Annotated in this window: 90 protein-coding genes and 4 tRNA genes (2 of these 94 only partly in view); 43 read left to right on the top strand and 51 right to left on the bottom strand. The window is 57.3% G+C overall.

Features of this window, described 5'->3' with window-relative positions:
• The 6 genes from murJ to ispH all read left to right on the top strand — a co-directional run.
• Window positions 1–481 carry the 3' end of a murein biosynthesis integral membrane protein MurJ gene (murJ, locus tag LCH65_RS23810; protein WP_003371103.1) on the top strand. It extends 1,058 nt beyond the left edge of the window, so the window shows 481 of its 1,539 coding nt (coding positions 1,059–1,539); the start codon falls outside the window, past its left edge; its stop codon occupies window positions 479–481.
• Between the two features lie 132 nt (window positions 482–613).
• A complete protein-coding gene (gene ribF / locus LCH65_RS23805) occupies window positions 614–1,540 on the top strand; it encodes a bifunctional riboflavin kinase/FAD synthetase (RefSeq protein WP_003371105.1) in 927 nt (308 codons plus the stop codon).
• A gap of 20 nt (window positions 1,541–1,560) precedes the next feature.
• Window positions 1,561–4,392 (top strand): isoleucine--tRNA ligase, encoded by a 2,832-nt coding sequence (gene ileS, locus LCH65_RS23800; protein ID WP_074809097.1) that lies wholly within the window; start codon window positions 1,561–1,563, stop codon window positions 4,390–4,392.
• The gene (lspA, locus tag LCH65_RS23795) at window positions 4,385–4,891 is read left to right on the top strand and encodes a signal peptidase II (protein WP_003371110.1); all 507 of its coding nucleotides are present in this window, start codon (window positions 4,385–4,387) and stop codon (window positions 4,889–4,891) included. The genes ileS and lspA overlap by 8 nt, the downstream gene beginning before the upstream one ends.
• The gene (locus LCH65_RS23790) at window positions 4,884–5,360 is read left to right on the top strand and encodes a peptidylprolyl isomerase (protein ID WP_003371112.1); all 477 of its coding nucleotides are present in this window, start codon (window positions 4,884–4,886) and stop codon (window positions 5,358–5,360) included. The genes lspA and LCH65_RS23790 overlap by 8 nt, the downstream gene beginning before the upstream one ends.
• Window positions 5,361–5,418: 58 nt before the next feature.
• Window positions 5,419–6,366, top strand: coding sequence for a 4-hydroxy-3-methylbut-2-enyl diphosphate reductase (ispH, locus tag LCH65_RS23785; RefSeq protein WP_003371115.1), 948 nt, complete (start codon window positions 5,419–5,421; stop codon window positions 6,364–6,366).
• A gap of 6 nt (window positions 6,367–6,372) precedes the next feature.
• Here the strand turns inward: ispH and LCH65_RS23780 are convergent, their stop codons facing one another.
• Window positions 6,373–6,873 (bottom strand): GspH/FimT family pseudopilin, encoded by a 501-nt coding sequence (locus LCH65_RS23780; protein ID WP_003371117.1) that lies wholly within the window; start codon window positions 6,871–6,873, stop codon window positions 6,373–6,375.
• Window positions 6,874–7,004: 131 nt separating this feature from the next.
• Between LCH65_RS23780 and LCH65_RS23775 the strand changes: the two genes are divergently transcribed.
• Genes LCH65_RS23775 through thiO form a run of 7 tightly spaced genes read left to right on the top strand, consistent with a single transcriptional unit; the run spans window position 7,005 to window position 13,923 of the window.
• On the top strand, window positions 7,005–7,478 hold the full coding sequence (locus LCH65_RS23775; RefSeq protein WP_002551984.1) for a GspH/FimT family pseudopilin: 474 nt from the start codon (window positions 7,005–7,007) through the stop codon (window positions 7,476–7,478).
• Window positions 7,478–7,993, top strand: a complete 516-nt coding sequence (gene pilV / locus LCH65_RS23770; protein ID WP_002551985.1) for a type IV pilus modification protein PilV — start codon at window positions 7,478–7,480, stop codon at window positions 7,991–7,993. Before LCH65_RS23775 ends, pilV begins: the two co-directional genes overlap by 1 nt.
• Entirely contained in the window at window positions 7,990–8,697 is a 708-nt protein-coding gene (locus tag LCH65_RS23765) for a prepilin-type N-terminal cleavage/methylation domain-containing protein (RefSeq protein WP_003435649.1), read from the top strand. Before pilV ends, LCH65_RS23765 begins: the two co-directional genes overlap by 4 nt.
• Before the next feature lie 11 nt (window positions 8,698–8,708).
• On the top strand, window positions 8,709–9,200 hold the full coding sequence (locus tag LCH65_RS23760) for a PilX N-terminal domain-containing pilus assembly protein (RefSeq protein WP_003371123.1): 492 nt from the start codon (window positions 8,709–8,711) through the stop codon (window positions 9,198–9,200).
• The gene (locus LCH65_RS23755) at window positions 9,187–12,384 is read left to right on the top strand and encodes a PilC/PilY family type IV pilus protein (RefSeq protein WP_226439854.1); all 3,198 of its coding nucleotides are present in this window, start codon (window positions 9,187–9,189) and stop codon (window positions 12,382–12,384) included. The genes LCH65_RS23760 and LCH65_RS23755 overlap by 14 nt, the downstream gene beginning before the upstream one ends.
• An 11-nt stretch (window positions 12,385–12,395) precedes the next feature.
• Complete coding sequence (locus tag LCH65_RS23750) at window positions 12,396–12,794, top strand: type IV pilin protein (protein WP_003371127.1); 399 nt, start codon at window positions 12,396–12,398, stop codon at window positions 12,792–12,794.
• 25 nt (window positions 12,795–12,819) lie between these two features.
• Window positions 12,820–13,923, top strand: a complete 1,104-nt coding sequence (thiO, locus tag LCH65_RS23745; protein WP_003371129.1) for a glycine oxidase ThiO — start codon at window positions 12,820–12,822, stop codon at window positions 13,921–13,923.
• A 129-nt stretch (window positions 13,924–14,052) separates the two neighbouring features.
• Here thiO and LCH65_RS23740 read toward each other — a convergent pair whose 3' ends face one another.
• The 4 genes from LCH65_RS23740 to LCH65_RS23725 form a co-directional block, all read right to left on the bottom strand.
• Window positions 14,053–15,390: a sigma-54 dependent transcriptional regulator gene (locus tag LCH65_RS23740; RefSeq protein ID WP_003371131.1), complete on the bottom strand. Its 1,338-nt coding sequence runs from the start codon at window positions 15,388–15,390 to the stop codon at window positions 14,053–14,055.
• Window positions 15,391–15,392: 2 nt separating this feature from the next.
• Window positions 15,393–16,985 carry an ATP-binding protein gene (locus tag LCH65_RS23735; RefSeq protein ID WP_003435661.1) on the bottom strand — a complete coding sequence of 531 codons (1,593 nt, stop codon included), beginning with the start codon at window positions 16,983–16,985 and terminating at the stop codon, window positions 15,393–15,395.
• Window positions 16,975–17,214: a PP0621 family protein gene (locus LCH65_RS23730; RefSeq protein WP_032609810.1), complete on the bottom strand. Its 240-nt coding sequence runs from the start codon at window positions 17,212–17,214 to the stop codon at window positions 16,975–16,977. Before LCH65_RS23730 ends, LCH65_RS23735 begins: the two co-directional genes overlap by 11 nt.
• 119 nt (window positions 17,215–17,333) lie before the next feature.
• Complete coding sequence (locus LCH65_RS23725; protein ID WP_003371138.1) at window positions 17,334–18,356, bottom strand: outer membrane protein assembly factor BamD; 1,023 nt, start codon at window positions 18,354–18,356, stop codon at window positions 17,334–17,336.
• Between the two features lie 149 nt (window positions 18,357–18,505).
• On the opposite strand from LCH65_RS23725, the gene rluD reads away from it, so the two are divergent.
• From rluD to LCH65_RS23690, 7 genes are all read left to right on the top strand, one after another.
• A complete protein-coding gene (gene rluD / locus LCH65_RS23720; RefSeq protein ID WP_002551999.1) occupies window positions 18,506–19,468 on the top strand; it encodes a 23S rRNA pseudouridine(1911/1915/1917) synthase RluD in 963 nt (320 codons plus the stop codon).
• Window positions 19,465–20,193 (top strand): peptidoglycan editing factor PgeF, encoded by a 729-nt coding sequence (gene pgeF / locus LCH65_RS23715; RefSeq protein WP_024662489.1) that lies wholly within the window; start codon window positions 19,465–19,467, stop codon window positions 20,191–20,193. The genes rluD and pgeF overlap by 4 nt, the downstream gene beginning before the upstream one ends.
• Window positions 20,194–20,364: 171 nt before the next feature.
• Window positions 20,365–22,929, top strand: coding sequence for an ATP-dependent chaperone ClpB (gene clpB, locus LCH65_RS23710; protein ID WP_072367034.1), 2,565 nt, complete (start codon window positions 20,365–20,367; stop codon window positions 22,927–22,929).
• Window positions 22,930–23,224: 295 nt separating this feature from the next.
• Window positions 23,225–23,300 (top strand) — tRNA-Asn (locus tag LCH65_RS23705).
• 29 nt (window positions 23,301–23,329) lie between these two features.
• Window positions 23,330–23,406: transfer RNA gene (locus LCH65_RS23700), tRNA-Pro, on the top strand.
• Between the two features lie 5 nt (window positions 23,407–23,411).
• Window positions 23,412–23,487: transfer RNA gene (locus LCH65_RS23695), tRNA-Lys, on the top strand.
• Between the two features lie 97 nt (window positions 23,488–23,584).
• A tRNA-Pro gene (locus tag LCH65_RS23690) sits at window positions 23,585–23,661 on the top strand.
• Between the two features lie 270 nt (window positions 23,662–23,931).
• Here the strand turns inward: LCH65_RS23690 and LCH65_RS23685 are convergent.
• Window positions 23,932–24,831, bottom strand: a complete 900-nt coding sequence (locus LCH65_RS23685; protein WP_003371145.1) for an EamA family transporter — start codon at window positions 24,829–24,831, stop codon at window positions 23,932–23,934.
• A 647-nt stretch (window positions 24,832–25,478) separates the two neighbouring features.
• On the opposite strand from LCH65_RS23685, the gene trpC reads away from it, so the two are divergent.
• Window positions 25,479–26,279, top strand: a complete 801-nt coding sequence (gene trpC, locus LCH65_RS23680) for an indole-3-glycerol phosphate synthase TrpC (RefSeq protein ID WP_226439853.1) — start codon at window positions 25,479–25,481, stop codon at window positions 26,277–26,279.
• A 142-nt stretch (window positions 26,280–26,421) separates the two neighbouring features.
• On the opposite strand, the gene LCH65_RS23675 is transcribed toward trpC, so the two are convergent.
• The 7 genes from LCH65_RS23675 to LCH65_RS23645 form a co-directional block, all read right to left on the bottom strand.
• Window positions 26,422–28,041 carry a methyl-accepting chemotaxis protein gene (locus LCH65_RS23675; protein ID WP_042930956.1) on the bottom strand — a complete coding sequence of 540 codons (1,620 nt, stop codon included), beginning with the start codon at window positions 28,039–28,041 and terminating at the stop codon, window positions 26,422–26,424.
• 403 nt (window positions 28,042–28,444) lie between these two features.
• Window positions 28,445–29,437 (bottom strand): LacI family DNA-binding transcriptional regulator, encoded by a 993-nt coding sequence (locus LCH65_RS23670; RefSeq protein ID WP_003371156.1) that lies wholly within the window; start codon window positions 29,435–29,437, stop codon window positions 28,445–28,447.
• 67 nt (window positions 29,438–29,504) lie between these two features.
• Window positions 29,505–31,019 carry a glycoside hydrolase family 32 protein gene (locus tag LCH65_RS23665; protein ID WP_226439852.1) on the bottom strand — a complete coding sequence of 505 codons (1,515 nt, stop codon included), beginning with the start codon at window positions 31,017–31,019 and terminating at the stop codon, window positions 29,505–29,507.
• Window positions 31,016–32,161, bottom strand: coding sequence for a sn-glycerol-3-phosphate ABC transporter ATP-binding protein UgpC (gene ugpC, locus LCH65_RS23660; protein WP_275087169.1), 1,146 nt, complete (start codon window positions 32,159–32,161; stop codon window positions 31,016–31,018). Before ugpC ends, LCH65_RS23665 begins: the two co-directional genes overlap by 4 nt.
• A gap of 27 nt (window positions 32,162–32,188) precedes the next feature.
• A complete protein-coding gene (locus LCH65_RS23655; protein ID WP_003430791.1) occupies window positions 32,189–33,031 on the bottom strand; it encodes a carbohydrate ABC transporter permease in 843 nt (280 codons plus the stop codon).
• Window positions 33,028–33,990, bottom strand: coding sequence for a sugar ABC transporter permease (locus tag LCH65_RS23650; RefSeq protein WP_226439851.1), 963 nt, complete (start codon window positions 33,988–33,990; stop codon window positions 33,028–33,030). Before LCH65_RS23650 ends, LCH65_RS23655 begins: the two co-directional genes overlap by 4 nt.
• A gap of 21 nt (window positions 33,991–34,011) precedes the next feature.
• Window positions 34,012–35,286 carry an ABC transporter substrate-binding protein gene (locus LCH65_RS23645; protein ID WP_096136624.1) on the bottom strand — a complete coding sequence of 425 codons (1,275 nt, stop codon included), beginning with the start codon at window positions 35,284–35,286 and terminating at the stop codon, window positions 34,012–34,014.
• A 167-nt stretch (window positions 35,287–35,453) separates the two neighbouring features.
• Here LCH65_RS23645 and LCH65_RS23640 point away from each other — a divergent pair, with 167 nt between their 5' ends.
• Window positions 35,454–37,031 (top strand): carbohydrate porin, encoded by a 1,578-nt coding sequence (locus LCH65_RS23640; RefSeq protein WP_226439850.1) that lies wholly within the window; start codon window positions 35,454–35,456, stop codon window positions 37,029–37,031.
• Between the two features lie 81 nt (window positions 37,032–37,112).
• On the opposite strand, the gene LCH65_RS23635 is transcribed toward LCH65_RS23640, so the two are convergent.
• Genes LCH65_RS23635 through LCH65_RS23625 form a run of 3 tightly spaced genes read right to left on the bottom strand, consistent with a single transcriptional unit; the run spans window position 37,113 to window position 39,270 of the window.
• Window positions 37,113–38,129, bottom strand: a complete 1,017-nt coding sequence (locus LCH65_RS23635) for an SMP-30/gluconolactonase/LRE family protein (RefSeq protein WP_054082213.1) — start codon at window positions 38,127–38,129, stop codon at window positions 37,113–37,115.
• 20 nt (window positions 38,130–38,149) lie between these two features.
• Entirely contained in the window at window positions 38,150–38,719 is a 570-nt protein-coding gene (locus tag LCH65_RS23630; protein WP_003430782.1) for a hypothetical protein, read from the bottom strand.
• Between the two features lie 56 nt (window positions 38,720–38,775).
• On the bottom strand, window positions 38,776–39,270 hold the full coding sequence (locus tag LCH65_RS23625; protein ID WP_003371176.1) for a DUF1440 domain-containing protein: 495 nt from the start codon (window positions 39,268–39,270) through the stop codon (window positions 38,776–38,778).
• Between the two features lie 131 nt (window positions 39,271–39,401).
• Between LCH65_RS23625 and LCH65_RS23620 the strand changes: the two genes are divergently transcribed.
• The 3 genes from LCH65_RS23620 (at window position 39,402) to LCH65_RS23610 (ending at window position 41,409) form a co-directional block, all read left to right on the top strand.
• Window positions 39,402–40,322: a LysR family transcriptional regulator gene (locus tag LCH65_RS23620; RefSeq protein WP_226439849.1), complete on the top strand. Its 921-nt coding sequence runs from the start codon at window positions 39,402–39,404 to the stop codon at window positions 40,320–40,322.
• A gap of 156 nt (window positions 40,323–40,478) precedes the next feature.
• Window positions 40,479–40,634: a hypothetical protein gene (locus LCH65_RS23615; protein WP_003317799.1), complete on the top strand. Its 156-nt coding sequence runs from the start codon at window positions 40,479–40,481 to the stop codon at window positions 40,632–40,634.
• Between the two features lie 103 nt (window positions 40,635–40,737).
• The gene (locus LCH65_RS23610; protein WP_226439848.1) at window positions 40,738–41,409 is read left to right on the top strand and encodes a haloacid dehalogenase type II; all 672 of its coding nucleotides are present in this window, start codon (window positions 40,738–40,740) and stop codon (window positions 41,407–41,409) included.
• 49 nt (window positions 41,410–41,458) lie between these two features.
• On the opposite strand, the gene LCH65_RS23605 is transcribed toward LCH65_RS23610, so the two are convergent.
• From LCH65_RS23605 to LCH65_RS23595, 3 genes are all read right to left on the bottom strand, one after another.
• Window positions 41,459–41,902 (bottom strand): YetF domain-containing protein, encoded by a 444-nt coding sequence (locus LCH65_RS23605; RefSeq protein WP_003371183.1) that lies wholly within the window; start codon window positions 41,900–41,902, stop codon window positions 41,459–41,461.
• A 14-nt stretch (window positions 41,903–41,916) separates the two neighbouring features.
• Window positions 41,917–42,444: a hypothetical protein gene (locus LCH65_RS23600; protein WP_226439847.1), complete on the bottom strand. Its 528-nt coding sequence runs from the start codon at window positions 42,442–42,444 to the stop codon at window positions 41,917–41,919.
• 450 nt (window positions 42,445–42,894) lie between these two features.
• Window positions 42,895–45,804: an autotransporter domain-containing protein gene (locus LCH65_RS23595; protein ID WP_226439846.1), complete on the bottom strand. Its 2,910-nt coding sequence runs from the start codon at window positions 45,802–45,804 to the stop codon at window positions 42,895–42,897.
• Window positions 45,805–46,231: 427 nt separating this feature from the next.
• On the opposite strand from LCH65_RS23595, the gene LCH65_RS23590 reads away from it, so the two are divergent.
• Together LCH65_RS23590 and LCH65_RS23585 are read left to right on the top strand one after the other, a co-directional pair.
• Complete coding sequence (locus LCH65_RS23590; protein ID WP_226439861.1) at window positions 46,232–47,500, top strand: outer membrane protein transport protein; 1,269 nt, start codon at window positions 46,232–46,234, stop codon at window positions 47,498–47,500.
• Window positions 47,501–47,784: 284 nt separating this feature from the next.
• The gene (locus tag LCH65_RS23585; RefSeq protein ID WP_024662189.1) at window positions 47,785–48,285 is read left to right on the top strand and encodes a hypothetical protein; all 501 of its coding nucleotides are present in this window, start codon (window positions 47,785–47,787) and stop codon (window positions 48,283–48,285) included.
• A gap of 56 nt (window positions 48,286–48,341) precedes the next feature.
• Here the strand turns inward: LCH65_RS23585 and LCH65_RS23580 are convergent, their stop codons facing one another.
• The 3 genes from LCH65_RS23580 to LCH65_RS23570 all read right to left on the bottom strand — a co-directional run bounded on the left by LCH65_RS23580 (window position 48,342) and on the right by LCH65_RS23570 (window position 51,313).
• Window positions 48,342–48,848 carry a hypothetical protein gene (locus LCH65_RS23580; protein WP_003371192.1) on the bottom strand — a complete coding sequence of 169 codons (507 nt, stop codon included), beginning with the start codon at window positions 48,846–48,848 and terminating at the stop codon, window positions 48,342–48,344.
• A 225-nt stretch (window positions 48,849–49,073) separates the two neighbouring features.
• Window positions 49,074–50,690: a hybrid sensor histidine kinase/response regulator gene (locus LCH65_RS23575; protein ID WP_226439860.1), complete on the bottom strand. Its 1,617-nt coding sequence runs from the start codon at window positions 50,688–50,690 to the stop codon at window positions 49,074–49,076.
• A 398-nt stretch (window positions 50,691–51,088) separates the two neighbouring features.
• Window positions 51,089–51,313 carry a hypothetical protein gene (locus tag LCH65_RS23570; RefSeq protein WP_024662187.1) on the bottom strand — a complete coding sequence of 75 codons (225 nt, stop codon included), beginning with the start codon at window positions 51,311–51,313 and terminating at the stop codon, window positions 51,089–51,091.
• A 357-nt stretch (window positions 51,314–51,670) separates the two neighbouring features.
• Here LCH65_RS23570 and LCH65_RS23565 point away from each other — a divergent pair, with 357 nt between their 5' ends.
• Genes LCH65_RS23565 through LCH65_RS23555 form a run of 3 tightly spaced genes read left to right on the top strand, consistent with a single transcriptional unit; the run spans window position 51,671 to window position 56,435 of the window.
• Window positions 51,671–52,927, top strand: a complete 1,257-nt coding sequence (locus tag LCH65_RS23565; protein ID WP_226439845.1) for an HlyD family efflux transporter periplasmic adaptor subunit — start codon at window positions 51,671–51,673, stop codon at window positions 52,925–52,927.
• Window positions 52,924–55,074: a peptidase domain-containing ABC transporter gene (locus LCH65_RS23560; protein ID WP_096128616.1), complete on the top strand. Its 2,151-nt coding sequence runs from the start codon at window positions 52,924–52,926 to the stop codon at window positions 55,072–55,074. Before LCH65_RS23565 ends, LCH65_RS23560 begins: the two co-directional genes overlap by 4 nt.
• Window positions 55,074–56,435, top strand: coding sequence for a TolC family protein (locus LCH65_RS23555; protein WP_003371202.1), 1,362 nt, complete (start codon window positions 55,074–55,076; stop codon window positions 56,433–56,435). The genes LCH65_RS23560 and LCH65_RS23555 overlap by 1 nt, the downstream gene beginning before the upstream one ends.
• 15 nt (window positions 56,436–56,450) lie before the next feature.
• Here LCH65_RS23555 and LCH65_RS23550 read toward each other — a convergent pair whose 3' ends face one another.
• Complete coding sequence (locus tag LCH65_RS23550) at window positions 56,451–57,074, bottom strand: response regulator transcription factor (protein ID WP_003430766.1); 624 nt, start codon at window positions 57,072–57,074, stop codon at window positions 56,451–56,453.
• Between the two features lie 249 nt (window positions 57,075–57,323).
• Between LCH65_RS23550 and LCH65_RS23545 the strand changes: the two genes are divergently transcribed.
• Complete coding sequence (locus tag LCH65_RS23545; RefSeq protein ID WP_003371205.1) at window positions 57,324–58,937, top strand: hybrid sensor histidine kinase/response regulator; 1,614 nt, start codon at window positions 57,324–57,326, stop codon at window positions 58,935–58,937.
• Between the two features lie 22 nt (window positions 58,938–58,959).
• Here LCH65_RS23545 and LCH65_RS23540 read toward each other — a convergent pair whose 3' ends face one another.
• The 10 genes from LCH65_RS23540 to LCH65_RS23495 form a co-directional block, all read right to left on the bottom strand.
• Complete coding sequence (locus LCH65_RS23540; RefSeq protein WP_096120350.1) at window positions 58,960–59,151, bottom strand: hypothetical protein; 192 nt, start codon at window positions 59,149–59,151, stop codon at window positions 58,960–58,962.
• A 4-nt stretch (window positions 59,152–59,155) separates the two neighbouring features.
• A complete protein-coding gene (locus tag LCH65_RS23535; RefSeq protein WP_003430765.1) occupies window positions 59,156–59,347 on the bottom strand; it encodes a hypothetical protein in 192 nt (63 codons plus the stop codon).
• Between the two features lie 64 nt (window positions 59,348–59,411).
• Complete coding sequence (locus LCH65_RS23530; protein WP_003371213.1) at window positions 59,412–59,627, bottom strand: hypothetical protein; 216 nt, start codon at window positions 59,625–59,627, stop codon at window positions 59,412–59,414.
• A 187-nt stretch (window positions 59,628–59,814) separates the two neighbouring features.
• A complete protein-coding gene (locus LCH65_RS23525) occupies window positions 59,815–60,945 on the bottom strand; it encodes a M20 family metallopeptidase (protein ID WP_058416298.1) in 1,131 nt (376 codons plus the stop codon).
• 12 nt (window positions 60,946–60,957) lie between these two features.
• The gene (locus LCH65_RS23520; RefSeq protein ID WP_003430764.1) at window positions 60,958–61,713 is read right to left on the bottom strand and encodes a glutamine amidotransferase; all 756 of its coding nucleotides are present in this window, start codon (window positions 61,711–61,713) and stop codon (window positions 60,958–60,960) included.
• Window positions 61,710–62,825 carry a phosphotriesterase-related protein gene (locus LCH65_RS23515; protein WP_044310429.1) on the bottom strand — a complete coding sequence of 372 codons (1,116 nt, stop codon included), beginning with the start codon at window positions 62,823–62,825 and terminating at the stop codon, window positions 61,710–61,712. The genes LCH65_RS23520 and LCH65_RS23515 overlap by 4 nt, the downstream gene beginning before the upstream one ends.
• Complete coding sequence (locus LCH65_RS23510; protein WP_003371220.1) at window positions 62,822–63,841, bottom strand: ABC transporter permease; 1,020 nt, start codon at window positions 63,839–63,841, stop codon at window positions 62,822–62,824. The genes LCH65_RS23515 and LCH65_RS23510 overlap by 4 nt, the downstream gene beginning before the upstream one ends.
• A 14-nt stretch (window positions 63,842–63,855) precedes the next feature.
• Window positions 63,856–64,632: an ATP-binding cassette domain-containing protein gene (locus LCH65_RS23505; RefSeq protein ID WP_226439844.1), complete on the bottom strand. Its 777-nt coding sequence runs from the start codon at window positions 64,630–64,632 to the stop codon at window positions 63,856–63,858.
• 10 nt (window positions 64,633–64,642) lie between these two features.
• Entirely contained in the window at window positions 64,643–65,587 is a 945-nt protein-coding gene (locus LCH65_RS23500) for a substrate-binding domain-containing protein (protein ID WP_003371225.1), read from the bottom strand.
• Window positions 65,588–65,845: 258 nt separating this feature from the next.
• Window positions 65,846–66,859, bottom strand: a complete 1,014-nt coding sequence (locus LCH65_RS23495; protein ID WP_226439843.1) for a LacI family DNA-binding transcriptional regulator — start codon at window positions 66,857–66,859, stop codon at window positions 65,846–65,848.
• A gap of 706 nt (window positions 66,860–67,565) precedes the next feature.
• On the opposite strand from LCH65_RS23495, the gene LCH65_RS23490 reads away from it, so the two are divergent.
• The 3 genes from LCH65_RS23490 to LCH65_RS23480 all read left to right on the top strand — a co-directional run bounded on the left by LCH65_RS23490 (window position 67,566) and on the right by LCH65_RS23480 (window position 72,032).
• Window positions 67,566–69,671, top strand: a complete 2,106-nt coding sequence (locus LCH65_RS23490; RefSeq protein WP_226439842.1) for an NUDIX domain-containing protein — start codon at window positions 67,566–67,568, stop codon at window positions 69,669–69,671.
• Between the two features lie 108 nt (window positions 69,672–69,779).
• A complete protein-coding gene (locus tag LCH65_RS26350) occupies window positions 69,780–71,063 on the top strand; it encodes a cellulase family glycosylhydrolase (RefSeq protein WP_342030487.1) in 1,284 nt (427 codons plus the stop codon).
• A gap of 165 nt (window positions 71,064–71,228) precedes the next feature.
• Window positions 71,229–72,032, top strand: coding sequence for a type III effector (locus LCH65_RS23480; protein WP_058416301.1), 804 nt, complete (start codon window positions 71,229–71,231; stop codon window positions 72,030–72,032).
• Window positions 72,033–72,126: 94 nt separating this feature from the next.
• Here the strand turns inward: LCH65_RS23480 and LCH65_RS23475 are convergent, their stop codons facing one another.
• The 12 genes from LCH65_RS23475 to LCH65_RS23420 all read right to left on the bottom strand — a co-directional run bounded on the left by LCH65_RS23475 (window position 72,127) and on the right by LCH65_RS23420 (window position 84,279).
• The gene (locus LCH65_RS23475; RefSeq protein WP_003430751.1) at window positions 72,127–73,203 is read right to left on the bottom strand and encodes a chemotaxis response regulator protein-glutamate methylesterase; all 1,077 of its coding nucleotides are present in this window, start codon (window positions 73,201–73,203) and stop codon (window positions 72,127–72,129) included.
• Complete coding sequence (gene cheD / locus LCH65_RS23470) at window positions 73,166–73,699, bottom strand: chemoreceptor glutamine deamidase CheD (protein WP_058396828.1); 534 nt, start codon at window positions 73,697–73,699, stop codon at window positions 73,166–73,168. Before cheD ends, LCH65_RS23475 begins: the two co-directional genes overlap by 38 nt.
• Complete coding sequence (locus LCH65_RS23465) at window positions 73,696–74,505, bottom strand: CheR family methyltransferase (protein ID WP_003371237.1); 810 nt, start codon at window positions 74,503–74,505, stop codon at window positions 73,696–73,698. The genes cheD and LCH65_RS23465 overlap by 4 nt, the downstream gene beginning before the upstream one ends.
• A gap of 9 nt (window positions 74,506–74,514) precedes the next feature.
• The gene (locus LCH65_RS23460; protein ID WP_005745466.1) at window positions 74,515–75,054 is read right to left on the bottom strand and encodes a chemotaxis protein CheW; all 540 of its coding nucleotides are present in this window, start codon (window positions 75,052–75,054) and stop codon (window positions 74,515–74,517) included.
• Window positions 75,055–75,090: 36 nt separating this feature from the next.
• Window positions 75,091–76,746 carry a methyl-accepting chemotaxis protein gene (locus LCH65_RS23455; RefSeq protein WP_054082221.1) on the bottom strand — a complete coding sequence of 552 codons (1,656 nt, stop codon included), beginning with the start codon at window positions 76,744–76,746 and terminating at the stop codon, window positions 75,091–75,093.
• 30 nt (window positions 76,747–76,776) lie between these two features.
• A complete protein-coding gene (locus tag LCH65_RS23450) occupies window positions 76,777–78,888 on the bottom strand; it encodes a chemotaxis protein CheA (protein ID WP_226439841.1) in 2,112 nt (703 codons plus the stop codon).
• A 46-nt stretch (window positions 78,889–78,934) separates the two neighbouring features.
• Window positions 78,935–79,225, bottom strand: a complete 291-nt coding sequence (locus LCH65_RS23445; protein WP_226439840.1) for an STAS domain-containing protein — start codon at window positions 79,223–79,225, stop codon at window positions 78,935–78,937.
• A gap of 23 nt (window positions 79,226–79,248) precedes the next feature.
• Entirely contained in the window at window positions 79,249–79,617 is a 369-nt protein-coding gene (locus tag LCH65_RS23440) for a response regulator (RefSeq protein ID WP_002553206.1), read from the bottom strand.
• A 9-nt stretch (window positions 79,618–79,626) separates the two neighbouring features.
• Window positions 79,627–80,841, bottom strand: coding sequence for a methyl-accepting chemotaxis protein (locus LCH65_RS23435; RefSeq protein ID WP_032609089.1), 1,215 nt, complete (start codon window positions 80,839–80,841; stop codon window positions 79,627–79,629).
• A 763-nt stretch (window positions 80,842–81,604) separates the two neighbouring features.
• Window positions 81,605–82,903, bottom strand: coding sequence for an NAD(P)/FAD-dependent oxidoreductase (locus LCH65_RS23430; RefSeq protein WP_003430739.1), 1,299 nt, complete (start codon window positions 82,901–82,903; stop codon window positions 81,605–81,607).
• Between the two features lie 216 nt (window positions 82,904–83,119).
• Window positions 83,120–83,653: an MOSC domain-containing protein gene (locus LCH65_RS23425; RefSeq protein ID WP_003430737.1), complete on the bottom strand. Its 534-nt coding sequence runs from the start codon at window positions 83,651–83,653 to the stop codon at window positions 83,120–83,122.
• Window positions 83,650–84,279 carry a DUF1780 domain-containing protein gene (locus tag LCH65_RS23420; protein ID WP_003430735.1) on the bottom strand — a complete coding sequence of 210 codons (630 nt, stop codon included), beginning with the start codon at window positions 84,277–84,279 and terminating at the stop codon, window positions 83,650–83,652. The genes LCH65_RS23425 and LCH65_RS23420 overlap by 4 nt, the downstream gene beginning before the upstream one ends.
• Window positions 84,280–84,467: 188 nt before the next feature.
• Here LCH65_RS23420 and LCH65_RS23415 point away from each other — a divergent pair, with 188 nt between their 5' ends.
• The 5 genes from LCH65_RS23415 to LCH65_RS23395 all read left to right on the top strand — a co-directional run bounded on the left by LCH65_RS23415 (window position 84,468) and on the right by LCH65_RS23395 (window position 105,985).
• Window positions 84,468–85,874, top strand: a complete 1,407-nt coding sequence (locus tag LCH65_RS23415) for a TolC family outer membrane protein (RefSeq protein ID WP_226439839.1) — start codon at window positions 84,468–84,470, stop codon at window positions 85,872–85,874.
• A gap of 146 nt (window positions 85,875–86,020) precedes the next feature.
• Window positions 86,021–88,183, top strand: coding sequence for a type I secretion system permease/ATPase (locus LCH65_RS23410; RefSeq protein ID WP_072367052.1), 2,163 nt, complete (start codon window positions 86,021–86,023; stop codon window positions 88,181–88,183).
• A complete protein-coding gene (locus LCH65_RS23405) occupies window positions 88,176–89,597 on the top strand; it encodes an HlyD family type I secretion periplasmic adaptor subunit (RefSeq protein WP_072367053.1) in 1,422 nt (473 codons plus the stop codon). The genes LCH65_RS23410 and LCH65_RS23405 overlap by 8 nt, the downstream gene beginning before the upstream one ends.
• A 78-nt stretch (window positions 89,598–89,675) precedes the next feature.
• On the top strand, window positions 89,676–90,134 hold the full coding sequence (locus tag LCH65_RS23400) for a hypothetical protein (protein WP_083553802.1): 459 nt from the start codon (window positions 89,676–89,678) through the stop codon (window positions 90,132–90,134).
• Complete coding sequence (locus LCH65_RS23395) at window positions 90,131–105,985, top strand: calcium-binding protein (protein ID WP_226439838.1); 15,855 nt, start codon at window positions 90,131–90,133, stop codon at window positions 105,983–105,985. Before LCH65_RS23400 ends, LCH65_RS23395 begins: the two co-directional genes overlap by 4 nt.
• Window positions 105,986–106,450: 465 nt before the next feature.
• Here the strand turns inward: LCH65_RS23395 and yacG are convergent, their stop codons facing one another.
• The 5 genes from yacG to pilB are packed head-to-tail and all read right to left on the bottom strand — an operon-like array spanning window position 106,451 to window position 111,065.
• A complete protein-coding gene (yacG, locus tag LCH65_RS23390; RefSeq protein ID WP_002552020.1) occupies window positions 106,451–106,660 on the bottom strand; it encodes a DNA gyrase inhibitor YacG in 210 nt (69 codons plus the stop codon).
• Window positions 106,657–107,280 carry a dephospho-CoA kinase gene (coaE, locus tag LCH65_RS23385; RefSeq protein ID WP_072367055.1) on the bottom strand — a complete coding sequence of 208 codons (624 nt, stop codon included), beginning with the start codon at window positions 107,278–107,280 and terminating at the stop codon, window positions 106,657–106,659. The genes yacG and coaE overlap by 4 nt, the downstream gene beginning before the upstream one ends.
• A complete protein-coding gene (locus LCH65_RS23380; RefSeq protein ID WP_072367056.1) occupies window positions 107,277–108,149 on the bottom strand; it encodes an A24 family peptidase in 873 nt (290 codons plus the stop codon). Before LCH65_RS23380 ends, coaE begins: the two co-directional genes overlap by 4 nt.
• Window position 108,150: 1 nt before the next feature.
• Window positions 108,151–109,368, bottom strand: coding sequence for a type II secretion system F family protein (locus LCH65_RS23375; protein WP_016981137.1), 1,218 nt, complete (start codon window positions 109,366–109,368; stop codon window positions 108,151–108,153).
• Between the two features lie 2 nt (window positions 109,369–109,370).
• A complete protein-coding gene (pilB, locus tag LCH65_RS23370) occupies window positions 109,371–111,065 on the bottom strand; it encodes a type IV-A pilus assembly ATPase PilB (protein ID WP_072367057.1) in 1,695 nt (564 codons plus the stop codon).
• 225 nt (window positions 111,066–111,290) lie between these two features.
• On the opposite strand from pilB, the gene LCH65_RS23365 reads away from it, so the two are divergent.
• From LCH65_RS23365 to LCH65_RS23355, 3 genes are all read left to right on the top strand, one after another.
• The gene (locus LCH65_RS23365; protein WP_046719960.1) at window positions 111,291–111,686 is read left to right on the top strand and encodes a pilin; all 396 of its coding nucleotides are present in this window, start codon (window positions 111,291–111,293) and stop codon (window positions 111,684–111,686) included.
• Between the two features lie 162 nt (window positions 111,687–111,848).
• The gene (locus LCH65_RS23360; RefSeq protein WP_226439859.1) at window positions 111,849–113,153 is read left to right on the top strand and encodes an O-antigen ligase family protein; all 1,305 of its coding nucleotides are present in this window, start codon (window positions 111,849–111,851) and stop codon (window positions 113,151–113,153) included.
• 111 nt (window positions 113,154–113,264) lie between these two features.
• A complete protein-coding gene (locus LCH65_RS23355) occupies window positions 113,265–114,551 on the top strand; it encodes a polysaccharide biosynthesis C-terminal domain-containing protein (protein WP_072367059.1) in 1,287 nt (428 codons plus the stop codon).
• Between the two features lie 49 nt (window positions 114,552–114,600).
• Here LCH65_RS23355 and LCH65_RS23350 read toward each other — a convergent pair whose 3' ends face one another.
• Window positions 114,601–115,146 carry a DUF1523 family protein gene (locus LCH65_RS23350; protein WP_003317774.1) on the bottom strand — a complete coding sequence of 182 codons (546 nt, stop codon included), beginning with the start codon at window positions 115,144–115,146 and terminating at the stop codon, window positions 114,601–114,603.
• A 119-nt stretch (window positions 115,147–115,265) separates the two neighbouring features.
• Between LCH65_RS23350 and LCH65_RS23345 the strand changes: the two genes are divergently transcribed.
• Window positions 115,266–115,343, top strand: partial view of an ATP-grasp domain-containing protein gene (locus LCH65_RS23345; protein WP_096120365.1) — the 5' portion only. 921 nt of this gene lie beyond the right edge of the window; 78 of the gene's 999 nt are visible here — the first part of the coding sequence; it begins with the start codon at window positions 115,266–115,268; its stop codon lies off the right edge, out of view.

Below are 115,343 nucleotides of genomic sequence, written 5' to 3'. Positions count from 1 at the left end.
GCTGGTCGCCTACTCGGTCGGGTTGCTGGGGATCATCCTGATCAAGGTGCTGGCCCCCGGTTTTTATGCTCAACAAAATATCCGCACCCCGGTGAAAATCGCGATCTTCACCCTCATAGTGACTCAATTGCTCAACCTGGCCTTCATCGTGCCCTTGCAGCATGCCGGTCTGGCGCTGGCGATCAGTGTGGGGGCGTGCATCAATGCCGGGTTGCTGTTCTGGCAGTTGCGCAAGCAGGATCTGTTTCAGCCGCAGCCTGGCTGGACGAAGTTCCTGTTCAAGCTGGTAATTGCCGTCGCGATGATGTCGGCGGTGCTGTTGGGGCTCATGCATGTCATGCCTGCATGGGACGAAGGTCATATGCTGGAGCGTTTTCTGCGTCTGGGTGCGCTGGTTGCAGCCGGCGTCGTGACCTATTTCGCCATGCTTCTTTTATTAGGCTTCCGCCTCAGGGATTTCGCCCGCAAAGCCATTATGTAGGGCGCGTCGCAGCGGTTGACCTTCGGTTTTTGTCGCCACACGCCGAGAACCTTCATCCGGTCTTGGTGTGTTGCCTGTCGTCCACGGCCGTGTGTGGTTATAATCGGCCACTTTATGAGCAAGAAGTGCGTTATGCAGCTGGTTAGAGGCCTTCACAACCTGCGCCCCGAACATCGGGGCTGCGTCGCCACGATTGGCAATTTCGACGGCGTTCATCGCGGCCACCAGGCTATCCTGGCGCGTCTGCGCGAGCGTGCAGTCGAACTGGGTGTGCCCAGTTGTGTAGTGATCTTCGAGCCGCAGCCGCGTGAGTTTTTTGCGCCCGAAACGGCGCCGGCCCGTCTGGCCCGTCTGCGTGACAAGCTCGAGCTGCTCAGTGCCGAAGGCGTTGACCGGGTACTTTGCCTGTCCTTCAATCAGCGTCTGTGCAAGCTCAGCGCGGCCAGTTTCGTCGAAACCGTGCTGATCGACGGTCTGGGTGTTCAACACCTTGAAGTGGGCGACGATTTTCGTTTTGGCTTCGACCGGGTCGGTGACTTCGACTTCCTGCAACAGGCCGGCACGACGTATGGTTTTACCGTAGAAGCGGCGCAGACCGTTGAAATAGATGGCATCCGTGTCAGCAGTACCAAGGTGCGCAAGGCTTTGGCTGCGTCGGACTTTGCCCTGGCCGAGCGCATGCTCGGTCGTCCGTTCCAGATAGCCGGGCGGGTATTGCACGGCCAGAAGCTGGCACGTCAGCTGGGTACGCCCACCGCCAACGTGCAACTCAAGCGTCGTCGTGTACCGCTGAGCGGAGTCTATCTGGTCAGCACCGAGATCGATGGCAAAGCCTGGCCGGGGGTCGCCAACATCGGTGTGCGCCCGACGGTAACGGGTGATGGCAGTGCCCACCTTGAAGTGCATCTTCTGGATTTTGCCGGCGATCTTTATGACCGGCGTTTGACGGTGGCTTTCCACCACAAGCTGCGTGATGAGCAGCGTTTCGCCTCACTGGAGGCGCTCAAGACGGCGATCAATGCGGACGTCGCCGCCGCCCGTGCCCATTGGCATGGCTAACCGCTAAACAAGAGCCTGAAATGACTGACTATAAAGCCACGCTAAACCTTCCGGACACCGCCTTCCCTATGAAGGCCGGCCTGCCCCAGCGCGAGCCGCAAACTCTGCAGCGCTGGGACAGCATTGGCCTGTACCAGAAGCTGCGCGAGATTGGCAAGGATCGTCCCAAGTTCGTTCTGCACGACGGTCCTCCGTACGCCAACGGCAATATTCACATCGGTCATGCGGTCAACAAGATTCTCAAGGACATGATCCTGCGCTCCAAGACCCTGGCGGGCTTCGATGCCCCGTATGTGCCGGGCTGGGACTGCCATGGTCTGCCGATCGAGCACAAGGTCGAAGTGACCCACGGCAAGAACCTCTCCGCAGACCGTACGCGTGAGCTGTGCCGCGCCTATGCGTCCGAGCAGATCGAAGGCCAGAAGTCCGAATTCATCCGTCTGGGCGTGCTCGGCGACTGGAGCAACCCGTACCTGACCATGAACTTCGCCAACGAAGCCGGAGAAATCCGCGCGCTGGCCGAGATGGTCAAGGGCGGTTTCGTCTTCAAGGGCCTCAAGCCGGTCAACTGGTGTTTCGATTGCGGCTCGGCACTGGCTGAAGCCGAAGTCGAGTATCAGGACAAGAAGTCCTCGACCATCGACGTCGCGTTCCCGATCGCCGACGAAGCAAAACTGGCCGCTGCATTCGGCGTGCCGTCGCTGGGCAAGCCTGCGTCCATCGTGATCTGGACCACCACACCGTGGACGATCCCGGCCAACCAGGCGCTGAACGTCCACCCTGAATTCGAATACGCGCTGGTCGATGTCGGCGACAGACTGCTGGTACTGGCCGCCGAACTGGTCGAAAGCTGTCTGGCCCGTTACAAGCTGGAAGGCACGGTCATCGCGACCACCACCGGTCAGGCGCTGGAGCTGATCAATTTCCGCCATCCGTTCTACGACCGCCTGTCGCCAGTCTATCTGGCTGACTACGTCGAACTGGGTGCGGGCACGGGGATCGTTCACTGCTCGCCTGCCTATGGCGTAGACGACTTCACTATCTGCAAACAATATGGCCTGAGCAACGACGACATCATCAGCCCGGTGCAGAGCAACGGTGTGTATGTCGAGTCGCTGGAGTTCTTCGGTGGCCAGTTCATCTTCAAGGCCAACCAGAACATCATCGACAAGCTGGTCGAAGTCGGCAGCCTGATGGACACCGAAACCATCAGCCACAGCTACATGCACTGCTGGCGCCACAAGTCGCCCTTGATCTATCGCGCCACGGCGCAGTGGTTCGTGGGCATGGACAAGCAGCCTGAAAGCGGCGAGACCCTGCGCAAGCGTGCGGTCAAGGCCATCGAAGACACTGAATTCGTTCCGGCATGGGGGCAGGCGCGCCTGCACTCGATGATCGCCAACCGTCCTGACTGGTGCATCTCGCGTCAGCGCAACTGGGGCGTGCCGATTCCGTTCTTCCTGCACAAGGAAAGCGGCGACCTGCACCCACGTACCGTCGAGCTGATGGAAGAAGTGGCGCAGCGTGTCGAGAAAGAGGGCATCGAGGCCTGGTTCAAGCTCGACGCCAGCGAGTTGCTCGGTGACGAAGCCGGCAAGTACGACAAGATCTCCGACACCCTGGACGTCTGGTTCGACTCGGGCACCACGCACTGGCATGTGCTGCGCGGCTCGCACCCGATGGGCCATGAAAGCGGTCCGCGTGCCGACTTGTACCTGGAAGGCTCGGACCAGCATCGCGGCTGGTTCCACTCCTCACTGCTGACCGGCTGCATGCTGGACGATCACGCACCGTATCGCGAGCTGCTGACCCACGGGTTCGTGGTCGACGAGAACGGCCGCAAGATGTCCAAATCGCTGAACAACGTGGTAGCGCCGCAGAAGGTCAACGACTCGCTGGGTGCCGACATCATGCGTCTGTGGGTATCGGCAACCGATTATTCCGGCGAGATGGCGGTTTCCGACCAGATCCTGCAGCGCAGCGCCGACGCCTACCGTCGTATCCGCAACACTGCACGCTTCCTGCTCTCCAACCTGACGGGCTTCAACCCGGCGACCGATATCCTGCCTGCCGAGGAAATGCTCGCGCTGGACCGTTGGGCCGTGGATCGCACCCTGCTGCTGCAACGCGAGCTGCAAGAGCATTACGGCGAATACCGCTTCTGGAACGTGTACTCGAAGATCCACAACTTCTGCGTGCAGGAGCTGGGTGGTTTCTACCTCGACATCATCAAGGATCGTCAGTACACCACGGCGGCCAACAGCACCGCGCGTCGTTCATGCCAGACGGCACTGTTCCACATCTCCGAAGCGCTGGTGCGCTGGATCGCGCCGATCCTGGCGTTCACCGCCGACGAGCTGTGGCAGTTCCTGCCCGGCGAGCGCAATGAATCGGTGATGCTCAACACCTGGTACGAAGGCCTGACCGAAATGCCTGCCGACTTTGACATGGACCGCGCCTACTGGGAGCGGATCATGGCGGTGAAGACCTCGGTCAACAAGGAAATGGAAAACCTGCGCGCTGCCAAGGCCATTGGCGGCAACCTGCAGGCTGAAGTGACCCTGTATGCCGAGGAGTCGCTGGTGGCTGACCTGTCGAAACTGAGCAACGAGCTGCGCTTCGTGCTGATCACCTCGACAGCCAGTGTGGCGCCGCTCGCGTCCGCGCCAGCCGATGCCGTGGTCACCGAAGTTGCCGGCCTGAAACTGAAAGTGCTCAAGTCCAGTCATGCCAAATGCGCCCGTTGCTGGCACCACCGCGAGGATGTAGGGGTAAACCCCGAGCATCCGGAAATCTGCGGTCGTTGCGTAGACAACATCAGCGGTGCAGGCGAGGTTCGTCACTATGCCTAACGCCTCGTTTGGCCGTCTGGCCTGGCTGTGGTTGAGCGTGCTGGTTCTGGTCATTGACCAGGCCAGCAAGTATTACTTCGAGAACGCATTGACCCTGTACCAGCAGATCATCGTGATTCCGGATCTGTTCAGCTGGACCCTGGCCTACAACACCGGTGCCGCCTTCAGTTTTCTGGCTGATGGTGCCGGCTGGCAGCGCTGGTTGTTCGCCCTGATCGCAGTGGTGGTCAGCGCTGTGCTGGTCGTCTGGCTCAAGCGTCTGGGGCGTGACGACACGTGGCTGGCCGTTGCACTGGCGCTGGTACTGGGCGGCGCACTGGGCAACCTCTACGACCGTATCGTGCTGGGCCACGTGATCGACTTCATTCTGGTCCACTGGCAGAACCGCTGGTACTTCCCGGCGTTCAACGTCGCGGACAGTGCCATCACCGTCGGGGCAATCATGCTGGCGCTGGACATGTTCAAGAGCAAGAAAACCGGAGAGACCGTCAATGACTGAGCAATCTTCGACTCAAGGCTCGTCCAACGAGCTGCGCATCGGTCAGAATACGCAGGTCACTCTGCACTTCGCCCTGCGTCTGGAAAACGGCGATACCGTCGACAGCACCTTCGAAAAGGCCCCAGCCACCTTCAAGGTCGGTGATGGCAACCTGCTGCCAGGCTTCGAAATGGCGATTTTCGGCTTCAAGGCGGGTGACCGAAAGACCGTCGAGATTCTGCCGGAAAACGCCTTTGGTCAGCCCAACCCACAAAACGTGCAGATCATGCCACGCTCGCAGTTCGTGGGCATGGAACTGTCCGAAGGGTTGCTGGTGATCTTCAATGACGCCGCCAATACCGAGTTGCCCGGCGTGGTGAAAGCATTCGATGATGATCAGGTCACCATTGACTTCAATCACCCGCTGGCAGGCAAGACTCTGAGCTTTGAAGTGGAAATCTTCGAAGTGAAGGCGATTCTGGCTTCCTGACCTTCGCCGTCTAGCCCGGCCCAGGCCGGGCTACCCCGTACCAACCATGAGGCACTGCATGCAAATCAAACTCGCCAACCCCCGCGGCTTTTGTGCCGGAGTGGACCGCGCGATCGAAATCGTCAATCGCGCTCTGGAAGTGTTTGGTCCGCCGATTTATGTGCGCCATGAAGTTGTTCACAACAAATTTGTCGTCGAAGACCTGCGCTCTCGCGGTGCTATCTTCGTCGAAGAGCTGGATCAGGTGCCGGACGACGTCATCGTTATCTTCAGCGCCCACGGTGTCTCCCAGGCTGTGCGTACCGAAGCTGCAGGCCGTGGTCTGAAAGTGTTCGATGCTACCTGTCCGCTGGTGACCAAGGTACATATCGAGGTCGCCCGTTACAGCCGCGACGGCCGCGAGTGCATCCTGATCGGCCACGCCGGTCACCCGGAAGTCGAAGGCACCATGGGCCAGTACGATGCCGCCAATGGTGGTGCGATCTATCTGGTCGAGGACGAAGAGGATGTTGCCAGCCTGCAGGTGCGCAACCCTGAAGCCCTGGCCTTTGTGACCCAGACCACCTTGTCCATGGATGACACCAGCCGGGTGATCGACGCCTTGCGCAAGCGCTTTCCGGCCATTGGCGGGCCGCGCAAGGACGACATCTGCTACGCCACGCAAAACCGTCAGGACGCGGTCAAGCAACTGGCCGATGAGTGCGATGTGGTGTTGGTGGTGGGCAGCCCGAACAGCTCCAACTCCAATCGCCTGCGCGAGCTGGCCGAGCGCATGGCGACTCCGGCCTACCTCATCGACGGCGCCGAAGACATGCAACAGGACTGGTTCGACGGTGTAGAGCGTATCGGCATCACTGCGGGCGCTTCGGCCCCCGAAGTGCTGGTGCGCGGCGTGATCCAGCAATTGCAGGCCTGGGGCGCGACCGGTGCGGATGAGCTTGCCGGCCGCGAGGAGAACATCACCTTCTCCATGCCCAAGGAATTGCGCGTCAAGTCGCTGCTCTGAGGCTATTCAGCCACACAGCGCTGCATCGATTTTCGTGTCCTCGACCCTCACGCGGCCGGCCGGTGCGACTATCACTCGATAGTTGCTCACCGGCTGGTCTGCAGAGCAAATGTGCAACGTCCTGGCGGTTCTGCGCCGTAACGTCCCCAAACCGTTGAAACTGATTTCCTCTACACGCTTGCGGTTATCGACCACTCGCGTTGTGCCGCCATTGGCGCGTTCGATCAGCACCGGATCGTTTTCGTCGGGACCTTTGCCATCTGCGTCGAGTATGATCCGCCAGCCGTTGCTCCAGTCGTTCTCGATGGCATGAAGCGTAACGATCTGGTTGCGTGTGATTGCGGCCGCTCTCGCCGAACGAATGCCGCTGGCCAGCTCCCGGGCGGTCGCAAGGCCTCGGCTGGAATCAATGAGTTCCTTGAAAGAGGGGGTTGCGACGTTGGCCAGGATGGCCACCAGTGCAACGACGATCAATAATTCGATCAGTGTGAACCCTGCATGCTTCATATGCTTTCCTCCCTGGAAACCGCCGTTTCAATACACTGCGGGCGTTCGTCGTCGCAAAACAACCGTACGTCCCGCTATGGATTTTCCAGCGGCGTTGCTGCCTTATAGTCGTAACGTCTAGGAGACACTCAATGCGTCATATAGCCAAGGGATTCAGCCTCATCGAATTGTTAGTCACTGTGTCCCTGGTGGGCATCCTGGCGGCTATCGCTATCCCGAATTTCACCAGCTCCATCCAGAGCAACAAGGCCGATACCGAACTCAGCGATTTGCAGCGGGCGCTCAACTATGCGCGACTCGAGGCGATAAACAGGGGAGTGGCGGTGCGTATAGCGCCGACCAGCGGGACGGCGTGGACTAACGAATTGCAGGTGTATCTGGTTTCCGATACTCAGACGACGCCCACTGCGCTGCGAAAAATAGCGGCCATGAGCAGCGGCGCCACGCTGGTGGCCGATAACAATGCCACAGCAATTGATTTCAACAACCTGGGCGCGCTCATTGCCCCGGCTGCGGCGGTGACCATGACTTACACCCGAGGCACCATTAGCAAAACCATAAAGGTCTGTCTGACCGGTCGTATCACCTTGGGTGGAGGCTGCTAATGGCTGGTGAAACCCGATATCGCCAGACCGGTATGACCTTGATCGAGGTACTGGTCTCGGTATTGATTCTGGCCATCGGCCTGCTGGGCGCCGCGGCCATTCAGCTCAACGCGCTCAAGTACACCGACAGCGCGACCATGAGCAGTCAGGCGAGCTTCATTGCTTACGACATGATGGACCGCATCCGTGCCAATGTTGATGGTAATGCCAGTGCCAATGGGTCGACCAATGTACTGGCGACTTATGCCTTGGCGAATCTGGATGCGGCGCCAGCGGCCAATCCGAACGATGCCAGAGCGCAGGATCTCTCTGATTTCAGAGGCAACATCATCAACTTTGCAGGCTCGAGCGGTACCGGCAGCATTGATATCACCGGAGCTCCTGAAGTGACCATTAACATCGGCTGGAGCGACACAAGGGCTGCGGGATCGAGCAATCAGGCAACCGGGAACACGACCGGCAGCCCGAGCAACCGGAGTTTTACGCTGACCTCGCGGATCGGGGTCAACCCATGAGAAAGCTTTCCAGGGGCTTCGGTCTGGTCGAAATCATGGTGGCGCTGGTCCTGGGGCTGGTGGTCAGCCTGGGTATCGTGCAGATATTCACGGCTGCCAGAGGCACCTACCAGAGCCAGAATGCCGCAGCGCGGATGCAGGAGGATGCGCGTTTCCTGCTGAGCAAACTGATTCAGGAAATCAGGATGACCGGCATGTATGGCTGCCTGAGCTTCAAAAACAACACGCCTGTATCTCCTGCTATCCCGTGGCCGATCGCACTGGATACTCCAATTCTCTGGGATAATCCGAGCAGGACGCTGACGCTGGTGACGGCCGACGTGGGGACCACAGGCAGTACGCCCACCTGGACCATCGTTTCAGACTGTCAGTCCAAGACGCAGATTTACGCCAGTACTCGTGCGCCAGATGCGGGGCAGACGGCCTTTCCGTTGCGGCAGTTGGTCTACACGCTCAGCGGAACAGACTTGACCATAAAATATGGCACGGACGGCACTCCGCAGCCGCTGTTGCAGAACGTCGCGGACTTCAGTGTTTCTTTCGGCATGACGGGTAACCCGATGTCCTATACCACGGCTGTTACCAAGGCCAACGCCGACGCTGTGCGCAGTGTGCGTATCAGCCTGACGCTGCAGGATGGGCAGAACGGCATCGTCAAGCCTCAGCAGTACAACGTTGTCGCTTACTTGCGTAATCGCTTTTGAACGGGCCGGGCATGAACAGGATCGTGCGATTCAAATCGATACAGGCTTTCCCTGCCCGGCAGGGCGGTATGGTGTTGCTGGTCAGTCTGGTGTTTCTGCTGCTGCTCACTCTGCTGGGTATCTCTTCCATGCAGAACGCCACGCTGCAGGAAAAGATGGCGGGAAGCGTCACCCTGCGCAATCAATCCTTCCAGAAGGCCGAAGCGGCATTAAGGCTGGGAGAGTCTTCGATCAAGGTGGCCGGATACACGCTGGCCAAGTGTACAAACTGCGCCCCACCCGCTGAATCAACCACGCTGACCGCCGCGGGAGTGGGGGCGTCCGGGGTGAGCTGGCTGGCAGCAGGTGGTGGCTTTTACGGTGTACAGAATCTGGGGACCACTGCGACACCTGTGAATCGGCCACCGATCTGTACCGGGACAGTAACGCTCTATCGCGTGACATCAGTCGCTATTCAAGGCACATCGCGCACGGTGCTGGAGAGTATTTATGCCAATTGCTGAGAAACTCCGTCGCAGCCTGAAGTATCTCGGCGGTGCGCTTTTGGCTTTTTATGCCCTTACGCCCGTGTATGCGTTTACGCCAGCACAAGTACCGTTGCTCAGTGCGTCGGCCGTGCCGCCTAACCTGATGCTACTGGTGGATAACTCCGGGAGTATGTACAACATCATCTGGGCCGCCGGCTTTGATCCGACGGTGACCAATCGTCCCTCGATTATCTATGCGCAGCCTGGGTCATGCGGTGTTTTTAACTGCAGAGGCGTCTCCATTCAGGGCGACGACACGCTCTCGCTGGACTCTGCCGGGCCTTACACGTGCAGAAGCGATTACACCTACGTTGCGCGTGACAACGTGGGTTACTGCCTGAAGTTGCCCGATCCGGCCGGCAACGAGAGCACCACTCGCTACACTGCAGATTACCTCTCTTATCTGGTTGACCTGACGCGGGCCGCCAACACCACTACCAAAGACTTCACCGTCAATAACATCATTCCCAACGATTACCGTATCAATGTCGCGCGCAACGTTTCATTGAACCTCGTTGCCAACAACAAATCCCTGAGAATCGGTCTGGCCGGGTTCAACCCGCCGACCAACGCTGATCCCGGGCGTGGAGGGAAGATTTCCAGACCTGTTGCAGATCTGTCCCCTGTCGCCAGTAACCCTTACAACAACGGCGGTGTCAGCCAGGCTGATGCAAACGATAATGTCACTGCCCTCAATGCGGCCATCAATGCACTGCGAGGCGACTCCAATACGCCGTTGGCCGAAACGTATTATGAGATAACCCGCTACTTTCGGGGCATGACCCCGTATTACGGTTATAGCGGGGCACCGACGACCTACACCAGCCCTATACAGTACCGGTGCCAGAAAAACTTTGGCGTGGTGATCACTGACGGCTTGCCGACATACGATCGGACGTTCCCGACCAACGATCCGGAGGATGTACTCAATACCTCCCGCTCACTGCCCAATTGGGACTTGAATGCGGCCAATGACGGGGCCAATCTTAATGGTGATGGTGAGGGCGATACGCTTTATCTGGACGACCTCGCCAAGTTCGCCTATGACATCGACATGCGAAGAGCGAGCAGTACACCTGCCACTGACCTGACCAAGAAAAGTTGGGACACAGACGGCTTCTCTCAACAGAACATGACTACCTACACCATTGGTTTCACAGCCGCCAACCAGATGCTGATAGACGCTGCCGACAATAATCATGGGCACGGCAAGTATTTCCAGACCAATGACAGCGCCGGTTTGAACAACGCCTTGAACCTCGCATTGAGCGATATCTATGCCAAGGCCGGTTCAGGCGGCGGTGGCGTGGCAAACTCGTCCACCCTTCAGGCGGGCAGCCGCTTCTACCAGACGCTTTATGACCCGACGGACTGGCATGGCACGATCAAGGCTTACAATCTGGACGCTACGACAGGAGCGCTGAGCGCCCCTGTCTGGACCACCGATACCACGATCACCAGCAGCACCAAGGCGCCTGTGTTCGAGTCATGGAGCACAGCGGCGACACCGACGAAAATCACTCTGGATTTTCTGAATTTCACGCAGGCGCAACGCGATGCCTTTACCGCTACGCTGCCGAGCGGAGTGACCGGCGCGGAGGTTATTGCCTGGGCCAAAGGCACGGCCAATGCCAAGCTTCGTACTCGTGCCACGCTCTTGGGCGATATCGTCAATTCATCATTGGGTGCCGGGCTGCCGACAGAGAAGACGGCGTCTGATTTGCTTGGCGACACCACTTACACGACGTACCTTTCTGCCAAGTCCAGCAACATGAGTTCCAGTCTGCTGGCCAACGCCAACGATGGCTTCTTCAATGTGATCGACGCCAGCTCCGGTGCGCGTAAATACGCGTATATGCCGTCCACGTCTCTGAGTTCATTGGCGACCATTTCATCCTCTTCCTACGGTTCCGGCGTTCACCGTTTCACGGTGGATGGTCAGATTGCAGTCTTCGATACGCAGGCATCCGCAGGGAGTGTATGGCGCACGGTGGCTTATTCCGGGCTGGGCGCTGGCGGCAAGGCTTTTTTTGCGATCAAGCTTTTCGAAGGTTCGGCAGACAGCATCGGGGCATTGTGGGAGGTCAAGGCTCCCGACACTTCAGACACCAACAACAAGTTCAACAACCTTGGATACACCTACTCCAAGCCGGATGTAGCACGTATGGCCGATGGCACCGGGATCGTTGTTGTGGGCAACGGTTACGGCAGTTTTACCGGGAGGGCGTCCCTGTATGTACTCAACGCCAACACCGGACAGTTCATTGCCGAAATTCCGACTCCGGTCACTGGCAGCGAAACGGATAACGGGTTGTCTTCGGTGAAACTTCGGGTCAATTCGCAGAATGTCGTTCAAGCAGCCTATGCGGGCGATCTCAAGGGCCGCCTGTGGAAGTTCGACATGAGCGGGGCCGCAGCATCCAGCTGGAAAGTCGCTTTCAATGGCTCACCCCTGTTCACTGCACCTCAGGGAGCCAGTCAGTCGATTACCGTTCAGCCCTTGTTGCTGGACCATCCACTCAACGGCAAGATCGTGTATTTCGGTACCGGGAAATTCAGCGAAACTGCGGACAAGCAGACCAGCTCGTTGCAGGATTTCTATGCCATCTGGGATGGCGACAACGGTTCAGGCAACATCGTTGAGGCCAATCTGCAGCCCCAGGCCATTAACGGGACGGTAGTCGGAAGTGGCAATACGTATTACACCACGACTTCCAATGATGTGGATTGGGGCACCAAGAAAGGCTGGTACCTGCCGTTGGCAACCACGGCCCCCTATGTCGGCGAGCGGATTATCTATCCGGCACAAGCCTCTCGCGGTCGTATCATCTTCACCACGGCAGCCGTCAACTCTAGCGACCCTTGCGAAAGCACCGGGACCGGGCGCTTGTTCGAGCTGAACGCCGCGACTGGCAGCATGCTTAATTACCAGGTACTAGACACCAACAATGACGGCGATATCAACTCTTCGGATTTGATCATTGGCGGTCTCGGTATCGGTACCGGTATCCCGGTAGTGGCTTCTATCGTTGCCGGTACCAATGGGGCCAACGATAACAAGTACGTGATTGACTCCAGCGGCGGCCCGCCCACCAAGATTACTGAGAAGGGCGGTAGCGCTAACGTCTTCCAGCGCATCATGTGGCGACAAATCCAATAGGGAAACTAGACATGCGAGTGACATCCAGGGGCTTTACGTTGATCGAACTCATGATCGTCGTGGCGATTGTCGGTATTCTGGCGGCCATCGCGTACCCCAGTTACACCGAATACGTGAAGCGCACCCAGCGGTCGGCGATTGCCAGCCTGCTGTCCGAGCAAAGCCAGGCGCTGGAGCGGTATTATTCACGAGCGGCCACTTACGTAGGGGCCACCGTGAGCGGAGGTAATACGTACTACAGTATAACGCCGACCCTAACTGCCACCGACTTCACCCTGACAGCTGACCCTCGCGCAGGTACGCTGATGGCTGGCGACAAGTGCGGCAGTTTCGTGATCACTAACACCGGGGCGCGTACCAACACGGGCGCAACCAGCGGCGTCACTGCCAAAGATTGTTGGGGCCGCTAAACCGTTTCCTTGTCACGAGACCAAGATGTCCAAGCAGAAAGTAGTCATCGTAGGCGGTGGCGTCATAGGTCTGCTGACCGCCTTCAATCTCGCCTCCGAGCAGGTCAGCGTCGTGCTGCTGGATCGTTCGGGCGTTGGCCAGGAGTCTTCCTGGGCAGGCGGCGGGATTGTCTCGCCGCTTTACCCGTGGCGCTACAGCACTGCGGTCACCGCGCTGGCGCACTGGTCGCAGGATTTCTACCCGCACCTCGCCGAGCGTTTGCTCGCACAGACCGGTATCGACCCTGAAGTGCACAGGACCGGCCTGTACTGGCTCGATCTTGATGACGAGCAGTCTGCGCTTGAATGGGCTGCCCGCGAAAAACGTTCGTTGAACCGCGTGGATATCTCGGCGGTGAATGATGCCGTGCCGGTGCTGGGTGAGGGCTATTCGCGGGCGATCTACATGGCCGATGTGGCCAACGTACGTAATCCCCGTCTGGTCAAATCGCTCAAGGCCGCCTTGCTGGCATTGCCCAATGTCGAGATTCGCGAGCACTGTGAAGTCAGCGGCTTTACCCGTGAAGGCAGCAGGATTTCGGGTGTGCAGACGTCTGCAGGGGATATCACCGGTGATCGGGTGATTCTGGCGGCGGGTGCGTGGAGCGGCGAGTTGCTCAAAACCCTGAGTCTGGAACTGCCGGTCGAGCCGGTAAAAGGCCAGATGATTCTCTACAAGTGTGCATCGGACTTTCTGTCGAGCATGGTGCTGGCGAAAGGGCGCTACGCGATCCCGCGTCGCGACGGGCATATCCTGATCGGCAGCACCCTGGAGCATGAAGGGTTCGACAAAACCACTACGCAGGCCGCATTGGAAAGTTTGAAGGCGTCGGCCGTCGAATTGCTTCCGCCATTGGCCCACGCCGAGCCCGTCGCCCAATGGGCAGGCCTGCGCCCTGGTTCGCCTGAGGGCATCCCGTTCATTGGCCCGCTGGAAGGTTTTGACGGCCTGTGGCTCAACTGCGGGCATTACCGCAACGGTCTGGTGCTGGCTCCGGCGTCCTGCCAGTTGATCACTGACCTGCTGCTGGACCGCGAGCCCATCATCGACCCCGCACCCTACGCGCCTGCGGGGCGCCTGGCAGGCTAGCCATCCTCTCGGTCATTCGGAGCGTGGGGCACGATGGTGTTCTCTCGCGCACCTATCGTTCCGCACGCTCCCGCGTGGGAACGCCTTTCGTGACGCTCTGCGTCACACGTTTTTCGCCGCGCAACGCATTCAATCCAGGCCCAGCTTCTTCAGGCGATAGCGCAGTGACCTGAACGACAAACTGAGCCTTTCTGCCGCCGCAGTGCGATTCCAGCGTGTTTCTTCCAGTGCCTGCAGGATGAGCTGGCGTTCGATGCTTTCCAGGTAGTCTTCAAGGTTGTCGATGTCGGCCAGGCTCGGGCCGTCGCTCTCCTGAGGGCTGGCGGACTCTGTCAGGCGCAGGTCGCTGGCGTGGATTTCATCGTTCTCGCACAGCGTGTAGGCGCGCTCCAGCATGTTTTCCAGTTCGCGCACGTTACCGGGGAAGCGGTAGCTCTTCAGCGTTTCCAGCGCCTGCGCGTTCAGGCGTGCGACGGGTTGTGCGCCGTTCCCGGCAAGGCGCTTGAGCACGCTGGCTGCCAGTTGGTCGATATCCTCACGGCGCTCGCGCAATGGGGGCACGCGCACTTCGATCACGTTCAATCGGTAATAAAGATCCTGACGAAACCGACCGGCCGCGACCTCTGCATTCAGGTTCTTGTGGGTGGCACACAGAATACGTACGTCGACAATCTGCTCTTGCTGGCCGCCGACGCTGCGGATGGATTTTTCCTGAATGGCGCGCAGCAGTTTGACCTGCATGGCCAGCGGCAGGTCGGCGACCTCATCGAGAAACAGCGTGCCGGTGTGCGCCGCCTGAAACAGACCGGGCTTGTCTTCGTGGGCACCGCTGAAGCTGCCTTTGCGATGACCGAAGAATTCGCTCTCCATCAGCTCGGAAGGAATGGCGCCGCAGTTCACCGGTATGAAAGGTTTGTCGATGCGCGGACCCTGCTCGTGGATCAGACGCGCTACAAGCTCCTTGCCGCTGCCCGACTCGCCGCTGATGTAGATCGGCGCCTGGCTGCGGGCCAGTTTGCCGATCTGATTGCGCAAGGTACGCATTGCCAGCGAGTCGCCCAGCAGGCGGTTGTCGATGCTTCGCGTGGGTGGTGCGCCGGGCAGGCTCAGCGCGCTATTGACCAGCTCGCGCAACCTGCCGAGGTCGACCGGCTTGGTCACAAAGTCGAAAGCCCCGGCCTTCAGCGCGTTGATCGCCGTGTCCAGATTGCCGTGGGCAGTGATCATCGCCACCGGCACGTGGGGGTAGCCGTGCTGTATGTGTTGCACCAGCTCAAGGCCATTACCGTCAGGCAAACGCATGTCGGTCAGGCACATGTCGAACGGTTCGCGGGCCAGCCAGTCGTGCGCTTCGGCGACGTTACGGGCACTGCGGGTGTCGAGTTTCATGCGCCCCAGCGTGATCTCCAGGAGTTCGCGAATATCCGGCTCATCATCGACTATCAGGATTTTTTGCCGTTGGCTCATGCTCAGCTCGTCTTGAACGGGTGGGCGAAGGTAATGCGCAGGCAACTGCCACCTGTGGGGCGGGGCGCATATTCCAGGTGCGCCTGATTGCTTTCGCACAGTTCACGTGACAGATATAGACCAAGGCCGGTGCCTTTGCTCTCTGTGGTGAAAAACGGTTCGAAGATCTTGCTCAGGTGTTGCTCGCTGACCCCCGGCCCGTCGTCCAGCACTTCCAGCGTAGGCAGCTCGCTTCTGGGGTCATTGTGCAGTTTCAGCCAGACCTGTGCTGATGGATGATTTTTGCCGCTGTAGCGCAGGCCGTTCTGCAACAGGTTGGTCATGATTTGCGTCAGTTGTCCAGAATCCATGCGGGTTGTCAGCGTGCCGGGGCTTATGTCGACATGAATCGACTGATTGGGCGCAGCGGAACTGCGAAATTCAGCAACAAAGTGTTCCAGCCAGGTTTTCAGGTCGAGCAGTTCGGGTTGCGCTTCGCGTCTGCGCGACAATTGCAGGACATTTTCGATGACCCGATCAATGCGTCCCGACTGCTCATGAATGATCTGCCCCAGGCGTCGATCCGCTGCACTGAGCTCTTCCGATTCATTAAGCAACTGCGCCGCATGACTGACGGCACCCAGCGGGTTGCGTATTTCGTGGGCAATCCCGGCGGTCAGGCGTCCCAGTGCGGCAAGCTTGAGCTGCTGCGCCTGATGGGCAATCTGCGACAGGTCTTCGAGAAAAACCAGCGTCTGACGCTGATCTCCACGGTTGAGTGTGGCGAAGCTCGGTTGCAGTACCAGCCCCACGGGGGCGGTGGTGATGCTGCGCGGCACCATGATCGGATTGACGAGCCACTGGCGCAGGCGTTCGACCAGTTGTGGCGAGCAGGTGTCGATGAGCTGGCCGACCAGTTGTTCCTGGCCCAGCAGGTGTAAGGCCCCCTGATTGGCCAGCAGCACCTGATGGTTGGCATCCAGCACCAGAATGCCGGTACGCATGCGTTGCAGAATGAGTGCGTTGAGTGCCTCCAGGCTGTCGACATCCGCCGCGCGCTGCTCGGCCAGTACCTCGCTGACCTGCATGCGCGCTGTCAGCGCCTGCACCAGCAGGGCGGCGGCGAAGCACAAGGCGCCCAGCGAGCCAGCCTGCACGTAGTCGTTGGAAACCGAAGGTGTGCCGAAGCTGATGTAGAACGTCAGGTAGATGATGCCGATGGCCGAAACCGCAGCGATCAACAAGCCGATACGGCCGCGCAGCAACACATTGCTGATCGCTACCGAGGCAATCAACAGGTTGCCGATACCGCTGGAGGGCCCGCCGGCGGCGTAGAACAGCGCGGAGAGCATGATCGCGTCGGTCATCGCCAGGCCGAAAAACTGTGCCTGACGGCTGGGGCGTTCCAGCAGCACGACGACCAGAATGTTGAACACCAGATACAACCAGCAGCCCGAGCGGAACAGGTTCGGGTTGGCCAGTTGCAGCAGCTCGGTTTCCAGGCTGCTGGAAATCAACAGGACCAGTACGACGCCGATGGTCAGTCGATAGAGGTGGTACAGCCGCAGAATCCGCTGCGCCTGCGGGCTGACAAGGGACGGTGAGTCAGCGGTCACGTGCCGCGGGGCCCTGCAGCCGGTGTGCCTCGCTGCAATACCATTGCTGTGCCTGACTCAGCGCACGATCCTGCGGCAGATGAACGCCACACTGCGCGCATCGCACCATGGGTGTCGAGGCCAGTTCAGGCGGCTCGGCGCGGGATTTCGGCTTGGGGGGATTGATCAGACGCTTGACGAACCAGACCAACGCCGCGATCAACGCGACCCACATAAGTAAGCGAACCATGACTACCAGCTTAGTGATTGACGATGGCGCAGTGTAGCCAAGCCGCGAGCGGGCGCACAGGGGCAAAATTGATGCACAAAAAAAGAGGCCCGAAGGCCTCTTTTTTTATGCACTCAGGATCAGTCGAACAGACCCAGGGTCATGTAGCTGAACCACGAACGGCTCTTGGTGCCTTTCGCTTCGGCGTCTTTTTCCGCCTGTTCGTCCAGCTCGGCCTGATTCTCCGGCAGCAGTTCTTTCGGAATGGAATCCTTGGCGTCCTGGTACTGCTTCTTCATGTCCTGATCGGCGCGGGTCTGGCCCGGTGGCAGTGGAGCGCTGCCGTCGATCAGGCCAAGGGTCGCTTTCGACAGCCATGAGCGGTTATCGGCCTCGGCTTCACGCGGGGTGAACTTGCCGTCAGCCAGTTGCGGGTGGTTCGGGTAGTTGGTCTTCAGCACTTCCAGGCTGGTGGCAGCCAGGTCGTCAAGGTGCAGACGCTGATAGGACTCGACCATCACCGCCAGACCGTCGCCGACCGAAGGCGTCTCCTGGAAGTTTTCCACTACGTAGCGGCCACGGTTGGCGGCGGCGACATAGGCCTGACGGGTCAGGTAGTAGTCGGCTACGTGGATTTCGTAGGACGCCAGCAGGTTGCGCAGGTAAATCATGCGTTGCTTGGCGTCAGGCGCATAGCGACTGTTCGGAAAGCGGCTGGTCAACTGGGCGAATTCGTTGAACGAGTCACGCGCAGCGCCCGGGTCACGCTTGGTCTGGTCCAGCGGCAGGAAGCGCGCCAGGAGGCCCACGTCCTGGTCGAAGGAGGTCAGGCCCTTCATGTAATACGCATAGTCGACGTTCGGGTGCTGCGGATGCAGGCGGATGAAACGCTCGGCAGCGGATTTGGCTGCTTCGGGTTCACCATTCTTGTAGTTCGAGTAGATCAACTCGAGCTGAGCCTGATCGGCGTAGCGACCGAACGGATAGCGAGATTCCAGCGCCTTGAGCTTCTCAGTGGCACTGTTATAGCTGTTATTTCCCAGGTCGGCCTGCGCCTGCTGGTACAGCTCGACTTCGCTGAGGTTTTCGTCGATGACTTCCTTCGACGAACAGGCCGCAGTCAATGCGAGGATGGCGATCAGCAGCAGGTGTTTCACTTGCATGGCGGCTTGCGTCCCTATAACGGCCTGCTGTCTTGGGCGGGGCCGTCCTGTTATGATGAGCGCCCCGCGATACCGGCGGGACAAAAGACGCCGTATTTAACCACAAGCGCGCTGCCGAAACCAAAGGCTAGCCGCCACCTAGTCTGGTCATGTCCGAAAATATAGAACTTCGCGCAGAGGTGCCGTCCGAATTGGGCGGTCAACGCCTCGATCAAGTCGCCGCACAATTATTCGCTGAGCACTCGCGCTCGCGCCTTTCCGCCTGGATCAAGGACGGCCGCCTGACTGTGGACGGAGGCGTTCTGCGCCCTCGCGACATCGTGCACGGTGGCGCTGTTCTCGAGCTGATTGCCGAGCAGGAGGCCCAGGGTGAATGGGTCGCTCAGGACATCGAGCTCGACATCATCTATGAAGACGACCAGATCCTCGTCATCAACAAGCCCGCCGGGCTGGTGGTGCACCCGGCTGCCGGTCATGCCGACGGCACGCTGCTCAACGCCCTGCTGCACCATGTACCGGACATCATCAATGTTCCGCGTGCCGGCATCGTGCACCGTCTGGACAAGGACACCACCGGCCTGATGGTGGTCGCCAAGACCATTCAGGCGCAGACACAGCTGGTTACCCAGTTGCAGAGTCGCAGTGTCAGCCGTATCTACGAGTGCATCGTGATCGGCGTGGTGACCGCAGGCGGCAAGATCGACGCGCCCATCGGCCGTCACGGTCAGCAGCGCCAGCGCATGGCGGTGATGGAAGGCGGCAAGCAGGCGGTCAGTCATTACCGCGTGCTGGAGCGCTTCCGTTCGCACACTCATGTACGGGTCAAGCTGGAAACCGGGCGTACCCACCAGATTCGCGTGCACATGGCGCATATCAACTATCCGTTGGTCGGCGACCCTGCCTACGGCGGTCGTTTCCGTATTCCGCCAGCGGCCAGCCTGACCATGGTCGATTCGCTCAAGACCTTCCCGCGGCAGGCGTTGCATGCCCGCTTCCTGGAGCTGGATCATCCGACCACCGGTAAGCGCATGAGCTGGGAATCGCCATTGCCGGACGATTTCGTCTGGTTGCTGTCCCTGCTCAAGCAGGATCGCGAGGCGTTCATCGGGTGAATGACTGGCTGATACCTGACTGGCCTGCGCCAGCACAGATCAAGTCCTGCGTTACCACTCGCTCGGGTGGGGTCAGCCTGGCTCCGTTCGACAGCTTCAATCTGGGCGATCACGTCGATGACAGCCCGCAGGCCGTGGCGAGCAATCGCCAGCGCCTGACCGCCAGTCTCAAGGCTCAGCCCGCCTGGTTGAAGCAGGTGCACGGCGTAGACGTCGTACCTGCCGATCCATCCCGCGTCGTCGAGGCCGATGCCAGCTGGACGAGCACGCCTGGCGTTGCCTGCACCATCATGACCGCCGACTGCCTGCCCGCGCTGTTCTGTCGTCGTGACGGTACGCGTGTGGCTGCCGCGCATGCCGGCTGGCGTGGGCTGGCGGCCGGGGTGCTGGAAGCGACGGCCGACAGCCTGCAGAGTGCTGCCGAAGACATCATGGTCTGGCTGGGGCCGGCCATCGGCCAGCCGTCGTTCGAAGTCGGTCCCGAGGTGCGCGAGGCCTTTACCGCCAGCCACCCGCAGACAGCCGCTGCGTTTGTCGCCAGTTCGAATCCTGATCGTTTCATGGCCGACATCTACGCGCTCGCCCGGTTAAGACTGGCAGCCCAAGGTGTCTCTGCCGTGTATGGCGGCGGGCTGGATACCTTCACCGACCCGCGCTTCTTTTCCTACAGGCGTGCCGCGCGCACTGGCCGCTTCGCTTCGCTGATCTGGATCGAACACGCCTGATTGCCGGGCTGTTTTGCACATTCCAGCTAGACTTGCCTGAACACTCGTCTGATCTGTATCAACCCCGGCCCGCTTGAAACGCGCAGAATCGTCCGCATCTAACTGGCTATTCAGCAGGTTTTCTTTATAGGTGTGTTCATTGCTCCGGCCTGCATTAAAGGAAGGTGACTAATGCGTATCGACAGATTGACCAGTAAATTACAGTTAGCGTTATCCGATTCCCAGTCGCTGGCCGTTGGCCTCGACCATCCCGCCATCGAACCTGCGCACTTGATGCAGGCGCTGCTTGAGCAGCAGGGCGGTTCCATCAAGCCTCTGCTGTTGCAGGTAGGCTTCGACGTCAACAGCCTGCGCAAGGAACTGAGTGCAGAGCTGGACCGCCTGCCAAAAATCCAGAACCCGACCGGCGACGTCAACATGTCGCAGGATCTGGCGCGCCTGCTCAATCAGGCTGACCGTCTGGCGCAGCAGAAAGGCGACCAGTTCATTTCCAGCGAGCTGGTGCTGCTCGCGGCAATGGACGAGAACAGCAAGCTCGGCAAATTGTTGCTGGGGCAGGGCGTCAGCAAGAAAGCTCTGGAAAACGCCATCAACAACCTGCGCGGCGAAGGTGCCGTGAATGACCCGAACGTCGAAGAGTCGCGTCAGGCGCTGGACAAGTACACCGTTGACCTGACCAAGCGTGCCGAAGAGGGCAAGCTCGACCCGGTGATCGGTCGTGATGACGAGATTCGTCGCACCATTCAGGTCCTGCAGCGCCGCACCAAGAACAACCCGGTGCTGATCGGCGAACCTGGCGTGGGCAAGACCGCCATTGCCGAGGGCCTGGCGCAGCGCATCATCAATGGTGAAGTGCCTGATGGCCTGCGCGGCAAGCGCTTGCTATCGCTGGACATGGGCGCGCTGATCGCCGGTGCCAAGTACCGTGGCGAGTTCGAGGAGCGCCTCAAATCGCTGCTCAACGAACTGTCCAAGCAGGAAGGCCAGATCATCCTGTTCATCGACGAGTTGCACACCATGGTTGGTGCCGGCAAGGGCGAAGGCTCGATGGACGCTGGCAACATGCTCAAACCTGCACTGGCGCGCGGCGAGCTGCATTGTGTCGGCGCCACCACGCTCAACGAGTACCGCCAGTATATAGAGAAGGATGCGGCGCTTGAGCGTCGATTCCAGAAAGTCCTGGTCGACGAGCCAAGCGAAGAAGACACCATTGCGATCCTGCGTGGCCTGAAAGAGCGCTACGAAGTGCACCACAAGGTCGCCATCACTGACGGCGCGATCATCGCAGCGGCCAAGCTGAGCCACCGCTATATCACTGACCGCCAGTTGCCGGACAAGGCCATCGACCTGATCGACGAAGCGGCCAGCCGTATTCGCATGGAGATCGACTCCAAGCCTGAAGTACTCGACCGCCTTGAACGTCGCCTGATCCAGCTGAAAGTAGAAGCTCAGGCCCTCAAAAAGGAAAAAGACGAGGCGGCGATCAAGCGCCTGGAAAAACTTCAGGGTGAAATCCAGCGTCTTGAGCTTGAGTACGCGGACCTTGAAGAAATCTGGACCTCGGAAAAAGCCGAGGTCACGGGCTCGGCACAGATCCAGCAGAAAATCGAACAGTCTCGCCAGGAGCTGGAAGCCGCGCGCCGCCGTGGCGATCTGAACCGCATGGCCGAGTTGCAGTACGGGATCATTCCCGACCTGGAGCGCAGCCTGCAAATGGTCGACCAGCACGGCAAGCCGGAAAACCAGTTGCTGCGCAGCAAGGTGACCGAGGAAGAAATTGCCGAGGTCGTGTCGAAGTGGACCGGTATCCCGGTGTCGAAGATGCTCGAAGGTGAGCGCGAGAAGCTGTTGCGCATGGAAACCCTGCTGCACAACCGGGTGATCGGCCAGGAAGAAGCGGTGGTCGCCGTCTCCAATGCCGTGCGTCGTTCGCGTGCCGGGCTTTCCGACCCTAACCGTCCGAGCGGATCCTTCATGTTCCTCGGCCCGACCGGCGTGGGCAAGACCGAACTGTGCAAGGCGCTGGCCGAATTCCTGTTCGACACCGAAGAGGCGATGGTGCGTATCGACATGTCCGAGTTCATGGAGAAACATTCCGTGGCTCGCCTGATCGGTGCGCCGCCAGGCTATGTTGGTTACGAAGAGGGCGGCTACCTGACCGAAGCCGTGCGTCGCAAACCGTATTCGCTGATTCTGCTCGATGAGGTCGAGAAGGCGCATTCCGATGTGTTCAACATCCTCTTGCAGGTGCTTGAAGACGGACGCCTGACGGACAGCCACGGGCGCACGGTGGACTTCCGCAATACCGTGATCGTCATGACTTCCAACCTGGGCTCTGCGCAGATCCAGGAGCTGGTCGGTGACCGTGAGGCGCAGCGTGCTGCAGTGATGGACGCAGTCGGTACGCACTTCCGTCCGGAGTTCGTTAACCGGATCGACGAAGTGGTGATCTTCGAACCGCTGGCGCGTGACCAGATCGCCGGTATCACCGACATCCAGCTGGGCCGCCTGCGCAAGCGTCTGGCCGAGCGCGAGCTGTCGATGACCCTGAGCCCCGAGGCGCTGGACAAGCTGATCGCCGTTGGTTACGACCCGGTCTATGGCGCACGGCCGCTGAAGCGGGCGATTCAGCGCTGGATCGAGAACCCGCTGGCGCAGATGATCCTCTCGGGCAGCTTCATGCCCGGTACGACTATCACCGGCAAGGTGGTCGACGACGAGATCACGTTTGTCTGACAGCGCTCGTCAACGCTCTATAGAAGGGCCCTCGAACCGAGGGCCTTTTTTTTGAGGCGTGGTCAGCAGTAGAATCAGGTCCGAGAGGCGATCTGAAAAAAAATCGCAAATCATTGTCTTAAAAAGCAATTTATAGGGTTGACAGGTGTTTTTAAAATTGTAGAATAGCGCGCCTCAGAGACGTGAACGCAACGATACAAACGAAGCGGAAAGGTCGATGAGATTGAAATCAACGAGTTAACAGCAAGCTGGTTTCAAGGCGACAGGTTGTAAAGTTGAATCTGAAATTGATAGTTCCGCGATAGCTCAGTTGGTAGAGCAAGTGACTGTTAATCACTGGGTCCCTGGTTCGAGTCCAGGTCGTGGAGCCAGATTTCGCAAGGTTCAATGCAGTTTCAGTCGGGGTATAGCGCAGTCCGGTAGCGCGCCTGCTTTGGGAGCAGGATGTCAGGAGTTCGAATCCCCTTACCCCGACCATATTTGGGTCGTTAGCTCAGTTGGTAGAGCAGTTGGCTTTTAACCAATTGGTCGTAGGTTCGAATCCCACACGACCCACCATTTTTGGTCAGTTTGTATCTGGCTGGATCTTAGGGAGTGACGCCACAAGCGTCACCCAAATAGAAAACGCCTCCTCGGAGGTGTTTTTTAGCATCATCGGGGTATAGCGCAGTCCGGTAGCGCGCCTGCTTTGGGAGCAGGATGTCAGGAGTTCGAATCCCCTTACCCCGACCATTTTCGCCCAGTTGTATCAGGGTTGAAGATCAGGACTCAAGAACAGTCGTTTTGAGTCCAACAGAAAAGGCGTCCTTCGGGACGCCTTTTTTGTTGGGTGAATTTTCATTTGAAACCGCGCTAAGCCGCCGTCTGATGCGAAATAGGGCACCGGCAAGCTCTGTGATGTCTGGAGTGCGCCGTACCGAGCGAGTGCTTGTGTACGGGGCCTCACGCATGACATCGGGTACTGGAATCAACGTGCTCGCAACTGACAGGCCGCTGCCTGCCTTACTGACTGGCCCGCGTCGGCGCTTTTTGACCCAGGCGTATCAGTTCGTTGGAGAAGCACAAACCAGCGATGATCAGGGCCGCTCCCGGATAGAGGCTTTCGCGCGGTACTTCATTGAGGGCTACAAATGCCAGCAATGCCGCAAACAGCGGTTCGGTGAGTTCAAGCGCTTGCACCTGGGATGGCTTGAGGTATTCGATGGCCTTGGTCGTGCAGAAAAAGCCGAGGATGGTCGGCAGGGCGGCCAGCGCCAGCAGTGCGGCAATAGCCATTGATGACAGCTCGCCGATCACGAAACCATCGGCGGCGGCCGGCATTAGCAGGTACAGGCTGCCGAAGAAGAGCAATTGACGAGTGAAATGCAGGCCCCCCGAAACGCCCATTTTTTTCATGGCAACTGAAAACGCTCCGTAGCCACAGCCTGCGATCGAGGCCAGCGCTGCACCTTCCAGAGTGAAGCCCTGTTGCAAATCAGCGCCGAAGATCACTGCAATCCCTGAGATGGCCAGTGCGGCACCCACGGTTGCGTTTGCAGTGATGGCATCCTTCAGTAACAGGCGCCCCAGAATGATCGACGAGATTGAGGCACTGGCCATGAGTACGACCACGACACCCGCCGCAGCGTAATGTCGGTAGGCGGACGTTTCGAAATGGAACAGCACGAAAATACCGAGGAACGCGCAGATCGCGGCCTGGCTCCATTTGGCGGCTGATGTCGGACGCTTGAGGAAACGCAGCACGATCGAGAGCAGGATGCACCCCAGTATCGTTTTGATGACGGCAACGCTGCTGGAGGTGAAGCCGTTGCTCATGAGTACCTTGCTGAGCACACCAATGGTTGCGTTCAGTGCGGCGGCGGAGAGCGCAAAGATAACGCCCTTGCTGAAATTGGATTGCATTGATGACGTTCCCTGTCGCTGGTTTGTCGTTTGAGAGGAGTGAAGCGATTGCGGGTGGCCTGCAGATCCACGCTGGCCTTGGCAATCATCGGGCAATGTTCGGCGAGTTAGATAAACCAGGTCAAGGCCTGAAAAGTTGTCGAATGCGGCAGCAACCCATAAAGCAGGTAATCCTTGGCGCCTGACACGAGCGTCAAAAGCAGTGCGAGCAAGACGTTGGCGCACGACCACGGAAAGCAGTTCCAGCTTACTGGGGCTGCGAATCAGCCGATTGACCAGCAGATACTTCAGGTTTGCCGGTGCGCCGATCAGCAGGCTTGCCAGTAGTAACAGCCGAGGCGTGGACTCGCCCAGGTAAATCGCCAGGCTGTGCCGGAAAGTTGATATTGTTTCGCCATCTTAATCGGCCGGGTTCAGTTGTTGATGTACGTTACAGAGACCGTGTTACCCGGGTTTACATCATGGACGATCATGATATATTAACGCGATAATGTGTTTAAAGGTGGATAAATTAAATTTAATTGTTGTTTCTCGATCAGTGAATGTACGCTCGTTTAAATATTGCCAGAGGGCGATAATGAGCATGCGTACGTCGAGGCGCTACAGGGCTTAATTCAATAGATTACCCGCTAATATGAGTGACTGCCATGAGTGATATTCTAAATAAAATAAAACATTACAAGCTTCAAGAAATAGAGGCGGCAAAAGCTAACGTACCATTAAGTCGCATCAAGCAGCGTGCCCTCGAACAGTCCAGTCCCCGCGGTTTTTATAAAGCACTGAAAGCAAAAGAACAGCAGGGTCTGTTGGGGCTCATTGCAGAAATAAAGAAAGCAAGTCCATCAAAAGGTCTGATTCGCGAAGACTTCAACCCGCCCGAGCTGGCGAAGGCTTATGAAACCGGTGGGGCCGCCTGTTTATCCGTTCTGACCGACACGCCCAGCTTCCAGGGTTCCCCGCAGTTTCTCATCGATGCGCGAAACGCTTGCGCCCTTCCTGTGTTACGAAAAGACTTCATGTTTGACACTTATCAGGTGTATGAAGCACGTGCCTGGGGTGCGGATTGCATATTGCTGATCATGGCCTCATTGACTGACGACCTCGCCGCCGAACTTGAAGATGCGGCCATGACGCTGGGGATGGACGTTCTGGTGGAAGTGCATGACGAACATGAAATGGAGCGTGCGCTCAAACTGTCTTCTCCGCTGCTCGGCGTCAATAATCGCAACCTGCATACCTTCGAAGTAGACCTCGGCACAAGCGAGCGACTGGCATCCATGGTGCCCGCAGGCAAACTGCTGGTCGGTGAAAGTGGCATCGGCAACCATAACGATTGCCTGCGACTCAAAAAATCCGGCATTACTACCTTTCTGGTCGGCGAAAGTCTGATGCGCAAAGAGGATGTTACTGCGGCCACAAGAACACTGCTGACCGGCAGTGCTGACTGACGCGTAGGAAACTCACGGCTCAGAGGGGCGTTAATGCGCTCCTCTGACCGTCCTGCACTTGTCCAGACGTATGCAGTTGATTGGCCCTGAATGCTGTGGAATCAGTATCCACAGCATCACGACCTGAAGCAGTAGAAAACCCTTAGAGCGAAAACCTGGCCACCAGCTTATTCATGTCTACAGCAAGCACTGAGAGCTCGGCACTGGCCGCCGCTGTCTGATTGGCCCCCGTTGCACTCTGGATGGAAAGATCGCGAATACTCATCAGGTTGCCGTCGACCGAACGTGCGACCTGCGCCTGCTGCTCCGATGCGGTCGCAATCATCAGGTTCATTTCGTTGATTTCATTGATTGCTTTCGCGATCAGGGTCAGTGCTGCTCCGGCTTCATGAGCGATGGTGAGTGTGCCACCGGCCTGATCGCAACTTTCACTCATGGCCTTGGTGGCCTGTGCAGTGCCCGTGAGGATGTCGCCAATCATTTTCTCGATTTCCTGAGTCGAGGTCTGGGTACGATGGGCCAGCGCTCTGACCTCATCAGCCACCACCGCGAAACCGCGTCCCTGCTCACCTGCCCGGGCGGCTTCGATAGCTGCGTTCAAGGCCAGGAGATTGGTTTGTTCCGCAATCGTACGAATGACTTCCAATACCTTGCTGATGTCCTTGGACTGCACGGCCAGACGCTCTACATCGACACTGGTGCTCTGCACGGTCTTGCTCAGTTTCTCGATGGCGTCAACCGTACTGGTAACCCGTGCTGCGCCGGTGCGGGTTGACTGATCAGAGGCTTTGGCTGCATCCGATGCAGCGGCAGCATTACGCGCCACCTCATCGACCGCAGCGGTCATCTGGTTAACGGCGGTGGCTGCCTGATCAATTTCGTTATTCTGGCGCAGCAAACCTTTGCTCGACTCCTCGGTGACCGCGTTCATTTCTTCAGCGGCGGATGCCAGTTGAGTGGATGAATCGCCGATCAGCTTGATCGTATCGCGCAGATTGTTTTGCATGACCTGGGTAGAGCGCATCAGGTCGGAAAATTCGTCTTTGCCCGTGACGGTAATCACGCTGCGCAGATCACCCTTGGCGATGGTGTCGTTGACACGCAGCATGTCGCGCAACGGCGTGACGATACTTTTGGTGAACAGCACGGCCAGCACAATCGTCGCCAGCGTCGCGGCTGCAATAATGAAGATCACAAACGTTAAGCCGCTTTGATACGAATCCTCGGATTCTTTTCCTGAGTTTGCCGCCTCGTCAATGTTCATTTGAACAAGCCCGTTCACAGCGTCGTCGAGAAGACGGGTAACAGGCGTCACGTTTGAACTCAGGTAGGCCAGCGCTTCAGTGGTTGCGTTTTGACGGATAAGTGCAATCACCTGGTCGAATGCAACCAGTGCTTTATCGGTGTTTTCCGACACGGCTTTGAACAGTTGTCCTTCTTTATCGCTGGCGACAAAAGGGGCGTAAAGTGCTACCTGCTTTTTCAACTCCTCACTCAGCGAAGCGATCATGCCGGACGTGGTGGCCATGTCCTGCGGATTGGTCTGGGACAGCATTCTGCGGACTTCCAGGCGCAGGCGCAGCATCGTGGCATTGATTCGGTCTGCAACCACCACGCTGGCCAATGCATCGTTTTCAATGTCTCTGGCCGTCTCGCGGATTTCTCCCATTTTCCATACTGAAATACCACCCAAGGCGACCAATAAGAGTGCAATAAACATAAAGCTGAGTGCTGCGCGCGCAGATACTTTCAAGTTTCTCATTGTCACTGACCTCCTTGTAGAATTGATTTTTCACGGCTTTAGAACTATCGGCTACCAGAAATATTACTTGAGGGGGTCGGGTTTGGTTTCTGGATTAGTTCGTGCATTAGTTGCGCACGGTTTTGTTCTTTAATTTGTTTAGTGCGCTTTTTTGGGGCGGGATTCATGTAAGTCAGAGGGTGTACAACTCGCTTGTCTTGAGCGTGCAATCAGTAGGCGCTTGAAAAGTAAGAGAAAAGCTATCTTTTTAGAGTGGCCGGACAGCCAGGCGCTCTTACCCCTCTCAATCGTAACCATTTAATACGGTCAGCGTTTCAGGGGTGTAAATCAGGGCTCAAGAGCAGTCGCTTTTGTCTGGAGGGTCCCGTGACGACTTGCTGCGTGAGCTATCCCGCGCAAGGCTTCATAACGATTCTCTGATCACCAGCGGGCAGTCCACCGGCTGGGAGCCCGACACTTCAAGGCTTTCAATCAGGTGCCGGGCGGCGTTGCGACCGATCTCGTAATACGGCAGTTGCACCGTGGTCAGCGCAGGAATGAACAGCTCGGCGATGCCGATCATGTTGTCATAACCCAGTACGGCAACATCGCCGGGGATTTTCAGGCCTTGGCCCAGCAGCAACTGGTAGGCACAAAAGGCAATGCGGTCATTGCCGCAGATCAGAATGTCGAACTGCGGACGCCCATCTATCATGTGTCGTGCAAGGATAGCGGCGGTTTCCCAGTAGGCATCGTGTTCGGACAGGTTGTACTGCAAGAGTTCGTCGCGAGTCAGGCCGAATGCCTCGCAGGCACGCAACATACCTGCTTGGCGGATTTCCCAGGCCAGGCTCTGTTTTGGCAGGTTTATGAACAGCGGGCGTCGATAGCCCTTGCTGAACGCGTGGTTCAAGGCGCGGTACTGACCCGTTTCGTCGTCTGGCACATAACTGACCAGGCTGCTGTCATCAGCTACGCAGTTGGCGAGCACCAGCGGCTTGCTCTTCAGGCGCTGGGGGATACTCACTTTGCGTAACCCCATGGCGCTGAAGATCAACCCATCCGGGCGGTGCGACAGCATCAGGTCAATGTTCTGGTCGGTAGGCGGATTGCTTAGCAGGTTGAGAATAAATACGTTCCAGCCTGCCTGCTGCGCGGTCTGTTCGATTGATAGCAGCAGCTCGACCGCAAACGGCGTGGTTGCGGTGTCCAGGGCAAATACGCCGATGGTTCGGGTCTGCAGGTTGTCGCCGCGAATCCTGCGAGCCGACAGGCTGGGTACGAATTGAAGCTCATCGATCGCGTTGCGCACTCGCTGATAAGTCTCCGGACTCAGTTTTCCCGGATCATTGAGCGCCCGAGACACCGTCATCAGAGACACACCGGCCAGTTTTGCAACGTCTTTAACTGAGGTCATGCGAAGCGGGGCCTGTCGGGTTGACTGATGATTATCATGCTACAGAGACCTGATTTTTTTCGCGACTTCAATGATTTACCGACAGGTATCCCGAGGCGAGTTGCCATGCGTCGGCGATGCAGACCCGGCCTCCGGTTCCGTTGGCAATAAGTTTTACCCCCAGGCTGTCGGTCTGTGGATAAAAACGGCTGCTGAAGCTGAAACTGCCGTTTTGCTCGAACACCTCGATGGACGAGCGATCAAGGAAGATCCGCAGTTCAAGCTGATTCTGTTGTGGATCTATCGCTACACTGCGCTGACCGCTGACGTGGGTGCCCGACTGAGTACGGTCGAGTATCAAACGTTTCAGCGACGCATCGTAGTAAAGCAGCGTCTGCTCATTGCCATCCTCACTGCAACGCAAGGCCACACCCAGGTGACCTTCGATGCAGTCGAGCAGGTCCAGGTGCACGTGGATTTCGAGCATGTCGCCGTGTATGTCGGCCAGCGATTGGCTACCCGCTTCGCTCCACCAGGGGGTGCCTGGCAGTGACGCGTTGCGCAACGCTGTCAGCTCGCGCGCGGGCTGCACGCACAGGCGATCGGCGCGTACTTCAAGTTCTCGCGGCAGGCCCAGCATGCCGCGCCAGTGATGTTCCTCGGTTGGGGTCGGGCTTTCCCACATGTCGATCCAGGCCCACAGCAGACGCCTGCCATCGGCAGCCACCAGCGTCTGCGCCGCATAGAAATCGTGACCGCTGTCCAGCTCGATAAAAGGCCCGCCGGTGAACTGCCATTGACTGTCGACCTGGCCCACTCGATAGCCGGTGTGAAACCTGTTCAGTCGCTCGTAGCGCTGCGCCGGCATGCCCTGGGGGGAGTAAAGCAGTACGTCGCGTTCATTGAGGCCAAACAGGTCCGGGCATTCCCACATATAGCCGTCGCCTTCGCCGCCTGTGGACACATAACTGACGAAGTCCCACGCGTGCAGGTCCCTGGATCGATAGAGCGGCAGCAGCGGTTTGTCGCCCAGGCGTGCGCCGGCAATCAGGTACCAGTGGCCATCCTGTCGCCAGACTTTCGGGTCACGGAAATGAATCATCCCGTCTTGCGGCGGGGTGTCGATAACGGCGCCGTGTTTGATGAAGCTGATGCCGTCGCTACTGGTGGCCAGGCACTGCACCTGACGGATGAAACGCTCGTCGCCCACGTCACCCAGCCACGTGTGCCCGGTGTAGATCAGCGCCAGGGTGTCGTCATGTACCACTGCACTGCCGGAAAAACAGCCGTCCCGGTCGAAGTCATCACCGGGTGCCAGGGCAATGGGCAGGTGCTGCCAATGGACCAGGTCGGCACTCTTTGCATGGCCCCAGTACATCGGGCCCCATTTCGCGTCGAACGGGTGGTGCTGATAGAACACGTGATATTCGCCACGAAAGAACACTACCCCGTTAGGGTCATTCATCCAGCCCGCAGGCGGGGCCAGGTGGTAACCGGGGCGATAATCGTGGACGAGCTGCGACAGACCCTCTTCCAGCGCATGGCGCGCGCGCTCGAGGGCAGGAGACATCGGCTTGCTCATGGCATTTGCAGAAAAACTCATAGGGTGCCTGCTTGTACGAGGTGCGGTGTGGTGCCGGGTGTCAGGTGTTGACTGGCGTCTGTGTGGCGCTTCAGGGCCAGGCCATCTGCGTCGAACAGGTGCAGGTTGCTGTCGTCGAATTGCAGCGCGACCTGATCGCCTGCCTGCCAGCCGGCCTTGGCATCGCAGCGACAAATCAAGGGCTCGCTCGCCCCGGTAGCCAGATGCACATAGACCTCGCTGCCCAGGTATTCGACACCGGATACCGTGACGCCAACGCCGTTGTTCGCAGCATTGAGGGTGATGTGCTCCGGGCGAACACCCAAGGTCAGTTGCGCATCCTCGGTCAGATTCGAGCTGTCGAAGGGCAGGGATTTCATACCCAGTGCCGGGATGTCGATCAGGCTGTTGCGACCCGGTGCCTGCAAGCTCACGGGCAGAAAATTCATTCTCGGCGAGCCCAGAAAACCGGCGACGAAAAGGCTGGCAGGGCGTTCGTAGAGTTCGCGTGGTGAGCCGACCTGTTCGACCTGACCGCCGTTGAGCACGACAATCTTGTCCGCCAGGGTCATCGCCTCGACCTGATCGTGGGTGACGTAGATCATCGTCGAGCCCAGCCGCTTGTGGAGCCGGGCGATTTCGTTGCGCATCTGGACCCGCAGCGAGGCGTCCAGGTTGGAAAGCGGTTCATCGAACAACAGGATGTCCGGTTCCCGCGCCATGGCTCTGCCCATGGCCACGCGCTGACGCTGCCCGCCGGACAATTCCCGGGGCTTGCGCTGCAGCAGTTTGTCCAGTTGCAGGATCTGCGCGGTTTTCAGCACGCGTTCGCGCAGGCTGCTTTTTTCCGTCTTGGCCAGCTTGAGGCCAAAACTGATGTTGTCGTAGACGCTCATGTGCGGGTACAGGGCGTAGGACTGAAAGACCATACCGACACCACGCTCGCGCGGTTCCAGGTCATTGACCCGTCGTCCGTCGATCAGCAGGTCGCCAGCACAGATCGAATCCAGTCCGGCGATCAAGCGCAGCAGCGTCGACTTTCCGCAGCCCGAAGGGCCGACGAACACAACGAACTCACCCGCAGCGATCTCCAGGCTGACATCGCGCAGAATGCGCGTGCCGCCCAATTGCTTGTTGATGTTGGCTAGCTTCAATTTCATCACGATGCTGTTCCTTGTCAGTTGTGTGCATCAACCTTTCAACGCGCCGGCAGTGAGGCCGGAAACGATGCGGCGCTGGAAGATCAGCACCAGAATCACCAGTGGGACGGTCACCAGCACCGACGCCGCCATCAACAGGCCCCAAGGCAATTCGTGGGAGCTGCCACCCGAAATCAGGGCGATGGCGACCGGGACCGTTCGTTGCGCATCTGTCAGGGTGAAGGTCAGGGCAAACAGGAACTCGTTCCACGCGGCAATAAAAGCCAACAGGCCGGTCGTGACCAGTGCGGGCCACAGCAGCGGCAACAGCACGCGGGTCAGCGTGACCCAGGGCGATGCGCCATCCATGATTGCCGCTTCTTCCAGCTCATGCGGCAGTTGCCCCATGAACGTGGTCAGCACCCAGACGGTGAAGGGCAGGGTAAAAATCGTGTAGCTCAGGATCAGTGCCCATGAGGTGTTGTACAGACCCAGTGCGCGGATCACTTCAAACAGCCCCGACAGCACCGCGACCTGAGGAAACATCGAGACGCCGAGCACCATCATCAGCACCGTGCCGCGGCCTCGGAACTTGACCCTGCCCAGGGCGTAGGACGCCGTCAGGCCCAGGAACAGCGCCAGCACTACCACACTCAGCGCAACCACCAGCGAGTTGGCGATGGCCTGCAGGAATGACGCCTGACTGAGGACCGCTGCGTAATTGGAGAAGTCGGCTTCGGTGATCCAGTAGCTCACTTCAAACAAGGCACTGGACGGTTTCAGCGAGGTCAGGATGGCGTAATAGAAAGGGAAGATCGCGTACAGCAGCACGACCCCGACCAGGCCCCAGAAGGCCAGGCGCAGCAGCGCTTTCTTCAGTGGGCGCAGGTTCATGAGCGCACCTCCAGCTGGCGACGTCCGAGGTACAGATAAAGCATGGCAATCACTGCCACGACCAGAAACAGCAGGGTGGAGGCGGCGCTGCCGTAGCCGACGTCCTGGAACTCCACCAGGTGCTGGCGGGCATAGACCGACATGCTCATGGTGCTCGAAGAGTTGGAGGTCAGGACGTAGATGACGTCGAAGACCCGCAACGAATCGAGAATGCGAAAGATCGCGGCGACCAACAAGGCGGGCATCAGCAACGGCAAGGTGACTCTCCAGAACACCCGCACCGGATGAATGCCGTCGACCCGGGCGGCTTCGTAGCAATCGCTTGGCAGCATCTGCAGTGCCGCGAGCATCAGCAGGGTGACAAAGGGCACGGTCTTCCAGACGTCGACGATGATCACTGCCCACATCGACAGGTCCGCATCTGCCGTCCAGGCCAGCGGCGCATTGATCAGGCCCAGGCTCAGCATCATATGGTTGATGATGCCGAACTGGTCATTGAGCATCCACGACCAGATCTTCGCCGAGACGATGGTCGGAATCGCCCAAGGGATCAGAATCAACGCACGGACCAGCGCGCGGCCGGTGAACTTGACGTTCAACAGCAACGCCACCATCAGTCCCAGGACCATTTCCAGCCCGACCGACACCACGGTGAAATGCAGGGTGTTGCGCACCGCGTTCCACCATTGCGGATCGACCAGCACGCCAGACCAGATGACGCCGTCGTAGAGCAGATAATTGCTCAGGCCCACGAATGAGCCACTGCCGGTATCCGACAGATCGGCATCGGTCAGGCTGAACCAGAATGTGCGCAGCAACGGCCAGGCCGCCACCAGGACCAGGCACACCAGCATCGGCGTCAGAAACAGCCAGGCGGCGCGTAGCCTGCGACGTTGTACAGGCGTTTCCCGGGTGACGAGTTCGTCGTCTCCAGGGAAGTCGGTAGAAGAGACGGGCATGTTGATTTCCTTACGTGTGGCTTACCAGTTCCGGCGTTTGATGCGGGTCAGTTCGCGTTCCAGTTCGACCAGTGCCTGATCGACCGGAATATCGCCCGCCAGCACGCTATGCACCCGATCGAAGAATGCGTTGGAGACGCGTGGGTAGCCGTTGGCCGTGATCGCGGCGGGGCGCATGACCCCATTGCTGAGGATGCTGTGCAACTGCGGGTAGTAAGGCATCGCCGCGAGCAACTCGGGGTCGGCATACAGGGACTCGATGACCGGGTTGTAGGCACCTGCCAGGGCACGCTGTTTTTGCTGCTGGGCGCTGGTCAGGTAGGCAACCAGTTCTGCCGCCAGTTTGGGGTTGCGGCTGTAGCGCGAAACCGCCAGGCCCCAGCCTCCGAGCGTTGAAGCGTGGGTGCCGTTCGCGCCGCCACTGGGCAGGGGCGCGACGCCGACCTTGTCTTTTATCGCGCTGTCCTTGCTTTGCACCAAGGCCCAGACGTAAGGCCAGTTGCGCATGAACAGCGCATTTCCTGACTGGAATACGCCACGGCCTTCTTCCTCGGTGTAGTTAAGTACGCCGGGCGGGGAGATCTCGCCGATCCAGCTTTTTGCCAGGGTCAGCGCGACTCGTGAGGCCTGGCTGTTGACCACGATGTCTCCGCGCGGGTTGACCAGTCCGCCGTCCGGCTGGCTGCTGATCCACTCCAGGGCATTGCACGTCAGGCCTTCATAGGCGCGCCCCTGGAACACGTAGCCCCACATAGTGACATTCCCCGCATCGCGTTCGGCTTTTTGCACTTTTTTGGCGGTAGCGGTCATGTCCTCCCAGGTCTGGGGGACCGGCTGCTGGTACTTGTCGAGCAGATCCTTGCGGTAATACAGCAGCCCCGAGTCGGTAAACCAGGGCATCGACACCAGTCGGCCGTCGACGGTGGCGTTGTCCACCTGTGCCTGGAAATAGCCTTGTGTCGCATTTGCCGGAAGCAGTTCGCGCAGATCCGTCAGGTGTTTGGCGAGCATCCCCGGCCACACCATGTCGATTTGAATGATGTCGATGTCGGTGGACTGGGCGCTGAGGATCTGCTGGTAGAACGACAGGCGCTCGGTTGCAGAGTTAGGCGTGGAAACCACCTGAACGTTGTTGCCGGTCTGTTTTGACCAGCTATCGACTGCCTCCTTGCACAGTTGCAATTCAGCGCCGACGGCCCCGCACGAGATCGTCAGATCGGCTGCGTTCGACAGCGCAGAAAACCCGGCAGACAGGGTGAGCAGCGCGACGGGAAGAAGAGATTTCAGCTGTTTCATAGAGCCCTCTTTATTTTTGTTTTTATAAAAGTTAACGTTAACATCGTCAATGTAACAGCGTATTTTCGATGTGGCACCCTTTTTTCTCCGATTTGCACAATTTTGTGCTGAAGGAAAAAGGCTCGGCCAACGTCACGAAAACAATAAAAACAAAACAGGAAGTCCACATGCAGAACGCATCAAGATGGCTACTCGCAGGGGTACTCGGCACCTCGACAACCGTCTCTCAGGCCGCGACTCTGGAAGAGCGGATGGCCGCATTCGAAGCCCGTGCCAGCGCTGCGGAAAAACGTGCAGCCGCAGCCGAACAGCAAACCCAGGCGCTCGCCAGGGAGCTTCAGCAACTCAAACTCTCGACCCCCGTTGCGCAGCCTGCCGCACCCACTTCTGCGTCCACCGTTGCGGCCAGTTCACAGCCGGCTCTGGATGATCGCGTGGCAAAACTCGAAGCCCGCCAGCAAAGCATGGAGAAGCCAGGCAGTGCCGGACACCTCACCGACGGGTTCAGCTTCAAGGGCTACGCTCGCTCCGGTCTGTTGATCAACGACGGTTTGGGCGGCGGTCGCGGTGGGCCTTATACAACCCCCGCAGGTTCAGTCGGTGGTGCGGTCGGGCGCCTGGGTAACGAAGACGACACCTACATGCGCTTCGATCTGTCGAAAGAGATCTACGCGCAGAACGGCACGCGCTCCAAGTTCACCGTCTCCATCGCCGACGGCGTTGAAAGCTATAACGACTGGACGGCCACCGAAAGCAGCCTGAACGTGCGTCAGGTATTTACCGAACTCGACCACATTGCCGCCTTCAAGGGGAATTCAGTGTTCGAAAACGCCACGCTGTGGGCCGGCAAGCGCTTCGACAGGGATAATTTCGATATCCACTGGCTGGACTCGGACGTGGTCTTTCTGGCCGGGACCGGTGGCGGTATCTACGATGTGCAGATGACCAAGGACTGGCGCTCGAACTATTCCCTGATCGGACGTAACTACGGAGATTTCAGTGAGGGCGGCGTCGATGCCGATGTGGAAAGCTATATCCTGACCTCCAACCAATTCTTCGACAATGGTCAGTGGCAGTGGATGTTCAACGCCATTGGTGCAAAGAAAAACGACGTCGGTACGCGCACCAATCAAGCCGGTTTTGCGCCCGCAGATTCAGGCCTGCACACCATGTTGGCCAATCACCAGAAGGACTTTTTCGGTCGGGAAGGCTTCTTCAAGACGGCGTTGCTCTATGGGCAGGGCCTGGGTGCGCAGGTCAAGGACATTGGCGCGGATGGCGAACTGATCGACGACGCCCGCGCAGTGCGTCTGGCCATGTATGGCGAGACACCTATCGCGCCGGGATGGCGCATCGGCCCGAGCCTGCTGGCCGAACAGAGCAAAGACCGCTACGTCAAAGGCGACGATTACCGCTGGCTCACGCTGAACATGCGCCTGGCCAACGAGATCAACAGCAACTTCGAGATGGCCTACGAGCTGAGTTGGCAAACCATGGACCTCGACCCCAAAGGCTATCTGCAACGCAGTGCGGTTGACGGTAACTTCTGGAAGTTTACGGTTGCGCCGACCTTCAAGCCGGACATGGGTGACCTGCTCACACGCCCCGAACTGCGAGTGTTCGCAAGCCTCATGAACTGGTCTTCGGATCTGGACCGCTACAGCACGACCGGCAACTTCGGCAAAAGTGATTTCAACTCCGGTGGTGTTTGGCAGTTCGGCATCCAGATGGAGACCTGGTTCTAGGCTCTGCAGGTAAAGCCCGGCACCGTGTGCCGGGCTTTGAATCGGTTTACGGCTACCCGATGAGCATCGGGACAGTTCGTCCTACTGACCCGCTACGCTCTTCATCACCTGCACCCTGAGCACCTTGTTGGCAGCGGTAATGTACGCCCAGCTTGCCTGCTCGCTGGAGCAGAACGTCAGGTTGCTGGTATCGGCAGCCGCGACCAGCAGTTTTCCGAGTGGCTTGCCTGCTGCGGAAAACACCTGAATACCTTCCTTGCTGCTGCTCCACAGGTTGCCAAGCGCGTCGACTTTGATCCCGTCAGGGATGCCGGGCTGGATGTCAGCGAACACCTTGCCGTTGATCAAGCGACCGTCGCGCACCTGATAGACCATGATGCGATGTGCCAGCTTCTTGTTGGTGAAGTCGTGGGCCATTTGTGAGTCGGCCACATAAAGCAGCTGCTGATCCGGCGAGAAGGCCAGGCCGTTGGGCGAGTGGACTTCGGGAGTGTCGAGACGGGTGATCTGCCCGGTGTCGGGTACGTAGCGATAGATGAACTCGCCGCCTTGCTCAGGCTTGCCGCCATAGCCCTCGCTTTTGCTCAACACCCCGAAGGTGGGATCGGAAAACCAGAGAGCGCCGCTTTTATCCGCCACTACATCGTTCGGACTGTTCAGCCGTTTGCCCTGGTAGGTGTCGACCAATGTACGCCACTCACCATTGGGCTCCTGCCGCACGATGCCGCGCTTGCCATGGGAGGCCGCCACCACACGGCCCTGGCCGTCGAGCGTATGCCCATTTTGAAAGTCGGCTTTTTCCAGCCAGGTGGACACGCCATCCTTTGCCTGCCAGCTGCTGACCTTGTTGGCCTTGATGTCACTCCAGATCAAACGGCCATCGGCCAGGCACAGCGGGCCTTCTGCCCACTTCGCCTGATCGGTGAGCAGCTCGACGTGGGCCTGTGGGGCAACCAGTTGGCTGAAGGCCGGGTCGATAACGACTTGCCGGACAGGGGCGACGGCGTCGGTTGCGCCTGCTGAACCCGCAGCCAGGAGCGCACTGCCCAATAGCCATGAGGAGGGGCGCAGAAAGCGATTTTTACGGGTCGGTTTCATAGATTCAGGTCCGTATGCGATCAGTAGGCACAGCTGCCGTTGGTACGTTTGTCAGCCGCACCCGGTTTAAGTTTGATGATCAGTTGAACATTGGGTTGATCACCCACGGTGCGCGTCAGGTGGCCTACACGTTCGTCATCCGGACGCGGCCGGGACCGGGTGTCGGCATTGAACTGCATCTCTCCCGGTCCTTGCACCAGCACACTGCCATCGGTGGTCTCCACCGACCATTGCCCCTGCAGGGTGACGACCCATTGTGGCCCCGGCGCGTGGTGCCAGTTGCCGACGTATCCCACCGGCAGCACCGCGTAGGCGATGCTTTCGATATCGTCAGGGGAGACGCCGACCCATTGCGGCGCGGCTGGCGGGGCATAGCTTTTGAACTCCAGGCCTTCCAGGCGGCAGTGGCCCACATGCGTGGCACCGTTTTCGTCAGCCCACAGCGTGGCATATGAAACAGGTGGTTGCAGTTGACCGTTACTGTGAGTCATTTGCGCAGACTCTTTCGGCACCGATTGCACGTCGGCATTGGCACTCGCCATGCCCGCGCAGGCGGCGCAGGCCAGAGCCAGGGTGTATAGAGATTTCATCGGGTCACTCCGTTTACAGGGAAATTCCGTGTGTCTGTCGCAAGACAGCGCGCTACTCAGGCCGGTCGGGTGTGAGGCAGCCAGCGCTGCTGCAAATCCCGCCGTATGACTTCGATCACCCACATCCACAGCAAGTGCCCGAACGTTTCAGATAACAACTCCGAGGCAGGCAGCTCCCACAGCGGCGGTGCCCAATGGAACGCAGGCAGGATGACGCCGTGAAACCCCAGGGTCACCAACAGGCCGAAACCCAGACCCTGCCACAGGGCGGCGCGCGGATACCGGAGTACAAGCAGGCAATAGAACATGGCGAAGAAGATGGAAAAGCCATGGTGGACCAGGGCACTGCCGTAATTCACCACATGCTCTGAATACACATAAGTCAGCTGCTGAGCGTTGATGCCCAGCGAATCAAGCATCTCCACGGGCGGGACCGGGCGGTCCGGCGTGCGAGGCGGGAAGGGGATCTCTGTACCCCATTTGATGAAACTGGAAACATTGCCTCCAACAAAGCCGGCCAGTGCGGCGACACCATACGCTCGCGTGTTCAAATCAGCGCCCCTTCTTCGATAGACCAGGCTGTGAGCGATCTCGCTCTAGCCGTTTACCATGAAGTATGTGCAACGCTCATTTATTTGTAACATACTAATTTGATAGCTCATTGATACTAAAAAAATATCAGATGATTGATTTGAAATTGATGCGCCAGTACGTGGTGGTCGCTGAAACCTTGAATTTTCGCAAGGCCGCGCAGCGCTTGAACATGTCACAGCCGCCCCTGAGCGTTGCGATTCGTCGTCTGGAAGAATGCCTGGGCGTGCAGTTGTTGCTGCGCAGTACGCGCTCCACGCAATTGACCGCTGCGGGCGTCGTGTTTTTGGCCGAGGCGCGGCAAACGCTGTTGCAGGCCGAACGGGCCTGTGAAATGGCACGTCGCTCAGCGGCAGGCATGCTCGGCACGATTCGCCTGGGTTTTGTCGACAGCGTGGTCGATGGTTTGCTGCCGGCGTTGCTGCGTTGCTATCAGGCAGCGAACCCGAACGTCGATATTCAACTGCAGGAGGCCACCCCTCCCGAGCAACTTGAAGGCCTGCGCAACGACCGGCTGGACGTTGGCATTCTGGTGTTGCCGGTCATAGACCCGGGCAATATCCATATCGAGCCGCTGTTCGAGGATCGCATGGTTGCGGTGCTGCCGCAGGATCATCCCTTGGCCGAGCGTGCGTCCATCGGTCTTGCGGCGTTGGCAGACCAACCCTGGATTCTGTTCGCCCCGCATCATGGCCCGGGCATGCACTCGCACATTCTGCTGGCCTGCGCCAACGCTGGCTTTACTCCTCGGGTCGTGCAACAGCCTCGCCAGATGCAGACCACCGCCGCGCTGGTCGCCGGAGGCATGGGTGTGGCCCTCATGCCGCAGCGCTATGCCCGACGTCAGCCGGGGCGGCTTGCCTGTCGTGAGCTGACGGGCCCAGGTACACCTGTCGCCTATGTGCTGGCGCTGGCGTATCGCGAGCTGTCTCCGTGTGCGCAGTCCTTGCGCGAAGTGATCATGGAGCTGGTTCAGTCGCCAGCGTTCACGCTGTCGTCCGCGGAGTCGTGACGCCGTCACCTGAACTCAGGCCCCAACCCGCTATTCGCGTGCCGGTTCAAATGCACTGAACGCCTGGCTACGCCCTGACTCCAAATCTTGCCCCGGCGCTCAAACAATGCATCACGTCGATGGGTGTTCGAATCCTCTGCCAATCAAGGAATTCCCATGACCGATCCACGTAACGTTGCTCACGACAAAAAAGTCCAGCAAGAGAAAAAGAACCACGGCGAAGAAATCGCGCCGAATGCCGAGCACGCGCCTCAGCCGGGGATGAAGCCGGCACTCAAGCACGATGATGACGAGCAGGAAGAGCAGGCGTAAGCCAGGGACCTGATCGTGACCTTTGGCGGTGCTGGCTGATGTCAGCACCGCCAGGTGGCGCATTCGATGCCATCACTTCAGGCAGGCAACAGGGGCCTATAGCATGCTCAAACACATCATTTTTGACGTAAACGAGACGCTGCTGGATCTGGCCGCGCTCGACGCTTTCTTCGAGGGACTGTTCGACGATAGCCGTGTGCGCACCGAATGGTTCCTGACACTGCAAGAGTGCTGGATGACCAACACCATAACCGGCCAGTATCAGGCGTTTGGTGATCTGGCGCAGGGCGCTTTGAGAATGGTTGCCGCACGGCACAAGGTGGACGTGGGCGACGATCATTGCCAGGCCCTGGCCGCAGGCATCAAATCTCTTCCTGCGCATAAGGACGTTCATCAGGCACTGCAGTTATTGAAGGACTACGGGTTTGTGCTCATTGCCCTGAGCAATGGCGCGCTGGAGGCGCTGCAGCAACAGCTCGAATTTGCAGGATTGACCGACTGCTTCGAGCACATCATGGCAGGCAGCGAAATCAGTCAATTCAAGCCAGCCGCAGCAACCTACCAAATGGTCGCACAGCGCTTGGGCATCGCTACGGATCAGATGATCATGGTCGCAGCGCACGCCTGGGACATCGCCGGGGCTGCCCAGGCCGGGTGTCGCACCGCGTTTGTCGAGCGCCCGGGGAAGGTGCTCAACCCGCTCGGCACCCAGCCTGACTTGATCGGTAAAGATGTTCAGGATGTCGCCATGAAACTCTGCGCAGGTCCGTTTTAGCACTGATTCGGGAGTCGGCCTGCAGCCATCCCTGATCACTTGCAGACCTTCACTTGAAGGGTATGACCGATATCTCCCCGTTCCTTTCGATGATCGCGTACCTGATGTCCTTCATCTCCACGATCCCTTGCGTGGTTCGTGCTGCCTCCATCACATCGGATTCACTGATACGCGCCTCTCTCATTCGTTGGGTCAGTGGCTTGCCGTCTTCCACAATGACCGTGGGGCCGCCATCCAGAAACTTTGCCAACCGCTTTGATCGGCGTTTGGCCAGGGAAAAGCCGACGTCTATGGCGATAAGGGTGGAGATGATCAGTATCGCGTTAGTCACCGAAAAATCATCGCCCAGCAGCGCCTGCTGAGTGGCCTCGCCAATGATCAGCAACAAGACGAAATCGAAGGTGGTGAGGTCGGTAAGAGAGCGGCGTCCGGCAATACGAAACAAGACCATCAAGACAAAATAAATCGCTGCTGCTCTGAGCACTGCATCCATAAATCGCGTTCTCTCTACGGGTAGATAAACCTGGGCATCGGCAGCGTTTCGCCACCCAGCATATGCATTTGCCCTCGGTACAGTCCCACCCCGTTACTGCGAACAGTCAGGTACAAGGTGGCCAGACCGTCCTTGTCGGCCTGCATCGGAATAACCAGATCACGGCCTTCGCTGTGAAGGGGCGCGGGCTGGGGGTTGAGGTTCTCGATCGACACGCCTTCGAGCAGTCCACTGCCGACGACCAGATAACGCATTTCGGAGGGGGCGCCTTTGGACGTGACAATCATATCGTCCTGACTGCCGTTGCGGCTGAAACGCTCGTAGCTCACCTGCAGTTTGCCATCTGCCGTTTCGGGCTCCACCTGGCTCAATGGCCCTTTGGAAAACAAGCCGGCGAGGGTCAGCACTATCAGCACAATCAGGCCAGCCCAACCGATGCGCTCAAAGCGCCAGACTCGACGCTGCTGCGCCATATCTTCCTCGACGGGATATGACCGGCTGCGGAACTCATGGTCGTCCGCTTCATCACCGCGTAGTGGCATTAACGTGCTGTCCATTAGGGAAATTTTGTAGGCACCTTATTACGCTTCCAACCGGCCCGCTGTCCAGAACGGTTTAAGTCCTTGCCATGGTTTTGACGTTCCTGGTGAGTGACTGCCAGAAGCTCTGGCGTAAGGGCGTAGATGCGATTCACCGTATGTGATTGGGCGCTTGCCTGTAACAGTCGTGTTGTTTGAGATAAATGGCCGCATCACTCGCAGGTAATCTGATGGCCTGGAGCACGGTTTGAACGTTAGCCGAGCGAATGCCGACACGAGGGCGATGAAGGGGCGGTTCGAGTGTCTTGCGTTAGTCGTTGATCGGCGCGTAGGACGATAACGCGGAGTGGATTCGGGATCGCACTATGTAAATGCCTTCCAATGAATTCGGGCTGGATGCCACTCCAGGCGAGCCTGTGCAAATGGTTATCCAGCCCGATGCTGCAATTACGATCAGAAGCGGACCGTCACGCCGGCATTCACCGAGTGGAAACGAGTGTCAGTGCCGAACTGCCCCTGGTAAGACAAGCCCAGATCGGTCTGACGGTTCAATCGCAGCTTCGCGCCGACTTCGGTCAAGGCGGTGTCGCGGTTTTGAGCTACGCCTTGCACTTCGAAGTTTGGACCGCCGGCAAAGCTCTGCTCGTTTCGCGGATCCAGATCACCAAAGGCGCGTCGCCATCCCAGTGAGCCGTAGACCTGGGTATCGAGGTTGGCCACTCGGGTGTTCGTCGATGCGCGCAGGCCGAGCGTCGAGAAGACGGTATTCTGCTTGTCGCTGGACACGTCTAGCGCGGCTGGCCCACCTTTTTCGTGCAGATCTTTGGCGTCGTAGCGAACATAGGAAAGCCCGGCGAAAGGTTCCAGAGCCACGCTGCCAAGCGGTATGCGGTAGGCCGCTTCACCACTGGCCTGCAACGATTTCGCGTCGCGTTTGCCAGTCAAGTGATCACTGAATCCGGCGAAGGCCACATTCCGCTCGCTCTCCAGCTTGTGCCAGGTGTAGCCGACGTCGGCGCTGAGGCGCAGTGCATCGATCTGGGCTCCGGTGTACAGGCCAAGATGATAGTTGTCGCTGTGGCCGTCGGCATCGCGATCATCGGCGTCGAACTTCGAGCGGCTATAGCCAGCGTAGACGCCGCCGCGCCAATCCGGGGTGAAGCTGCCGTCCGCACCGAACAGCAGGCCACCTGTGCTTTGATGCAGACCGCCTGCGCCATTGTTGCTGCTTGTTTTGGTCCAGTTGCCGAATGGTTGCACCCAGGCACCGCTTTCGGTGGGTGGAGTGGTTGGCATCAGATTGAGTGCCATGGCTGGCATCCGCAATGTCCCGGTATCGAGAAGATTACGCACACGAGTCCCCAGTACTCCGGACACCACCTGGCTGTTGGCGATCAGGGCGGTCGAGGTACTGGCGAGCGTGTCGCCGGACAGCTGATCGGCAGCATTACGCGCGCTTTCGGCATCCAGAATCAACAGATTGTTATAGAGGCGCAGCGGTTCGCCGCTTTGCTCCAGCACGCTGAGCGCACCCGCTGTATTGAACTGATTCTGGGTCAGCATGACCGTTTGAAAGATACCCGGTGTTGGCGCGGGGGTCGGCTCTGGCTCAGGTGTTGGAGTCGGCTCAGGTGTTGGTTCAGGTGTAGGCTCTGGAGTTGGAGTCGGCTCTGGAGTCGGTTCTGGAGTCGGCGTAGGTTCTACGCTTTTTTGTTCAATGGTGAGGTTCAGGTCATTGGCTGTGCGTTGCAGCCCGACATTCAGGAACGCCGAGTTGGTAAGTGCCTGGGCATAGGCAGTGCCTGCGGCGGCGCCGTCGACCAAACCGCCCTGGGCGGAGAGCAGCGTGTAGGTTCTGCCGCTCTGATAGCTCTGCGCGGGATCCAGCGCGGTCACGTTGACTTGCGTACCGCGCAGGGTTGCGGTGCCGCTCACGTTGATCCGGTCTGCGCTGCCGTCGCCCGCGATGTCTGCGGCGTAGCGTGAACCGGCGGCCATCTCGAGGTTGCCTTGTATCGCCAGCGCACCTATGGCGCTTTCTCCTGGCGACAGCGTACCGCCGGAGGCGACCTGGGTGCTGCCCACCTGACCGACGCCGGCCAGAATACCTCCGTCCAGTACCTGAGCGCTGTTTGTGTAAGTCCCGAACTCAGTGCGGCCCGCAATGCCGTTGACCACCAGTGTGCCGTTACCTACGTTAAACCGCGAAACGCTTTGGGTGGTGGCTGTGTTGCCGCGCTGATTGACCTGGTCGACGTTCCCCGCCAACACCAGTCGCCCGCCGCGCACAACGACGCTACCGGCCAATCCCGTGGTGTCGCCGCTCAGCGTGGTATTGCCGCTGAACGCATACACTCGACCCGTACCATTCAGCGTGTTGGCGAACTGCAGATCGGTGTCAGTATGGTTGAACGCCAGGGAACCGTTGCCGGTGCCAAAGCTGACGGCGGTTTGCGGATTCAGTCGGCCTGCCGCCAGAGCTGCTCCTGCAGTCATGGAATCAACATCGGTACGGTCAGGGTCCACCGCGACCGGGCCGCCGATGGTAAACGTGCCGCGCGTCGCCGAGTTGCTGTCGTTCACGAAGCTGATCAGCATACCGTTAGTGGCGCTCAGTTCGGCACCGTCGGCCAGCGACAGGTAAGTACGGACAACGTTGGTGCCGAGCGTCAGCGATTGCACGTCGAGACGGGTACCCTGTCCGGTAACATTGACCTGATTGCTTTGGTTGATAACGGCCGACCCCAGCCGCAGCTCGTTACTCGTCAGTACTGCGCCGTTCTCGAGGGTCAGGTCGTTTCTGTTCACAAAGGAGCCGCTGTTGTCCCAGCGGGTTCCTGCGCCTGAAAGCTTGATGACGGAGTCTATGTCGACCTGCTGGCTGTTGATTTTGCCGCCGTCATTGGCCGTGATGCTCGAGCGATACACAAACACTCCGCCGGCCTGGATGTTGACCGCATCGACCAGGGAGTTCTGACCACTCACCGACAGCGTCGCGTTCGAAAATGCGTTGGAACGGGACCCGAAAACTTCACCCATATCCAGATCCCGAACCGACACCTGCCCTCCGTTACGGACCGTCAGATCGCCCTGGCCGACACCACCGACAACGATCGAGTTACCGAGAACGAATGAGGTGCGAGGCACCACCCAGCGCGAACCTGCCCCTTCAACCACAACATTGGCCTGAGCCATATTGACGCCGGTTCTGCTGGCCTGGCCAACGATGCTGCCGCCTTCGCTGGTCACGGTTGCGCCGCTGTTGATTGTCAGGGTAGAAGTGTTGCCGTCAGTTGCATTGACGTCGATCGCGCCATCAATCAAACGGTCGCTGTTAAAGGTTTCCTGACCATTAGTGAGCACATAGTCAACGGCCTGAGCCTCTGGAAGCAGTGCGAGAGTAATTGCAAAAGCAAGAGGGGATATTCTGAATAAGGGGTTCATAGCGACTCCAGATACTCCATAAAAGCCACCATGGTGGCTGCCAGCCCCGAGGGCTTAAGCGTTTCCGTTCGGCGGGTTGCCAACAACGGGAGTATCAGGAGGGGAGGGTGCAGTGGATATAGCACGGATGTACTAGCGGCGGCCTGTTACTGATTATATAAGTTCCGATCAACAGGCAGGCAGTTATTCAATAGCTCATCTGTACTATGGAAGTAGGTGTCGGCGACTCTTATCATCGCGCGGTTTTATTGAAACGTTAGAAATCGGCGTGGCCTCGGGTAACGTTGACAGTTGCAAATTCGCCATGGACGCTTATAAATCACAACGGCCGCAGATTAAAATGACCCTGTTGAAAACTACACTTGGCCTTGCCGCTGTATTGGCATCCACTCAACTTCTTGCTGGCGGCTTCGCCCGTACCGAGCAAAGTATCGCCGGTATGGGCAGCGGTCAGGCTGGCCGTGCATCGATGGCTGAGGACGCCAGCACGGTGTACGGTAATCCGGCAGGTATGGTGCGGCTGGACAACAGCCAAATCACCATGGGGGCCGCGTTCGTGGACGCATCCACTGACATCAGCCATGCCGCCGGTCGTTCACAAGGGAGTAATGATGGCAATATGGTGCCCTTCAGCACGGTGCCGTTCGGTTTTTACACCCGGAAAATCGATGAGCACTGGGCGTTCGGCCTGGGGCTCTACGCACCCTTCGGTTTGTCCACCGATTATGAAAGCAGTTTTCAGGGGCGCATGTTCGCCAGCAAAAGCGAGATCAAGGTGGTGACGTTACAACCCACCATCAGCTACGCCTTCAATAACAGGCTGTCGATTGGCTTCGGTCCGACGTTCAATCGAATTGCCGGAACGCTTGAATCAGACATCACGCTTAATCCGGCCATTGCTGACACCCGTGTCAAGGTTTCAGGTGATGACACGGCCGTGGGCTTCAATGTCGGCGTGTTATTCAACGCAACCGACTCCACCCGCGTAGGCCTGACCTACCATTCCAAGGTCGATTACAAGCTGGGCTGTCACACGCAAGTTTCCACCGGCGCAGGAACGCCGCCGCAGTTGCTTGCGAGCAACCGTTACGACTGTACGTTGAAAGTGGCCACGCCGGAGTCTTACGATTTTTCAGTGACTCAGGCGCTTAGTGGCGCCTGGACACTTTACGCCAGTGCGACCTGGACAGGCTGGAGCAGCATGCAGGACTTGAGCCTGCGCAATCAACCGGTCTCGGCCGCGCAAGGCGGCACGCTGGCTTCGGCACTGACCGGCTCCATTCAGGAAGGCCTGAACTGGCACGATACATGGGCTTACGCGCTCGGTACTGCGTATCGGCTGGATCCGCAGTGGGTGTTGCGTGCGGGCGTGATTATCGATCAGTCGCCGACCGGTAATACCGGGCGTTCACCCCGTACGCCGACCGGGGATCGCGAGGTCTTCAGCGTAGGGGCGGGTTATGACGTCACGCCACAACTGAGCCTGGATGTCGCCTATTCGTATCTTCAGGAAGAAAGTGTCGATGTCAGTCGCGCCAATGCACTGGGCAGTTACAGTGCGACGTACAAAAGCCGTGCGAGTTTATACGGTATTGGGGCGACGTATAGATTCTGATCCTGAAAGAGACTCTCATAACGCCCGGTTAAATTTTCCGGGCGTTGTTCTAATGCCTGTCAGTCAGCCTGGACCGGCTCGAGGAAGGTCCAGGTTTTTGCGGGGGTGACATAAAAATTTGATGGCTTGTTTCTGTGATCAAAAACAGTACGCCGTATAGCGCATCTGTACTATTGATACGCCCTCAGGTCGTAGATACAGTCCCGTGCGATGTGCATGTCGTGGTTACTTAAATAATGGATGCGTGGGTAACTCCTGCATCGATCAGTCGGCGGAGTATGTGAATGAAAAGTGCAGCCTTGTTTCCGTTAGTTCTGGCCTTGTCAGGATGCGCGGGGCTTGATCAGGCCATGTCGGTGACAAACGGGGTCTTTGATCAGACCGGAGATTTGCTGAGCGGGGATCTTCGGGGGCTGACAACTGCCAAGCAAACGACATTGACGGAAATCTGGAACGACTGGGAAACCAATGAGGTCACTGCCAAGGAAAAGTGGGACGCTAACACGCTGATCATCCCTGGCATTGTGCAGCGCATTACCAAGACAGGAACAGCCATCGGTCAGAATCAGATTGCGATCATCTTCACCGACCCCAAGAACCCCAAATGCACCGGTCAAGGGCTGACCCGCGATGACCTGCTGGTGAACAAGAAGAAGATCAGCGGATTAAAGAAAGGCGACAAGATTCTGATGAAGGGTGTTCTCGGCACCAGCGAGTCAAAATGGACCGACAACGATTCCTGCTGGCTGTCTTTCGACAAGGCCGAGTTTACGCTTCAAAAATGACAGGCTGAACCGCCGGTAATCGCAGCATTACCGGCTTCACACTTATTGCTGAGCGGTCAGTATGTGTAGAACCGGTCGACCGTCTCGCCGTTGAAGAGTATGACTATCCTGTTGATCACCTTCTTCATACCTGTACTCTTCGTTCCTGTGACGGTACTGACGTCATCCATCACATCTTCGGCATCTCCCAAGTGACCATCTGCCTGCGCCAATACTGAGTTCGACGTTCCGGCGCCGTACTTGTAACTGTACTTGTAGGCCATTTTCTTCAGCATTGCCACGCCTGATTCGCCACGCTCGTATGACCACTGTGCGGAGTTGTCGCCGACATCATCTTCCGCCGAATTAGGAGCACCAAATTTCGCCCGGATTTGAGATTTGGTCGATTTTTTGGGAATGATATTGGCTTTTATATAGTCAGGCTCAAACTTAGGCTCACCCGTCAACGCATCCAGCCCGCCAAGAGGGTTACTGCCCCCCGTCGAACAGGCCGTTAAAGCGGCCATGACTGTTATCGCAACCGCTAAACCTTTTAGCCGCGCCAGTGAATAATAATTGCCCATGCCGAATGCCCCTGATGGTAAATCAGTTGTTGAAGGTTTTTATAGACAGACAGAAACGTGCGAAAAAGCCTTGCGGTGACAAGCTTTTCAGCGTCTATATATAATGAAGTCGTTTCTTTCTTAGCTTAGGCTAACGGCGTAAGTATTCACTATAGTACAGGTGTACTAGCGAACTATAACGCCGTTGTAATCAAACTAACGTGCGCTGTTGGCTGACTGTCGCGCTCAGGACCCGGTAAGAGACGCGCGACGTGTCGTCTGCATCAAGTCCATCTTGAAACTCAGGAGCAGTGAACGTAACTCTGCAGGCCGTACCGGTTTGGACAGAACCGGTATCTGTGGGTCATTCAGCGATTGCTGTACATGCTGAATCTCGTGGCCAGTGATGACGATTGCAGGTATCCGGCGGCCATGCAGTTGGCTGAGGTAGCTAATGCAGTCTGCGCCTGTGGCGCTTCGGTCGAGGTCGAAGTCGGTAACGACCAGATCGCAATCGACGCTCGCTTGAGGGGTGGCGGAAGCGGTCTGGACGTCGCAGCCCCATTTGCGCAGCAGCATCGCGGTGGCCTGCAGCACGTTGTAATTATCCTCGATCAGCAGAACACGTAAACCGCCCAACAGGTGTTTGTTCCAGTCGATGTCCGGAGCGTGCGCGATTTGCCGTGCCGCCACAATCGGTAGCCCGCTGATGACAACCGCAGTGCCTTTATCCAGGCGCGAACCAATCCGGATGTGCAGCTTCAGCAGACCGGCGATGCGTTTGACGATACTTAGCCCAAGCCCTACGCCTTCAATGTCCTGATCACGCTCTTCGCGGACGCGATAAAACTCGTTGCACAAATGAGGTAGATGCTTTTCCGAAATACCGCGGCCCATGTCGTAGACGCCGATGTCCAACGTCCCCTTGCGGGGTCTGCAAGCAATAAGCAGGGGTTTGCCGGGGGCATATTTAAAGGCGTTCGAGATAAGGTTTTGCAGCAGGGTGCGAAGCAGCGCAGGGTCGCTGCGTATCTGTTGCCGGCACGGGCGCACGCGGATTTCGACACCGGCCCAGCTGGCCGCCTCACTGTTCTGGCTGACCAGGCCATTGATTAATGCGTCCACATCAATCGTCTCGAGGCGTGGACTCACTTCTCCCTGATTGAGGGTATAGATATCCAGCAGAGAGCGGAAAAGCTGTTCTACAGCGCTGAGTGCCCGGTCGATGTTATCGACCAGGCGGCGCTCGTCTGTGCCCAATGAAGCGTCGCGCAGACAGGCAGTAAACAGGCTGATGGAGTGAATCGGTTGCCGCAGATCATGGCTGGCCTGGGCAAGAAACCTTGATTTCGCCTCATTGGCCGCCTGGTTTTCATTCAGTGCGGTGTGCAATCGCGAGAGCAGGAAGTAAACGAACGACGGCAGCACCAGCATGGTCAGGATCATCATCACCGCAACGGCGGGATGCTCTTGAAGGAAAGGGGTGAGCTGGATGATCAGGCACAAAGACGCCAAGGCAAAGCCGGTCGCCAGCAACAGGTAATTGCGCCCGTAACGCATGCCATACCCCACCGTCATGCTGAGCATTACCGAGTAAACCGGCAGCATCGGTTCGCCACCCACAGTGATTGTGACGATCCCGGCCATGTTATCGACGACCAGCGCGAACATTCTGCGCCGGGTAGACACGCCGGGCCGTACTGCAATACGCCAGATAAGCCCGATACCAACGATGGCGAAGCCCAGGCAGTAGCCGAGAATGACCCACATTCGGCTGCCGGACATGTCGTCCAGTGCGTGCATGATCAATGCGTACAGTGCAGAGGTGGCAATCACTGCCATGCGCAACAACGCCTGGATCATTTCCAGGTCTCTGCATCGGGAGAGAATCGACATCACGTTTTCCTGGTCAGTCCAGTACTGCTGAGAGGCACGTCATGTGTTCAGCGCGTCGATGGCGGTACACAGATATTATATAAAAGAAAAGGGGGCAGGCTCTTTACGAAAAGTGGGTGCGCTTGAGGACGTTGCGTTAAAGAAACGGGGCGGGATGCGCGTCCAGTCAGCATGCTCTTTACATCATGTAGCGTCGAACGCGACCTCGGCCGCTCCGCGACTGCTTTTGCCTTGCCTGACCTTCGCGCCGGCGTTTCGTCCAGAACCTGGCAATGTCGGCGCGCTGTATAACGCAGGCTTTAGATGTTCGTGAGTACGGAACCCGGAGGCAGTCCGGGTCCTGTCACTTGCATGCGATGGCCTTATCAGTTCTGCCAGGTGGTGTAATAAATTGGAATACCGCGCGAGTTGGTGATAGAGGCGTAGTTATAGCCGGGGGCAAACGACTCGCCGCCTGCGAAGGTATAACCAAAAGCACTGAACTCAATACCGCCTCCCACGCAGTCCAGCTCTGCCTCGTTCAACAGTCGAACTGCCTGACCGGTATGAAGCGTTTCGTGTGCTTTTTTTGGGTTAATTGCTTGAGTCATCGCGTCATTTCCTCTAAGCGGGTCATTGAAAAGTCAAGTCTTCCGTAGCAGCGACCTACGGCAGAGAGCGTTATTAAAATCATCCCCTGACGCGAGTAGCAATAGTACACATGAGCTATCTGTGCCGCTGTCTTTTGGCGACTAGTTCATGTGTGCTATTGAGGTGGTCGGTCGCCAACGCTTTAATACGTCGCGCTTTAAATACGGTGACGTTCAGTCGGTCGGTGAAGGGTTTGCCCGTTACTCATGTGACGGCTATATGAAACTGTCCGGCTTCTATTCGCCCCTCTCTTTAAATACTGTCGAGCCCTGTGGTTTCTTATGGCGCATTCCTGATGATCGACGCGATGCATATTTATGCTCTTTCGACCTGAAGCGCTCGCCGCTCAGAAGCGCAGCACGCTGGGTACGGTCTTGTTGATCAGCCCGGTATCGATGCGCCTGGCAGCCGCCGTCGCGCTACTGTTCTGCATCTGCATGGGGCTGTTTCTGACTTTCGCTACATACACCAAACGTACGGCGGCGAGCGGTGTGGTGCTGCCTGAAAAAGGTCTGATCAGGATTTATGCGCCGCAAGCCGGGGTGGTCAACAACCTGGGCATCAGCGAAGGGCAGCCGGTGAATGCCGACGCTGTGTTGATGGCGTTGTCCAGCGATACGCAAAACGGCGAAGCGGGCGGTGCGCAACGGGCGATCAGCCTCTCGATCAAACGACGTCAGGAAAGCCTGACTCAGGAGATCGACAAGACCCTGGCCCTGCATCAGCAGGAGTTGGAAGGCAAAAAGCGTCAAGTCGAAGCGTTGGAAACCGAACAGCAGAAAATACTCGCGCAAATCGACCTGGCGCGTCAGCGGCTGGCGTTAACCAAAGGGATTGCCGAACGCTACGCCAACCTGCAACGCCAGGATTATGTGTCCCGTGATCAGCTTCAGGAAAAAGAAGACGCCGTGCTGGACATGCGCCTGCGTGGTGAAGAGCTGAATCGCTCGCTGCTGACAGTGCGCGCCGAAAGCACCAGGCTGCGCGCGGAGCTGGTCGAGTTGCCGTTCAACCACAGCAAGCAACTGGCCGATCTGCAACGCAGGCTGGCCGAGAATCAGGACCAGTTGGTCGAAAGTGAAACCAAACGGGAGGTCCTGATTACTGCACCAACGGCCGGTGAGGCAACCGCCATCGCGGTCTCCAACGGCTCACGGGTCGACAGTGCGCGGCCGCTGCTGAGCATCGTGCCTGCCAATGCAAAGCTGCACGCGGAGTTGTATCTGCCCAGTCGCTCGGTGGGCTTTGTGCGCGTCGGCGATACCGTGATGTTGCGTTACCAAGCCTATCCCTATCAGCGCTTCGGCCTGCAGCCGGGCAGGGTGTCGTCGATTTCACGTACTGCATTGCCTGCTGAGGAAGTCATGACGCTGGGCAATGTTTCCGAGCAGATGCGCGAGCAAGGCCCTTTCTATCGGGTCACGGTCGCGCTGGCGTCACAAGTCATCGAGGGTCAGGGCAAACGCGAGCGCTTGCGCTCCGGCATGCAGCTTGACGCCGACATCATGCAGGAAAAGCTGCCGCTCTATGAGTGGCTGCTCGAGCCTTTGCGCGGAATAGGAAAACGCCTTTGAACCTCAAAAATGCGTTCACTTTCGGGGTTGGAACCAAACTGCCGGTGGTGTTGCAGACCGAAGCCACTGAATGCGGTCTGGCGTGCATGGCCATGATTGCCCGTTACCATGGACAGCACAGCGACCTTTTTTCTCTGCGTAAGCGCCTTTCGCCGTCGATGAAAGGCGTGAACCTCAAGCAACTGATCAGCATGGCCGCGCAACTCGGGCTTGGCAGCCGGGCATTGCGCGTTGAACTGAGTGCGCTGGGTCAACTGCAACTGCCTTGTGTGCTGCACTGGAACTTTAATCACTTCGTGGTGCTCAGGGAGGTTACGGCGTACGGCGTGGTGCTGCACGATCCTGCGCGTGGCCTGTGCAAGCTGTCTCTGGATGAGGTGTCGGCGGCCTTTACCGGCGTGGCGCTGGAGGTGTGGCCCGAGAGTGATTTCCAGCCAGTGGCTGCCCGGCCGCCGATTTCGTTGCGCAAGTTGCTGGGGCGAGTGCACGGGTTTGGCCGGGTGCTCACCCACGTGCTGCTGTTGGCACTGGCGCTGGAGCTGTGCACTATTCTCAGCCCGTTTTTCATGCAGACCGTGATCGACAAGGTGCTGGTCAGCGCTGATCTGGATCTGCTGGCGGTGCTGGCCATCGGCTTCGGCATTCTGTTGATCGTGCAGCATACCGTTGCGCTGGCCCGTGGGTGGGCGCTTATGTACCTGAGTACAATGCTCGGTGCGCAGTGGCAGATTAATGTGTTCACTCATCTGCTGCGTTTGCCAGTAGCGTTTTTCGAGCGCCGCCATCTTGGCGATATCGTCTCGCGCTTCGGCTCTCTGAAGTCGATCCAGCAGACAGTCACCACGTCGTTCATTGAAGCCATACTCGACGGGCTGATGACGGTCATTACGCTGGGACTGATGATCGCTTACAGCCCTAAACTGGCGTTGGTAGCCGTGGTGGCGATGGTGATTTATGCCTTGGCGCGCTGGGCATGGTTCGGGCCGTTGCGGCGTGCCAGCGAGAATCAGCTGGTCCATGCGGCTCGTCAACAATCACACTTTCTGGAAAGCGTGCGCGGCGTGCGCACCATCAAGCTTTTCAATCGTCCTGAGCAGCGTTGCAGCGCCTGGAGCGCCTTGCTGGTGGAGGAAATCAACGCCGGCTTGCACCCCCAGAAACTGCAACTGGCTTATCGCACCTTCAACGGCGTACTGTTCGGGCTGGTGACGATCATTGTGATCTGGCTGGGCGCCACGCTGGTGCTGGAGGGGCAGTTCAGTGCCGGGATGCTGATTGCATTCAACTCGTACAAAGAGCAGTTCAACGGCCGCGTCGCCGCGCTGATCGACAAGATCGTCGACGTGATCATGCTGCGCCTGCATGGTGAGCGCTTGTCCGACATTGTGCTGCAGGACGCCGAGCCGGTTTCGGGACTGGATGGGTCGGATGACGCCAGCAGTGAGAACGTGCCCAGCCTTGAAGTACGTGATGTACGCTTTCGCTATTCCGAGTACGAACCTTACGTGCTGGATGGTGTGTCGATCCATGTTCGCGCTGGCGAGTCGGTCGCCATCGTCGGTCCGTCGGGTGGCGGCAAAAGCACTTTGCTCAACGTCATGCTCGGCATCCTGGCACCCAGCGCCGGTAGTGTTCTGCTGGATGGACAGCCGGTCGGGCCTGATCATGTCAGCAGGCTGCGGCGCCTGACCGGCACGGTACTTCAGGATGATGTGCTGTTCGCCGGGTCGATTGGCGACAACATCAGCTTTTTCGAGACCAGTGCCGACCAGCAATGGATTGAGCAGTGTGCACGGCTGGCCGCTGTCCACGATGACATCGCCCAGATGCCGATGGGCTACAACACGCTGGTGGGTGACATGGGGACTGTATTGTCCGGCGGTCAGAAGCAGCGGGTATTGCTGGCCCGGGCGCTTTATAAAAGACCGCAGTTGCTGTTTCTCGATGAAGCGACCAGCCATCTGGACATTACTCGCGAAGCGGCGGTCAATCAGGCGCTTGAGACGCTGAACATCACCCGGATCATTGTCGCCCACCGACCGGAAACCATTCGATCGGCGGATCGGGTCGTGGCGCTGGCCAATGGTCGAATTGCCTACGACGGCCCCGTGCTCGGAGAGCCTTCAGCGCAGGGCTCCGAGCCGTGATGCGCCGTGTCGGCAAATGGGCCTTGTCGAGCGTCGCCGGTATATTGCTGGCGTCGCTGTGCATGGCGGATAACCGCGTACCGGCGTGCCCTGGTTCCAGTCGGCTTCCCGATACCCTGAACCTCGCGACGGCGGTGTCTGTCGCGTTGTGTGCCGATCCCAAGTTGCGTGAAGCGTGGCTGACCGAGCTGGCGCGTCAAGCGGAGATGGACGCCGAGCATTCGGCCTACTACCCGACCGTGGAAGGGCAGTTTCAAAAAGGCCGGGCCGGTAAGACCACGCGTTATCCGGGGTTCTCCGAAGCCAATTCAAGGCTGAACGCCAGTACCAGCATCTACGGCGTGAACATGAGCTGGGTGCTATTTGACTTCGGTCTTCGCGCCGCAAAAGTCGAAAGTGCCCGGCAATTATTGAACGCCGCCAGTAGCAGCCGCATTGAGGAAGTGCAGAAGTCGATGCTTGCCACCGCCAGAGTCTTTTACCAGGTGCAGGCCAACACCGCGCTGTTGCAGGCCAAAGTCAGTGCAGAACGTCTTGCCGACAACAGCTTGAAAGCTGCTGACGCGAAATACCGTGCTGGCGCCGGTGAGCAGACTGATCGTCTGCAGGCACAATCCGATTTTGCCGAAGCGCAGCTGGATCGAGTGATGGCGGAAGGCGACCTGGCAGCGGCGCGCGGCGAATTGGCCAGCCAGCTCGGGTTATCACCCGGTGCCCCGCTCAAACTGGTTGCGTTGGATGAGCCGGGCAGTGAGGACGTAGCGTTTCTGGGGGACGTCAATGCATTGATGGAGCAGGCCAGGGCGCTGCATCCCTCTATAGAAAAAGCCCGTGCGGACTGGGCGGCGAGTCAGGCAAGAGTTGATGAGGCGAAAGCTCAGAGCCGACCCTCCATCTCGCTGTTCAGTAACTACAGTCGCCAGGATACGCCCATCGAGCAGGTTTCCACCCGTCAGGAGATAGACACCTGGACAATCGGTGTGCAAATCACGGTGCCGATTTTCGATGGCTTTCTCAATCGGCGCAGGGCGAAGGCTGCCAGTTACGAAAGCGCTGCTCGCGAACAGGCGTTGCATGAGGTTGAAAACAGTATTGCGTTGAGCGTCTGGAAGAGTCAGCAGGCGCTGGAATCCAGAACCCGGGCACTGGCCATCAGTCGTCTGTTTGTCGAGAGTGCGAGCAAGTCTTATGAAATTGCCCAAGGGCGTTACAAAGCCGGGGTGGGCAGTATTCTCGAGCTTCTGCGCTCGCAGAATGATCTGGCCTCAGCGACTCAGAAACGTGTGGAATCGTTGGTCAACTGGCATAACGCCAAGCTGCAACTGGCATCTGACCTTGGCAGTCTGAACATCGACGACTGAACGTTTTTCAAGCACTTACTTGATCGCCAGGCTGGAGAATTGCGCTGCGGCGGCCGCTCGGGTGGACACGCCCAGCACTTTGAGCAGGCTAGAAACATGTATACGCACAGTGAAAGGCGAGATACCCAGGTCCTTGGCGATTTCCTTGTTGGTTTTACCGGCAGCCACCAGGCCAAGTACTTGTTTCTGACGGGCAGTAAGAGGGCTTAGCGCATTAACGGCCGATTCGTTGAAAATTGATCCTTCAGACTTGTACTTGACGACGACTTCGCCCTGACGGATAGCGACGATGGAGTCGGTTATTTCCTGCGGGTCGATGTTCTTGCCGATAAAGCCATCAGCGCCGTTCAACATGACTTGGGAGATGGTCTCCGGATCATCGATCATCGAGACCACGATGATCGAGGTGCGTCGGAACTCATTGCGCAGTTCGGCGATGGTGTGCATCGACTCCAGACCGGGAAAGCGCAGGTCGAGAATCAGTGTGTCAACTTCGTCACCGGAGCGCGCCAGCGTCAGCACTTCATTGAAATTGCCGGCTTGCTCAATGAGTGCTTCTGGCAGTAGACGTTCGATGGTGCGCAACATGCCTTCGCGAAATAAGGGGTGGTCGTCAGCCACTATGATTCTGCACGCCATGCCTCTGCTTCCGAATTTTTAGTCGGGTTATCATACTCGATAGCAACAATATGTATCGCCTGTGATACAAAATTAGAGTCATTATTTACGCGCTGCCGCGACACTCTGGAAAGGCCGGTTTGCAGGACGCCAATCAGATGATGGTGGCGACTGAAGTGTAATTAAGTTGCCGTGCAAGATGGCACACCACAAGCCTGTACTGCGCACGATCCCAAGCGGTATGAGTTCGCAGTAAATCGAGGTGCGTTGATGGACGACCGGAAAAACGCTGAACGGGATCAGGCAACGCTGAGGCTGATCGTGGCAACCTGCGCGATCATCTATGTGTCGCTGGTGGGGTTTCTGCCTGGGCTCGATGTAGCGAAGTATCAACCGATCATTCTCTATTACGTCGCCTTTCTGGTGGTGTCTCTGATTCTGCGCCAGCACATCATCACTTACCCGGGTGTGTTTCCGGTGCGCCGTGTCTTCGGGATGGTGCATGACTACACCGCAATTTCCGTCGGCCTGGTCGTGGGTGGTGAAGCAACGCTGCCGATTTTCAGTGTGATGGTCTGGGTGACCCTGGGTAACGGTATGCGCTTCGGCTCGCGTTATCTGGCGATTGCAGCCTCGCTCGCGCTGCTGGCGATATTGATCATCTATCAATTGACGCCTTACTGGCAGGCGCAACCATTTGTGGTGCTGATGCTGATCGCTGTCACAATTCTGGTGCCCGGCTACGCTCACATTTTGTTGGTAAGGGCTCGGCAGGCGTCAGAGCAGGCGACTGTCGCCAACCGTGAAAAAGAGCGTTTTCTCGCTCAGGCGAGCCATGATCTGCGCCAGCCCATTCACTCCATCGGCATGTTCACTGCGTGCCTGCGCGCCAGCCCGCTTGGCGAATACGAGCGGCAACTGGTCGACAACATCGATCGTTCCCTGCACAACCTTTCGCAGTTGTTTCGATCGATTCTGGATATCTACACGCTGGACAGCGGCAAGGTGTCGGCCAAGTCGGACGTGGTCAATCTGGGCGACATGCTCAATGAAATCGTGCAGCAAAATACGGCGGCTGCCCGATGGGCCGGCGTGGAGTTGAGAGTCAGGCCTTGTCGACGCTGGGTCAGAGTCGATGCCACCTTGCTTGCCACGATGGTGCAGAACATTCTGTCCAATGCACTCAAATATGCCCCCGAGCACCCGGTGCTGATCGGTGTGCGTCGCCGCAACGGTGGCTTGTCGATCAGCGTGCACGATCAGGGGCGTGGCATTGCGGCGGAGCATCTGCCCAAAGTCTGCGACGAGTTTTACCGCATCCGGCATGTGCGCGACAAGGACGTGGAAGGCGTAGGGCTGGGGTTGTCCATCGTCAAGCGACTCAGTCAGATTCTGGAAGTACAGATCACTATCGATTCGCGGGTCAACCGCGGCACCACGGTGACCATTCACGGACTTGAAGAAGTGAGTGCTCCGGTACAGCCTGTGCGCAGAAAACCATTGGGCGACAGCCTGCTAAAAGGCGTCAGGATCTGTCTGGTGGAAGACGACCGCAACGTGCTGATGGCCACCGCCGCATTGTTGGAGCGATGGGGGTGCGAAGTCCAGACCGCGCTTTCAGCCGAGGGCCTGACTACCAATTGCGACATCATCGTCGCCGATTATGATCTGGGTACGACGGCCAACGGCCTTGATTGCATCGAAAGCATAAGGGCTGCCCGAGGCTGGGACGTACCGGCACTCATCGTCACCGGGCGAGAGATGGACGTCGTTCTTGAATCGTTGCATGGCGCGGAAGTGTCCGTACTGTCCAAGCCGCTGCGACCATCGGAATTGCGCCTGAACCTGTTGTCGGTTCGCGAGAGGCGGGTGAATGTGCCCTGATCTGGCCAGGGCACACAGGGCATCAACCAATGAATGGCCCACGAATGTCTGACGGTGGAGGCACGTCAGGGAATGGATAGACGCAGACCGGATCAGGCTTGATCACGCCAACACCGGGTACCGGCATGATGGTGAAATCAGCACCACCGGACACCCGCTGCAATTCGGCATCTGTCAGTTCATGAGTGTTAATGGTTTCTAGGGGCCGGGACATCATGTCAACTCTCCTGGTCGCTATGAGCGTTTTCACTGAGGCCGCCAACAGCGACAGCTGCAAACATGCCGGCGAATCCAATGTAGCTCCATTGAAAGTCCAGGCTGGCGGCGATCAGAAAAGAAACCGCTGTGAGCCAGAACAGTAATGACGAATTGACGGCTTTCCCAAATACTTTATAACGATCGGATGTCATAGGGTTCTCCTAAGTACTGCATAAGTGCCTGTAGCACAGTGTTCACGCAGCATGACAAAACGTGTTATTGCGCCATCTGGTAGCTTTGGAACGCATCAAAAGCGCTGACAGCTGCTACACCGGCCAGTATCACTCCGGCACCGACCGCAGTCGCAGGCGCCAGAGCGGTAGCCGCCACCACCACACCAATGGCCGCAACGCCTTCGCCGGTGCTCATGCCACCGTTGATCTGTGACATTTCCTGCTCGTTGAGTTCGCGCATCATCAATTCTTTATTCATGGATCATTACCTTTTTATGGAGTCAGTTACTACCTGACGGGTAAGTAAGCCGATGCTCGTCAAGGCTGTTCAGACACAGCCTGTTCCGCGCTAAAGGCAGCGACAATACTCAACGAGTGCGCAGTTAAATCAAATAGTGCAGGTGTGCTAAACGGCACGCACTGGCAGAGTTGCGCAACGCTCCGCATCACACGTGCAGGGCTGTCCAGTCTTCGATCAATCCGGCATACAACTCGACGCATTGGTGAAGTTTGTCGACTTCACAATACTCATCGACCTTGTGCGCCATAGCGGGCTCCCCCGGGCCGAGAATAAGGGTGGGCGGATAGCCGATGGCGGGGAGCAGCACGGCAGCATCGGTAAAGTAGGGCACTGCCTTTTCCTCCAGGGGAGCGTCATGCAAGGCCTGGCAGCGTGCAAAAACCTGTTGCACCCAAGGCTCGTCGGGGCTGGCACAAATACCAGGCAGATCAATCAGGGTGCTCAACTCCGCGCTGCTGCCCAGGTGGGCCGCCAGCCGTCCGCGAATTTCATCGTGGTCCAGATTCGGTGCAGTGCGCAGGTCCAGGGTGAACGCTGCGTAGTCCGGCACCGAGTTGATGTTCAGGCCGCCGCTGATGGTGCCGACGTTCAGCGTCGGCTTGCGCATGAGTGGATGTGCAGGGCCTACTTCAAAGGTCTGCGCGCGGCCAATGTGTTCGGCGGCCAGGTAGATAGCGTTCACGCCTTCTTCCGGCATGGCGCCGTGGGCCGTCAGGCCATGGCTGGCGCAGCGCAGCCATAACGCGCCTTTGTGCCCGAGTATCGGGTAGTTGGCCGTCGGCTCTCCGATCAGCAGTGCGCCCAGTTCACCGAGCAAGTGGGGCGCGTCACTGCACAGTGCCTTGGCGCCGTCACAGCCGGTTTCCTCTCCGCCGGTGAGTATCAGGCGAACGCCGGGCCCGCGTCGAATGGAATCACGGCTGCGCTGGCAGGCCACGATGAAGGCGGCAATGCCCGCTTTCATGTCGCTGGATCCTCGCCCGTACAGCCGGCCGTCGGCAATCTCACCGGCAAACGGCGAGTGACTCCAGGTGGCATTGCCGAGCGGTACGGTATCCAGGTGGCCGGTGAACCCCAGCGGTTTGCCGGGGCCGTCGCCCTCAAGCCAGGCGACCAGATTGAAACGGCGCTCACCGAAACGCTGCAGCTCGCAGACAAAACCGTGGCGGCTCAGCTGCTCGGCAAGAAAAGCCGCACACGCTTCCTCGTCGCCCGGCGGGTTGAGGGTCTGGAACGCTAACAGTGCACGGGTCAGGGCTATCGGGTCATCGAGCATCGGAGCCTCCGGTCAGGTACGGCGGGTCAGCCAGTCGAGGCTGTTGATCCAGAAGCGGCGATAGCCTTCCCAGTCGAGAAAAGCTTCCGGCAGCCAGTGTTCGGAAAGGTCGCTGGTCCAGGCCAGAGAGCGTCCGGCACCGACTTCGCGCGCGGCAAGCAGCGGGTGCCGAGAGCCTTCGACGGTGGCCAGCAATTGAGCTTCGGGATGCAACTCAACTTCGTTGTAGCCAAGCAGGTACGGCCATTCGCCGCCCAGGCCTTGCAGTATCGGGTGATCGCTGTTGATCTGCGGCAGAAAGCCTTCCGGCACTTCGACACGATCGTCGTAAGGCAGGCAGCGCACAGGCAACACTTCCTCGACAGGCGTTCCGCGGTAGCGCGCGCCGCCGTTGATGCCTTGAAAGCTGAAGTAGCCGCCGACCATCATCAATGCACCGCCCTGCAAGACGTATTCGCGAAGGGCTTTGAGGCGGTTGGGCGTACGCTTGCCACGCAGCCAGGTGTCCGGGTGCAGCAGCAGGGTATTGGCTCCGATGTCGGAGAGGATCACCGCCTGATACTGACTGAGTGCTTCAACCGTGGCCGGAAAGTCAGTCTGTGCCTGATCGGCGCACATCTGCGTGATCTGATAGTCGCTGTCTGCCATCGCCGCAAGCAAACGCCGTGCGCCATTGTGCGCGGTGACGCTGTCGAACTGATCGAAGCCCTTGATGTGGGTTGACGTGCTGACCCATGATTCGCCAGCCAGCAATACGGACTGTTTCATGACGTTGCATTCCTCTGCGATGAAAAAGGAGCCTGGAAGCCGCGCTGGAAGACCCGGCGCGGGTTGTCGATCAAAAGGTTTTCGAGTTGTTCACCGGTAACGCCATGGCGGCGCAGGCGCGGGACAAAGTGTTTCAGCAGGTAGCCATAACCATGGCCGCCGTAACGGGTCAGCATGGTTTTCAGAAAGACGTCCTGAGACAACAGCACCTGCGAGCCGAAGCCGTGCTCGATCAGAGCGACGATGGCCCGCGCGTTTTCTTCATCGCTGGGCGACTGCGCGTGCTCGTCGGCGAAGTAGTAACCCATGCCGATCATGTCGTATTCCAGAAACGCGCCGCGTGCCGCCAGCGCATGCTGATACGCAGGGTCGCTGTGGCTAGGGTTCATGTGGCACAGCACCGTATGGCGCAGGTCGGCGCCTTCAGCCTCAACGATGTCCAGTACCCGATGGCCGAGGCGCTCCCAGCCAGGCAGGTGCACCGAGAGCGGCACGCCGGTCGCAGCACTTGCACGGGCTGCGGCGCGCAGTGATTTTTCTTCGTCAGCCGTGAACGCGGCAGAAACACCAATCTCGCCGATCAGGCCGGCAATCACCTCGGGCTTCTCTTCACCGCCGCCCACGTCATGAATGATCTGCTCCGCCAGTTGTTCAACCGAGCGTTCGTGCACGTAATGCGGGTGCGAGGGTTCCAGATAGAAACCGGCACCCATGATGATATTCAGGCCGGTCAGACGGGAAATCCGCTGCAAGGCCTGCGGGTCGCGGCCGATGCCCAGATTGGTCGGATCGACCACCGTTTCCCCGCCCAGCGCCCGGTACTTCAGCAGTTCTTCGCACGCGAGGTCGACATCGAACAACTGACAATTGTCCCGGCTGACCAGCGGGTTCATGTGCAGCTCGCCGAGCAGTTCGATGCTCACCGGGCGCTCGGCCAGGTGCCGTTCGCCGCAGCAACTGGGTGCGACCCATTTGCCCGATGCGTCGAGCAGAATGTGTTCGTGCATCAAAGTGACGCCAAGGCGCTCGACCGGCATTGGCCCCAGCACCGTCATGGCATGGCCGCTGTCGACGCCGAGTGGAAGGGGTGAAGGATGACGAAACAGGCTCATGCTCCAGCCCTCCCGAGTGGGCGGCCGGTACGTAGAATGCGTGTGTTCAGCCAGATCGCCAATAGTACGATCAGGCCCGTGGCGATTTGCGTGTAGAACGGTGAGACGTGGGCCAGAATCAGCCCGTTCTTGATCGCTGCCATGGTCAGTACCCCCAACAGTGTGCCGACAATCGTGCCGAAGCCACCGAACAGGCTGGTGCTGCCGAGGACCACGGCGGCAATCACTTCCAGTTCGAAACCTTCGCCCTGATTCGAGGAGCCACTGCCCAGCCTGGCCGTGACGATCATGCCGGCCAGGGCGGCCGCCATGCCACTGAGCATGTAGACCCGCAGCAGCACCCCGCGATGATTCACCCCGGCACGGCGCACGCTTTCAGCGTTGGCACCGATACCCGTGAGGTAGCGGCCAAAGCGCATTTTGCCGAGCACCAACACCCCGCCCAGTGTGACCAGCAAGGCCAGCCAGGCGGTCAGCGGCACGCCGAGAAACCAGCCGCGACCCAAGGCCAGAAACGCTGCTTCCTCGCGTGGAACGGGGATCGAATAGCCTTGCGTCAGCAGCATTGCCAAGCCACGAATAATGGTCAGGGTGGCCAGGGTGACGATAAAGGCCGGGATGCCCGCGTAGGCGATGAAGTAGCCGTTCAGCGCCCCGATCATCGCGCCGACGGCAAGCCCGCCGAGCAGAACCAGCGGCCAGGGCAAATGCCAGGCATTGAGTGCCATGGCTGCCAGCGCACCGACCAGCGCCAGGGTCGAGCCAACGGACAGGTCGATGCCGCCGGTGGTGACCACCAGCGTCATCGCCACCGCGACAATCAGTAACGGCGCGTTTTGCCGGATAACGTTGAGCAGGTTGGCACCGCTTAAAAAGTTATCGGTCACCAGCGCGAACAGCACAAAGCACAGGGCGAAAAACAGGCCGATGCTGACCACGCCGGGAAAGTCGTGCAGCAGGCGCTTGAACAGCGACTGCGGCAGAATGCGTTGGCGCGTGAGATCGAGCGTTTTCATGGCGTCATATCCTTTCAGGCGCTAGCGGAGCGGGCAGTGAATTTGTGCCCGACGATGAGTTCGACGACCTCGTTGAGGTCGGTGTCGGCGATCCTTCGCTCGGCCAGATTGGCGCCGTCATACATCACCATGAGGCGGTCACAGACCAGAAACAGGTCCTGCAACCTGTGGGTGATCAGAATCACGCTGACGCCTTGGCGGCTGATGGTACGAATCAACTCCAGCACCGCTTCGACTTCGGCTACCGCGAGGGCAGCGGTGGGCTCGTCCATGATCAGAACCTTAGGCCCGAAGGCGGCCGCGCGGGCAATCGCAACGGCCTGGCGCTGGCCACCGGAAAGGTGTCGTACCTGCGCGCGGGTATCCGGAATGGTGATGCCCAATGCTTCAAGAATCTGCCGTGCTTCGCGGTGCATGCGCGTCTCATCGAGCAACGGCACGCCGAGCACGCGGCGCATCGGTTCGCGGCCCATGAAGAGGTTTCCGGCCACATCGACGGTGTCACACAGCGACAGGTCCTGATACACCATCTGGATATGGCAGCGCTGTGCATCTGCCGGACCGGTGAAACTGACTTCCTCGCCATCGATGGCGATTCGTCCGCTGGTGGGGAGCTCCGCACCTGACAGAATCTTGGTCAGCGTGGATTTGCCTGCGCCGTTGTCGCCCACCAGCCCCAGCACTTCACCGGGCTGCAACAGCAGATCGACACCGCGTAACGAGGCTATCGAGCCATAGTGTTTAGTGATGGCACTCATCTGTACCCGAGGCACTTCGCCAGGCGTCTGCATGCTGAGCCCCTTATTTGAATTCGGCGCGATAGGCTGCCAGGTTGGCTTTGGTCACCAGCGTGACGGGAATACTCTGTTCGCGAGCCACGGTTTTTCCGGACAACAGCGCCAGTGCCGACTCCACCGCCGTCTTGCCCATGGCCTGCGTGTTCTGTTGCACCACCACCGCGACAGAGCCGTCATCCAGACCCTGCACTGCCTGAGAGGACAGGTCCCACCCGAAAATCCTGACCCGCTCGCCCGCACCTTGCGACATGCTCGCGGCAACCGAGCCAATCAGGGCGGGTTCGCCAGTGGCATAAATGATCTGCAGATCAGGGTTGGCGGTCAGCAGGTTTTCCGCCGCCGCCTGGGCGGTGTCCTGCACATTGTTACCGTCGACGGTATTGACGATCTTCGCCTGGCTGGCGGTCTTTGCCAGGCCCTCGCGGAAACCGTCCAGACGCAGATTCTGTACATAAGAGCCGAGGGCTCCGACCACGCCGATGCTGGCCTTGCCCGCCAGTTCGCGGTTGATGTATTCGCCGGTGTACTGGCCGATCTGTCGGGCTGCCTCGCGGTTATCCACACCGACCTGTACGGCATTGTCGCCATTAATCACAGCGTCGATTGCCACCACCGGGATTCCCGCCTGCGCAGCTGCGGTGACCGCAGGTTTGATACCGTTGACGTCGATGGCGCAGACCAGAATGGCGTCGACCTTGTCCTGAATATAGGCCTCGATGGCGTCGTTCTGGGCTGACGGATTGTCGTTGGCGTTGAACACCACCAGCTCTGCTCCGGCAGCTTTCGCCGCAGCCTGTGCGCCCTGGGTAATCTGGGTGAAATACAGCGCCTGCTGGTTGACCTGTACCAGAGCCAGACGTTTGCCGGTCTGGGCCTGAATGATGGGTGACAACGCCAAGGCCAGAACAGCGCCGAGGGTCAGGGTGAAACGCTTGCTAAAACGCAGCATTGCCATCCTCCTAGTCTGTTTGCCGGTGCGGCAAATCAGATCGGTAAACCGGTTTACCAGTCGTTTCAAAAAAAAGACAAATGAGCTTTGTCTTCAGGTTTGAGAACTGGAGAAAGCAGATTGTGTGCCATTTTTTTCACGATCCTGGCCAGTCACCGTACGTCCTTGATGCGCCACAGTTTTCCGCAATCATCGGCTTTTCAGGATGCCGATGGCAGTGCACCGATTTAAGGCCGGGTGTTACTGGTTGCCCCGCAATCAGTCACTGCGCTTTGCTACCGTGCCCCGGCAGATCAACTCTACGGGTACGCGCACGACGTCCTGTGTACAGTCGCCGCCCGCCATGCGCTGCAGCAGTTGCGCCACACCGAGACGGCCAAGCTCTCTGGAGGACTGGCGGATGGTACACAGCGGCGGGGTCAGCAGGCTGGCGTAGACGGCGTCGTCGAAACCCACCAGCGACATGGCGCCGGGCACGCTGATATTGCGCTCACGCAGGACATCGAGTACGCCCAGAGCGATGAAGTCACTGGCGGCGAAAATCGCCTCCGGAGGGTGGGGCAGGGTGAGCAACTGAGCGGTTGCGATACGCCCGAACTCACGGCTGTAATCCCCGAAGCACAGGTATTCCGGCACCTCTGCGATGCCCGCCAGCGCCAGCGCTTCCCGGTAGCCGGCATAGCGCTCGCGGGCACTCATCAAGGCTGACGGCCCGGACACATGAGCGATGCGTCGATGGCCATGGCGGATCAGATAGTCAGTCGCCAGGCGACCGCCCTGATGGTTGTCGGCGAACACTTTGGGCTGCGAGGTGCCGGGAACGTCTTCGTCGAGCAGAATGATATTGCGGTAGCTCGCCAACTGACTGGCCAGCGTGCCGTCGTCCGGACGGTTGCTGACCAGTAGCAAGCCATCGACGTTACGTGAATCCAGCCAGCGCACAAAGGTGCTTTCACGTTCAAGCAGGTTGCGGGTGACACACAGCACCAGGTTATACCCGTTGGCGGACGCCTCTTCCTCGGCCGCGTCTGCCAGCTCGGCAAAAAACGGGTTGGCGATGTCCGGCAGCACCAGACCGATGGTCTCACTGCCGCCTTTGCTCAGGCGTCGGGCCAGACTGTTGCCCCGGTAGTCCAGCGCCTTGATCGCCGTGTCGATACGTTTCGCGGTCTCCGGCGGCAGGCTGATACTTCGATTCAGGTAGCGCGACACCGCAGCTTTGGAAAGGCCGGCATGGTTGGCGACATCCTGAAGTGTTACGGGTCTGGTCATGGCGGTCGGATTTTATACCTGAAAAACGAAGCATTGACGTGAGGTGCCGGTATCTTCTCATGCGTGCCCGAACAGCCCGACGATTTTCTCTGCGGGTGACGTCGAAAAAATCCATGTGGGGCGTTGGTCGGCCAGATCTCGTTAACCTTTTGCACGTTGGCGACACGCTCTGCTCGGGCAAATGTGTGCGGTCTGGAGCTTTTAGTGGGTCACTGAATATGGCGCATTATGTATATGTTGTCGTATGACTTATGTCTGATCACTTCACACACTACGATCACGCAAGTAGCTTAGGTATTCATTGCATTGGCTTTAAGACATTCGCCACGAATGTCGATCACTTACAGTGATGGTTCTCCATTGAAGAAGTCCCTCTTGTTTGCTTAATGGAACCGCACAGCACACTGCGACACTCATTTACTCAATTTTCCAGTAAATGCGGGCGATGAGTGTTTGCGATGAATGCCATTCAGCCAATTATAAGCTCTGCTTATTTTCAATATTCTCTCGGTGATAGCGACTGGCTGCTTTCTCGGGTCTCTTCATTATCAGCAGGCGTTATCCATGAGTGGATCAACCCGAAAAGTGGCTATTTGCCTTGTGAGTATCGGTTGATGGCATTCAAGTCTGATAACGGTCCTGATGCCTGTAACTCCAGGGACGAATGTTCATCGCGTGCCGCAAGACGAACGTTCAGGAGGGCTTAATGATAAATCCCGTAAAACACAATTTCAGTCACCTTGGGTTTTCAAACGCTCAAAGTACCTCAGCACTGGGGCCTGCCAGTAATAAAGTGCCCAACTTTGTTTCGCGAGGGCGAGGCAAGGGGGTTCCAGTGGAGCAATTCAATACTGTCGAAGAGTGTCGTTTGGCGGGGCGGCAGGACAGCGTACTGGATTCGATAGACGGCAAAGAGTTCATGCAACTGCTGCAGAAGTACACGGCCTCTGAAACAACCGAAGAAGAATTTGCCGACCTGAGGGCCGCCATACCGCGCTACTCCATTGAGTTGGCCGAGTCGGATCACCCTAAAGTGCTTTATCGGGGGATATCTCTGGATGATGAGACTGCGTCGCTGTTACTGAATACCTCCAAGGGTTACCGCAGTCGTGAAATAGCCCATGGTCTTATTCACGGCCTGCGCGTGGTTAAAGGCGTTTACACCGCGACCGGGGTGGCCAGTGCCTCGACAGTGTCAGCCGTTTCGCAAGGCTTTGCGCTGGTGAACGCGAACAGGAAAAAAGAAACACCGGTTCTTTTTGTACTGAAAGCGATGCCTGCCGTTCCCGCGCTCAACCACAGTGGTGCGAAGGGGGTGACACTCAGTGAGAGCCGGTTGCCGTTATCGGTGGCCAGCAAGAGTGAACATGAAGTCATTCTGGATATCACCAACCGGTACGAAATTACGCAGGCTCGCCGGAGCGGTGAGTTCATTGTCGTCGACATGACGGTTTTAGGACGGTCCAAGAGGGGAGGTGAATTCGCTCTCGTCGAGACTGACAAATGGAAACAACTCTCTGGCGCCAAGGGCTCTAATCCAGGTGGATTGTTTCAAGCGCCCAATGGCGTTAAGTGGTATGTGAAAACCAACCCGTCTGCCAATAGGCTTCGAAACGAGGTGCTTGCCTCCAGGCTGTACCGTGCCGCAGGAATCGATGTTCCTGACATAGAGCTGGCGTCCCGCAAAGGCAAGCCCGCACTGATTTCAAAACTGATCGTAGGGAACCCCAAAGACCTCGATACGCTGGCAAAAAATAGCCAGTTGAAGTGCGGCTTTGCTGTGGATGCCTGGCTGGCGAATTGGGATGTCATCGGTCTGACGGGGGACAATGTCATCTTCAATCACCGTAACAAACCTGTGCGCATCGACCTTGGCGGCGCGCTGGTCTTCCGCGCCCAAGGGGAGCACAAGGGTAATCAGTTCGGTACCACGCCCATGGAACTGGTCACGATGCTGTCTCGTGAAGACAATTCGTCCAGTCGTGTCTTTCGGAACATCGAGCGTAATGACATCCGCGAGGGTATTGCAGCGATAGAAAAAATACCGGATGCGCGTATTGCCGCACTTTGCGCAGAGCATGGTCCTGGCAATCACAGCGAACGCATTGAGCTCGGTAAAAGACTGATCAGTCGGAAGAAGTGGCTGGTCGATATGAAGCAGACGCTTCCTTATATTCATCGCCAAAAGAACGAGCGTGGCAATGTTGTCACTGTTAAAAATCCCACGTTTCCCAGCGCTTTGGATACGTGGCGTGATCGATACGCCACAGCCGTTTTTGTACCCCACAGCGCTGTCCGTGGCAGCATGAACAACCTGCCGTTCAGATCATTTACGCCCCCCAACACAATGGATGGCTGGCGCCGATTTACGACCCGGGTGGTCAACTTCACAGAGCCGGAATTTAAGCGTTCCCAGCACCTTGCTCCCGCCAGTGGAGCGATCATTTTTGAGCCCGACGGCAGGGTGTGGATCACCGAGCCGACCAATCACCCGTTCGGCGCAACGCACGCTTTTCCCAAGGGAAAGCAGGAAGCCGGTTTGAACTTGAGGACCAATGCACTCAAGGAAGTCTACGAAGAGACGGGGCTTCTGGTGAAGTTCCATGGCTTCATCGGTGACTACGACCGAACAACATCCCGAACTCGTTATTACCTTGCCAAACGGATCGATGGAACACCGTCCGATATGGGCTTTGAATCTCAAAGCGTCAAGCTGGCAAACATTACCGAGGCCAAAAGACTGCTACCCAACGCCGTGGATATTGCCATCTTGCGAGACGCAGAGCGGGCTTATCTAAAGGGCCCCTTTTAATGAATCTTCATCTGCTTGAGCGCTGACAGACGATAAAGAGGATTTCTGAAGCCCTGCACAAAAACCCGTTCACCCAAACGCGTTACCTCCACAAAAAGGAGTAATGAAATGAGTATGAATACCTCTGTAAGCAACAACAGCCCGGGGTGGTCCCCTGTTTCATCGGGCAACCAAGCTCTGAGTCCGGACTATTCAGGTAAATCGTCGAGCAATGCCGTGCACTTTCTTGCTCCGGAAAGTACCCGGCGCGCGCCGAACACGGTGAGTTGGGGGAATGGCGCGCCGACAACCGCCACCGCCGGGAATGGACGAGCAGGAGGGGGCGATCAAAGTGACTTGATCGAGGCGTTGACGACGCTGATTCAGGCGCTGCTGAAACGCTTGCTCGGTGATTCTTCCGCAAGTAACTCTTCTGCAAATAACCCTTCCGACAACCCGTCCCCTGCTTCGTCCGGGCCAGGTCGAGCTTCTGCTTCTACCGGCGGCGCTGTCAGTTCGACGCCAGACTCAGGACTGTCTGAGCAGTCAAATCAAGCCCAACCGTTCAATAACACTGGCTTGGGTTCTCATGGCGGCGCGAATACGGTTCCTGACCGAATTGCGTCTCCTGAGGCAGCGCAAAAAATGGTCGAAGATGTGAAAAATGCCGGAGGGGAAACACTTCGCATCCAGATGACCCATGACCAGATCAATGACCCGGCGCAAATGGCCAAGCTCAAGGCGATGGTCGATGCCGGCGACAAACAAGGGGTCAGGATTCAGTTTACGTTTCGTGACAACGCCAATGGCGGTGGTGGCAACGTCTTGTCCGGCGACAAGCTCCGACAAGCCGCCGACGATGTCAAAAACGTGGTATCTGCCCTTGGAAACCATCCGAGTTTTGTACTCGATACGTTCAATGAGGGCGGCAAGAGTGCCACTCAAGATTGGGCCGATATGCAGAGCACGCTGATCAAATCCGCCCGCGACGCAGGTTACAAAGGCGACATCGTGGTGGAGGACAGCAATTGGGGTGGTGGTCTGACAGCCGGCGGGGAAAGCGGACTGGTCAAATACGCTGATCAGTTGAAAGCCGCCAACGGCAGCAATAACCCTGGCCTGATCGGCAGCATCCATGAGTACGCCAGCGGTGCCGATGCCTCCTCGCGTCTGTCATCGGAGATCAAGGCGCTTACGAGCGCGGGCTTCAAGCCGCAAATCGGTGAAGTCGGCAACGCCAACTGGACCGGAGGCGGTAACTTCGAACAGCGCGACGGCGCCAATCAGGCCGTGAAAGACAACATGGGCGCCCTGAAAGCGGCCGGTGCCGATGTGCTGCCATGGATGGACCAGTTCGAGAACGGCAAGATCAAACACGATGTCGGTTTCTCGAAAGGCGATCAGTTTTCCTGATCCTGTTTCATGGAACCTGATGTGCCTGTTGACCACTCAGCGGGCAGCTATCTGCGAGGTCGTCAACGACCAGTGCAGAGCGGCGAGTTGGAGAGGTTGCGCAGAGGCTGCGCTATCTGCGCAACCCCCTTTTTTCATGACCGATAAGTAGCAGGTATAAAAGCTATGCCTATCAACAGACCCGCCTTCAATTTAAAACTCAATACGGCAATTGCCCAGCCGACTGTGAAGAAGGATGCAGGTGCAGAATTGCGCCATTTGAATCAGAGCGAAGTGCGTGCCAACACACAGACACGTTTTGCCGTTAATCACCGTGCCCCCACTTATGACGTCGCGCAAAGCGCGCTGGGCGAAAATCACGGTGGCTGGACTGCCGCCAATCATTTCAAGATGACGGGGTCTGAAGTGTTCATCCATATGGATCGCCTGGAGCCGAACTGCAAGGGGGAGTTTGCCGGAGACAAGATCCACCTCAGCGTGGCGCCTGAGGATGTACCGAACGCATTCAATGCGATAGGCAAAATACTGCAGGCGAGCGACAGCCCGGTGGACTCGTGGAAAGTGACTGACATGAAGTGCCTGCAGGCAGAGATGCCGGCGGCAAAGCAGCGTGTGGCGCTGGGCGCTCAGTTCACAATCTACGCCAAGCCTGACCGTGCAGATAACACCTACAGCCCAGAGTACATGGGCAAAATGAGGGGGATGATCAGCAGTATCGAACAGGAGTTGAGCGCCGCCGGTGTGAGGCAGAGCAGCCATCGCCCGGACTCCGATGTCTCCCCTGGGCACTGGAGCTATGCGTCTTACCGCAATGAGCATAAAAGCAACAGATCAGGGACTTCCAATCAGCACAGGAACCTGGAGGCAGAGCCTTTTTTCCAGTTGGTCTCATTCTCTGACGGGGCTTCAGGGTCATCCAGGTCCAGCGCTGGCCATCAGGCTTTGCTGACACCATCGTGGGCCCGATAAGGCTGTTTTTCTGAGCGCTGCCGTGCGCCCGGGGTTTCTACAGTGAAATGTGAGTGTCGAAAGAAACGCTGGCTGCACGGCGACAGCTTCGGGTTCACCGGTGCAGGATCACCTGATGAATCTCCTGCAACGGGATGATCCGCTGCGCCGCGTTCAGTTTGATCGCTTCCTTGGGCATGCCGAATACCACGCAGCTGGCTTCGTCCTGAGCCACTGTCGCGCTGCCGGCATCAAGCATTTCCTTGAGCCCGCGTGCGCCGTCGTCGCCCATGCCGGTCATGATGATGCCGGTGGCGTTCTTGCCGGCGAATTTGGCCACCGAGCGAAACAGCACGTCCACCGAAGGACGATGGCGGTTGACCAGCGGGCCGTCGATGACCTGGACGTGGTAGTAGGCGCCGCTGCGCGTGACCATCATGTGTTTGCCGCCGGGGGCGATCAACGCGAGGCCGGGCAGGATGCGGTCGTTGTTTCTGGCCTCGCGCACCTCGATCTGACTCAGGCTGTTCAGGCGTTCGGCGAACGATGCGGTGAATTTTTCCGGCATGTGCTGGACGATGACCATGCCGGGACAGACGCGGGGCAGGGCCGTCAGAACCGCTTCAAGTGCCTGTGTACCGCCTGTCGAGGTGCCGATGGCGACGATGCGTTCAGTGGTCTGTGCCATGGCATGGCCGCTGGCAGCCGGCAAAATGGCATCGGCGGTCAGTTTGCTGGCCGGGGTCAGCACTGGGGCGGCGGTGCGCTTGCCGAGGTTCCTGACGTTGGAGTTGGCTGCTGCGCGTACTGCTGCAACCAGCTCGGCAGCCGAATCGATGAGGAAGTTCTTCAATCCGGTGGTGGGTTTGGTGATGATTTCCACCGCCCCGGCAGACAGCGCCTGCAATGAGGTTTCCGCGCCTTTCTGGGTCAGCGACGAGCAGATCACCACCGGTGTTGGCCGCTCGCTCATGATCTTCTTGAGAAAGGTGATGCCGTCCATGCGCGGCATTTCCACGTCCAGCACAATGACGTCCGGCCATTCCTGAGCGAGCTTGCTCATGGCGAATATCGGGTCTGACGCCGCACCCATCACGTGAATATCGGGGGTGTCGTTGAGAATGGCCACCAGCACCTGGCGTACCACGGCCGAATCATCGACCAGCAGTACGCTGATTTTTTTGTTTGGCATCTTTTTCCATTGCTTCCATTGGTTGGTGCCTGACCCATACGTTTCCGTCCCACAGGTCGAAGATGATGCTGCGATGGCCGGTGCTGCCCAGATCCTGAGCCATCAGCTTCAAGCGGTGCTGTTCGGCCAGCGCAAGCGCCGCATGAACGTTGCTGTCAGCGACGTTCTGCATGTGCGGGTCATGGCGATGAGCTGGAAACATTTCGCCGCCGCCAAACAGTTTGACCTGATATTCCTCCGGCAGGGTGCCATTGGCCAGCGCATGGCGAATGAGTATTTCCATCGCTTCGTCAGCGTACCTGCCGTCCAGTGGCTGATGCCTGCGTATGCGCCCGGGCAACATGAAGTGGCACATGCCGCCAATATGCCGCCACGGGTGCCAGAAGGTAATCGCCACGCATGAACCCAGCAACGTGCGCAGGCGAGTCGGCCGGGTCTGAAAGACCACTTCGCCAGGCCCCAGCACTATTTCGGCTACACCGACAGGCGTGTTCATGGTTTGCGGTAAATCGAAGGGGAGACCATTTTCAACATGTCATTTACACCGTTCAGGCTTTCTGAGTGGCTGATGATGAAATAGCCTCCTGGCTTGAGACGCGGGATCAACCGCGCCACCACTTTGCTTTTGGTTTCCTGATCGAAATAAATCATCACGTTGCGCAGGAAGATTACGTCGAACTCGCCCAGATCCGGCAGGGTGTCATTGAGATTGACCTGCACGAAACTGACCCGGCTGCGCAACGACTTGTCGATCAGGAAGGTCCCTTCCTGGCGACCTATGCCTTTCAGACAGTATTTGAACAGCAAAGGTTGCGGTAACGTCTCGGTGCGTTCCATGGGGTAGTGACCGCTGCGCGCCTTGCTCAGCACGCGGGTGCTGATGTCCGAACCGACCACTTCCCAAGGCGTGGTGCCCAGTTGTTCGGCCAGGGTCATGGCCAGGCTGTAGGGCTCTTCGCCAGACGAACTGGCAGCGCTCCAGATACGGAACATTTTGCCGTGCGTGACCTTGGGCAGCACCTGCTGACGCAGAAAATCGAAGTGCTTGGGTTCGCGGAAGAAATACGTTTCGTTGGTGGTCAGCAGGTCCAGCGCCACTTGCAGCTCGCCGTTGCGCTGATCGTTCATGATCAGCTTGAAATACTCGCCATAGTTGTCCAGCTCGTAATGCTTGAGACGCTTGAACAGACGGCCGGCGACCAGCGCTTTCTTGGCCAGCGTCAGTTTGATGCCCGCAGCGTTGTACAGCCAGTTCTGGAACTGGCCGAATTCGCGATCGGTGAGCGACGCTGTATCAGGCATGTGCAGACCTCACGTCGCATCGACGTCGGGCGGCAGCGACTGGCTTGCCTCGGCAAGGCTGGACATTTCATCGATGGACAACACGCGGTCGACCTCAAGAACGATCACGAACTTGCCGTCGACCTTGGCCATGCCGCTGATGAAGTCGGCGCGAATTCGCGCACCGAAGTTCGGCGGCGGCTCGATCTGCGACGCCGGAATCTCCAGCACCGCCGAGACATTGTCGACCAGCAGACCGATGTCCTGCGGCTGGCCGTCCTCGCTGTTGGCCTCGATGATGATCACGCACGAACGCCGAGTGATATCCGAGTTCTGCCGCCCGAAGCGCGCCGACAGATCGACCACCGGCACCACCGCGCCGCGCAGATTGATCACCCCGCGTACGAAGGCGGGCATCATCGGCACCACCGTCAGGCTGCCGTACTCGATGATTTCCTTGATGCCCAGAATGCCGATGGCGAACATCTCGCCACCGAGCATGAAAGTCAGGTACTGCGCCTCTTCTTCGACCGTCGCTGCGGTCTGCCGAGTCGTGACCAATGAGCCCATGTCGTTCTCCCTTGGAGTCTCTATCGAAGCCGGCAATCAGAAACGGGTAAATTCCGATTCGTCCGGGGCGCCCGCCATGCTTTGCGCAAATGCCTTGCGCGGAGCCTGCTGTGGAGGGCGCGGAGGCTGACGGTTCGGGCTGTTGCGGCTGTCGAACGTAGCGTTCTGCGCGACGGCCCGTGGCGATGCGTCGAGGGTGAAGAAACTCATGGCCTGTTGCAGTTGTTCGGCCTGGCTGCTCATTTCTTCAGCTGTGGCCGCCAGTTCTTCGCTGCTCGATGCGTTTTGCTGGGTGACCTGGTTGAGCTGGGTCATGGCAGTGTTGATCTGCGCCACACCGGCTGCCTGCTCTTCCGACGCAGCACTGATTTCCTGCACAAGGTCGGAGGTCTTGTTGATCGAGGGCACCATCTCGTCCAGCAACTTGCCGGCCTTCTCGGCCATGTCCACGCTGCTCGACGACAACTCGCCGATTTCCTGCGCGGCCACCTGGCTGCGTTCGGCCAGCTTGCGCACCTCGGCGGCCACAACCGCAAACCCCTTGCCATGTTCGCCGGCACGCGCGGCTTCGATGGCAGCGTTGAGGGCGAGCAGGTTGGTCTGGTAAGCGATGTCGTCGATGATGCTGATGCGCTGGGCGATTTTCTTCATCGCCACAACGGTCTGCTGCACCGATTCGCCGCCATCGGTGGCTTCCTTGGCGGCCTTGCTGGCCATGCCATCGGTGACTTTGGCGTTCTCGGTGTTCTGGTTGATGCTGGCGCTCATCTGCTCGACCGACGCGCTGGTCTCTTCGACGCTGGCGGCCTGCTCGCTGGTGGCCTGGCTCATCGACTGAGCGGTGGCGCTGACTTCTTCCGAGGCACTGGCCAGGTTGTCGGCGGCATTACGCACTTCGCCGATGATGTGCGACAGCTTGCCGACCATGTTGCGCATGGCGTTGAGCACCATGCCGGTCTCGTCCTTGGAACCGTGGCCGATGTGGGCGTTGAGGTTGCCCTCTGCCAACTGCTCGGCGGCCGTTGCAGCCTCTTTCAGCGGGCGGGAGATGATCCGGGCGATGAATAGCGCCAGGCCGAGACCGATCAACAAGGCTGCAACCAGCACGACGACGATCGAGATGCGTGCGTTTTCGTACAGCGTGGTGCCTTTGTCACCAGCAGCAGTCGCCCCGGCGTCGTTGAGCTCGACCATTTTTTGCAACTGACTGGTCACTTCGTCGAAATGCGTTTTGGACTCGCCCTTCAGCAGCGCTCGTGCCTGGGCTTCGAGGCCCTGACGGGACATGTCGAACAACTCGTTGCTGCTCTTGAGGTACGCAGCCCATGTCGAGGTAACGCCATTGAACAGTTGGCGATCTTCGTCACTGACCACCAGCTTGTCATAGGTGGCCAGGCGGGTTTCGAACTGTTTGCGAGAGTCCGCTGCTTCAAGCTCCATCTGCGCCTTTTCCTGGGCGGTGTCGGCTGCAATGTGGCGGTTTTCCTTCAAGCGATAGTTGGCGGCGAAGAAGCGCATGCCCGAAGCCGCGCGCATGGACGGCATCCAGTTTTCCTTGATGTCCTGAGCGGCCTGGTTGACCTGGCCGAGCTGGATGATGGCAAAGACTCCCATGGCCGCGGTCAACGCCAGAACCACCAGAAACGAGGTAATCAGCTTGGTGGAAATCTTCAGATCGTAGAACCATTTCATTGAAGTAACTCCTTGGGAATTGCGAATCCGTCAGCGAGAAGTGGGCAACAGGGATTGAGGCGCCTGGGTCGAGCGGGCCTCCATGTGTACGATCTGGTTGAGCAGGGCGGGTATGTCGAGAATCAACGCCACCGCGCCGCTGCCCAGAATCGTCGAGCCGCTGATGCCGCGCAGCGCGCCGAACAGCTTGCCCAGAGGTTTGATAACGGTTTGGAACTCGCCAAGCAGGTCATCGACCACCAGACCGGCCTTGTGCTCTGCGTAACGCACCACCACCACGTTCTGGCGCCTGGCGGCCGGGCCTTCATGATTGAAGTGGTCACGCAGGTAGACCAGCGGCAGCACTTCGCCACGCAGGTCCAGGTAGCCGCTGTCGCGGGTCAACTGCCGGTTGTGTTCGTCCAGCTCGATGCATTCCTGCACCATGTCCAGCGGGATCACGTACGTCGACTGATCGATACCGACCAGAAAACCGTTGATGATCGCCAGCGTCAGCGGCAGGCGGATGCGCACGATGGTGCCCTGACCGGGCTGACTGTCCAGATCCACCGTGCCGCGCAGCAAGGTGATGTTGCGCTTGACCACGTCCATGCCGACACCGCGCCCCGAAAGGTTGGTGACGGCCTCGGCAGTGGAAAAGCCTGGCTCGAAAATCAGGTTGTAGATTTCCTGATCGGTGAGGCTTGCGCCGGCCGCCACCAGTCCGCGTTGCTGGGCCTTGTCGAGGATGCGCTCGCGGTTGAGTCCGGCCCCGTCGTCGGCGATTTCAATGACGATGCTGCCCGAGTCGTGGTACGCGTTGAGGCTCAAATGACCTTTGGCCGGTTTGCCTGCTGCGCGACGTGCTTCGGCGCTCTCGATGCCGTGGTCCATGGAATTGCGCAGCAGGTGCATGAGCGGGTCGCCGATCTTTTCGACGACGGTCTTGTCCAGTTCGGTCTCCGCACCATTGATGATCAGGTCAATGTCCTTGCCCAGTTCCTGGCTGACATCGCGCACCACACGGCGGAAGCGATTGAAGGTATCGCCGATGGGGATCATGCGCAGGTGCAGCGCGCCATCCAGAATCTGCTCGACCAGCCCCGATACGGTGGAACTGGCTTCCTGAAGCGGGTCGTTGTCGCACGACTTGGCCAGCAGGCTGGCACCAGCGCTGGCAATGACCAGCTCGCCGACCAGATTGATCAGCTCGTCGAGCTTGTCGGCGTTGACGCGCACATAGCGGCCATCCTTGTTTTTCTGCTCGCTGGCCGAAGAAGGGCGCTCTACAGCGGTTGCCGTTGCCGTTGCGGGCGTACGAGGCACTGCGCGCTGATCGCCCAGCAGTTCGCCGCTGGCCACCAGAGGGCTGTGCTCGGGCTGCGAGACCAGTTCGGTGCCGGTAGGCTCAAGGTGGTCTGGCGTCTCGTTCACCGGGGTGATTTCCACGGCGCAGTCTTCACGTACGAAATCGAAGACTTCGTTGATTGCGGCGTGCCCGGCAGCAGAGCGGAAATCGATCTCGAAACCCAAGTGGCAGGATTCCGGGTCCCACGCCTCAACTGCTGGAATACCGTCGGTTACCGTCGTGACCTGGACCATCTGCCCCAGGGTATTGAGGTAGCGCAGGAACGACAGTGGGTCCATGCCGTTGCGAAACACATCCACGCCAAAGCGCAGCGAGATATGCCAGAGCACCTCGGCTGACTGTTCATCATCACTGACGACCGACGCACTAGTGCTGTCAGCGGCCCCGGCGCTGGCCGGTGCCTGGAAGACCTGCAATGCCTGACGCAACGCCACCTCACGCTCCAGGGCAGGCGGCTGCAACTGCTCGCCACGGCTGGCAACCACGTCGATCAACTCAAGCATGTGATCACCGGATTTGAGCAGCACGGCGATCAGCTCGGCGCTTACCGAAACGCTGCCTTCACGCAGACGATCCAGCACGTCTTCGACGATGTGAGTAAAACTGACGATAGGCGTCAGCCCGAACAGTCCGGCCGAGCCTTTGATGGTGTGCGCTGCGCGGAAAACCGCGCCGATCGCGTCTTGGTCGCCGGGCTCGCTTTCGAGTTGCAGGAGGGATTCCTCCATGGCCTGCAAAAGCTCACGCGCTTCAACGATAAACGTCTGCTGTGCCTGATCGAGATTAATACTCACGATGACTTCCTTGATCGATCACTGGGCCGTACTGCAACTGGACGCGCTACAGCACCACACCCGGATTACATAACTCGAAGGTTTCGCTGACCGCCTTGCTTTGCCTGGTCAGGTGCAGCGAAGTCCCGGTCTTGCCGGCTTCGCGCTGAATCACTGCCAGCAGTTGCAGGCCGGCGCCGTCCATCTCGGTGACCTGTGAAAGATCAACCTCCAGGCGTGCTGCAGCGCCGATCTGTGGCAATAGCCTGGCGGCCAATTCGGTCACGGTGTAGATCGTCAACTCGCCGTCTATCTGCACGCGTGCAGTGTCGTTGGTGCTCTCGTCTGGCGTGGGCATGCTGGCCTCCAGGGGCCTGGGTCTCAGGGCAGGATCAGCTTGGAAACCGCTGCGAGCATTTGTGCCGGTTGAAACGGTTTGACGACCCACGCCTTGGCGCCTGCGGCCTGACCTTCGGCCTTTTTCGATTCCTGGGATTCGGTGGTCAGCATGATGATGGGCGTGAACTTGTAGCTGGCCAGCTTCTTCACTTCCTTGACGAAAGTGATGCCGTCCATGTTCGGCATGTTCACGTCGCTGATGATCAGGTGCACTTTCTGCCCGGTGAGCTTGCCCAGTGCATCCTTCCCGTCACAGGCTTCGATAACGTCGTATCCGGCACTCTTCAGCGCGATACCGACGACTTGCCGGACGCTGCTTGAATCGTCGACCACCAATACACTCTTAGCCATGATTTACTCCTAGAAAAACGTGATTTCCTGCGAATCCTGCTGTGCTGCCGATTCACCTCGGTGAGTGCGACGCTGCTCGTCGGTCGCGTAGGTGGACTCCATGCGCGCCAGCCATTGCCGGGCGTCGATGGCGACCGCCTCATCAGGGGATTGGCTAGCCTGCAGAAGGTGCGCGTGCAACGAGTCGATGTTGTCGCGTACGTGGGCGAGAATCTGGCTGACCCGGTCCTGAAACTGCAGGTTCACCAGAACCTCGGTCATTTCGTCGCGAATCCCGTAGCTCTCCTGCTTGAGCAGGTCGGCGGACTCGGCCAGGCGACCGGTGATGCTCTGGAAGCGCTCCAGTACGTTCTGAATGCTTTGCTCGGAAGCGGCCACCGAATGGCTGTCCTGATCGGCGCCGCTCGATGCAGCCTGCACCAGCTGGGTGATGGCGTTGTTGATGATGTCGACCTTGGCGGACATCTGCTGACCGGTTTCGCTGGACTTGCTCGACAGGCTGCGCACCGCGTCGGCCACCACGGCAAAGCCACGGCCCGCTTCACCGGCACGCGCTGCCTCGATGGCCGCGTTGAGGGCCAGCAGGTTGGTCTGTGCGGCAATCGCTGCAACGTCGGCGGCCATGGTGCGCAATTCGCCGGTGTAGGCGGTGAGGCTGCGCACCTGGGAGAGCGTCTGGTCGCGGCTGGCCTGGGTGGATTTGAGCGAGTCGATTACCCGGCTTAGTTCGCTGTCGCTCTGCGACAACACTTTCAGCGCACCATCGGCGTTCTGACCGTCCAGTTCACCGGCAGCGTGCTGAGACGCCTGCACGGTTTCCTGCAGGCGCTCGGAAATGCCCATGAAACGCGTGCTCAGCTCGACGATGGCGGTTTCGGTCTGCTGGCGCGAGCTTTCGACCTGCTTGGCCCAGATCGGCATGGCACCAAGGAGGATTTCATTGAACTGGGCGCTGGAGGCCATGGCGCTGCTTTGAGCGCTATGTACCTGATGATGGTCCAGCGCCTGAGCCACTGCGTGGCGCACTTCGTTCTGCTGTGAGCGGGCAGACCAGGCACAAGCGCCGAAACCGATCACCAGCAATGCAGCGCAAGCCACCAGATTGGCGGTACCCATGCCGAACTGAGAGAGAATCCAGGCAATGGCGGGGACGACGGGAATGAGTGAGAACCAGATGAAACGCGGATGACGTTGCGCAGGAGTGCTACTGAATTGATTCGACATCATGGGTTCGATCCCTGAACAGTGCAGCGTTGTACACGACTCAATGGTTATCTGCGCGCCGCAGACAAACTTGATAACAGTACGAGAGCCTTCCGTCCGATTGCTTGGCGCACAACCCGATCCTGTTAAAAATAGCGGGTATTCGGGGCACCGCAAGTCGGCGCAGCAAACGCGTTGGCAGAACAGTCGGATTCACTTAGGAGAGGACGCAGAGCGTCCGGAACGGCATGCGACGCAGAGCGCCGCACGATAGTGAGATGATCGTTCCTCACGCTCCAGCGTGGGAATGCAGTTCACGACGCTCTGCGTCGCAACAGGACGCGGAACGTCCGGAATGGCATGCGACGCAGAGCGCCGCACGATAGTGAGATGATCGTTCCGCACGCTCCAGCGTGGGAATGCATTTCACGACGCTCTGCGTCGTCAAGAGGACGCGGAGCGTCCGGAATGGCATGCGACGCAGAGCGCCGCACGATAGTGAGATGATCGTTCCTCACGCTACAGCGTGGGAATGCATTTCACGACGCTCTGCGTCGCAAGAGGACGCGGAACGTCCGGAATGGCATGCGACGCAGAGCGCCGCACGATAGTGAGGTGATCGTTCCTCACGCTCCAGCGTGGGAATGCATTTCACGACGCTCTGCGTCGCAAGTTCTACGCTGCGTCGCACAGTCAAGAGCGAACGCAGCGCGTCCAGAACGGCATGCCCACGCGAAGCACGGGCACGGCGGTGTTCTCCCGTACGCCTCTCGTCTGGCGTACCTTAGTGCAGCTTCATCCGCGGCTCGGTGCCTTTGCCGATCTTGCTGCCCAGCATCAGCATCAAGGTACGGAAGGTGCCGTACAGCGCCATCTGGTGCATGCGGTACAGCGATACATAGAACATGCGCGCCAGCCAGCCTTCAAGCATCACGCTGCCCATCAGGTTACCCATCAGATTGCCGACCGCCGAGAAGCTCGACAGCGAGATCAGCGAGCCGTAGTCCTTGTAGGTGTACTCAGGCAACGTCTTGCCTTCGATCCGTAAGCGCAGCGATTTGACCAGCAAGGACGCCTGCTGGTGGGCGGCCTGAGCGCGCGGCGGGACGTTGCGGTCGGTGCCTTTTTGCGGGCAGGCCGCGCAGTCACCGAAGGCGAAGATATTTTCGTCACGGGTGGTTTGCAGCGTCGGCAGCACTTGCAACTGATTGATCCGGTTGCTTTCCAGGCCATCCAGTTCCTGCAGGAAGGCCGGGGCACGGATACCTGCCGCCCAGACCTTCAAGCTCGCCGGAATGACCTGCCCGGTAGCAGTGATCAAACCATCAGCCGTCACTTCACTGACTGCCGCATTGGTCAGCACCGTCACACCGAGTTTTTCCAGCGTCTTGTGCACCGGCGCGCCGATGCGCTCAGGCAGCGCGGGCAACACCCGTGGACCGGCTTCGATCACCGTGATGCGCAGGTTTTCCGGCTTGATCTGGCCCAGCCCGTAAGCCGCCAGCTCATGCGCCGCGTTGTGCAGTTCTGCCGCCAGCTCGACACCGGTTGCACCGGCACCCACGATGGCCACGGTGATTTCCTGCGCGCTGTCGGCCTGACCGGCGTGGGCGCGCAGGTAGTGGTTGAGCAGTTGCTGGTGAAAGCGCTCGGCCTGCTTGCGGCTGTCGAGAAACAGGCAATGTTCTGCCGCGCCCTTGGTGCCGAAGTCGTTGGTGGTGCTGCCCACGGCGATGACCAGCGAGTCGTAACCCAGGCTGCGTGCCGGAACCAGTTCTGCGCCGTTTTCATCCAGCGTCTCGGCCAGATGAATCTGGCGGCTGGCGCGGTCCAGACCGGTCATGCGCCCGAGTTGAAACTGAAAGTTGTTCCACTTGGCCTGAGCCACGTAGTTCAACTCGTCCTCATACGAGTTGAGCGAACCGGCAGCCACTTCGTGCAACAGCGGTTTCCAGATATGCGTCAGGTTGGCATCAACCAGCGTGACACTGGCCGTGCCTTTCTTGCCCAGGGTCTTGCCCAGACTGGTAGCCAGCTCCAGACCGCCAGCGCCTCCGCCAACGATAACAATACGATGCGTCATAAGGATTACTCGGAAGGTTTAAGGAATTCGGGGGGAGCTCGATCTTCGCGAGCGCAAGGCAGCTCATAGCGTCAGAAGGCTCAATAAAGGGTTCATCACCACACTGTCCGGTTCAGGAGCGGCCTGCGCTCGACTGGATCCCGGTGTGCCTGAAGGTACTCTTCGACACACCTTTGCGGTTCCGGGTTCAGGTGGCTGCTCAATTTATGCGTTGTCTCAAGCGTGCTGACGGGCAGGGGGCCAGGGATCAGTGATTTCCAGCGGCTCGACCTGCAACACATCGTCCAGGCGGATGATGCCGCTTTGTAACACTCGCGCAGTGATTCCGCCATGCCCACGCACCGCCTGGAACGTCCCGTGACCAAGGCGCTGCTCAAGTCGCGCACACGGCTGACACCAGCCGGTGGTTTCGAATATCGCCTGACCGATCCGGAAGCGTCGATTCTTCAGGCTGAACAGGTTGATGCCACTGATCACCAGATTGCGCCGCAAATCCTGCGGCACGATGGGGTTATCCGCCGCGCGGTTCAGCAACGAGCCAACCACCGCCAGATGTTCCCACTGGATCAGCGTCACCTGCCGCGCATTGCGCGGGCCGGGCCGCGAGTGATCGCCGGTCAGACCCGCTTCGCGACGCGCTTCCACGGCATCCAGCTCGATCATCTCGACCCGCGATTGCGGACGCACGCCTATCCAGCGCACGCGACCTTGTTGAGGCACATCGGCCAGCAGTTCCTGCAAGGGGCTCATAAACTGATTCCAACATCGAAAACGACACTGCGCCCCAGATTGGTACGCAGAAAATCCGGAGCGCCGGGATGCGCGAACAATACCCGAGCGAAGGTCGGCCCCACCAGCGACAACGAGCGCCAGCCCTGACGCAGGTATTCGGTCGGTGGTGGAAAGTGACTGTTGAGGTCCAGCACCTCGCGCTTGAGGCTGGCGAAGGCGATGATATCCAGCCCGCCCAAGTCGATGCCGCGTTCGCGATAATTGGTGGATTTCTTGCGCAGGGTAGGGGCAAGTCGGTGCAGCAGTTCAGAGGCGGGAATCCGCTTGGGCTTGGCCTCCCGACGTACCAGTTGGCTCAACGAAAAAGCGCTACGTCGTCGCGCCAGCTCCTCACGCCACTCGTCATTGAGACGCCGCCCCTCGTCCAGCACGAAAAACACCTCGAAACGCCCGTCACGAAACAGCACATCCGGCGGCTCCTGAGTGGCAGGCGTGAAGTCCTCATTGCGATGCGCAATGTTCAGCCCCTGCAACAGGCGCTGACAAACCCAGCGCTCACGCTCCCACTTCCGCGCATTGGAAAGAAAGGCGTTGGCTTGTTCGGCCTGGATCGTCAACAGGCGTAGGTAGTCTGAGTCATCCATAGGGCGCTAGCTTACCGCCCAAATGTGAAGGTGATAAACAAAGACTGAGGTGTTTTCGGTAGTTTTTCGCTTGGACCTTGAGCGTCAGCGAAAAAACCTTTCAGCCGACTAAAGCTTTCTTCGTTTACGCCGAACTCATGACAAGCCAATTTAATGGCACTCAGGAATTCTTTTCGCATGGAACGTAGATGAATCCCTTTCCCCCGCTCGTTCTGGTGATCCTGACCTGCGCCTGTGCGTGCGGCGAAACTGTGTTCGCTCGAGAGCAAGCTCAACAGCATGCTGACTTACTGAGTGTTTATCAGGCAGCATCACTTAACGATGCGCAATTGTCTGCCGCACGTCATGCCTATAACGCGCAACGCGAAGCCGTGCCTCAGGCTCGGGCAGGCCTGCTGCCGAATCTCACCGCCGGGGCAACGTCTGAAGTTACCCGTCTGGAGCGGGACGAGCCTTCCTTGAGCCGTGAGCGAAGTGGCACAACGTTTCGTGCGAATCTCAGTCAGCCGTTGTTCCGCATTGATCGCTGGTTTCAATTGAAGGCTGCGCAATCGAGCGTGGATCAGGCGGAGCTTGAGCTGTCCGCCAAAGAGCAAAACCTGCTGCTGACTGCTGCCCAGGCCTACTTCGAAACACTGCGCCAACTGGACGCTTTCGCAGCCGCTCAGGCGGAAGAGGCTGCGCTGTTGCGTCAGCGCGATCAGGCTCAGGGCCGACTGGAAGACGGTGCTTCAAGCATCACTGACGTGTATGACGCCCAGGCCGCCTATGACAATGCTCGCGCCAACCGGCAACTGGTGCAGCGAAAAGTAGATGATGCCTATGAAGCGCTGGAACGCCTGACCAAGCACAGCTACACGTCAATTGCAGGCATGAGGCACCAGATGCCGGTTGAGGCTCCCGTACCCAATGACGCCCGAGCCTGGGTCGACGTTGCCGTGCGGCAGAATCTTGAGCTGCAAGCCAGCGAGCGTGCAGTTAGTGCTGCCGAGCAAACACTTAATCAGCGTAAAGCCGGGCATGCCCCCACGGTTGACGCTGTTGCTTCTTATCGCAAAGGTGATAACGACAGCTTTGGCTACAGCAACCCGACTGACTTCGGTGCTAACGGCTATCGCGACAATGTTGACCAAAGCAGCATCGGCATTGAACTCAATATCCCTCTTTACTCGGGCGGAATGACCAACTCCCAGATCAAGGAGTCCACCGAGCGTCTTTATCAGAGCCAGGACGAACAGGAAGACCGCCGCCGCGAAGTGGTGCTGAATACGCGTAATGCGTTTCGCGGCATCAATACGGGCATAGAGCAGATTGCAGCCCGACGCCAAAGCATCGTTTCCGGTCAGAAATCCGTGGAAGCCAATCAGGTCGGCGTTGATGTGGGGTCGCGCAACATCGCCGACGTACTCAATGCCCAGCGTCAGTTGTATGCCGCAGTTCGTGATTACAACAATGCCCGGTATGACTACATTCTCGACAACCTCAAGCTTAAACAGGCAGCGGGTACGCTGAGCCCTGATGATCTTAGGGCGCTGGCGATCTATCTAAAGCAGGACTACGACCCGGCCAAGGACTTTTTACCGCCGGGTCTTTAGATGCATTTTTTGAGTGCGTAGCTGAACAGTTGCAATCCGGGTGCATTAAATTCTAAAAGTGTGACGCGCATCACGGATGGCCTGTTGCCATTATTTAGCAAATTGATCAGATTTGCCTACCAGTGGCATGTCGGCAGGGAAGCGCTATGAATGATTCGGAAATAGGCGCTCAGACGCCTGATAATGCCCCTCGCCTCGACACCGGACTGGCTTCGCTGGTTATGCTTGCGCGCTTCCATCAGGTGGCCGCCTCGCCAGAGCAACTTGCCCATGAGTTTGGCAGCCCTGACCAGTATCTGTCGCAGGACAGCCTGTTACTGGCGGCCCGTAAACTCGGCTTGAAAGCCAAGGCTGCGAGGACCACCACCGAGCGTTTGGACCGTACACCACTTCCCGCGATAGCAGCGGACAATAACGGTGGATTCTTTATCATTGCGCGTCTTGATCAAGGCAAGGCGCTCATCCACGACCCTCTTTCTCAACGCCCCGAGGTTGTTACTTTCGAGGCCTTGCAGGAGCGTTGGACAGGCCAGTTACTGCTCATTCGCTCGGAGGCCGGAACGCCGGGCGAGTCTTCAAGTTTCGATTTCACCTGGTTCATTCCTGCCATCGTCAAGTACCGGAAGTTGCTGGGCGAAGTGATGCTGGTTTCCTTCGTCCTGCAAATTTTCTCGCTGATCACACCGCTGTTCTTCCAGGTAGTGATGGACAAGGTACTTGTCCATCACGGATTGACCACCCTCGACGTTATCGCCATCGGCCTTGCCGGTGTGATGCTGTTCGAGTCGGCCTTGTCTGGCTTGCGCACCTATGTGTTCGCACACACCGCCAGCCGCATCGACGTAGAGCTGGGTTCGAAGCTGTTTCGTCACTTGATCACGTTGCCGCTATCGTACTTCCAGGCACGCCGCGTGGGCGATTCGGTAGCACGGGTGAGAGAACTGGAAAACATCCGCAACTTCCTGACCGGCAATGCCATCACCCTGTTGCTGGATGTGCTGTTCTCGGTGGTGTTCATTGCGGTGATGTTCTACTACAGCGGCTGGCTGACCTTGATCGTGCTGTTGTCCCTGCCGCTCTACATTCTGGTGTCGGTGCTCATTACTCCTGTGTTGCGCAAACGCCTTAACGACAGTTTTGCCCGAGGTGCTGAGAATCAGGCGTTTCTGGTCGAAACGGTTAACGGCATCGACACCCTTAAATCGATGGCAGTGGAGCCTCAAGCCATTCGCAAGTGGGATAACCAGTTGGCGGGCTATGTCGCTGCCGGATTCAAAACTCAGAACCTGTCGACCATTGCCAACGAAAGTGTCTCTCTGATTGGCAAACTGGTGACTGTCGCAACTTTGTGGTTCGGTGCGCGCCTGGTAATCGACGGCCAACTTTCGGTCGGCCAGTTGATTGCATTCAACATGCTCGCCGGGCGTGTTGCCCAACCGATCATGCGCCTTGCGCAGCTGTGGACCAACTTCCAGCAGACCGGTGTGTCGGTTCAGCGTCTGGGCGACATCCTCAATACCCGCAACGAACTCTCGCAAGTCAACCGCAGTGCATTGCCGCCGATCAAGGGGCGCATAGAGTTCGACCAGGTGCATTTTCGCTATCGTCCGGATGGCTCGGAGATCCTGCGTGGCATCAATCTGGTTATCACGCCAGGCCAGGTCATCGGTGTGGTGGGGCGCTCCGGCTCTGGCAAAAGCACACTGACGCGTCTGTTACAGCGCCTCTATGTACCAGAGCGCGGTCGGGTGCTGGTCGACGGCATGGATCTGGCGCTGGCAGACGTCTCTTCCCTGCGCCGCCAGATCGGCGTGGTGCTGCAGGACAACATGCTGTTCAACCGCAGCATCCGCGAAAACATCGCCTTGAGTGATGCCGGAGCGCCTTTGGAAGCCGTGATGCAAATGGCCAAACTGGCAGGCGCCCACGATTTCATCCTTGAGCTGCCGGAAGGCTACGACACGATGGTCGGCGAGCACGGCGCGTCGTTATCCGGTGGTCAGCGCCAACGTATCGCCATCGCCCGCGCGCTGATGGGCAACCCGCGCATCCTGATTTTCGACGAGGCCACCAGTGCGCTGGACTATGAGTCCGAGCGCATTGTTCAGCAGAACATGCAGGCCATTTGCAAGGGGCGCACGGTAATCATCATCGCGCATCGGCTGTCTGCCGTTCGCGATGCCAACCGCATCGTCGTCGTGGATCGCGGGCAAATTGTAGAGCAGGGCACTCATGCCGAATTGCTGACGCATCAAGCCGGTCACTACTCGCGCCTCCATCGCCTGCAGCAAGGAGGCAGCCATGTCTAACGCCGAATCCAGCGGACTGTTACAACGCTATCGCCGTGTCTGGCGGCAATCCTGGCGACAGCGTCGAGAAATGGACGCGCCCAAGCGCCTGGCGCATGAAGTGCAGTTTCTGCCCGCCGCGCTGGAGTTGCAGGACAAACCCAGCCACCCCGCACCGCGCATTTTCATGTGGGCGATCATGGCGTTCGCGGCACTGGCGCTGCTGTGGGCCTGTCTGGGCAAGATTGATGTAGTCGCCACCGCCAGCGGCAAGATCATCCCCAGCGGCAAGACCAAAACCATTCAGTCCAGTGAAACGGCGGTGGTCAAGGCGATTCATGTGCATGACGGGCAATCGGTCAAGGCCGGTCAGTTGCTTCTGGAGCTGGATTCCACATCAGCCGATGCTGATGTCGGACGCGTCCGCAGTGATTTGCTGGCTGCACGTATCGACAGTGCCCGAGCGGCCGCCATGCTCGATGCAATCAACCAGCGCAAACCGCCTCGGGATCTGACTGGCACCATTGTTGATGCCGACCCGATGCATGTGCTGGCGGCTGAGCGCTGGCTGCAGGGCCAGTATCAGGAGTACCGCAGCAGCCTTGACCTGGTCGATGCCGAGATTCAGCAACGTCAGGCAGACATTCAGGCGGCGCGTATTCAAGTCACGAGCCTGCAGAAAACCCTGCCCATCGCCACCAAATTGGCCAGCGACTATGAAAACCTGCTGAAAAAGCAGTACATCGCCCGCCACGCTTATCTGGAAAAGGAGCAGGCTCGCTTGGACCTGGAACGCCAACTGAGCGTACAGCAAGCCAGCGTTCTGCAATCCACCGCCGCCCGCCAGGAAGCAGAACGCCGTCGCGAAGGCGTAGTCGCCCAGACCCGCCGCGCCATGCTCGACTTGCTGCAGCAAGCCGATCAAAAGATCGCATCTTTCAATCAGGACCTGACCAAGGCCCGCTATCAGGAAGACCTCACGACCCTCGAAGCACCCGTAGACGGCACCGTCCAGCAACTGGCCGTGCATACCGTCGGCGGTGTTGTCACCCCCGCGCAACCGCTGATGGTATTGGTCCCCGACGGCCAGCCGGTGGAAGTGGAAGCCATGCTGGAAAACAAGGACGTCGGTTTCGTCCGCGCCGGTCAGCCCGTTACCGTCAAGGTCGAGACTTTCACCTTCACCAAGTACGGCACGATCGAAGGCGAAGTCATCAGCGTCTCCAACGACGCCATCGAAGATGAAAAGCGCGGGTTGATTTACAGCAGCAAGATCCGCCTAAACAGCAACACGCTGAATGTGAATGGTGTGGACATCAAGTTGTCACCGGGCATGGCAGTGACGGCGGAAGTGAAGACCAATAAGCGGCGGGTGATTGAGTATTTTTTGAGTCCGTTGCAGCAGCATGCGTTGGAGAGTTTGAGGGAGCGCTAGAGCTGTAGATTCATTTTTTAATATTGTTGAGTGGTTTGTCTGAATGTTTCTGTTTGTAGATGTGCTTAAGGAGGGATGATGTTTCTTTTAGGTCTGACGATTTATGCTATTGGTGGCGCCTCTCTCTATTTTTTTGTTGATGACTTAGCGGGCTTAGGCGGTGGCGTTAGCCGTATATACTCCTTTTTTTTTCTTGTTTTGGATGCTCGGATTTCCACCTATAGTGTTATGGGTTTTTTTTGGTCGACCTTTTGTCATACAGTCTGGATCATACTGTTCTCGGAAAAAACTGAAGGTTGGGTAAGTGAAGTTAGACTGTCAGATGTTATGTATTTGTTTGTTAGAGTGTTCGTCTTTTTATTTTTCAGCTTTGTGGTTCTTGGCGTGGTCGGGATTGGAGTGGCAAAAAAACCATTTTCCGATTTTCATCAATTTTTTTCTATATTGGTACCTTGTTTACTGTTGGGTGGGTGGGTTTGGTCTGTCCGGGATTTTTTGATTGCGGCATTTAATTACGAAAAAGGAAGTGTTGTATGAATGTGCCAACGGCGGTTTTAAAAAAGGCTGGTGTCGCGACTTACATATATGACAAGGTTGATAGCGCAATAACGTGGTATGGTATTGCTCAAGATGCCGTTGATCCTGCTACCAGGGAAAGCGCTTACTATAAAGTGGCAGAAGAGCTTTCAAAAGCCGCTGGCGTAGGTGCTGCAACTTTTTTGCTTGAGAAAATCACCGAGAGAACTGGTTTGGATCGAGTCTTTGACTCTATGCAAAATAACCAGACACTTCAGGAGTATCTCAAGCGTCAAGGTTTTAAAACCGAGCTTATGAAGTTTGGTTTTGCAAAGATGCTTGAAGCAGGTATTGATTGGTCAGCAGAGGAGATATCCAAAAGGAGATGGCTGGATCCGATATTTGACGCGGTGAACGGAAAGTTTTCTTCAGCCCGAAATTTTGTACCCCGAGGTGACCCCCTTGCACTCGATCTTGATAACGATGGAATAGAAACAGTTAGCGTTGCAGCAGGCGTGAAGTTTGATTTTAACGGTGATGGGTTAAAAACTGGTACTGGCTGGGTAGGTAAGGATGATGGCTTTTTAGTATTGGATAAAGATGAAGATGGTCTGATTGGCAGTGGCGCAGAACTATTTGGCGTAGATACAATAAAGGCGGACGGAACCAAGGCTGTAAATGGCTTTGACGCGCTTTCAGACTTGGATTCAAATAAAGATGGTGTTTTCGATAGGGAAGATACTCTTTTTGATAGTGTTAAGGTGTGGCAGGATTTTAATCAAGATGGTATTTCTCAGATAGGTGAGCTTAAAAGCCTTAAAGAGCTAAATGTTAAGTCTATAAGTTTAGAAGCAAGTGCCTCCAATGAGATCCAAAACGGTAACGTAATTTCAGCTATCGGAAAGTTTACTTATGAAGATGGTCATGTTGGTAAGTTAAATGGTAACCAAAGCTCGGCGGCAAATTTGGATCTGGTTTCAAATCCATTTTACAGTGAGTTTGCAGATAGCTACGTTAGCGATTCCGCTGCGCAACTAGTGAATATGTCAGGTTCGGGTGCAGTTAGGGACTTGGCGGCTGCCGCAACCATGAGTCAAGGGCTTTACCAGTTACTTGAGGCGTACTCAAAGGCAAGTACGCGGGCGCAGCAACTGTCCATGTTGGATGATCTGTTAAGTGCTTGGAGTGCGACGTCAAGTTTTGATACGTTCAAAGAGCGTATTGGAGATCTGATTGTAGGTAATAATAGCTTTAAGTTTGAGTACTCATGGAATATTAAAGAGGGTGTCGTCGATTCGGGAAATGGTGGTGGCGAAGGAGGAAGCGGCGGCTCAAAAGATTCAACTCCTACTTCTGAACAGCTGGAGCAGATGAGAATTTTTGAGCGCATCTCCATACTGGAGATTTTTAATGGTCAGGTTTTTTTTGATTTTTCTTCATCTACGGATGCGTCGAAAAACTCTTCAGTTAGCTTGACTGTAGGCAGTATTAATACTTCTAAGTCACTAGGGTTGTTGCTTGGCGGTCAAGTGATAACTTTGACTGAAAAAGACTTTTTATTAAACTCTACTCAGGTAGCGCTTCTGAATGAATCATACTCTGAGCTTCTCGATTCGGTCTATCAAGGGTTGTTGTTGCAGACACGACTAAAATCCTACTACGGCGCCGTGGATCTGTCTGAAGATTTGGAGTATTTAGATTATAGTAAGGTTTTTGAGCTGATTGATAGTAAGTTTCTACTTTCTAAAGTTGACGCTTTAGTTGATTTGGTTGAGCTTATGGGGACATCGTTGGGACGCGAGATGCCCACCGAGTTAGCGGCTGAGTTTAATTCGTATTATGAGTCTCTCACACAGTCTGAGCAAAAGCTTCTTGCACTGGAGCTCTCGGGTCTGTTTATAGGTTCTAGCACTAACGACTCATTGCAGGTTCAGTTGGAAAAAGCCTATATTTTTGGTAAGGCGGGTAATGACTCTCTTTATGGCGGGGAACGCAATGATGTATTAAATGGCGGTGACGGCTCTGACTACCTGAGTGGTGCTGGCGGTAATGATGTACTCATAGGTGAAATTGGTAATGACACCATTTCTGGTGGTTTGGGTGATGACTTCATTGAGGGCGGGCAGGGTAATGATCAACTTGATGGGGGGGCTGGTTCTGACAGTTATCGTTTTAGTCGTGGCTGGGGGCAGGACTCGATAAATAATTATGACTCAAGCGCGGGAAAGCTCGATGTTATTGAGTTTGCTGCAGATATTCTTCCTGTAGACATAGTTGTTACTCGCGCATATACCGATTTAGTTCTTTCGCTAAAGAACTCGTCTGACAAAATTACTATTTATGGGTATTTCCAGAATGACGGCATTACCCCGTATGTATTGGAGCAAATCCGCTTTGCTAATGGCACCACTTGGACCCTAGACCAAGCCAAAATCATGGCGGTTGTCACTACAGATGGCAATGACAATGTCTGGGGCTACGCGACTGATGACACCCTGAATGGTGGTCTGGGCGATGACAGCCTGTATGGTCAGGCAGGCAACGACATCCTTCAGGGCGGAGCCGGAGCTGACAGCCTCTCGGGTGAAAGCGGCGACGACACTCTGCTCGGCGATTCCGGGAATGACTACCTATACGGCGGTTCTGGCACCGACCAGTTGTCTGGGGGGGAGGGCGCGGACTACCTGACTGGTGGCGAGGGCAATGACACACTGCTAGGTGATGCAGGTAACGACACTCTTTACGGTGATTCAGGTAACGATCAACTGGATGGCGGTACTGGCAACGACTACCTCACGGCCGGTGATGGTTCTGATGTCTATCGTTTCAGTCGTGGCTGGGGCCAGGACTCGATCAATAACTACGATTCGAGTGCTGGAAAGACAGATGCTATCGAGTTCGCGGCGGATATTCTTCCGGCCAATGTCATCGTCACTCGTTCATACACTGACCTGATCCTGTCGCTGAAAGACTCTGCTGACAGAATCACGATTTCTGGCTATTTCCAGAATGACGGTGTTACTCCTTATGCGTTGGAGCAGATCCGTTTTGCCGATGGCACGACATGGAATCTGGATCAGATCAAAGCCCTGTCAATTATCACCACAGATGGCAATGACAATGTTTGGGGTTACGCCACCGACGACGTTCTGAGCGGCGGTTCAGGCGATGACAGTCTTAATGGTCAGGGGGGTAACGATACTCTTCAGGGCGGAGTCGGTGCAGACAGTCTCTCGGGTGAGAGTGGCGACGATACTCTGCTCGGCGATGCTGGAAATGACTATCTTTACGGCGGTTCCGGCATTGATCAGTTATCCGGTGGCGATGGCGTGGACTACCTGACTGGTGGCGAGGGCAATGACACACTGCTAGGTGATGCGGGCAACGACACTCTGTACGGCGATTCAGGCAACGATCAACTGGATGGCGGTACGGGTAACGATTACCTCACGGCCGGTGATGGTTCTGATGTCTATCGTTTCAACCGTGGCTGGGGTCAGGACTCGATCAATAACTACGATTCGAGTGCCGGAAAGACAGATGTTATCGAGTTCGCGACGAACATTCTTCCGACCGATATCATTGTTACCCGTTCATATAATGATCTGGTCTTGTCCCTAAAAAATTCCACGGACAAGGTAACGATTTCCGGCTACTTCCAGAATGACGGCGACACGCCTTATACCGTAGAGCAGATTCGATTTGCTGACGGCACTCAGTGGGACGTTGAGCAAATCAAGAGCATGGCGGCCTTTACCTTCACTGACGGTAATGATGCTCTCACCGGCTATGCATCCGATGACCGTATTGTTGGTGGTATGGGGGATGACGTCCTCAATGGCCTTGCCGGTAACGATGTTCTGAATGGCGATGAAGGCAGCGACACCTTGTATGGCGGTATTGGCCAGGACACATTGAGCGGTGGTTCCGGCTCAGACTACCTGTATGGCGAGGAAGGGAACGATTTGCTGGCTGGCAACGCCGGTAGCGATACTCTCTATGGCGCTGATGGTAACGACATCCTTGATGGTGGCACTGGCAACGATACGCTTGATGGCGGTCGCGGTTCTGACACTTACCGCTTTGCAAAAGGGTATGGTCAGGACAGCATCAACAACAACTCTTACGGCGAAACAGCTGCCGATAAGGTTGATGTCATTCAGCTGGATGGCTTGAATCCGGCCGACCTGCGCTTTTCTCGGTCGGGTGACGATCTTGTCATTCAGATCAAGGCAACAGGTGACACCCTGACTGTGCGTTCGCATTTCAGCCAGGATGGCGTCACCGCCTACGCGATTGATCAACTGAAATTCGCCGACGGCTCCGTGTGGGATGGTGCACAGATCAAAGCTGCCGTTGTTCTGCCATCGGAAGAGGCCGACACTCTCACTGGTTATGCCACAGCAGATAGCCTCTTTGGCCAGGATGGAAACGATTCGCTGAGTGGTCGTGCAGGCGATGATGTGCTCGACGGGGGCAATGGCTCGGACACTTTATACGGCGAGGATGGCAATGACACATTGCTGGGGCGCGCAGGTAATGACTCGCTCAGTGGCGGCTATGGCGATGACGTGCTGGATGGTGGTTCTGGCAACGACAGCCTTGACGGTGGTTATGGTTCTGACACCTACGTTTTCCGTAAAGGCTCTGGCCAGGACAGCATCAGCAACGGCGTGTACAACGAGGGCACGGTTGGCAAGCAAGACGTCATTCGTCTTGAAGGGCTTAACCTGAGCGATATCAGCCTGCGTCGGGAATACAGTGATCTGATTATCCAGATCAAGGAAACCGGCGATACCCTGCGTGTTTCCTCGCATTTCTCTCCTTCCAGCAGTTACTACAACTACGCCATCGATCAACTGCAGTTTGCTGACGGTACTGTCTGGGGTGTAGATCAGATCAAGGCTTCGTTACTGACGGGGGGCGAGTTCAATGACACGCTCACCGGTTACGACACTGACGATACTCTTGAAGGATTGGCAGGCAACGACACGCTTTCTGGCGGCCTTGGTAGTGACACCCTTCGCGGAGGTGCAGGGCGCGACACTTTATATGGCGAAGACGGTGCAGATACGTTGCTCGGCGGTGCCGACAACGACAGCCTGGCCGGTGGTAACGGGGACGACCTGCTGGATGGCGGTACTGGAAACGACACACTGGAAGGTGGTAAAGGGTCGGACACCTATATCTTTGCTAAAGGCTCTGGCTCCGACGCAATTGATAACTCCAGTTACAACGATACAACCGCCAACAAACTCGACATTGTACGTCTCGATGGCCTGAACGGTGATGACGTCAGCCTGCGCCGGGAGTCCGACGACCTGATTGTGCAGATTCGTCAGACCGGCGAGTCTTTGCGAATCCGTTCGCATTTCACCTCTGAATCCGGCAGTTGGAGTTATGCCATCGATCAGTTGAAGTTTGCCGATGGCACTGTCTGGGATCGCGCAAGCATCACTGCTGCGCTTCTTGATGGTACCGACGGCAACGACACTATCACGGGCTACGACACTGCCGACACGCTCTTGGGGCTGGCGGGCAATGACACACTCAACGGCCGCAATGGCAATGATCTGCTTGATGGTGGCGACGGCAAAGATAGTCTCAACGGAGAGGCTGGCGATGATTCCCTATTGGGCGGAGCAGGCAATGACATTCTCTCCGGTGGCGAAGGTAACGACACTCTCGACGGTGGCACGGGCAACGATTCGCTTGAGGGCGGTAAAGGCTCGGACACTTATATCTTCCGAAAGGGGTCGGGGCAGGACATTGTCTACAACTATGCCTACAACGAGAACATGCCGAACAAACTGGATGTGGTGCGCCTGGAAGGGTTGACCGCTGAAGACGTCAGTATTCGCCGCGAGTCTGACGATCTTGTCATTCAGATTCGTCAGACGGGCGAAATTCTGCGGGTCAGTTCACATTTCGCAGTTGATCAAACGTATGGTTATGCAATCAATCAGTTTCAGTTTGCTGACGGTACAGTCTGGGACCAGGCCAAAATCACTTCGGCGCTTTTGATAGGCACGGAAGGCAGCGACAGTATTATCGGTTATGCCACTGCCGATGAGCTGGCAGGGCTTGAGGGTGACGATGTGCTCAATGGTCGTGCTGGCGATGATCTTCTCAGTGGTGGTGAAGGCCGCGATACGCTCAACGGTGAGGACGGTGATGACACCCTGCTCGGTGGTCTCGGCAACGATACCCTTAACGGTGGCGCGGGCAACGATACCCTCGATGGAGGTGCTGGTAATGATTCGTTGGAGGGTGGCAAGGGCTCGGATACTTATATTTACCGAAAGGGTTCTGGGCAGGACACCATCAGCAACTACTCCTATAACGACCTCACAGCCAACAAGCTGGACGTCGTTCGTCTGGAGGGACTGAATACCAGCGATGTAAGTATTCGTCGTGAATCCGATGACTTGCTTATTCAGATTCGTCAGACGGGCGAGACGCTGCGTATCAGTTCGCATTTTACCGTGGATCAGTCCTACGGTTATGCAATCAACCAGCTGCAATTTGCCGATGGCACCCTTTGGGACGAGGCGCAGATTACGGCTGCCTTGTTGATCGGTACTGAAAGTGACGACAGCATCACGGGTTATGCCAGCGACGATAAACTGGCAGGCTTGGCCGGCAATGACATTTTAAGCGGTCGCGGCGGCGATGACGTACTAGACGGGGGCGATGGCAAGGATACGCTCAATGGTGAGGACGGAAACGACACGCTGCTGGGCGGCGCAGGAAACGATTCGCTTAGTGGCGGCGCTGGCAACGATGTTCTTGATGGGGGGACCGGTAACGATACGCTCGATGGCGGAAAAGGCTCCGACACGTATGTGTTCGGCAAGGGCTATGGCCGAGATACCATCAGTAACTATGCCTACAACGACACCACTGTCGACAAACTCGATGTTATTCGGCTTGAGGGGCTGACCTCAGAGGATGTCAGTATTCGCCGCGAGTCTGATGACCTGGTTATTCAGATCAATCAGACGGGCGAAACAATAAGGGTCAATTCGCACTTCTACGCAGACCAGAGCTATGGATATGCGATCAATCAGTTGCAGTTCGCCAATGGCATCGTTTGGGACCAAGCGCAGATCACAGCGGCATTGCTGATAGGCGCAGAGAGCGACGACAGCATCACAGGCTACGCGAGCGAAGACCGCTTGTCCGGCGGAGACGGTAATGACACCCTCGCTGGTCGGGCTGGCAACGACCTGCTTGAAGGTGGCCGCGGCAAGGACACTCTTAATGGAGAGGAAGGCAACGACACGTTGTTGGGCGGTGCAGGTAATGACACGCTGAGTGGCGGTTATGGCAGCGACACTCTGGACGGCGGCAGTGGCAACGACTCGCTGGATGGTGGATTCGGCTCAGACACTTACGTATTCCGCAGGGGCGCGGGCCAGGACACTATCAGCAATTATGCCTACAACGACACAACGGTCGATAAGCTGGATGTGATCCGCCTTGAAGGGCTGAACGCTTCGGATGTTCTGATACGGCGTGAGTCCGATGATCTGGTTATCCAGATCAAAGGCACAGACGAAATCCTTCGCGTCAGCTCGCACTTCTCAACCAACGTTCTTTATGGCTATGGCATTGATCAGGTGCAGTTTGCAGATGGCTCGGTGCTGACCAGTGCGCAAATCAAGACAACTTTGCTGACAGGCACTGAAGTCGATGAAACGATAGTGGGCTACGACTCGGCGGACAGTCTGTCCGGACTGTCTGGAAACGATGTTCTTTATGGTCGTCAAGGCGACGATCTCCTTGACGGTGGCGATGGCAAGGACACGCTCTATGGCGAAGACGGTAACGACACGCTGTCAGGCGGTGCAGGTAATGACACGCTGAGCGGCGGTTACGGCAATGACCTTCTCGATGGCGGTAGCGGCAATGACTCGCTGGACGGGGGTTATGGTTCCGACACCTATGTGTTCCGCAAAGGCTCGGGCCAGGACACCATCAACAACTACGCCTACAACGACACCACCGTCGATAAGCTGGACGTGATCCGTCTGGAGGGACTGAATACTTCTGACGTAGTGATGCGTCGTGAGTCGGATGATCTGGTGATCCAGATCAAAGACAGCGGTGAAACCTTGCGCGTCAGCTCGCACTTCTATGCCAATGCAGCCTATGGATATGGCATCGATCAGGTGCAGTTTGCGGATGGCTCGGTGCTGACCAGTGCGCAAATCAAGACAGCATTGCTGACCGGTACTGACGTCGATGAAAGCGTAGTGGGCTACGACTCGGCTGATAGGCTTCTTGGATTGTCTGGCAACGACATGCTTTACGGTCGCCAAGGCGATGACGTTCTTGATGGTGGTGACGGCAAGGACACGCTTTACGGTGAGGAAGGAAACGATACGTTATTGGGCGGTTCAGGCAATGACACGCTGAGTGGCGGCTATGGTAACGATCTTCTGGATGGCGGCAGCGGCAATGATTCGCTGGACGGTGGTTTCGGCTCCGATACTTATGTGTTCCGCAAGGGCTCCGGCCAAGACTCCATTAGCAACTACGCCTACAACGACACCACAGTCGATAAGCTGGATGTTATTCGTCTGGAAGGGCTGAACGCTTCGGATGTTGTGATGCGTCGTGAGTCGGATGATCTGGTTATTCAGATCAAAGATAGCGGCGAAACCCTGCGTGTTGGCTCGCACTTCTATGCCAATGCGACCTATGGCTACGGCATTGACCAAGTGCAGTTCGCAGATGGGTCGGTGCTGACCAATGCGCAGATCAGGACGGCGCTGCTGACTGGCACCGAAGGAGATGAGTCCATTTCGGGTTACGACTCTGCCGATAATCTGTTGGGTCTGTCGGGCAACGATTTGCTCTACGGCCTGCAAGGTGACGATACCCTCAAAGGTGGCGATGGCCGAGACACCCTTAGTGGTGGCGACGGTAACGACACCCTTGATGGCGGAGCCGGTAACGATTCGCTGGACGGTGGCTATGGTTCCGACACTTATGTGTTCCGCAAAGGCTCGGGCCAGGACACCATCAACAACTACTCCTACAACGACACCACGGTTGGCAAGCTGGATGTGATTCGCCTGGAAGGCCTGAATGCGTCTGATGTGGCGATGCGCCGCGAGTCTGATGACCTGATTATCCAGATCAAGGACAGTGGCGAAACCTTGCGTGTCAGCTCGCACTTCTATCCCTATGCCAACTATGGCTATGGCATTGATCAGGTGCAGTTTGCAGACGGTTCGGTGCTGACCAATGCGCAGATCAGGTCAGCAATGCTGTCGGGCTCTGAAGGTGATGACACTGTTTCGGGTTACGACTCGGCTGACAGTCTGTTCGGGCAGTCTGGTAACGACGTGCTTAGTGGTCGCCAGGGAGATGACATTCTCGACGGCGGCGACGGCAAGGATACGCTCTATGGTGAGGATGGCGACGACACGCTGTTGGGCGGCACAAGCAGTGACACGTTAAGTGGCGGCTACGGCAATGATCTACTTGATGGAGGCAGCGGCAATGATTCGCTGGACGGTGGTTTCGGCTCCGACACCTATGTGTTCCGCAAAGGCTCGGGCCAGGACACCATCAGTAATTACGCCTATAACGACACCACGGTCGGCAAGCTGGATGTCATTCGTCTTGAGGGGCTGAATGTTTCTGACGTAGTGATACGTCGTGAGTCGGATGATCTGGTTATCCAGATCAAGGACAGCGGCGAAACCCTTCGCGTCAGCTGGCACTTCTACGCCAGCGCGATCTACGGTTATGGCATTGATCAGATACAGTTTGCGGATGGAGTCGTTTGGAACAAGGACGATCTCAACGCCAATCTCTCCACCGTTGTACCGGTGAGCTCTTTGACCATTACGGGCACAGAAGCAAATGAAACGCTGACCGGTGGGACGGGGCACGATTCGCTTTATGGTAATGGCGGCGATGACATACTAGAGGGCGGTGCGGGTAATGATCGTCTGGATGGCGGTTATGGCAATGACACCTATGTCTTTGGGAAAGGTTCGGGCCAGGATACTGTTTTGGCCTATGACCCTGTTTCGACCCGAGCTGACATCGTCAAGCTGGTAGGGCTGAACAGTGGTGATGTAACTATCGTTCGGGAAAGCAACGATCTGTTGATCAGAGTTAAAGGTACGACGGACACCCTTCGAGTCAGCAATCACTTTACCAACGATTCTACCTATGGCTACCAGATCAACCAGATCCAGTTTGCCGACGGTGATGTATTAAACCTGGCGGGGATAAATGCCCTTGTAATGCAATCCAGCAATGCTGATGAAACATTGACTGGTTTTGCCAGCGACGATGTGATCGCGGGGGGCGGTGGAGATGACACACTCAATGGGGCTGCCGGCAATGACACTCTGTCCGGCGGCACCGGCTCCGACACGCTGAATGGTGACGATGGTAACGATTTGGTCAATGGCGGATCAGGTAGCGATGTTCTCAACGGTGGTGCCGGGAACGACGTACTGGATGGTGGGGCTGGTAACGATCGTCTGGATGGCGGCGCTGGAGACGATATTTATCTCTTTGGCAAAGGGTCAGGTCAGGACGTTATTTACTACGCCAATGAGGCTCGAACAGACAAGGTAGACACGATCCAACTGGTCGGCCTCAATGTAGGAGATATAAGTATCTCGCGAGCCGGCTATGATTTGGTCCTCCGGGTCAACGGCACTACCGATAGCCTCAGAGTGGTATATCACTTCCTGAGCGACGCGACATCGGGGTATCAGATTGACCGCATCCAGTTCGCCGATGGAAACATCTGGGGGCAGGAAACCATCAAGTCTCTCGCACTGCAAGGCACTGATGCTGATCAATATCTCGAAGGTTACGGCACTGATGATCTGATCGAGGCCGGTGCCGGAGACGATACTGTTTACGGTGCTGCTGGCAACGATAAGCTTTTTGGTAATTCAGGGGATGATGCCGTCAATGGCGATGACGGCGACGATCTTGTGCAAGGCGGATCGGGCAATGACACCCTTAATGGTGGCGCGGGCAACGATGTGCTCGATGGAGGAACGGGTAACGACATCCTGAACGGTGGTGCAGGCAATGATTTGCTAGACGGTGGTGCTGGTAACGATCGTCTGGATGGTGGTGCGGGTGACGATACTTACCTGTTCGGCAAAGGATCAGGCCAGGACACCATCTACTATGCCAATGAAACCCGCGCAGGCAAGGTTGATACGATCCAGCTTGTTGGCTTGGGTTCAGCAGATATAAGTGTTTCACGAGATGGCAGTGATCTGGTTATTCGGGTCAACGGTACTACCGACAGTTTGCGCGTGGTTTATCACTTTGCAGGTGATGCAACATCGGGCTATCAGATTGACCGCATCCAGTTCGCAGATGGCAGCGCCTGGGATCAGGAAGCGATCAAGTCTCAAGTATTGCAAGGCAGTGACGCCGACCAGTACCTGGCGGGCTACGGTACTGACGATCTGATCGACGGCGGTGCCGGGGACGACACAATCGTCGGTGCCGCTGGCAACGATAAACTCGTCGGTGGGTCAGGTGCCGATACCTTGAATGGCGATGATGGTAACGATCTGCTGCAAGGCGGATCGGGTAATGACACCCTCACCGGCGGTTCGGGTGACGACGTGCTTGATGGTGGTGCCGGGAATGATCGTCTTGATGGCGGAGCCGGTGACGATACCTATCTGTTCGGTAAAGGATCTGGGCAAGACACCCTTTACTACGTCAATGAAACCCGTGCAGGCAAGGTCGATACGATTCAGTTGGTCGGTCTCGGCGTTTCGGACGTCAGTGTTTCGCGAGATGGCTACGACCTGGTAGTTCGGGTCAATGGCACGACCGATACCCTGCGGGTCATGTATCACTTCATGGGCGATGCCACTTCCGGTTATCAGATTGATCGCATCCAGTTTGCCGATGGCAGCACTTGGGGGCAGGACACAATCAAGACCCAGGTCATGCTGGGGAGTGATGTGGACCAGTACCTGGCAGGGTACGCTACCGATGACTTGATCGACGCGGGCGGTGGGGACGACACAATAAACGGTGCTGCTGGCAATGACACTCTGATGGGTGGCTCCGGAGCTGATACGTTGAGTGGTGAAGAGGGTAGCGATCTTCTGCAAGGCGGGTCGGGCAACGACATCCTCAACGGTGGTGCTGGCAACGATGTGCTAGATGGAGGTGCCGGGAATGACCGTTTGGATGGCGGAGCCGGTGACGATACTTACCTGTTCGGTAAAGGCGCGGGCCAGGACACCATTTACTATGCGAACGAAAACCGTGTAGGTAAGGTCGATCAGGTCAAGCTGGTTGGCCTCAATGCTGCCGATGTCAGTGTGGTGCGTGACGGCTATGACCTCGTAATCCGTATCAACGGCACGACCGATACACTACGTGTGATGTATCACTTCATGAGTGACGCCACCGCCGGCTATCAGATCGACCGGATCGAATTCGCCGATGGCAGCAATTGGGATCAGTCTGCCATCAAGGCGCAGGTGCTAACAAGCAGTGATGCTGCTCAGGTTCTGACGGGTTTCGCGAGCGACGATCTGATCGATGGTGGCGCCGATGACGATACGTTGTATGGCGGCGCCGGGCAGGACCGGTTGTTGGGTGGCGACGGTGCCGACTCGCTCAATGGCGATGAAGGTGATGATTACCTCAATGGCGGCGCTGGAAATGACAGCCTCGCAGGCGGCAGTGGTAATGACGTACTTGATGGCGGTGCCGGCAATGATCGTCTCGATGGCGGTGCGGGTGACGATACCTACCTGTTCGGCAAGGGCTCGGGTCAGGACACCATCTACTACGCCAACGAAAGTCGTGCGGGCAAGGTTGATCAAGTCAAACTGGTTGATCTCAATGCTGCTGATGTAAGTGTTGCTCGTGACGGCTATGACCTGGTCATCCGCATTCTTGGCACGACCGATACTCTGCGAGTTGTTTATCACTTTATGGGCGATGCAACAGCTGGCTATCAGATAGACAGAATTGCGTTCGCGGACGGCGGCTTCTGGGATCAGACCGCAATCAAGGCGCAGGTGTTGCAAGGTACTGAGGCTGACGAAACGCTGTCGGGCACCGGCAGTGATGACGTCATCTATGCGGCAGCGGGCGACGATTCGGTCAATGGGGGAAGCGGCAACGATACTCTCTCCGGTGGCAGCGGTGCCGACACGTTGAATGGCGAGGATGGCAACGATGTATTGAATGGCGGCGACGGTAAGGACTCTCTCTACGGCGGTAACGGTAACGACCAACTGGACGGCGGTGCTGGTAATGACATGCTGGACGGCGGCAACGGTGACGATACTTACCTGTTCGGTAAAGGTTCGGGCCAGGACAGTATTTACTACGCCTACGAAGGTCGTGCCGACAAGCTCGATACGGTGAAGTTGATCGACTTGAATGCTGCGGACGTAAGTGTGCGCCGTGACGGTAATGATTTGCTCATTCGTGTACTGGGTACCACCGATAGCCTGCGAGTGGTAGCTCACTTCACCAATGATGCGACTTATGGTTACCAGGTTGATCGAATCCAGTTTGCCGACGGCAATAGCTGGAATCAGGCGTCGATCAAATCTGCGGTTCTACAGGGAACGGATGCCGACGAGACGTTGGCGGGCACAGCCATTAGCGACAGTATTGACGCAGGTGCGGGAGACGATACCGTCAATGGTGGCAGTGGCGACGATACGTTGTCAGGCAGCAAAGGTGCAGACACTCTCAATGGCGAGGCCGGTGACGATCTGTTGCTAGGTGGTATGGGCAATGACACCCTGAACGGTGGCCTCGGTAACGACATCCTTGATGGCGGCGCCGGTAACGACCGTCTTGATGGCGGTGATGGTGATGACACCTATCTCTTTGCCAGAGGCGCTGGTCAGGATATGGTCTACTACGCCTACGAAAGCCGTATCGGCAAGCTCGATACCGTGAAGCTTACTGACCTTAATGCAGTAGACGTCAGTGTGCGCCGCGACGGAAGTGACCTACTCATTCTCGTATTAGGCAGTACTGACAGCCTCCGTGTGATGAGCCACTTCACCAATGATGCGACTTATGGCTATCAGATTGATCGCATTCAGTTCGCCGATGGAAGTTTCTGGGATCAGTCCGCCATCAAGAACCAGGTTCTGCAGGGTAGCGATGCGGACGAAACATTGTCGGGCACCAGCGGCAACGATGTTATCGATGCGGGAGCAGGTGATGACGTCATCAATGGCGCTGCTGGTAATGACACTCTGACAGGCAATGCCGGAGCCGATACGTTGAACGGTGGCGAGGGCAATGATGTGTTGCTCGGCGGCGCAGGGAATGACAGCCTCAGCGGTGGTGTGGGTAACGACTCCCTGGACGGCGGCGCTGGCAACGATCAACTGGACGGTGGCGAGGGTGACGACACTTATCTGTTCGGTAAGGGCGCCGGGCAAGACACGATTTACTACGCCTATGAAAATCGCGAAGGCAAGCTGGACACGATCAAACTTACCGATCTGAATGCTTCCGATGTCAGCGTGCGCCGTGACGGTAATGATCTCATCATCCGTGTGTTAGGCAGTACCGATAGCTTGCGAGTGGTTTATCACTTCCAGAGCGACGCGGCTGGAGGTTATCAGATCGACCGTCTCGTTTTTGCCGATGGCAGCGTCTGGGACCAGACGCAAATCAAATCTCAGGTACTTCAAGGCTCGGATAGTGATGAAACGTTATCGGGTACCTCTGGCAATGACGTTATCAGCGCCGGTGCTGGCGACGATACTGTGAACGGTGGTAGCGGCAACGATACTTTGTCCGGCGGTGCGGGTGCTGACACGCTTAACGGTGACGCTGGTAACGACTTGCTGCAAGGTGGGGCCGGCAATGACACGCTCTACGGCGGAGATGGCAATGATGTTCTGGATGGCGGTGCCGGTAATGATCAACTGAACGGTGGTGACGGAGATGATACATATCTGTTTGGCAAAGGCGCTGGCCAGGACACGATCTACTATGCCAATGAAGCCCGTGTCGGAAAACTTGATACCGTAAAACTTGCCGACCTGAATGTCAGTGATGTCAGTATCACTCGGGACAGCAGTGATCTGCTCATTCGCGTTAACGGTACAACCGATAATCTGCGCGTGATGAATCACTTCGCTGAGGACGCAACCAGCGGATATCAGATCGATCAACTGCAGTTCGCTGATGGCACCCTATGGAGTCAGTCGACCATCAAATCACAAGTACTGCTTGGAAACTCATCTGACCAGACACTTCGCGGTTACGCGAGTGACGATGTCATCAACGCTGGCGACGGCGACGATACTGTTTCCGGTGGCGCTGGCAAGGACAGCCTCTACGGCGGCAAAGGGATCGATATGCTGTATGGCGAAGAGGGGAACGACAGGTTGTATGGAGAAGCGGGCAACGACACTCTCTATGGCGGGTCGGGCAATGATGTACTTAACGGCGGTACTGGCAACGATAGCCTTATCGGGGGCGATGGCAGTGACATCTACGAGATCAGCATCGGCTCAGGGCGAGACGTTATCAACAACTACGACGTCAGCAGTGGCACCGACGTGCTGCAATTCGGTACTGATGTAAGCCTTGAAGACCTCTGGTTCCGTCGCAGTGGCAGCGACCTGGAAGTCAGTATCATCGATACCAACGATAAGGTGCTGGTGAGCAATTGGTACGCAGCTAATGACTATCAGGTGGATCAGTTCAAAACTGCCGACGGCAAAACGCTGCTGGATAGCCAAGTGCAAAGCCTGGTCGACAAAATGGCGTCTTTCGGAGTTGATGCAGGGGCCGAGCGGAATCTGACTGCCGCACAGCAAACTCAGTTAGATGCTGTGCTGGCTGCAAACTGGCAGTAAGGTAGGTGGGAAAGAGGTGTATCGGTTATCGATGCATCTCTTTTTCTGACTGATTTAGTGGTAGTCGTACTCAGATCGATCTGGGTAATAGAGTTGCGCAATGCGCTGACTTATTCGGTTTTTGGAAATCAAGGAGGGATTTATGCAAGTGGGAAACGTTAATGGATACGATGTTGTGTCTGAGATCTGGTGTGACAAGTGCGCAACAGAAGGCGCGCGTCGAGGGGACTTTACGGTTACAGGGGCAGATCCCGTGCCGGCTCAGCCCTGTCAACGGTCGAGTTGTGGCGATCCACTGGCGGAACTGAACAAGGTCAAGAAAAAATAGTGTCTCTGGTGGTGGGGCATCACAGCCGCTTGGAATCAGGCGGCTGTGTGATCGCCTTTTGTGAGCAATGCGGATCTCCGCCCCGGTCACTCCGGCGCCCGTTTGGCAGAAGCAGAGTTGCCTTCGCATTGAGGGCATCAATGCCCCCGGTGCGGAGCCTCCAGATCACCCGAGAACAATTCATCCTCAGCATCCGGGCTCACCGGAATCGCATGCTCTTCAGAAGCCCAGGCTCCCAGGTCGATCAGTTTGCAGCGCTCGGAGCAAAACGGGCGGCTCGGGCTGGCGGCGCTCCATTCCACCGGGGCATCGCAGGTTGGGCATTGGACGGTCATTGGTTGGCTCATGATTGGCCTCCACGCAAAGTAAGATAAAAATGGTGCAGTCGCGCAACTTCGCTGTTCAGCCAGGCGTGATCGCGGTCGTTGACCAGCACATCGTCGGCATGACGCAAACGATCTTCGCGCTGGATCTGCACCTTTAGAATGGCTTCGACCTGATCCTGGCTGGAACTGTCGCGCAGCATGGTGCGTTCTATTTGCAGATGCGCCGGAGTATCAATCACCAGCAGGCGCTGCACCATGCGGTATTGTCCGGATTCGATCAGCAGCGGCGAAACCAGAATGGCATACGGCGATTTGGCCCTGGCCAGATGGCTGACGATTTCCTGATTGATCAACGGATGCAGCAGCGCTTCCAGCCAACGTCGCTGCTCCGGGTTTTCAAAGATCAGCTTGCGCAGCACGCCGCGATTCAGCTCGCCGCTGGCCTGCAATACGCCTTTACCGAAGTGCGCGGCTATCTGCTCCAGCGCTGGACGCCCCGGCTCGACCACCCAGCGGGCGGCATGGTCGGCATCCACGGTGTCGATGCCAAGGTTGGTAAAGCACTGTGCCGCTGCACTTTTACCGCTACCAATGCCGCCAGTCAGGCCAAGAATCCAGGGTTTTTGATCAGGGTGAGTCATCTGAAACCGGCAAACTGCATGTAAGAGTCGGTTATTTGACCACCCCAGAGCAAAGCGATCCACCCCGCAATGGCCAGATAAGGACCAAAGGGGATCGGCATACCACTTTCAACCCTGCGCACGCGCATCATGATCACCCCAAGCACCGCACCCACCAGCGATGACAGCAGGATGGTCAACGGCAGAATCTGCCAGCCGCCCCATGCGCCAAGCATGGCCAGCAACTTGAAGTCGCCATAACCCATGCCTTCCTTGCCGGTCACCAGCTTGAACAGCCAGAACACCGACCACAGCGCCAGATAACCGGCCACCGCGCCCCAAAGCGCATCGTTCAGCGAGGTGAACAGCCCGAAAGCGTTGACGATGAGGCCCAGCCACAGCAGTGGCAGCACCAGAGAGTCAGGTAACAGCTGGTGATCGGCGTCGATCAGACTCATCGCCAGCAGGCCCCAGCTCAACACCAGCATCGCCGCCGTTTGCCAGCCGAAACCGAAATGCCAGGCGACGTAGGCCGACAACACTGCGCAGGTCAGCTCTACCAATGGGTAGCGTTTGCTGATGGGGGCTTTGCATTGTGAGCATTTACCGCGCAGCAGCAGATAGCTGATGACCGGCAGGTTTTCCCACGGGCGGATTTTGTGCGCGCAGTGCGGGCAGCTGGAGCGAGGGCGGTTCAGGTTGAAGGCGGGCTGATCGGGTTCGGCGGGCAGGCCGAGCATTTCACGGGATTGGGCTTTCCAGTCGCGCTCCATCATTTTGGGGAGGCGGTAGACGACTACGTTGAGGAAGCTTCCGATGATGAGGCCGAGTAAGCAGCAGGTAATGACGAAGGCCAGCGGTGAGCTGGCCAGGAAATCGAGGAGGGGCATTTCAGACAACGCTTCCGAGTTTGAAGATGGGGAGATACATGGCAATCACAAGGCCGCCGACGATCACTCCCAGCACCGCCATGATCATAGGCTCCATCAGACTGGTCATGTTGTCGACCATATTGTCGACTTCCTCTTCATAGTAGGTAGCGACTTTATCGAGCATAGCGTCAAGCGCACCGGACTCTTCCCCGATGGCTGTCATTTGTATCGCCAGACTTGGAAATACGCCTGTGGATCGCATCGAGAAATTCAGTTGCATGCCAGTGGAAACATCCTGTTTGACCTGATTGACCGCGTTCCTGAACACGACGTTACCGGTGGCTCCGGCGACCGAGTCCAGTGCCTCGACCAGTGGGACGCCTGCTGCAAAGGTCGTCGCAAGGGTGCGTGCATAGCGCGCGACGGACGACTTGAAAATCAGCGGTCCGATAATGGGGACTTTCAGAAGAAAGCGGTCGAGACTGTCACGAAACTTCTGAGACTGTTTGTATGCCCGCTTGAACATGAAAAAGCTGATAAAAAACAGTGCCACTATTGCCAGCCACCACTGCTGAACGACTTCCGAAAGCGCAATGACCATCAATGTGAATGCTGGCAGTTCCGCGTTAAACCCTGCGAAAACAGACTGAAACTGCGGCACGACCTTAATAAGCAAAATGCCTGACACGATAAAGGCGACAATTAATACTGCGGTAGGATAAGTCATCGCCTTCTTGATTTTGGCCTTTAGCCTTTCCGTCTTTTCCTTGTAGCTCGCCACGCGGTCCAGCAGACTTTCGAGCGCACCTGCTTGCTCGCCCGCATCGACCAGATTACAAAACAGGTCATCGAAGTATTCCGGTTTCTGTCGCAGAGCAGTCGCAAAGCTGTTCCCTGCCGACACCTCCTGCTTCAGTGAGCCAACCAGTGCACGCATGTTCGGGTTTTCTGCACCCTCGGCAATGATGTCAAATGACTGCAGAAGCGGCACACCTGCCTTCATCATGGTCGCCATCTGCCGGGAAAAGAATGCGATGTCCAGCGGCTTGATCTTCTTGCCTTTGCCAAAGATCGAAACGGGCTTTTTACGTACCTTGGTGAAGTTGATACCTTGCTTGCGCAACTGAGCCTTTACGAGCGCAAGATTGTGCCCGCTCACTTCGCCACTGAGTTTGCCGCCTTTCTTGTCCACACCTTCCCATGTGTAAACACTGACTTTAACTGCCTTGCTGGCCATGCTTAATCCTTTGTCACGCGGTTGACTTCTTCAAGGCTGGTAATACCTTGCATGGCCTTCGACAGCCCGGAGGTCCTCAAATCATTGAAGCCGTCCTTGCGCATCTGCCTGGAAATCTCCAGCGAATTGCCTTCTTCCATGATGATGCGTTCCAGTTCTGGTGTTTTCTTGACTACTTCGTAAATGCCGACCCTGCCCCTGTAGCCGCCGTTGCAATGCTCACACCCTACTGGGCCATAGATTTTAAACGTACCGATCTTCTCCTCTGGAAACCCCTCCTGGATGAGCGTTTCCCGGGGTATGTCGAGCTCTTTCTTGCAATGGCTGCATAGCTTGCGCGCCAGCCGCTGGGCAATGATGAGGTTAATCGCCGTAGCGATGTTGAACGCTGCGACACCCATATGATGCAAGCGAGTCAGAGTTTCTGCAGCGCTGTTAGTATGCAGAGTAGATAACACCATGTGGCCGGTCTGCGAGGCTTTAATGGCGATTTCGGCTGTTTCCAGGTCTCGTATCTCGCCGACCATGATTACGTCGGGATCTTGACGCAGGAATGCGCGCAAGGCTTGAGAAAAGTCCAGTCCCTGACGCGGGTTGACGTTGACCTGATTGATGCCTTCCAGATTGATTTCTACTGGGTCTTCAGCAGTGGAAATGTTGATGTCCACGGTGTTGAGAATGTTCAGGCCGGTATATAGCGAAACGGTTTTACCCGAGCCGGTGGGGCCGGTCACAAGAATCATGCCTTGGGGTTGTTTCAAGGCTTCCATATACAAAGCTTTTTGGTCCGGTTCATAGCCCAATGCGTCAATGCCCATCTGTGCGCTGGTCGGATCGAGAATCCGCATCACGATCTTCTCGCCCCACAGTGTTGGCAGTGTGTTCATGCGGAAGTCGATCGCTTTGTTTTTTGACACTCGCAGCTTGACCCTGCCGTCCTGCGGTTTTCGTCGTTCCGAGATATCGAGGCTGGCCATAACTTTCAGTCGCGCAGCAATTCGGTTGGCCAGATGAATCGGTGGTTTGGCCACTTCATGCAAAATACCGTCGGTGCGCAGGCGCACGCGAAAGATCTTTTCGTAAGGTTCAAAGTGCAGGTCGGATGACCCTAGGCGTATTGCATCCATCAGCATTTTGTTGACGAAGCGCACCACTGGAGCATCATCGGCATCACTCTGAGTGGCCAGGGAGGTTTCCTTGTCACTTGCAGGCTCAATGTCCAGGCCAAGGTCGATATCCGCCAGTTCCCCAAGGCCACTTTCAGTGTCAAAAAAACGGTCTATGGCAATGGTCAGCTTGTCATCTTCAACCAGAATCGCTTCAGTGTTCAGGCCGGTACTGAACTGTATGTCAGTGACTGCCTGGTGGTTGGTAGGGTCTGAGATGCCTATAAACAGCTTATTACCACGTCGCCATAGCGGCAGTGCATGGTGCTGACGAATCAGCTTTTCACTGACCAGCCCCTTGGGCTGGCTTTCCTTGTCCAGGCTGGCAAGGTCCATGAAAGGTACGCCAAACTGGTCTGAAGCCATTTCTGCCAGCGTCAGGCTTTTGACCAGTTTGTTCTGGACCAGATAGCTCACCAGTGAAACCTTGTCGCGGCGCGCCTGCTGATAAGCTTGCTGCGCAGCAGTTTCGGTGAGTAGCTCGGCCAAGACCAATTGTTTGGCCAAACCGGTGAGGACAGCATCAGACATATAGCCACCAGACACAGACAATGTGAGGGTTATAGCTTAGTCAGGCGATGCTGCCAATTGGCAGTGAGCCATATGACAAAAATTGTCAGTTTCTGCTCGTTTCTGATAACGCCCAGTCGTGAAAGACCCGATTTGAAGCGGTAGGTAGCGCCTTGCTCGATATTGGCACGGGCTATGCTTGACCGGAGTCAAGGCACTACCTTATTGACGCCTGGAGAAGTACGCATGCAAACACAAAAAGGTTTCACGTTGATCGAGTTGATGATCGTTGTTGCGATCATCGGTATTCTGGCTGCTGTGGCCATTCCTTCCTATCAAAACTACACCTTGCGCGCGCAGGCCTCTGCTCTGCTCGCTAGCTTGGATTCCGCCAAGTTGGCGGTAGCAGAGAACTACTCCAATGGCTCGGCTGCCGCAGATGTATGTGGTACGGGTGCTAGTGCGATTGCTGGCTGCACTGGGGCTGGTGTTCTTTCAGCTAACAAGGCGACTCCAGCTGTGACAGTTAGGCTTACACCAACCTTCCCTGCTGCAACAACCGTTGGTGGTAGTGTGACATGGGGATGCGTCGTTGTGCCGGTCTCAGCTGCACCTAGTGGATGTTCAGGGGCAGCCTCTTAATAACTTGCATACGGCAATGAGAAAGGCGCTTATGGCGCCTTTTTTGTCAAAGCGTTTTAGTGGGATTCCATGATTTTTTTTCTCTACTGCTGTGCTATATTGATATTCAGTTCATGTTTTTATGGATTTTCCGGACATGATTCCCAGAGAGTTGCACAATTTTTGATTGGTTTTTCATCGCTTTTTTTGTTATTAAAGTATTCGGCTAAACAGTTAAGTTTCTGCACTGTGTCGTCCCAAGTAAAGTTGTTTTTTTTTAGTGTTGTGGTGATGGGGTTCGTCTCCAGTTTCATGTCCCACCGTCCCCTTTGGGCGTTAACTGAACTGTCCGTCCTGCTGCTTTCTTGCGGTATCGGCTGCGCATTCGCTTTGCAAAGAAACGTTTACGGTACCCAATTGGATCGCGCCTTCATAGGCTTCGTCATCTTTATCTGCACTGTTAAAACAATCCAGTTTCTATCCGCCTCCACAGCAGCATTCCTCAGCTCCGCCCCAACCCTCGACACCGACCTGCTACTCGACGGCTTTTCCAACAAGCGTTTTTACGGCCAATTTCAGACCTTCACTTTGCCCTTACTTGTACTGCCGCTACTACTGACCTCTACACTGCGCTCGATCAAGATCGGCTTGTTCTGCCTGACCAGTCTCTGGTGGATGATCGCGATCAGTGGAGGGACTCGCGGGACATGGCTGGGTATGGGGGTTGCAGTTGCCTTAATGTTTTGCCTGGGGCATGCAGGGCGACGCTGGTCAGGCTGGCAACTCGCTGCTGCTACGGCCGGGCTTCTGCTATTTACTCTGCTATTCAGCGTGCTACCAGGCCTGTTGGGTATCGAAGTCAGCAATTTTGCCGGCGACCGCCTGACCACGTCACTGTCCGCACGGGAAATCCTCTGGCAACAAGCATGGGCAATGATCAAAGAGCGCCCGCTATTGGGCTTCGGCCCCATGCATTTCGCTGATATATGGAATGCCGTGGCGGCGCACCCACATCAGGCCATTCTGCAATGGGCCTGTGAGTGGGGGATTCCCTCGACGTTATGCGTGGCAGGTCTGGCGTTATATGGGCTGAGCGCCACCGCTGTTCTAGTGCGTAAGCATGCGCTGTCCCTTGAGCCTGTAGACCTGATGCGCCTGTGCCTGTTCGCCAGTCTTATTGGTGCCCTTACCCAGTCAATGGTTGATGGCGTGATCGTTATGCCGTATTCACAACTTTGGCTGGCGATCATTATAGGCTGGCTGCTGGCGTTGCATGAATGGCAAATAGCCCCCCGTCCGGCCAGTATTGCGCTCAGTCGTGCATGGTTGCTTTGCCTGACGCTTGCGACGGGCATGATTCTCTACACCATTGTTCGCGACGTACCCGACATGGACACACGCAGACAGCAATTTAGTGAGGATTTCGGTGGGCGATATCTTCCACGTTTTTGGATGCAGGGAGTTATTGCGGATCCCCCCGCGAGATGACGACAACACTTGTGCTAGCATTTTGTGCGTGAGGTAGCCTGATCCTGAGACGAGTAAGCAGAGACTCGTCTTGGTGAGTTGTGGATAAAATTTTTTCTTTCGGAGTATTCAATGGCTGCAAAGATGCCTTTACAGGGCACTGAAACTCCATCGAATTTCTCGGTATTTTCTCTGTTGAGGAAAGGCAGTCCTCTGATCGTTCAGTGGATGTCAACGATTTACGGCGCTGCAATGTCGCTTGGGATCTCAGTTCTCCTGGCGAGAAGCATGGGGCCAGACGCCTTTGGCGCTTACACCTACATTTATGTTCTCGCTATGTTTCTTGCATTGATTCAGGACGCGGGACTTAAAACCCTTTTTTTACGTGAGCGAGCCTCTCCTACGGCAGCCCTGAAGGCGTTGAATCAAACGCTGCCGCGCCAGGCGTTATTGCATCTTGTAATCAGCAGCCTGATGTTAATGCTGCTCGCCTGCCTGGCTTCTCGCTGGATAGATGGTTTCGCGCTGGCTGCTGCAGTGTTCTGTTTCAGCGCAATTACGCTGGTTACATGGTTATCGTCATGGCTAAAAGGCGCTGGAGAGTTTTCCAAGGATGCTTTCTTTCAGGTTTGCTCTCGAAGTCTGAGCGCGCTGATGATCCTGTCCAGCATTGCCATCTTCGGCCTGACACCGGTCGCTATCTTCTCTGCCTGGGGGCTTGGCCTGTTATTGACGTTTGTTTGGTTTCGGCGAGAGTTGCCTATGCTGATCAAAGCACCGCTGATGTTGCCCGTGTGGGCTTACCGCAGTGCGTTCGTTTTTCTGTTGCTAGACCTGCTTACAACAATCTACCACCGCGTAGACATCGTCATTTTGCATAGCGTGCTGGGTTATGTCCCGCAAGTAGGCTCCTACGCCGTTGCTTGCCGGTTGATTGACGGCGTCATGCTGCTTGCTACTCCTGTAGCGCTAGTGATATTCCGGCGCATGCGGCATCTGGCGGAGACGCCGGAAGGTAGCGTTAATTTCAGCCGCAAGGCGATCCTGATCGCTTTTGCGATTGGTGCGTTGCTGGCAGGCGGTGGCTGGATATCAGGCGGCTGGGGAGTAGGCCTGCTTTTTGGTAGCGCTTATGTGGACGAAACACAGCCCATCATGGGTTGGTTGTCGATTTCATTGTTCTTTGCTCTCCCAAATTTTGTTCTTACGCAATGCGCAGTTGCAACTCATCAAGAGCGTTTCTTTCTGATCAGTGCGGCATTTTCGTTATTCGCGAACGTGTGCCTTAATGCGTGGCTTGTACCACTACATGGAGCCATGGGGGCTGCATGGGCAACCGTTTCTTCAGAAGCAATACTTACGATCTGCCTGCTGTTGGGCGGTATCCTCGCAGTGAAGCCCGACACTTCCGCTCACTAAGGCTCTCACCGGAAGCCATCCGTCGAGAGCCAGAGCTCAAAGCCCAGTGTTAACGCACCACCCCATCAACCCGCGCCCGCCCTTTAAACCGCCTCCTCACCCCAACCACAACCATCACCACCAACAACCCCACCACCACAAAAAAGATCGTATTAAAAATCGGAAACGGCTGATCACGGCTCGTGACCGCCTCAACTTCGGTCACGTTGGGAAACATCGACAGGATGGTTATCCGCCAGCCGTAGTAACGGATCAAAGCCAGTTGCTGGGAATCGCGCGAGTAGCCCTGGGCTTTGGCCTGGATGTCGGCGGAGTCGAATTTGAAGTACCACGGGAAGCTCCAGCCGGTGTCTTCGTTGCGGTAGACCACGACTTTCTTGCTGTCCGGGTCTTCGGTGTTGATGAAGTACACGTCGCGGGTCGGGCCGTCTGCCGGGTTTTCGGCGTTGATGACGCCGTCGGCGTCCATTCTTTTGACTTCCACGCCGGTGATCATCACGACATCATGGCGCGGCAGGACGTAGTAGAGGCTTAATGCGCCGATCCCCAGTGCAACGAATACTACAAGCCAAATCGACCTTCTCAGCCACTTCATACCAGCGTCCTCTGTTTAAAATTGCGTGACTTTGCCCTAATCCGAACATTTCGAAGCAAAACAGTTATTACAAAATTCGACAAGGCCGTTGCAGATGGCGTTGTCTTCCGGAGATTTACATGATTTGGTTCCTTGAAGGGCAATCCAGCCAGCGTGAAGTGATCATGGGTGCGCGCGATGCGCTGCCTGCGTCGGTG

Source organism: Pseudomonas sp. MWU16-30316, from assembly GCF_020515645.1.
GTDB lineage: Bacteria > Pseudomonadota > Gammaproteobacteria > Pseudomonadales > Pseudomonadaceae > Aquipseudomonas > Aquipseudomonas cerasi.
This window is presented reverse-complemented; position numbering and strand designations above follow the sequence as displayed.

Excerpts from the sequence above, each read along its gene's own strand:
- LCH65_RS23530 (WP_003371213.1), bottom strand. The coding sequence starts at position 59,627 with ATGAATAAAGAATTGATGATGCGCGAACTCAACGAGCAGGAAATGTCA.
- LCH65_RS23380 (WP_072367056.1), bottom strand. The coding sequence starts at position 108,149 with ATGCCCCTCCTCGATTTCCTGGCCAGCTCACCGCTGGCCTTCGTCATT.
- LCH65_RS23580 (WP_003371192.1), bottom strand. The coding sequence starts at position 48,848 with ATGGGCAATTATTATTCACTGGCGCGGCTAAAAGGTTTAGCGGTTGCG.
- LCH65_RS23465 (WP_003371237.1), bottom strand. The coding sequence starts at position 74,505 with ATGCCTGATACAGCGTCGCTCACCGATCGCGAATTCGGCCAGTTCCAG.
- pilB (WP_072367057.1), bottom strand. The coding sequence starts at position 111,065 with ATGTCTGATGCTGTCCTCACCGGTTTGGCCAAACAATTGGTCTTGGCC.
- LCH65_RS23480 (WP_058416301.1), top strand. The coding sequence starts at position 71,229 with ATGCCTATCAACAGACCCGCCTTCAATTTAAAACTCAATACGGCAATT.
- LCH65_RS26350 (WP_342030487.1), top strand. The coding sequence starts at position 69,780 with ATGAGTATGAATACCTCTGTAAGCAACAACAGCCCGGGGTGGTCCCCT.
- LCH65_RS23540 (WP_096120350.1), bottom strand. The coding sequence starts at position 59,151 with ATGTCCCGGCCCCTAGAAACCATTAACACTCATGAACTGACAGATGCC.
- LCH65_RS23400 (WP_083553802.1), top strand. The coding sequence starts at position 89,676 with ATGTTTCTTTTAGGTCTGACGATTTATGCTATTGGTGGCGCCTCTCTC.
- LCH65_RS23350 (WP_003317774.1), bottom strand. The coding sequence starts at position 115,146 with ATGAAGTGGCTGAGAAGGTCGATTTGGCTTGTAGTATTCGTTGCACTG.
- LCH65_RS23535 (WP_003430765.1), bottom strand. The coding sequence starts at position 59,347 with ATGACATCCGATCGTTATAAAGTATTTGGGAAAGCCGTCAATTCGTCA.
- LCH65_RS23615 (WP_003317799.1), top strand. The coding sequence starts at position 40,479 with ATGACCGATCCACGTAACGTTGCTCACGACAAAAAAGTCCAGCAAGAG.
- rluD (WP_002551999.1), top strand. The coding sequence starts at position 18,506 with ATGTCCGAAAATATAGAACTTCGCGCAGAGGTGCCGTCCGAATTGGGC.
- LCH65_RS23605 (WP_003371183.1), bottom strand. The coding sequence starts at position 41,902 with ATGGATGCAGTGCTCAGAGCAGCAGCGATTTATTTTGTCTTGATGGTC.
- LCH65_RS23670 (WP_003371156.1), bottom strand. The coding sequence starts at position 29,437 with ATGACCTCAGTTAAAGACGTTGCAAAACTGGCCGGTGTGTCTCTGATG.
- LCH65_RS23510 (WP_003371220.1), bottom strand. The coding sequence starts at position 63,841 with ATGAAAACGCTCGATCTCACGCGCCAACGCATTCTGCCGCAGTCGCTG.
- LCH65_RS23555 (WP_003371202.1), top strand. The coding sequence starts at position 55,074 with ATGCGCCGTGTCGGCAAATGGGCCTTGTCGAGCGTCGCCGGTATATTG.
- LCH65_RS23500 (WP_003371225.1), bottom strand. The coding sequence starts at position 65,587 with ATGCTGCGTTTTAGCAAGCGTTTCACCCTGACCCTCGGCGCTGTTCTG.
- LCH65_RS23650 (WP_226439851.1), bottom strand. The coding sequence starts at position 33,990 with ATGCCCGTCTCTTCTACCGACTTCCCTGGAGACGACGAACTCGTCACC.
- LCH65_RS23665 (WP_226439852.1), bottom strand. The coding sequence starts at position 31,019 with ATGAGTTTTTCTGCAAATGCCATGAGCAAGCCGATGTCTCCTGCCCTC.
- LCH65_RS23630 (WP_003430782.1), bottom strand. The coding sequence starts at position 38,719 with ATGAAATCTCTATACACCCTGGCTCTGGCCTGCGCCGCCTGCGCGGGC.
- LCH65_RS23765 (WP_003435649.1), top strand. The coding sequence starts at position 7,990 with ATGAGAAAGCTTTCCAGGGGCTTCGGTCTGGTCGAAATCATGGTGGCG.
- LCH65_RS23655 (WP_003430791.1), bottom strand. The coding sequence starts at position 33,031 with ATGAACCTGCGCCCACTGAAGAAAGCGCTGCTGCGCCTGGCCTTCTGG.
- LCH65_RS23445 (WP_226439840.1), bottom strand. The coding sequence starts at position 79,225 with ATGCCCACGCCAGACGAGAGCACCAACGACACTGCACGCGTGCAGATA.
- LCH65_RS23575 (WP_226439860.1), bottom strand. The coding sequence starts at position 50,690 with ATGATCCAGGCGTTGTTGCGCATGGCAGTGATTGCCACCTCTGCACTG.
- pilV (WP_002551985.1), top strand. The coding sequence starts at position 7,478 with ATGGCTGGTGAAACCCGATATCGCCAGACCGGTATGACCTTGATCGAG.
- LCH65_RS23460 (WP_005745466.1), bottom strand. The coding sequence starts at position 75,054 with ATGGGCTCATTGGTCACGACTCGGCAGACCGCAGCGACGGTCGAAGAA.
- LCH65_RS23780 (WP_003371117.1), bottom strand. The coding sequence starts at position 6,873 with ATGAAGCATGCAGGGTTCACACTGATCGAATTATTGATCGTCGTTGCA.
- LCH65_RS23410 (WP_072367052.1), top strand. The coding sequence starts at position 86,021 with ATGAATGATTCGGAAATAGGCGCTCAGACGCCTGATAATGCCCCTCGC.
- LCH65_RS23610 (WP_226439848.1), top strand. The coding sequence starts at position 40,738 with ATGCTCAAACACATCATTTTTGACGTAAACGAGACGCTGCTGGATCTG.
- LCH65_RS23455 (WP_054082221.1), bottom strand. The coding sequence starts at position 76,746 with ATGAAATGGTTCTACGATCTGAAGATTTCCACCAAGCTGATTACCTCG.
- LCH65_RS23440 (WP_002553206.1), bottom strand. The coding sequence starts at position 79,617 with ATGGCTAAGAGTGTATTGGTGGTCGACGATTCAAGCAGCGTCCGGCAA.
- LCH65_RS23775 (WP_002551984.1), top strand. The coding sequence starts at position 7,005 with ATGCGTCATATAGCCAAGGGATTCAGCCTCATCGAATTGTTAGTCACT.
- LCH65_RS23675 (WP_042930956.1), bottom strand. The coding sequence starts at position 28,041 with ATGAGAAACTTGAAAGTATCTGCGCGCGCAGCACTCAGCTTTATGTTT.
- LCH65_RS23635 (WP_054082213.1), bottom strand. The coding sequence starts at position 38,129 with ATGAAACCGACCCGTAAAAATCGCTTTCTGCGCCCCTCCTCATGGCTA.
- LCH65_RS23420 (WP_003430735.1), bottom strand. The coding sequence starts at position 84,279 with ATGGATGACTCAGACTACCTACGCCTGTTGACGATCCAGGCCGAACAA.
- LCH65_RS23685 (WP_003371145.1), bottom strand. The coding sequence starts at position 24,831 with ATGCAATCCAATTTCAGCAAGGGCGTTATCTTTGCGCTCTCCGCCGCC.
- LCH65_RS23550 (WP_003430766.1), bottom strand. The coding sequence starts at position 57,074 with ATGGCGTGCAGAATCATAGTGGCTGACGACCACCCCTTATTTCGCGAA.
- ispH (WP_003371115.1), top strand. The coding sequence starts at position 5,419 with ATGCAAATCAAACTCGCCAACCCCCGCGGCTTTTGTGCCGGAGTGGAC.
- LCH65_RS23395 (WP_226439838.1), top strand. The coding sequence starts at position 90,131 with ATGAATGTGCCAACGGCGGTTTTAAAAAAGGCTGGTGTCGCGACTTAC.
- LCH65_RS23725 (WP_003371138.1), bottom strand. The coding sequence starts at position 18,356 with ATGCAAGTGAAACACCTGCTGCTGATCGCCATCCTCGCATTGACTGCG.
- clpB (WP_072367034.1), top strand. The coding sequence starts at position 20,365 with ATGCGTATCGACAGATTGACCAGTAAATTACAGTTAGCGTTATCCGAT.
- LCH65_RS23640 (WP_226439850.1), top strand. The coding sequence starts at position 35,454 with ATGCAGAACGCATCAAGATGGCTACTCGCAGGGGTACTCGGCACCTCG.
- LCH65_RS23520 (WP_003430764.1), bottom strand. The coding sequence starts at position 61,713 with ATGAAACAGTCCGTATTGCTGGCTGGCGAATCATGGGTCAGCACGTCA.
- LCH65_RS23585 (WP_024662189.1), top strand. The coding sequence starts at position 47,785 with ATGAAAAGTGCAGCCTTGTTTCCGTTAGTTCTGGCCTTGTCAGGATGC.
- LCH65_RS23525 (WP_058416298.1), bottom strand. The coding sequence starts at position 60,945 with ATGCTCGATGACCCGATAGCCCTGACCCGTGCACTGTTAGCGTTCCAG.
- LCH65_RS23355 (WP_072367059.1), top strand. The coding sequence starts at position 113,265 with ATGGCTGCAAAGATGCCTTTACAGGGCACTGAAACTCCATCGAATTTC.
- LCH65_RS23515 (WP_044310429.1), bottom strand. The coding sequence starts at position 62,825 with ATGAGCCTGTTTCGTCATCCTTCACCCCTTCCACTCGGCGTCGACAGC.
- LCH65_RS23505 (WP_226439844.1), bottom strand. The coding sequence starts at position 64,632 with ATGCAGACGCCTGGCGAAGTGCCTCGGGTACAGATGAGTGCCATCACT.
- LCH65_RS23425 (WP_003430737.1), bottom strand. The coding sequence starts at position 83,653 with ATGAGCCCCTTGCAGGAACTGCTGGCCGATGTGCCTCAACAAGGTCGC.
- LCH65_RS23405 (WP_072367053.1), top strand. The coding sequence starts at position 88,176 with ATGTCTAACGCCGAATCCAGCGGACTGTTACAACGCTATCGCCGTGTC.
- lspA (WP_003371110.1), top strand. The coding sequence starts at position 4,385 with ATGCCTAACGCCTCGTTTGGCCGTCTGGCCTGGCTGTGGTTGAGCGTG.
- LCH65_RS23750 (WP_003371127.1), top strand. The coding sequence starts at position 12,396 with ATGCGAGTGACATCCAGGGGCTTTACGTTGATCGAACTCATGATCGTC.
- yacG (WP_002552020.1), bottom strand. The coding sequence starts at position 106,660 with ATGAGCCAACCAATGACCGTCCAATGCCCAACCTGCGATGCCCCGGTG.
- LCH65_RS23475 (WP_003430751.1), bottom strand. The coding sequence starts at position 73,203 with ATGCCAAACAAAAAAATCAGCGTACTGCTGGTCGATGATTCGGCCGTG.
- LCH65_RS23600 (WP_226439847.1), bottom strand. The coding sequence starts at position 42,444 with ATGCCACTACGCGGTGATGAAGCGGACGACCATGAGTTCCGCAGCCGG.
- LCH65_RS23755 (WP_226439854.1), top strand. The coding sequence starts at position 9,187 with ATGCCAATTGCTGAGAAACTCCGTCGCAGCCTGAAGTATCTCGGCGGT.
- thiO (WP_003371129.1), top strand. The coding sequence starts at position 12,820 with ATGTCCAAGCAGAAAGTAGTCATCGTAGGCGGTGGCGTCATAGGTCTG.
- LCH65_RS23570 (WP_024662187.1), bottom strand. The coding sequence starts at position 51,313 with ATGACTCAAGCAATTAACCCAAAAAAAGCACACGAAACGCTTCATACC.
- LCH65_RS23430 (WP_003430739.1), bottom strand. The coding sequence starts at position 82,903 with ATGACGCATCGTATTGTTATCGTTGGCGGAGGCGCTGGCGGTCTGGAG.
- coaE (WP_072367055.1), bottom strand. The coding sequence starts at position 107,280 with ATGACTCACCCTGATCAAAAACCCTGGATTCTTGGCCTGACTGGCGGC.
- LCH65_RS23415 (WP_226439839.1), top strand. The coding sequence starts at position 84,468 with ATGAATCCCTTTCCCCCGCTCGTTCTGGTGATCCTGACCTGCGCCTGT.
- LCH65_RS23740 (WP_003371131.1), bottom strand. The coding sequence starts at position 15,390 with ATGAGCCAACGGCAAAAAATCCTGATAGTCGATGATGAGCCGGATATT.
- LCH65_RS23495 (WP_226439843.1), bottom strand. The coding sequence starts at position 66,859 with ATGACCAGACCCGTAACACTTCAGGATGTCGCCAACCATGCCGGCCTT.
- LCH65_RS23435 (WP_032609089.1), bottom strand. The coding sequence starts at position 80,841 with ATGTCGAATCAATTCAGTAGCACTCCTGCGCAACGTCATCCGCGTTTC.
- LCH65_RS23375 (WP_016981137.1), bottom strand. The coding sequence starts at position 109,368 with ATGGCCAGCAAGGCAGTTAAAGTCAGTGTTTACACATGGGAAGGTGTG.
- LCH65_RS23565 (WP_226439845.1), top strand. The coding sequence starts at position 51,671 with ATGCTCTTTCGACCTGAAGCGCTCGCCGCTCAGAAGCGCAGCACGCTG.
- ileS (WP_074809097.1), top strand. The coding sequence starts at position 1,561 with ATGACTGACTATAAAGCCACGCTAAACCTTCCGGACACCGCCTTCCCT.
- LCH65_RS23790 (WP_003371112.1), top strand. The coding sequence starts at position 4,884 with ATGACTGAGCAATCTTCGACTCAAGGCTCGTCCAACGAGCTGCGCATC.
- LCH65_RS23620 (WP_226439849.1), top strand. The coding sequence starts at position 39,402 with ATGATTGATTTGAAATTGATGCGCCAGTACGTGGTGGTCGCTGAAACC.
- LCH65_RS23365 (WP_046719960.1), top strand. The coding sequence starts at position 111,291 with ATGCAAACACAAAAAGGTTTCACGTTGATCGAGTTGATGATCGTTGTT.
- LCH65_RS23730 (WP_032609810.1), bottom strand. The coding sequence starts at position 17,214 with ATGGTTCGCTTACTTATGTGGGTCGCGTTGATCGCGGCGTTGGTCTGG.
- trpC (WP_226439853.1), top strand. The coding sequence starts at position 25,479 with ATGAGTGATATTCTAAATAAAATAAAACATTACAAGCTTCAAGAAATA.
- LCH65_RS23645 (WP_096136624.1), bottom strand. The coding sequence starts at position 35,286 with ATGAAACAGCTGAAATCTCTTCTTCCCGTCGCGCTGCTCACCCTGTCT.
- LCH65_RS23490 (WP_226439842.1), top strand. The coding sequence starts at position 67,566 with ATGATAAATCCCGTAAAACACAATTTCAGTCACCTTGGGTTTTCAAAC.
- cheD (WP_058396828.1), bottom strand. The coding sequence starts at position 73,699 with ATGAACACGCCTGTCGGTGTAGCCGAAATAGTGCTGGGGCCTGGCGAA.
- ribF (WP_003371105.1), top strand. The coding sequence starts at position 614 with ATGCAGCTGGTTAGAGGCCTTCACAACCTGCGCCCCGAACATCGGGGC.
- LCH65_RS23760 (WP_003371123.1), top strand. The coding sequence starts at position 8,709 with ATGAACAGGATCGTGCGATTCAAATCGATACAGGCTTTCCCTGCCCGG.
- LCH65_RS23545 (WP_003371205.1), top strand. The coding sequence starts at position 57,324 with ATGGACGACCGGAAAAACGCTGAACGGGATCAGGCAACGCTGAGGCTG.